The 106,817-nt window shown below is 44.9% G+C and carries 90 protein-coding genes and 1 pseudogene; 73 read left to right on the top strand and 18 right to left on the bottom strand.

Annotated features, from left to right (window positions below; translation table 11 throughout):
• Positions 1 to 141: 141 nt before the first annotated feature.
• Positions 142 to 1,062: a LysR family transcriptional regulator gene (locus J2Z28_RS24965; RefSeq protein ID WP_076318119.1), complete on the bottom strand. Its 921-nt coding sequence runs from the start codon at positions 1,060 to 1,062 to the stop codon at positions 142 to 144.
• Positions 1,063 to 1,423: 361 nt separating this feature from the next.
• On the opposite strand from J2Z28_RS24965, the gene J2Z28_RS24970 reads away from it, so the two are divergent.
• The 28 genes from J2Z28_RS24970 (at position 1,424) to J2Z28_RS25105 (ending at position 42,229) form a co-directional block, all read left to right on the top strand.
• Positions 1,424 to 3,322, top strand: coding sequence for a beta-glucoside-specific PTS transporter subunit IIABC (locus tag J2Z28_RS24970; protein WP_211084715.1), 1,899 nt, complete (start codon positions 1,424 to 1,426; stop codon positions 3,320 to 3,322).
• Between the two features lie 36 nt (positions 3,323 to 3,358).
• Positions 3,359 to 4,198, top strand: a complete 840-nt coding sequence (licT, locus tag J2Z28_RS24975; protein WP_211084716.1) for a BglG family transcription antiterminator LicT — start codon at positions 3,359 to 3,361, stop codon at positions 4,196 to 4,198.
• Between the two features lie 45 nt (positions 4,199 to 4,243).
• A complete protein-coding gene (locus tag J2Z28_RS24980) occupies positions 4,244 to 5,701 on the top strand; it encodes a glycoside hydrolase family 1 protein (RefSeq protein ID WP_211084717.1) in 1,458 nt (485 codons plus the stop codon).
• A 371-nt stretch (positions 5,702 to 6,072) separates the two neighbouring features.
• Entirely contained in the window at positions 6,073 to 7,494 is a 1,422-nt protein-coding gene (gene leuC / locus J2Z28_RS24985; protein ID WP_211084784.1) for a 3-isopropylmalate dehydratase large subunit, read from the top strand.
• A gap of 31 nt (positions 7,495 to 7,525) precedes the next feature.
• Positions 7,526 to 8,128, top strand: a complete 603-nt coding sequence (gene leuD / locus J2Z28_RS24990; protein WP_211084718.1) for a 3-isopropylmalate dehydratase small subunit — start codon at positions 7,526 to 7,528, stop codon at positions 8,126 to 8,128.
• A gap of 593 nt (positions 8,129 to 8,721) precedes the next feature.
• A complete protein-coding gene (locus tag J2Z28_RS24995) occupies positions 8,722 to 10,131 on the top strand; it encodes an N-acetylmuramoyl-L-alanine amidase family protein (protein ID WP_211084719.1) in 1,410 nt (469 codons plus the stop codon).
• Between the two features lie 258 nt (positions 10,132 to 10,389).
• Positions 10,390 to 11,799 carry an N-acetylmuramoyl-L-alanine amidase family protein gene (locus J2Z28_RS25000; RefSeq protein ID WP_211084720.1) on the top strand — a complete coding sequence of 470 codons (1,410 nt, stop codon included), beginning with the start codon at positions 10,390 to 10,392 and terminating at the stop codon, positions 11,797 to 11,799.
• A 35-nt stretch (positions 11,800 to 11,834) separates the two neighbouring features.
• Positions 11,835 to 12,512: a GerMN domain-containing protein gene (locus J2Z28_RS25005; RefSeq protein ID WP_211084721.1), complete on the top strand. Its 678-nt coding sequence runs from the start codon at positions 11,835 to 11,837 to the stop codon at positions 12,510 to 12,512.
• A 72-nt stretch (positions 12,513 to 12,584) separates the two neighbouring features.
• Positions 12,585 to 15,323, top strand: coding sequence for an S-layer homology domain-containing protein (locus tag J2Z28_RS25010; RefSeq protein ID WP_211084722.1), 2,739 nt, complete (start codon positions 12,585 to 12,587; stop codon positions 15,321 to 15,323).
• A gap of 163 nt (positions 15,324 to 15,486) precedes the next feature.
• Positions 15,487 to 16,182, top strand: a complete 696-nt coding sequence (gene nth / locus J2Z28_RS25015) for an endonuclease III (protein WP_036607558.1) — start codon at positions 15,487 to 15,489, stop codon at positions 16,180 to 16,182.
• A 23-nt stretch (positions 16,183 to 16,205) separates the two neighbouring features.
• Complete coding sequence (locus tag J2Z28_RS25020; protein ID WP_017687779.1) at positions 16,206 to 16,478, top strand: hypothetical protein; 273 nt, start codon at positions 16,206 to 16,208, stop codon at positions 16,476 to 16,478.
• A 308-nt stretch (positions 16,479 to 16,786) separates the two neighbouring features.
• The gene (locus tag J2Z28_RS25025) at positions 16,787 to 20,473 is read left to right on the top strand and encodes a dynamin family protein (RefSeq protein ID WP_211084723.1); all 3,687 of its coding nucleotides are present in this window, start codon (positions 16,787 to 16,789) and stop codon (positions 20,471 to 20,473) included.
• 324 nt (positions 20,474 to 20,797) lie between these two features.
• Positions 20,798 to 22,570 carry an ABC transporter ATP-binding protein gene (locus tag J2Z28_RS25030; RefSeq protein ID WP_211084724.1) on the top strand — a complete coding sequence of 591 codons (1,773 nt, stop codon included), beginning with the start codon at positions 20,798 to 20,800 and terminating at the stop codon, positions 22,568 to 22,570.
• On the top strand, positions 22,567 to 24,417 hold the full coding sequence (locus tag J2Z28_RS25035) for an ABC transporter ATP-binding protein (protein WP_211084725.1): 1,851 nt from the start codon (positions 22,567 to 22,569) through the stop codon (positions 24,415 to 24,417). Before J2Z28_RS25030 ends, J2Z28_RS25035 begins: the two co-directional genes overlap by 4 nt.
• A 216-nt stretch (positions 24,418 to 24,633) precedes the next feature.
• Complete coding sequence (locus J2Z28_RS25040) at positions 24,634 to 26,268, top strand: AraC family transcriptional regulator (RefSeq protein WP_211084726.1); 1,635 nt, start codon at positions 24,634 to 24,636, stop codon at positions 26,266 to 26,268.
• Between the two features lie 131 nt (positions 26,269 to 26,399).
• The gene (locus J2Z28_RS25045; protein WP_211084727.1) at positions 26,400 to 27,389 is read left to right on the top strand and encodes an ABC transporter substrate-binding protein; all 990 of its coding nucleotides are present in this window, start codon (positions 26,400 to 26,402) and stop codon (positions 27,387 to 27,389) included.
• Between the two features lie 62 nt (positions 27,390 to 27,451).
• Positions 27,452 to 28,474: an NAD(P)/FAD-dependent oxidoreductase gene (locus J2Z28_RS25050; protein WP_211084728.1), complete on the top strand. Its 1,023-nt coding sequence runs from the start codon at positions 27,452 to 27,454 to the stop codon at positions 28,472 to 28,474.
• Between the two features lie 252 nt (positions 28,475 to 28,726).
• Positions 28,727 to 29,914 carry a formate-dependent phosphoribosylglycinamide formyltransferase gene (purT, locus tag J2Z28_RS25055; RefSeq protein ID WP_211084729.1) on the top strand — a complete coding sequence of 396 codons (1,188 nt, stop codon included), beginning with the start codon at positions 28,727 to 28,729 and terminating at the stop codon, positions 29,912 to 29,914.
• Positions 29,904 to 30,362 (top strand): GNAT family N-acetyltransferase, encoded by a 459-nt coding sequence (locus J2Z28_RS25060; protein WP_017687788.1) that lies wholly within the window; start codon positions 29,904 to 29,906, stop codon positions 30,360 to 30,362. The genes purT and J2Z28_RS25060 overlap by 11 nt, the downstream gene beginning before the upstream one ends.
• Before the next feature lie 318 nt (positions 30,363 to 30,680).
• Positions 30,681 to 31,514, top strand: coding sequence for a CAP domain-containing protein (locus J2Z28_RS25065; protein ID WP_211084730.1), 834 nt, complete (start codon positions 30,681 to 30,683; stop codon positions 31,512 to 31,514).
• A 467-nt stretch (positions 31,515 to 31,981) separates the two neighbouring features.
• Positions 31,982 to 32,851: a GDSL-type esterase/lipase family protein gene (locus tag J2Z28_RS25070; RefSeq protein ID WP_211084731.1), complete on the top strand. Its 870-nt coding sequence runs from the start codon at positions 31,982 to 31,984 to the stop codon at positions 32,849 to 32,851.
• Complete coding sequence (locus J2Z28_RS25075) at positions 32,852 to 33,817, top strand: ABC transporter ATP-binding protein (protein ID WP_211084732.1); 966 nt, start codon at positions 32,852 to 32,854, stop codon at positions 33,815 to 33,817.
• Complete coding sequence (locus J2Z28_RS25080; protein WP_211084733.1) at positions 33,810 to 34,799, top strand: ABC transporter permease; 990 nt, start codon at positions 33,810 to 33,812, stop codon at positions 34,797 to 34,799. Before J2Z28_RS25075 ends, J2Z28_RS25080 begins: the two co-directional genes overlap by 8 nt.
• A 76-nt stretch (positions 34,800 to 34,875) precedes the next feature.
• Positions 34,876 to 36,855 carry a DNA topoisomerase IV subunit B gene (gene parE / locus J2Z28_RS25085; protein ID WP_211084734.1) on the top strand — a complete coding sequence of 660 codons (1,980 nt, stop codon included), beginning with the start codon at positions 34,876 to 34,878 and terminating at the stop codon, positions 36,853 to 36,855.
• Between the two features lie 12 nt (positions 36,856 to 36,867).
• The gene (gene gyrA / locus J2Z28_RS25090; protein WP_211084735.1) at positions 36,868 to 39,330 is read left to right on the top strand and encodes a DNA gyrase subunit A; all 2,463 of its coding nucleotides are present in this window, start codon (positions 36,868 to 36,870) and stop codon (positions 39,328 to 39,330) included.
• Positions 39,331 to 39,558: 228 nt separating this feature from the next.
• Positions 39,559 to 39,999, top strand: a complete 441-nt coding sequence (locus J2Z28_RS25095) for a MarR family winged helix-turn-helix transcriptional regulator (RefSeq protein WP_211084736.1) — start codon at positions 39,559 to 39,561, stop codon at positions 39,997 to 39,999.
• Positions 40,000 to 40,274: 275 nt separating this feature from the next.
• Positions 40,275 to 40,721 carry a MarR family winged helix-turn-helix transcriptional regulator gene (locus J2Z28_RS25100; RefSeq protein ID WP_036613308.1) on the top strand — a complete coding sequence of 149 codons (447 nt, stop codon included), beginning with the start codon at positions 40,275 to 40,277 and terminating at the stop codon, positions 40,719 to 40,721.
• Entirely contained in the window at positions 40,718 to 42,229 is a 1,512-nt protein-coding gene (locus J2Z28_RS25105; protein ID WP_211084737.1) for a DHA2 family efflux MFS transporter permease subunit, read from the top strand. Before J2Z28_RS25100 ends, J2Z28_RS25105 begins: the two co-directional genes overlap by 4 nt.
• A gap of 105 nt (positions 42,230 to 42,334) precedes the next feature.
• Here J2Z28_RS25105 and J2Z28_RS25110 read toward each other — a convergent pair whose 3' ends face one another.
• From J2Z28_RS25110 to J2Z28_RS25120, 3 genes are all read right to left on the bottom strand, one after another.
• Entirely contained in the window at positions 42,335 to 42,679 is a 345-nt protein-coding gene (locus tag J2Z28_RS25110; RefSeq protein WP_211084785.1) for an MGMT family protein, read from the bottom strand.
• 193 nt (positions 42,680 to 42,872) lie between these two features.
• Positions 42,873 to 43,604, bottom strand: coding sequence for an RluA family pseudouridine synthase (locus J2Z28_RS25115; RefSeq protein WP_211084738.1), 732 nt, complete (start codon positions 43,602 to 43,604; stop codon positions 42,873 to 42,875).
• Positions 43,605 to 43,606: 2 nt separating this feature from the next.
• Positions 43,607 to 44,470 (bottom strand): class I SAM-dependent methyltransferase, encoded by an 864-nt coding sequence (locus J2Z28_RS25120; RefSeq protein ID WP_017687801.1) that lies wholly within the window; start codon positions 44,468 to 44,470, stop codon positions 43,607 to 43,609.
• 227 nt (positions 44,471 to 44,697) lie between these two features.
• On the opposite strand from J2Z28_RS25120, the gene J2Z28_RS25125 reads away from it, so the two are divergent.
• The 3 genes from J2Z28_RS25125 to J2Z28_RS25135 are packed head-to-tail and all read left to right on the top strand — an operon-like array spanning position 44,698 to position 46,581.
• Entirely contained in the window at positions 44,698 to 45,150 is a 453-nt protein-coding gene (locus tag J2Z28_RS25125) for a flavodoxin (RefSeq protein ID WP_017687802.1), read from the top strand.
• A gap of 5 nt (positions 45,151 to 45,155) precedes the next feature.
• Positions 45,156 to 45,962: a hypothetical protein gene (locus tag J2Z28_RS25130; RefSeq protein WP_211084739.1), complete on the top strand. Its 807-nt coding sequence runs from the start codon at positions 45,156 to 45,158 to the stop codon at positions 45,960 to 45,962.
• A 52-nt stretch (positions 45,963 to 46,014) separates the two neighbouring features.
• Positions 46,015 to 46,581 (top strand): nitroreductase family protein, encoded by a 567-nt coding sequence (locus tag J2Z28_RS25135; protein WP_074095588.1) that lies wholly within the window; start codon positions 46,015 to 46,017, stop codon positions 46,579 to 46,581.
• A gap of 18 nt (positions 46,582 to 46,599) precedes the next feature.
• On the opposite strand, the gene J2Z28_RS25140 is transcribed toward J2Z28_RS25135, so the two are convergent.
• Together J2Z28_RS25140 and J2Z28_RS25145 are read right to left on the bottom strand one after the other, a co-directional pair.
• Positions 46,600 to 48,057, bottom strand: coding sequence for a 4-hydroxyphenylacetate 3-hydroxylase family protein (locus J2Z28_RS25140; RefSeq protein WP_211084740.1), 1,458 nt, complete (start codon positions 48,055 to 48,057; stop codon positions 46,600 to 46,602).
• Between the two features lie 202 nt (positions 48,058 to 48,259).
• Positions 48,260 to 48,412 (bottom strand): DUF1540 domain-containing protein, encoded by a 153-nt coding sequence (locus tag J2Z28_RS25145; RefSeq protein ID WP_074095586.1) that lies wholly within the window; start codon positions 48,410 to 48,412, stop codon positions 48,260 to 48,262.
• Positions 48,413 to 48,757: 345 nt separating this feature from the next.
• Here J2Z28_RS25145 and J2Z28_RS25150 point away from each other — a divergent pair, with 345 nt between their 5' ends.
• Positions 48,758 to 49,570 carry an AAA family ATPase gene (locus J2Z28_RS25150; RefSeq protein WP_211084741.1) on the top strand — a complete coding sequence of 271 codons (813 nt, stop codon included), beginning with the start codon at positions 48,758 to 48,760 and terminating at the stop codon, positions 49,568 to 49,570.
• 96 nt (positions 49,571 to 49,666) lie between these two features.
• Here the strand turns inward: J2Z28_RS25150 and J2Z28_RS25155 are convergent, their stop codons facing one another.
• A complete protein-coding gene (locus J2Z28_RS25155; RefSeq protein WP_211084742.1) occupies positions 49,667 to 51,133 on the bottom strand; it encodes a HAMP domain-containing sensor histidine kinase in 1,467 nt (488 codons plus the stop codon).
• A complete protein-coding gene (locus tag J2Z28_RS25160) occupies positions 51,118 to 51,804 on the bottom strand; it encodes a response regulator transcription factor (RefSeq protein ID WP_036613325.1) in 687 nt (228 codons plus the stop codon). Before J2Z28_RS25160 ends, J2Z28_RS25155 begins: the two co-directional genes overlap by 16 nt.
• Before the next feature lie 192 nt (positions 51,805 to 51,996).
• Between J2Z28_RS25160 and J2Z28_RS25165 the strand changes: the two genes are divergently transcribed.
• The 9 genes from J2Z28_RS25165 (at position 51,997) to J2Z28_RS25205 (ending at position 64,806) form a co-directional block, all read left to right on the top strand.
• Positions 51,997 to 52,713 (top strand): YceI family protein, encoded by a 717-nt coding sequence (locus tag J2Z28_RS25165; protein ID WP_036613327.1) that lies wholly within the window; start codon positions 51,997 to 51,999, stop codon positions 52,711 to 52,713.
• 257 nt (positions 52,714 to 52,970) lie between these two features.
• The gene (locus J2Z28_RS25170) at positions 52,971 to 57,347 is read left to right on the top strand and encodes a glycosyl hydrolase 53 family protein (protein WP_211084743.1); all 4,377 of its coding nucleotides are present in this window, start codon (positions 52,971 to 52,973) and stop codon (positions 57,345 to 57,347) included.
• A 200-nt stretch (positions 57,348 to 57,547) separates the two neighbouring features.
• Positions 57,548 to 58,591, top strand: coding sequence for an SPFH domain-containing protein (locus J2Z28_RS25175; RefSeq protein WP_211084744.1), 1,044 nt, complete (start codon positions 57,548 to 57,550; stop codon positions 58,589 to 58,591).
• Positions 58,592 to 58,662: 71 nt separating this feature from the next.
• On the top strand, positions 58,663 to 59,637 hold the full coding sequence (locus J2Z28_RS25180) for a diacylglycerol kinase catalytic domain-containing protein (RefSeq protein ID WP_211084786.1): 975 nt from the start codon (positions 58,663 to 58,665) through the stop codon (positions 59,635 to 59,637).
• An 83-nt stretch (positions 59,638 to 59,720) separates the two neighbouring features.
• Positions 59,721 to 60,434, top strand: a complete 714-nt coding sequence (locus J2Z28_RS25185) for a response regulator transcription factor (RefSeq protein ID WP_211084745.1) — start codon at positions 59,721 to 59,723, stop codon at positions 60,432 to 60,434.
• On the top strand, positions 60,431 to 61,429 hold the full coding sequence (locus J2Z28_RS25190; protein ID WP_211084746.1) for a sensor histidine kinase: 999 nt from the start codon (positions 60,431 to 60,433) through the stop codon (positions 61,427 to 61,429). Before J2Z28_RS25185 ends, J2Z28_RS25190 begins: the two co-directional genes overlap by 4 nt.
• Before the next feature lie 189 nt (positions 61,430 to 61,618).
• Positions 61,619 to 62,389, top strand: coding sequence for an ABC transporter ATP-binding protein (locus J2Z28_RS25195; protein WP_211084747.1), 771 nt, complete (start codon positions 61,619 to 61,621; stop codon positions 62,387 to 62,389).
• A complete protein-coding gene (locus J2Z28_RS25200) occupies positions 62,364 to 64,322 on the top strand; it encodes an ABC transporter permease (RefSeq protein WP_211084748.1) in 1,959 nt (652 codons plus the stop codon). The genes J2Z28_RS25195 and J2Z28_RS25200 overlap by 26 nt, the downstream gene beginning before the upstream one ends.
• A gap of 142 nt (positions 64,323 to 64,464) precedes the next feature.
• Positions 64,465 to 64,806, top strand: a complete 342-nt coding sequence (locus J2Z28_RS25205; RefSeq protein ID WP_074095577.1) for a cupin domain-containing protein — start codon at positions 64,465 to 64,467, stop codon at positions 64,804 to 64,806.
• Between the two features lie 149 nt (positions 64,807 to 64,955).
• On the opposite strand, the gene J2Z28_RS25210 is transcribed toward J2Z28_RS25205, so the two are convergent.
• The gene (locus J2Z28_RS25210; RefSeq protein ID WP_211084749.1) at positions 64,956 to 65,657 is read right to left on the bottom strand and encodes a Crp/Fnr family transcriptional regulator; all 702 of its coding nucleotides are present in this window, start codon (positions 65,655 to 65,657) and stop codon (positions 64,956 to 64,958) included.
• 177 nt (positions 65,658 to 65,834) lie between these two features.
• Here J2Z28_RS25210 and J2Z28_RS25215 point away from each other — a divergent pair, with 177 nt between their 5' ends.
• Positions 65,835 to 66,557, top strand: coding sequence for a ZIP family metal transporter (locus J2Z28_RS25215; protein WP_211084750.1), 723 nt, complete (start codon positions 65,835 to 65,837; stop codon positions 66,555 to 66,557).
• A gap of 132 nt (positions 66,558 to 66,689) precedes the next feature.
• Here J2Z28_RS25215 and J2Z28_RS25220 read toward each other — a convergent pair whose 3' ends face one another.
• On the bottom strand, positions 66,690 to 67,391 hold the full coding sequence (locus J2Z28_RS25220; RefSeq protein WP_211084751.1) for a Crp/Fnr family transcriptional regulator: 702 nt from the start codon (positions 67,389 to 67,391) through the stop codon (positions 66,690 to 66,692).
• A 393-nt stretch (positions 67,392 to 67,784) separates the two neighbouring features.
• Between J2Z28_RS25220 and J2Z28_RS25225 the strand changes: the two genes are divergently transcribed.
• From J2Z28_RS25225 to J2Z28_RS25255, 7 genes are read left to right on the top strand one after another with little or no spacing between them, the layout of a single operon-like run.
• Positions 67,785 to 68,285, top strand: a complete 501-nt coding sequence (locus tag J2Z28_RS25225; protein WP_211084752.1) for a hypothetical protein — start codon at positions 67,785 to 67,787, stop codon at positions 68,283 to 68,285.
• A 19-nt stretch (positions 68,286 to 68,304) separates the two neighbouring features.
• The gene (locus J2Z28_RS25230) at positions 68,305 to 68,955 is read left to right on the top strand and encodes a hypothetical protein (RefSeq protein ID WP_211084753.1); all 651 of its coding nucleotides are present in this window, start codon (positions 68,305 to 68,307) and stop codon (positions 68,953 to 68,955) included.
• Positions 68,952 to 69,512, top strand: a complete 561-nt coding sequence (locus tag J2Z28_RS25235) for a hypothetical protein (RefSeq protein ID WP_211084754.1) — start codon at positions 68,952 to 68,954, stop codon at positions 69,510 to 69,512. Before J2Z28_RS25230 ends, J2Z28_RS25235 begins: the two co-directional genes overlap by 4 nt.
• Positions 69,513 to 69,557: 45 nt before the next feature.
• Complete coding sequence (locus tag J2Z28_RS25240) at positions 69,558 to 70,292, top strand: SMI1/KNR4 family protein (protein WP_211084755.1); 735 nt, start codon at positions 69,558 to 69,560, stop codon at positions 70,290 to 70,292.
• A 21-nt stretch (positions 70,293 to 70,313) separates the two neighbouring features.
• The gene (locus J2Z28_RS25245; RefSeq protein WP_211084756.1) at positions 70,314 to 71,615 is read left to right on the top strand and encodes a hypothetical protein; all 1,302 of its coding nucleotides are present in this window, start codon (positions 70,314 to 70,316) and stop codon (positions 71,613 to 71,615) included.
• A 32-nt stretch (positions 71,616 to 71,647) separates the two neighbouring features.
• Positions 71,648 to 72,070 carry a hypothetical protein gene (locus J2Z28_RS25250; protein WP_211084757.1) on the top strand — a complete coding sequence of 141 codons (423 nt, stop codon included), beginning with the start codon at positions 71,648 to 71,650 and terminating at the stop codon, positions 72,068 to 72,070.
• 21 nt (positions 72,071 to 72,091) lie between these two features.
• A complete protein-coding gene (locus tag J2Z28_RS25255; RefSeq protein ID WP_244988527.1) occupies positions 72,092 to 72,697 on the top strand; it encodes an SMI1/KNR4 family protein in 606 nt (201 codons plus the stop codon).
• Between the two features lie 91 nt (positions 72,698 to 72,788).
• Here J2Z28_RS25255 and J2Z28_RS25260 read toward each other — a convergent pair whose 3' ends face one another.
• Positions 72,789 to 73,106 (bottom strand): hypothetical protein, encoded by a 318-nt coding sequence (locus J2Z28_RS25260; protein ID WP_211084759.1) that lies wholly within the window; start codon positions 73,104 to 73,106, stop codon positions 72,789 to 72,791.
• 108 nt (positions 73,107 to 73,214) lie between these two features.
• Here J2Z28_RS25260 and J2Z28_RS25265 point away from each other — a divergent pair, with 108 nt between their 5' ends.
• On the top strand, positions 73,215 to 74,264 hold the full coding sequence (locus J2Z28_RS25265; protein WP_211084760.1) for a leucine-rich repeat domain-containing protein: 1,050 nt from the start codon (positions 73,215 to 73,217) through the stop codon (positions 74,262 to 74,264).
• A gap of 152 nt (positions 74,265 to 74,416) precedes the next feature.
• Positions 74,417 to 75,238: a cupin domain-containing protein gene (locus J2Z28_RS25270; RefSeq protein WP_211084761.1), complete on the top strand. Its 822-nt coding sequence runs from the start codon at positions 74,417 to 74,419 to the stop codon at positions 75,236 to 75,238.
• 696 nt (positions 75,239 to 75,934) lie between these two features.
• On the opposite strand, the gene J2Z28_RS25275 is transcribed toward J2Z28_RS25270, so the two are convergent.
• Complete coding sequence (locus J2Z28_RS25275; protein WP_211084762.1) at positions 75,935 to 76,981, bottom strand: aromatic ring-hydroxylating oxygenase subunit alpha; 1,047 nt, start codon at positions 76,979 to 76,981, stop codon at positions 75,935 to 75,937.
• A gap of 409 nt (positions 76,982 to 77,390) precedes the next feature.
• On the opposite strand from J2Z28_RS25275, the gene J2Z28_RS25280 reads away from it, so the two are divergent.
• Positions 77,391 to 77,837, top strand: coding sequence for a carboxymuconolactone decarboxylase family protein (locus J2Z28_RS25280; protein WP_036672879.1), 447 nt, complete (start codon positions 77,391 to 77,393; stop codon positions 77,835 to 77,837).
• Positions 77,838 to 77,869: 32 nt separating this feature from the next.
• Positions 77,870 to 78,805, top strand: coding sequence for a sigma-70 family RNA polymerase sigma factor (locus J2Z28_RS25285; RefSeq protein ID WP_211084763.1), 936 nt, complete (start codon positions 77,870 to 77,872; stop codon positions 78,803 to 78,805).
• Positions 78,806 to 78,904: 99 nt separating this feature from the next.
• Here the strand turns inward: J2Z28_RS25285 and J2Z28_RS25290 are convergent, their stop codons facing one another.
• Both J2Z28_RS25290 and J2Z28_RS25295 read right to left on the bottom strand, forming a co-directional pair.
• Positions 78,905 to 79,858: a hypothetical protein gene (locus tag J2Z28_RS25290; RefSeq protein WP_211084764.1), complete on the bottom strand. Its 954-nt coding sequence runs from the start codon at positions 79,856 to 79,858 to the stop codon at positions 78,905 to 78,907.
• Between the two features lie 241 nt (positions 79,859 to 80,099).
• A complete protein-coding gene (locus J2Z28_RS25295) occupies positions 80,100 to 80,741 on the bottom strand; it encodes a spore coat protein (protein ID WP_211084787.1) in 642 nt (213 codons plus the stop codon).
• 138 nt (positions 80,742 to 80,879) lie between these two features.
• On the opposite strand from J2Z28_RS25295, the gene J2Z28_RS25300 reads away from it, so the two are divergent.
• The 3 genes and pseudogenes from J2Z28_RS25300 to J2Z28_RS25310 all read left to right on the top strand — a co-directional run bounded on the left by J2Z28_RS25300 (position 80,880) and on the right by J2Z28_RS25310 (position 83,437).
• Entirely contained in the window at positions 80,880 to 81,416 is a 537-nt protein-coding gene (locus tag J2Z28_RS25300; RefSeq protein WP_211084765.1) for a hypothetical protein, read from the top strand.
• A 29-nt stretch (positions 81,417 to 81,445) separates the two neighbouring features.
• The gene (locus tag J2Z28_RS25305) at positions 81,446 to 82,174 is read left to right on the top strand and encodes a DUF1361 domain-containing protein (RefSeq protein ID WP_211084766.1); all 729 of its coding nucleotides are present in this window, start codon (positions 81,446 to 81,448) and stop codon (positions 82,172 to 82,174) included.
• A gap of 239 nt (positions 82,175 to 82,413) precedes the next feature.
• Positions 82,414 to 83,437 (top strand): annotated as a pseudogene (locus J2Z28_RS25310) (serine hydrolase domain-containing protein).
• 83 nt (positions 83,438 to 83,520) lie between these two features.
• On the opposite strand, the gene J2Z28_RS25315 reads toward J2Z28_RS25310, so the two are convergent.
• The gene (locus J2Z28_RS25315; RefSeq protein WP_211084767.1) at positions 83,521 to 84,501 is read right to left on the bottom strand and encodes a serine hydrolase domain-containing protein; all 981 of its coding nucleotides are present in this window, start codon (positions 84,499 to 84,501) and stop codon (positions 83,521 to 83,523) included.
• Positions 84,502 to 84,755: 254 nt separating this feature from the next.
• Between J2Z28_RS25315 and J2Z28_RS25320 the strand changes: the two genes are divergently transcribed.
• The 6 genes from J2Z28_RS25320 to J2Z28_RS25345 all read left to right on the top strand — a co-directional run bounded on the left by J2Z28_RS25320 (position 84,756) and on the right by J2Z28_RS25345 (position 89,906).
• On the top strand, positions 84,756 to 85,025 hold the full coding sequence (locus tag J2Z28_RS25320; RefSeq protein ID WP_211084768.1) for a DUF6809 family protein: 270 nt from the start codon (positions 84,756 to 84,758) through the stop codon (positions 85,023 to 85,025).
• Positions 85,026 to 85,309: 284 nt separating this feature from the next.
• The gene (locus J2Z28_RS25325; RefSeq protein ID WP_211084769.1) at positions 85,310 to 86,617 is read left to right on the top strand and encodes an SPFH domain-containing protein; all 1,308 of its coding nucleotides are present in this window, start codon (positions 85,310 to 85,312) and stop codon (positions 86,615 to 86,617) included.
• Positions 86,617 to 87,360, top strand: a complete 744-nt coding sequence (locus J2Z28_RS25330; protein ID WP_211084770.1) for a hypothetical protein — start codon at positions 86,617 to 86,619, stop codon at positions 87,358 to 87,360. Before J2Z28_RS25325 ends, J2Z28_RS25330 begins: the two co-directional genes overlap by 1 nt.
• 18 nt (positions 87,361 to 87,378) lie before the next feature.
• The gene (locus J2Z28_RS25335; RefSeq protein WP_211084771.1) at positions 87,379 to 87,750 is read left to right on the top strand and encodes a hypothetical protein; all 372 of its coding nucleotides are present in this window, start codon (positions 87,379 to 87,381) and stop codon (positions 87,748 to 87,750) included.
• Between the two features lie 20 nt (positions 87,751 to 87,770).
• Positions 87,771 to 88,262 (top strand): hypothetical protein, encoded by a 492-nt coding sequence (locus J2Z28_RS25340; protein WP_211084772.1) that lies wholly within the window; start codon positions 87,771 to 87,773, stop codon positions 88,260 to 88,262.
• Positions 88,263 to 88,553: 291 nt separating this feature from the next.
• Positions 88,554 to 89,906 (top strand): glucoamylase family protein, encoded by a 1,353-nt coding sequence (locus J2Z28_RS25345; RefSeq protein ID WP_211084773.1) that lies wholly within the window; start codon positions 88,554 to 88,556, stop codon positions 89,904 to 89,906.
• Between the two features lie 184 nt (positions 89,907 to 90,090).
• On the opposite strand, the gene J2Z28_RS25355 is transcribed toward J2Z28_RS25345, so the two are convergent.
• Positions 90,091 to 90,243 carry a TetR family transcriptional regulator C-terminal domain-containing protein gene (locus J2Z28_RS25355; RefSeq protein ID WP_244988533.1) on the bottom strand — a complete coding sequence of 51 codons (153 nt, stop codon included), beginning with the start codon at positions 90,241 to 90,243 and terminating at the stop codon, positions 90,091 to 90,093.
• Positions 90,244 to 90,573: 330 nt separating this feature from the next.
• Positions 90,574 to 92,112, bottom strand: a complete 1,539-nt coding sequence (locus J2Z28_RS25360) for a hypothetical protein (protein ID WP_211084774.1) — start codon at positions 92,110 to 92,112, stop codon at positions 90,574 to 90,576.
• Positions 92,113 to 92,274: 162 nt separating this feature from the next.
• Here J2Z28_RS25360 and J2Z28_RS25365 point away from each other — a divergent pair, with 162 nt between their 5' ends.
• From J2Z28_RS25365 to J2Z28_RS25395, 7 genes are all read left to right on the top strand, one after another.
• Positions 92,275 to 93,081 (top strand): helix-turn-helix transcriptional regulator, encoded by an 807-nt coding sequence (locus tag J2Z28_RS25365; RefSeq protein ID WP_244988528.1) that lies wholly within the window; start codon positions 92,275 to 92,277, stop codon positions 93,079 to 93,081.
• A 134-nt stretch (positions 93,082 to 93,215) separates the two neighbouring features.
• Positions 93,216 to 94,172 (top strand): aldo/keto reductase, encoded by a 957-nt coding sequence (locus J2Z28_RS25370; RefSeq protein ID WP_244988529.1) that lies wholly within the window; start codon positions 93,216 to 93,218, stop codon positions 94,170 to 94,172.
• Between the two features lie 138 nt (positions 94,173 to 94,310).
• Entirely contained in the window at positions 94,311 to 94,907 is a 597-nt protein-coding gene (locus J2Z28_RS25375; RefSeq protein WP_074095551.1) for a cupin domain-containing protein, read from the top strand.
• A 206-nt stretch (positions 94,908 to 95,113) separates the two neighbouring features.
• The gene (locus tag J2Z28_RS25380) at positions 95,114 to 95,794 is read left to right on the top strand and encodes a hypothetical protein (RefSeq protein ID WP_211084777.1); all 681 of its coding nucleotides are present in this window, start codon (positions 95,114 to 95,116) and stop codon (positions 95,792 to 95,794) included.
• Positions 95,795 to 96,343: 549 nt separating this feature from the next.
• Positions 96,344 to 97,933: a methyl-accepting chemotaxis protein gene (locus tag J2Z28_RS25385; RefSeq protein WP_211084778.1), complete on the top strand. Its 1,590-nt coding sequence runs from the start codon at positions 96,344 to 96,346 to the stop codon at positions 97,931 to 97,933.
• A gap of 24 nt (positions 97,934 to 97,957) precedes the next feature.
• Complete coding sequence (locus J2Z28_RS25390) at positions 97,958 to 98,383, top strand: chemotaxis protein CheW (RefSeq protein WP_211084779.1); 426 nt, start codon at positions 97,958 to 97,960, stop codon at positions 98,381 to 98,383.
• Positions 98,384 to 98,397: 14 nt separating this feature from the next.
• Positions 98,398 to 100,413, top strand: coding sequence for a chemotaxis protein CheA (locus J2Z28_RS25395; protein ID WP_211084780.1), 2,016 nt, complete (start codon positions 98,398 to 98,400; stop codon positions 100,411 to 100,413).
• A gap of 91 nt (positions 100,414 to 100,504) precedes the next feature.
• Here the strand turns inward: J2Z28_RS25395 and J2Z28_RS25400 are convergent, their stop codons facing one another.
• On the bottom strand, positions 100,505 to 101,389 hold the full coding sequence (locus J2Z28_RS25400) for a LysR family transcriptional regulator (RefSeq protein ID WP_036672843.1): 885 nt from the start codon (positions 101,387 to 101,389) through the stop codon (positions 100,505 to 100,507).
• A 112-nt stretch (positions 101,390 to 101,501) separates the two neighbouring features.
• Between J2Z28_RS25400 and zwf the strand changes: the two genes are divergently transcribed.
• The 4 genes from zwf to J2Z28_RS25420 all read left to right on the top strand — a co-directional run bounded on the left by zwf (position 101,502) and on the right by J2Z28_RS25420 (position 106,553).
• The gene (zwf, locus tag J2Z28_RS25405; RefSeq protein ID WP_211084781.1) at positions 101,502 to 103,025 is read left to right on the top strand and encodes a glucose-6-phosphate dehydrogenase; all 1,524 of its coding nucleotides are present in this window, start codon (positions 101,502 to 101,504) and stop codon (positions 103,023 to 103,025) included.
• A 36-nt stretch (positions 103,026 to 103,061) separates the two neighbouring features.
• The gene (fsa, locus tag J2Z28_RS25410; protein WP_036613461.1) at positions 103,062 to 103,727 is read left to right on the top strand and encodes a fructose-6-phosphate aldolase; all 666 of its coding nucleotides are present in this window, start codon (positions 103,062 to 103,064) and stop codon (positions 103,725 to 103,727) included.
• 60 nt (positions 103,728 to 103,787) lie between these two features.
• Positions 103,788 to 105,206, top strand: coding sequence for an NADP-dependent phosphogluconate dehydrogenase (gndA, locus tag J2Z28_RS25415; RefSeq protein ID WP_211084782.1), 1,419 nt, complete (start codon positions 103,788 to 103,790; stop codon positions 105,204 to 105,206).
• A gap of 246 nt (positions 105,207 to 105,452) precedes the next feature.
• Positions 105,453 to 106,553 carry a metallophosphoesterase gene (locus J2Z28_RS25420; protein WP_211084783.1) on the top strand — a complete coding sequence of 367 codons (1,101 nt, stop codon included), beginning with the start codon at positions 105,453 to 105,455 and terminating at the stop codon, positions 106,551 to 106,553.
• Positions 106,554 to 106,817 lie beyond the last annotated feature (264 nt).

The following is a 106,817-nucleotide window of genomic DNA, read 5'->3' on the forward strand; positions in this document are numbered from 1 at the left end:
AAGCAGGATAAACCTCTGCTTTGTCCTTTTTTGAACCTATGAGTGTTATTTCTTTTTGCCGATACGCTTTTCAGGGCTTTTGAGACAGCCCCTTTGTTTTGGTTCAGTATGAAATGTACCCATACCCATAGGAGAAATTTATTAGTCTCCCTTTGACAGTTCGGTCACGGTTTGTTGAAACGTATGGATGAATGCTTCGGCTGCCTTCGACAGCACTCTGCCTTGACGATAAGCCACAACAAGTGTTCTGCTGGGAGTAGGCTCAGCAAGTGGCACATACACAGGCACGAACTCACTGCGCGGCGCACGGGCAATAAAGCGTGGAACCAGGGTAATACCCATACCTGTGGCGACCAGCGACTGAACAGTTTCAATATTGGTGCTTTCAAACACAACTTGGGGATCAAAACCAGCCTGCTCACAGAGATCAAATGTAAGTTTGCGGAAGCCCTGCCCTTTTTTCAATACAACAAACGGTTCATCACGAAGCTCTTCAATTCGCACAGGAAGCGGATGTTCCGGATCTGCCCTGCGTGCCAAAGGGTGATTCGGGGGAACTGCCAGATCAATCTTTTCCTCTCCAATGGCAACGTAGGCGAGACTTGGCTCTTGTAAAGGAAGAGATAACAGACTGAGATCTGCTTTGCCGCTTGCTGTCAATTTCTCAAGTGTAAGCCCGGAGTCTTCCAATAAGGTAACCTCAATCTCGGGATAAGCTTGTTGAAACGCAGGAAGCACGTGTGGGAGCAGGTGTGATCCCGTGATCGGCATGCTGCCTACAACGACTTTACCTTTGCGAAGCTGGGAGATATCGGACATTTCCTGACGCAATAGCTCCACGGCATCTACGATCTTCTGGGCTTGCTCGACAAACGTAACACCCGCATGGGTTAACTCCACGGTACTTGTATTACGCTGAAACAGCAGTACACCTAATTCTTTTTCCAATTTGGATAATTGCTGGCTTAATGAAGGTTGGGCAATATGCAGCTTCTCTGCTGCCCGGGAGAAATTGCGTTCGGCCGCAATTTGCAGCGTATATTGAAGTTGTCTGAATTCCATCGTCATCGGTCATTCCTTTCGTTATGCCACCATTATATCATTACAGATGAAGAAATCATTAATTTCGCTTAACCGCTTGCACTCCATCAGAAGAGTTGCTATACTAATTTTGAAAACGCTTAATAAGAACCACTTACCCGGGTAAAACAAAATCAACGTTTTCATGTGTACCAGTTTCAAGTGTTAGCACAGAATCATTTCAATTGTTCATATTCTTTTTCGTTCATATAATTGAATAACATTCATCCAACGATGGCGTGTTACTGTTCGGCAGGCAAGACCTAGATTGGGTGGGAAGAGTTTCTCTTTTCCTACCCTTTTTAGGTCTTTTTTTGTTCCCATTAAGAAACGGAGGTGCACCATGAATCACAAACAATTAGCCCAATCGATTATGGAGCTGGTCGGTGGCAATGATAATATCAACACGTTAATTCATTGCTCTACCAGGCTCAGACTTACCCTGAAGAATCCGGATATGGCGAAGACCCAAGAAATTAAGAGCCTTGATGGTGTTATTGGCGCAGTGAATAGCGGCGGACAATATCAGGTTATTATCGGTAATGACGTCACGTACGTCTACAATGAACTTGCCAAGATGGTCGATACCCAGCCATCTGGTGAAGTTCAGGAAAAGCCAAAAGCGGATTACAGTCCGAAAGGTTTGTTTAATACCTTTGCCAGTGTCATTGCAGGCATATTCCAGCCTATTATTCCGGCCATTGCTGCCTCGGGGATGCTCAAGGCCCTGTTGCTGCTAGCCACTGTGACCGGTTTAATGTCCAAAGAGAGCCAAACATATACCGTTTTAAGTGTCATGTCTGATGCGGCTTTTTATTTTCTGCCGATTCTACTGGCCTTTTCGAGTGCTAATAAATTCAAAACGAATCCCTTTGTTGCCGTCTTGTTCGGTGGCATCATGTTACACCCCAATATGATTGGTCTGCTTGGCGGTGAGGATCCAGTGTCCTTTATTGGCATACCTGTTGCTTCCGTTCAATATGCAACGTCTGTGGTACCGATTATTTTAACAGTCTGGTTCATGTCTTACATTGAAAAGTTCGCGGACAAGATCTCACCAGGACCGGTCAAAATTTTCCTTAAACCTTTGATTGTTATTCTCATTGTTGCTCCAGTTGCCCTGATTGTACTTGGACCTCTGGGGATGTATCTCGGAACGGGAATGTCCAACGTAATTTATTGGATTCAGGACAAAATTGGATGGTTGACTGTTGTGATTATGGCTGTTCTGATGCCTCTGATTGTCATGTTCGGTATGCATAAAGTATTTTATCCCATTATTTTCGCAGCACTGGCTTCACCTGGATACGAGACACTGGTACTGGTCGCGATGCTGGCTTCCAATATGGCACAGGGAGCAGGCGCATTGGCGGTGTCTTTCAAAACTAAAGACACGAAGTTTAAACAAGTCGCTTTGTCTGCAGGAATTTCAGGTGTATTCGGTATCACGGAACCTGCTCTGTACGGTGTACATTTAAGGCTCAAGAAAACGCTGATTGCCTGCATGATCGGCGCCGGAGTCGCTGGGTTGTTCGCAGGTATTGTGAATCTCAAGGCATATGCTGCCGTGGGTCCGGGGATTGCATCTATGCCTATGTTTATCAGTGAAGATCATATGAATATTATCTATGCGATCATTACCATGCTGATCTCTGCCATTGTTGCGTTTGTCGCCGTATATGTCATTGGATTTCAGGATGTTGTTCCAACAGCAGTGTCGATGGCAGGCAGTCCTACCAACAAAGCGAGAGGCGAATCTGAAATCCAGCCATCCACAGGGATCAAATCGAAAAAGATCGTTTTTGCTCCACTGGAAGGTAAAGTTCTGCCATTAAGAGAGGTGAAGGACGAGGCCTTCTCGCAAGAAGCCATGGGGCAAGGTATGGCCATTCAGCCAAGCGTTGGAAAGGTGTTTGCCCCGTTTGATGGTACTGTTGAGACGGTGTTCCGTACCAAACATTCCATCGGTCTGAGATCGGTAGAGGGGGTAGAACTTCTGATTCATGTCGGATTGGATACGGTGAAACTGAAAGGCCAGCATTTTGATGTAAAAGTGAACGAAGGAGAACAGATCTCTCATGGTCAGCTCCTGATCGAATTTGATCTTGAAGCTATACAAGCCGCAGGTTATGACACTACGACCCCTGTAATTGTGACCAATTCATCGGATTATCTGGAGATACTGGGCAATGAAACTGCGGCGACAACAGGACCGGGGAAACCATTAATTACGGTGTTATAACTCGCTGAAATATGAATGAAAGGCAGGCAGCCTGATATGGAAGTCATAAAAATACTAAATTCGAGCATTGTTCTTGCCAGACGTGGTGAGGATGACAAGGAAATTATTGTGATGGGAAAGGGCATCGGCTACAGGAGCAAACCGGGAGATGTCGTGGGCGAGGATGAGATCGAGAAGATCTATGTCCTTGAAAATGAAACGATCTCTTCGGATCTCACCGCTCTGATGAAGGAAACGCCAAAAGAATATCTGATTCTGGCTGATGAAATCATCTCCCATGCCAAACATACATTGTCCCGCCATCTGAGTGATCATCTCTATGTCGCATTAACGGATCATCTGTATATGGCCATGAAGCGATTCAAGGACAATATGACGATCCAGAACCGAATGTTGTGGGAAGTTAAAAAGTTCTATCCGCAGGAGTTCAGCATCGGGTTGCATGGTCTGTCTCTCATTCAAAAACAGCTTGGACTCTCCCTGCCTGAAGAGGAAGCGGCGAATATTGCCTTTCATCTCGTTAATGCGCAGCAGAATGATGACAATATGAATCAGGTCATGATGATGACTAATACCGTCAAGGATGTACTCAATATTATCAAAATTCACTATCAAGTGCAGCTGGACACACACAGCATCAACTATTCACGCTTTTTGACCCATTTGCAGTTTTTTATTCAACGGCTTTTTGAGCATAAAACATTAAACACGCAGAATCATGAGCTCTTTGAGCAGATCGCGAATAAATACCCGCAGGAAGAAGCCTGCGTACTGCTAATCAGGGATTATATTGAAGCCCGGTTTGAACATACGATCTCCAATGAAGAGATGATGTATTTGATTATTCATATCAATCGGGTCATGAGTCGCAATTGAGCAAGAATCAAAGAGTCACAGAGATAATCCAAGGAGGAATACACAATGACCAATACAACAAGAACGTTTCCAGAAGATTTTCTATGGGGAGGAGCGATTGCTGCCAATCAGGCAGAAGGAGCGTGGAATGTGGATGGCAAAGGTCTGTCTACAGCCGACATTGCTATCTATCGAAAAGGTGTAGCCAAGAGTGAGTATAAAAAGCATAATGCGATCAATGAAGAACAGATCAAAACAGCGATGGAGTCTACCTCGGACAGAGAATATCCGAAACGCAGAGGCATTGATTTTTACCACCGTTACGAGGAGGATCTCGCCCTGTTTGGGGAGATGGGACTCAAAACGTTGCGACTATCCATTGCATGGACACGAATTTTCCCGAATGGCAACGAAACAGAGCCGAATGAAGCCGGTTTACAGTTCTATGACCGTGTTATTGATGGCATGCTGAAACAAGGGATCGAACCATTGATTACGTTGTCCCATTATGAGATGCCGATGTATCTGGTGAATCACCATGGTGGATGGACGGATCGGAAAGTCGTCGATTATTTTGTTCACTTTTGCAAAACCGTGTTCACCCGTTATAAGGACAAAGTGAAGTATTGGATTACATTTAATGAAATTGACAGCATTGTTCGCCATCCGTTTACGAGTGGTGGTATTGTTCCGGAGCGTTTCGAAAATGTGGAGCAGGCCGTATATCAGGGGTTACACCATCAATTTGTAGCGAGTGCACTCGCAGTGAAATACTGTCATGAGATCATTCCCGGTTCCCAAATTGGATGTATGCTTACCAAACTGACGACGTATGCCCATACATGTAATCCCGAAGACGTACTCGTTGCTTCCCGGGATAATCAATTCAATCTTATGTTCACGGACGTACAGGTGCGTGGAGCGTATCCGTACTTTACGAAGAGATTTTTTGCCGAAAAAGGGATTAACCTGGATATGCTTGAGGGGGATGAAGAGATTCTGAAAGTACACACTGTGGACTTTATCTCATTCAGTTATTATATGTCCCTGGTATCAAGTGTGGATGGCGACCGATTGGAGCAGGTGAGTGGCAATACAACTGGAGGGGTGAAGAACCCGTATCTGCAAACGAATGATTGGGGCTGGCAGATTGACCCGGTAGGTCTGCGCATCTCACTGAATGAACTGTATAGTCGTTACGAGGTGCCTTTGTTTATCGTTGAAAATGGAATTGGGGCGGTAGACACGATTGAAGCTGATGGTAGCATTCAGGATGATTATCGTATTGATTACTTCCGCTCTCACATTGAACAGATGCATGAGGCGATTCTGGACGGTGTTGAACTGCTCGGCTATACCAGTTGGGGAGTAATTGATCTGATTAGTTATTCTTCTTCAGAGATGGAGAAACGATATGGCTTTATTTATGTAGATCAGGATAATGACGGCAATGGAACACTGGAGAGAAAACGCAAGAAGAGTTTCTCTTGGTACAAAGATGTGATTGCGAATAACGGCTTGTAATACAGTAGTAGGACAAGTACTCTCATAGAAGGCGTTGATATGATAATTTTCATTTCATAACAGAAACTAGGAAAGCAGCTCTGGATTCAGGGCTGTTTTTTTATGTTCTAGATAAAAAGCATTGACAGCGAATAAGCGGGAACGTAGTATAAGACTTATATGATAATGATAATTGTTATCAATAAAAACCTCTGCGATGAGCATTGGTCTATTTGTCTTTCTCTCATTATAGGTTAAACCTATTACATCTATAGATATTATATCTTGGAACAATGAAGGACAGGGTGATATATTTATGTCATTCAAGAGCTTCACTTTTTAAAGAAAACAGAGGCTCTTCCAAGGACCGAACTTATAATGAGGTGAAAATGATGAGTAAAAAAACGATGTTTGAGAAAATTTGGGAAAATCACGTAATTCATCAAGAAGAAGGCAAACCAAGCATTCTGTATATCGATCTGCATCTGGTACATGAAGTAACTTCTCCACAGGCATTTGAAGGTCTTCGTCTCAGTGGACGTAAAGTTCGTCGCCCTGAGCTGACATTTGCGACAATGGACCACAACGTTCCAACCAAAGACCGTTTCAACATTACAGATCCTATCTCCAAACAACAAATTGATACACTTTCACAAAACTGCCGTGATTTCGGCGTGAAATTGTATGATCTGGACAGCATTGATCAAGGCGTTGTGCACGTTATGGGACCTGAACTGGGTCTGACTCACCCGGGTAAAACGATTGTATGTGGTGACAGTCATACGTCCACACACGGTGCGTTTGGCGCACTGGCATTCGGAATCGGAACAAGTGAAGTTGAGCACGTTATGGCAACTCAATGTTTGCAACAAGCAAAAGCCAAAACGATGGAAGTTCGTTTTGTCGGCAAACGTAACCCGGGTGTAACCGCGAAGGATATGATCCTCGCAGTCATCGCCAAATACGGTACAGACTTTGCAACAGGTTATGTTATTGAGTACACAGGCGAATCCATCCGTGAGTTGAGCATGGAAGAGCGTATGACGGTCTGCAACATGTCCATCGAAGGTGGAGCAAGAGCAGGATTGATCGCTCCGGATGAAACAACATTCGAATATCTGCGTGGACGTGAATACGTACCAGTGGATGCGAAGTTTGATGAAGCTGTAGAGGGTTGGAAACAGCTTGTAACAGATGAAGGTGCGGAGTTCGACCATGTGGTTGAAATTGATGTGGAGACATTGATTCCGCAAGTAACTTGGGGAACAAGCCCAGGTATGGGAACCGACATTTCTTCGAAAGTTCCTGTTCCGGCTGAATTGCCTACAGAAAACGAACGCAAAGCGGCTGAAAAAGCGCTTGAATATATGGGACTTGAACCGGGAACACCAATCGCCGAGATTCCAATTGATTATGTATTTATCGGTTCTTGCACCAATGGACGGATCGAAGATCTGCGTGCAGCAGCACAAGTGGCTAAAGGTCACACGGTATCCAGTCAGGTTACAGCAATTGTTGTACCAGGCTCAGGACGTGTTAAAATTCAGGCTGAACAAGAAGGTTTGGATAAAATCTTTACGGAAGCCGGATTTGAATGGCGTGATGCGGGATGCAGTATGTGTCTGGCGATGAACCCGGATGTATTGAAGCCAGGACAACGTTGTGCTTCGACGTCCAACCGTAACTTTGAAGGACGCCAAGGACGTGGAGGACGTACGCACCTGGTATCTCCGGCAATGGCAGCAGCAGCAGCGGTTAAGGGTCACTTTGTGGACGTACGGGACTGGAATTTCAAAACAGAAGCAGCGATCTAATCTATAACAGACAGAAGGGAGAACGTTTAATATGGAAGAATTCAAAACATTACAAGGCATCGTTGCACCGGTAGACCGGGTCAATGTAGATACAGACGCAATCATTCCGAAACAGTTTCTGAAACGGATTGAGCGTACCGGATTTGGACAATTTTTGTTCTATGAATGGCGTTTCGATGAAGAGGGCAACAATAATGCTTCCTTCGAAATGAACAAACCTCGTTATGAAGGGGCATCCATCCTGATCTCACGTGCCAACTTTGGCTGTGGATCTTCCCGTGAGCATGCGCCATGGGCGATTTTGGACTATGGATTCCGTTGTGTCATCGCTCCATCTTATGCAGATATCTTCTATAATAACTGCTTTAAGAACGGAATCTTGCCAATCAAGCTATCAGAAGAGCAAGTTGAAGACTTGTTCCAACGTACAGCTACACATGAAGGCTATGAGATGAATGTAAGTCTGGAAAACAAAACGATTACTGATGCATACGGACTGCATATCGATTTTGATCTGGATGAGCACCGTCGTCAATTCCTGTTGCAAGGACTGGATGATATCGGTCTGACTCTTCAACATGATGATGAAATCGCTGCTTACGAACAACGCCACGCGGCAAAACTGTTCGGTTAATCATTAAAGTATCGTACGCAGAAAGCTTCTGCCTCGCCAAAGGAACCTTGTTCCTGTGGATGAGACAGAGGCTTTTTGTAATTTTAGAAGTAAATTATCTTAATGAGTCCTCTATACATAGAAGTCCTGATCCTTCTTGGTTGAATATTTCAACACGTACTCTCCGCCATTATTCAGTTCTAGGGAAGCAATTTTGATTCGAGTATAATCCAAACGCGTCTCTCTTTGAGCACACTCGTGTGATTATTCATTTCCATCTTAAAGAGTACTTTGATCTAATGATCAGTTTTTTTGTAATACTTCCTATTCCGATATATGTATACTTAAAAGTTACATTAATAGATGGAATATCGTCAATTTATGATATCACTGCTACAAATCGATACACATTCATGTAAAAGAGATTATGTTCTTGAATGTGATCTGCTTTTTAATCTTATTTCCGACTAAATATGACAACGTTGTAACCGGATGATCAGACAATATCTGATAAACTGATTAGTAGATTATGGAAGGTTACATATCGTCTTTGATGTTACGCTGCAGAGAATCAGGTCGGATGTTCAAAAGACAAAAAGAATGGTGGATGAGGTATGAAAAAATGGTCGGCAGCAGTCGTTTTTCTTCTGTTCCTGTGTTTATTCCCAGTCATGGCCCATGCAGACACCACTCCCTCAATTGTACTCGACGGTGTAACCATTAACCAGCAGACGGGTGCACCTGCAGAGAATATCGGGAAAACGGTCATGGTTCCAATTCGAATTGTATCCGAGAACCTGGGTTATAAGGTGAAGTGGGAGAAGGAAACTCAGTCAGTCCAGCTTCAAAAAGGAAACAACAGCATGATTCAAATGACGGCTGGCAAAGATGCGGCTACAGTGAATGGAAACGTGGTGAACTTGGATTCGCCCCCACTAATCAAACAGGGAACTACGCTTGTTCCGTTACGCTTCGTCGGTGAAGGAATGGGTCTGCGTGTTGGCTGGGACAATGGGACCAAGACAGTAAGCCTATTTAGTATTCCTCCCGTAGTTGAAACGGAAGGTGACAGTGACCCCGTCGAGGCACCAGTCCCGGATGGTTTGACAGAACTTCAAGGCATCAGCTTCAGCGGAGATCGCTTAATTGTAGCAACAAACGGTAATATTAGCCCCAAAGTATCCAGTATTGGTGGGCCAGACCGAATTATTGTTGATCTGCCTTCAGCGACATTCTCTCAGGAATTCATTCAGGGACAAGCATCTAATCCGGATGGCAGTGGACAGATTCTCGTTACGGATTCATCGATAGTTTCCAAAGTCCGGTATGCCATGTTCAGTAAATCGCCTTCTACCGTGCGTGTCGTTCTGGATCTGAATCAGACGGCTACAGCCAAATGGTCTGTTGGAGATAACAATGTCTTGCTCGTTGACCTGACAGCCACGAGTGGAGAACCGACAAGCCAACCGGCAGCACCTACCAATGATGGTAAAACGATTGTGGTCATTGATCCGGGACATGGTGGTCGTCAATCGGGTGCAGTGGGTTTGTCAGGAGCTTATGAGAAGGATTTCAATCTGGCTGTAGGGCTTAAGGTACAGGCAATCCTTCAACAATACCCAAATATTCAAACGGTCATTACACGCCAGGATGATACAGAACTTTCGCTCAAACAGCGTGTGGATATTGCTGAATTGAATCAGGCAGATGTTTTTGTATCCATTCATGGAAACAAATTCACTACACCGGTACCAAACGGCATTGAAACGCTCTACAGTCGTAAAGAAAGCAAGACATTGGCTGATACTCTTCACAAATATGTGTTGCCGGTAACAGGACTCAAGGATCGGGGAGTCAAAACGGCAAGTCTGCATGTGACCCGGGAAACAACTATGCCTGCAGTCCTCCTTGAACTAGGATTTCTTAGTAATCCTACGGATGAAGCGCTGATGCTTACTGAGGATTATCAGAATAAATGTGCACAGGCGATTGTGGACGGAATCGTTGAATTTTTGGGACTGTAAATTGAATTGTGCGCAAATATGAAGGTTAGGATAGTACGTTGTTTAGAGATGTATATTTGATAAATAAGGAAAAAAGAAGACATTAAAATGTAAAAAAAGCTTGATCTGACAACGTTTTTTTTCTGTTATGTTGGAATATATTCGCAACTTTTGAGAGCGAGGGGCGTCTAATAGGTGTCTGGTAATGCCCAAGCGGTCAGTCGGAGTTGGAAAATGACAACATGCGGCAAAAAAATATGAGAATGGTAGGGGTGAAGGATGAAGAAGTTCGGTTTTTTGGTACTGTTATTTGTCTTTGGGCTCGTATTCCCGGGCTATAGTCACGCAGCAACAGACACGAAAATTATCCTAGACGGAAAAGAAATCGTACAGCCATCGGATACAAAAGCGGAAATTATCAACAGCAAGGTGATGGTTCCGATCCGGGTTGTGTCCGAAAATCTTGGATATAGCGTGGAGTGGAAGCAGCAAACGCAAACGGTGACTATCAGCAAAGACAACACTGCCATGCAGATGATTGTTGGACAGAAGACGGCAACGGTGAACGGCAGTAACGTAAACCTGGATGCCCCGCCACTCGTTAAAAACGGTACTACACTCGTGCCTCTCCGATTTATTGGTGAGGAAATGGGTCTTAAGGTGGGTTGGAACAACACCACGAAGACGGTAACATTAGTTACCCAGAATTCAGGTTCCGGAAACGGGACAACCACTCCTCCGAACTCTGGCAATAATGGCGGGGGATCGGATCAGGAAGGTCTTGTACTGGTGAACGGCATCAGCTTCAGCGACAACCGCCTCATGATCGCAACAAGCGGAAGTACGAAGCCGAACGTCTTCACGATGACAGGACCAGATCGAATCGTTATAGACTTGCCGAATACCGCATTTGCTGATTCATTCAGTGAAGGACAGGCTCTAGACAGCAACCAGAATGGACAACTCGTCGTTAGCGGCTATCCGGATGTGTCTAAGATTCGTTACTCGTTATACAGCAACAGTCCATCTACAATTCGTTTTGTGATCGATCTGTCCAGTTCAAAAGGGTACAGTGTGCAAAATGATTCCGGACTGGTCATGATTAACCTCGATAATCAAAGTGGTACACCTGCTCCTCCAGTTGGTAATAATGGCAAAAAGGTTGTCGTTATCGATGCAGGTCACGGAGATCAGGATCCTGGGGCAATCGGTGTAACTGGTAAACGTGAAAAAGACTTCAATCTGGCAATGGCTCTGAAAGTGGAAGCCTTGTTGAAAAAAGAATCCAAAATTGACGTTGTGTTAACGCGCAGCGATGATACATTTTTGGCATTGAAAGAACGTGTGAAGATTGCACAAGACATAAAAGCGGATATTTTCATCTCCATACATGCTAACAGTGGCCCTACTGCTGCGAACGGTGTAGAGACATTCTATACACGCTCCAACAGCAAAGCACTTGCTACAGTGATGCACAAGTATCTTTTACAGTCTTCCGGACTGAAAGATCGTGGAGTGAAAACGGCAAGTCTCCATGTAACCCGTGAAACGACAATGCCAGCAGTTCTGCTGGAAGGTGGATTCCTTAGCAATAAGAGCGACGAAGCAGCCCTGTTCACTGAGAGTTTCCAGAACAGTGTTGCCAAAGGCATTGTTGCAGGAATCAAGGAGTATCTGGGAATTAAATAAGGGACAAGCCCTTATGTTGAGGAGGCGGAGTTAGAATGAACAAGAAAATATGGATTGCAGCCTTGCTGGTAACGGTTATGGCAGTTGCTGCTGGATGTGGAAGCAAGCCAACAGCTGCTCCGAATCAGACGCAAGGCGCAGGAACTGAAAACAATGTGACTGAGGTTGAAGGCGAAACAATTACCGAACCGGTAACTGCTGAACCTGAAGAGAACACAACACCTACAGAATCAACGGAAGGCAGTTCGGAGGAAACGACTACAACTACTCCGCCAAGCGAAACGTCTACGGAGAAGCCGGCAACTTCCGAAAGCAATGAAAAGAAAACGATCACTGTATTCTATACGGATGAAGAAGAACTGGAGTTGCACAAAGCTTCGGCAGAGATTTCATACGCATCGGATGATGCCAAATATAAGGCTGCCTTTGAATCACTGCAACAGAGCAAAGACGCTAAACTTGTTCCGCTGTGGTCTAAAGAAATTGAATTGAAGTCTGTTCAGTTCAAGGATGGAGCTCTTACGCTGGATATTCATATGCCAGATACGGCACGTCTTGGAGCAGGTGGAGAATCTTATGCGCTGGATGCTCTAAAACAAACGTTCTTCCAGTTTGATGAAGTAAAATCACTTGATTTACTGGTGGATGGTCAGCAGACGGAGAGTCTGATGGGCCATGTGGATCTTGAACATCCAATGACAAGATCCGAATAGGCTGTACAGCATGCTGTTGTACCGTGAATCCACGGAATATGGGTCGTTTTACATGAGAGAGGGGAATCATAGGTGACTTTTAAATATAACCATACATCACACTCTAAAAAAGTAGTATCAGCCGTGCTTGCAGGCATGATGGCCCTTAGCGCCGGCGGAGCTGCCATGGCAGCAGAATCAACAGAAACGGGGCAGGGTCAGACTGCTGCAATAACAAATACGGCTGCACCAACTGGTTTGTTCAGTGACATCAAAGTCGGATACTGGGCTGAAAAACATGTGTACAAACTGGCGTATCAAGGTATTCTTCTCGGTAACAACGGCCTGTTCCGTCCAGGAGACGCGGTAACACAGCAAGAAGCTGTAACGATGGCAATCCGTTTTATGAATCAAGAGGGCCAGTTGAAAACCGACACGGCTGCGGCATTACCGACAAACATGGAAGTGGGAAATTATTTCAAGCCATATGTCGCGCTGGCACTTCAACTGGGACTGATTGACAAAACGGAAGAATCAACGGTGGATGTATCCAAGACCTCCTGGGGTCAAAAGCCGGCTTCACGGGAATGGATTACGAAATTGTTAATCCGTTCATTGGACAAGGAAGCTGAAGCGAAGGCACAAAATAATCAATCTACCGGATTTGCTGATAATGCAAGTATTTCCGAAAGCGGTAAAGGTTATGTCAATCTGGCTGTTAGCCTGGATCTGGCCAAAGGTGTGGAAGGCAACAAATTCAATCCAACCGGTTCCGTAACCCGTGCTCAACTGGCTACCTTCTTCAGTCGTGGTGAATCGTTAACGGATACAACGTACCCGAACACATCAACGGGTTATGTGACAGGATTGAAAGATGGGCAGATCACGCTGGTTGTGGACGGCAAAGCCGTTAACTTCGCAGTGAACAGCAGTACGCCTTACTTTACGAAAGACAGTGAGACTCGTGCTTCCGCCACAGATGTGAAACTATATACGAAAGTTATGGTTGTAGGTTCGGCAGGTGGGGCTTCCTATGTGGAAGTCGTTGATGCTACACCGCAGGTGGAAAGTGTTGAAGGTACATTTGCACGTTCATTGTCTGGTAATAAAATTGGTATCTTTGTGGGCGAGAATTACGAAACGTACAGTTATGATGAGGCAACTGCATTCATCGATCAGAATGGTAATGCAATCAAGCTGTCCGATATTACGGCAGATAGCATCATTGAAGTACAGCGTGAGACGTTCTCGGCTGACAAAAAAACAGTCGCTATTCGTGTGAAATCCGGCATTGTTAACAAGAGTGACAATGGCGTAATTGCTGAAGTATCCACTTCTGGAAAAACGATCAAACTTGTCAATGCAGCGGGTGCTACAGAGCAGTTTGCATACAATGACAATCTGCTTATCACATATCAAAACCGCATCATGTCAGTGGCTGATCTCAAAGCCGGCAGTGCCGTGAAATACACCGTAAAGGACAGTGTTTTGCAAACTATCACATTGTCTCAAGGTGTGGAGCAATCTGTGCGCGGAACATTGGTTGAGATCGGTGGCAACCAGTCCACGTTAACGTTCAAACGTGAAGGGGGTTCCCTTGAGGCGAAACTGCTGACTGAAAAGCCGGAAGTTATTATTAATGGTATTCAGGATGCGACGCTAAATGATCTCATCACAGATGCAACGAACGGTGATCAGGTGGAGTTGTCATTGAACTCTGACGATCAGGTAACACGTATTCAGGTGATTGGACGTCAAATGGAACCTATGAGCGGAGTAACGGTTGTATCTTACAACAGCAAAACAAAGGTACTTACCGTACTGGACAACAACAAAAAACCGTTTGTATTTACATTGGACGAAAAAACCAAACTGGACTACAATACGACCAAACCTACACTCGCTGGTCTGGAGTCGATTTTAAATGATGGTCGCAAATTGGATCTGACCTATGTGGGAACACGTGCGTTGTCCGTTAAAGTGATTTACAAGTACGAAGGTACGATCAGCAATATTGACACATTGGGCAGAAAAATCAGTTTGTTGTCTGGTAATCAGACGATTACAGTGCCTTACACTACCTTACCTACGGTTGAGATCTATAACAAATCGGGCGCAAGTCTGGGAGATTTGAAGATTGGTGACAAAGTGACCGTAACGCTTGGAGCAAATCAGGATGTAGTGCAGAAGGTTGCACTGAACACTGTGGCTCAATTCGAAGTGGTTGCCTTGGAAGCAAATAGTCGTATTCGAGTAAAATCCGATCTGTTGACAAGTCAGTTCTACGTGGATCAAGCAGTACTGACAGGAGAGAGTGGTCAGACGATCACACCTTCACAACTGACAGCAGGCAACCTGATTAATGTAACGTTTGAAGGGGCTACGCCAAAAGCGGTTCAAGTCGTGAAGCGTACGCTGGCTGAAGTTACAGCGGTGGATGCTTCATCCGTGACGCTCAAGCAGTTTAACGGCCAGACTGAAACCGTGCCTGTTAGCGGTTCGGTTAAAGTCGTAAAATCTGGCTCCACATTAACTTCACTGACGAGTCTTATGGTCGGGGATCGAGTGGAAATGACAAAAGATACGGATAATTCCACACGCTTCAGAGTACTAACTGTCATGAGCAAACAATTCTGGTCTTATGATGGCGTTGGTAACCAGATTTTGGTTAAACGGGAAACGACAGCAGACACCAACTATCGTTTTGCACTCGGATCAAGTGTATTTGTTCACCAGGGTGACAATACTTTAAGCGTGCAATCTCTCAGAGATAATGATAATATTGTATTGTATCTCCTGAACAATGTTATTCTGGAGATTCAAAAACAGTAATCGTTTCTTTTCGAGGATCAAAAGAATGACCGTCTTGATACGGGATCTTTCCCGCATCAAGACGTTTTTTTTGCAAGCTTTTTGAGGTCCCCGCAAAGTACTCGGATGAAGCTTCGAAGTAAGGCTCCGTAGAGTGGAGTCATTTTGTGGGAGGTAGCTCTTCATGAATGCAGCGACGGTTAGACATATACTCGAAACTATGGAAGCAATGTTTCCTGATGCACATTGCGAATTAAATCACAGCAATGCATTTGAATTGACGGTAGCTGTCCTTTTGTCTGCCCAGTGCACCGATGAAACGGTTAACAAGGTAACCGCAGATTTGTTCCAGAAGTACAGAAGCCCAGCAGATTATCTGGCGGTTCCTCTCGAAGAGTTGGAACAGGATATTCGGCGAATCGGTTTGTACCGGAACAAGGCCAAGCATATTCAGAACATGTGCCGAATTTTAATAGAGCAGTATGGCGGTGATGTACCGCAGGAACATGATCAGCTTGTGACGCTACCAGGTGTCGGGCGGAAAACCGCGAATGTAGTTGTTTCCAATGCGTTTGGAGTACCGGCAATTGCGGTAGATACTCATGTTGAACGTGTATCCAAGCGGCTGGCGCTTGCAGGTTGGGATGACTCCGTACTTGAAGTCGAAAAGAAACTAATGAAGCGCGTACCCCGGGACGAGTGGACTTTAACTCACCACCGGTTTATATTTTTTGGACGCTACCATTGCAAGGCACAGAACCCTGCGTGTCATATATGTCCATTGCTGGACATATGCAGGGAAGGGAAAAAACGTATGAAAACGTCCCAAATCAGGAAAGATAAGGAACGTGTCACCACCCGAAAACGAAAAATAAATTAATGAGCAGAAAAGGATGAATAATCATGAAATGCATTTCCGTGTACACTGACAATTTTGAGGCCTTCTCCGATATCTTTGAACAAATCGTTGAACAGGAAATGGCTGAAAATGAAGAAAAAGAAGTAGAAGGCATCACAGTAAGCCACTCTGGCGACGTGCCTGAACATTATCTGGAGCGTATGTCCGTTAAACCAGAAGTTGTTGTTATGAGAGACAAAGGTAGAGACATTACAATTCTGCAACATGGACAAGTATTTGAAATCTTGCTGCCTTCCATGGAGAACGCAGTTTCATAAGAAGTGATTACACTATTGGTTCTGTTGTATTAATGTCATGATGATCGTTGAGGTTAAGGTGATCGCATCGCATTCATGCAACAGACACTTGGCGTAAGCATTTGCTAGATACCGAGTATAAAACGTATTACAGATAAAACCGACTTGTTCGGTTTTATTTTTTTTAGATTATAGAACTTATACGTTCATTTATGTATATTCAATTCCAACCGTTCAAATTCAAACTTGATAATGTTAAAATAAATGTTGTAAAAGAGCTAGACGTCGAAACGGATGTCAAATTAGAGGAGCCAGGGGGAAGGCCAGTCATGTCCAGAACAGATTACCCAAAAGAAATGGCCAAACCTCTGCTTCCGCTGCGTGAAGCGATGGAGCAGACAGGGGACCATACGGCTGTACAGGCTATAACGGATTTAATCAGCAAGGCGGAAATGAAACATCTGACGATTGCGTTCTGTGGTCATTTCTCTGCAGGCAAATCGAGTCTCATCAACAGTTTATGCGGTAAGCGGGTGCTGCCTTCAAGTCCCGTTCCAACAAGTGCAAATGTGGTATCCATACGTAATGGTAAGCCAAGAGCGCTTATTTATACTACTCCAAACGTAAGCGCTGACAATGGAACAGGAACACTTGAAGTTTCTCCAGAGGAATTGGAGGCGTATTGCAAAAATGGTGGAGCTTACAGCTCGATTGAGGTATGGGATGATATTCCTCTGCTGAAAGATGATGCTGTTCTGCTGGATACACCAGGTGTGGATTCAACAGATCGGGGCCACAGTCTCGCGACCCATTCCGCGCTTCATCTGGCGGATGTGGTGTTCTATGTCATGGACTATAACCATGTCCAGTCCGAGACAAATCTTTCATTTGCCAAGAGTCTGTCGGATTGGGGCAAACCGTTGTTTTTGATCGTGAACCAGATCGACAAGCATCGGGAGCGTGAGCTCTCTTTTGACGAATATACCGAAGGTGTCGAAGCTATATTTGCGGCCTGGGAAGTCAGATATGACGGACTGTTGTTTACTTCCCTACGCGACAAGCAGCATCGCTACAACCAGTGGGATGTGCTTCCGGATCTCATTGGACACATGATGCAAGAGAAGGAAGCGTTAATTACGCACAGTTTGGCAAGTTCGGCTAGTCATGTAACGGAGCAACACCTGACGAGAGAAGCGGAGAAACGCGAGGATGAAGAGAATTCCCTGCTAGATGAGATCGGTGGCAAGGAAGGAATTGAACGTTTGGAACGAGAGCTGGAGCTTCTCGATCAACAAGCAGCAGACATTCGTACCGGACCTTCGCGAGTGCGCGAGAAATTCCGGGCAGAGCTGGAGCCTCTTCTGGCAAATGCAAATCTTACTCCTGCGGATATTCGTGCGTCTGCTGCCGCCTATTTGGAGAGCCGCAAACCAGGTTTCAGAGTAGGTTTATTGTTCTCAGGTGGCAAAACCGAGCAGGAGAAACAACGGCGTGCTTCTGAACTGGTAAGACTGTTACAGGATCAGGCTTCCGGACAAGTTGAGGTACATATTCGTACGATGCTTAGGCAGCTGGGTGAATCCCATCAGCTATGGGGAGCGGAGTGGGAGCAGGCACTTAATACAGAGCTGCCTGCTGTAGATGAAGCACTATTGGATATGAAACGCAGTGCCAGTGCAGAGGTATCTCCAGAGTATGTGATTCAATTCAGTAAAGATGTGCGGGGCGAGATTGAGGCCCGCTATCGCAGGTCGGCCATGATGCTGGCCGACCGCATGCTGGAAGCGCTGGGCGCGCGAGGCGAAGCCGCGCTCCAGGCGCTGGACGCCAGCCGCGCAGCGCTGCTGGCGCAATCCGCTGCGGCGGCGCGCTACACGGCGCTCCAGCGCAGCGCCGCCGCAGAGGCAGCAGGGCTGCGCAGCCTGCTGCCCCATGCGGGCCCCCTCCCCTCCGGGCTATTGCCGGAGGTGAAGGGCCCGCACGTGCCCGCGGTGCCTGAACCGGGCGAAGCTCCCGGTTCGCATGCGGGCACGTCAATGTCTGTGGCTGCGCAGCCACAGACGCCAGAGGCACCGCCGGCGCAGCGCGCAGTCGCAGCGGCGGTGCCTGGGCCATCGGCGGCGGCTGGTGCTGAACGCCGCCGACGCCTGGACGCAGCAGCGGCACGGCTCGAAGCCGCTGCTGCGCTGGTAGAGCCGTACCCCGCCATGGGGTCGGCGGTACGGGATCTGCGTGCACGCGCGGCTTCGCTTGCGGGCGGCACGTTCACTCTGGCGCTGTTCGGAGCATTCAGCGCCGGCAAATCCTCCTTCGCCAACGCGTTGCTGGGCGAAGCTGTACTACCCGTCTCGCCGCATCCAACAACTGCGGCGATTAACCGGATCATGGCTCCTGCCGGGGGCGCGGAGCATGGAACAGCCCGGGTCCGCATGAAGACCCGGGACGCCTTCCAGGAAGACCTGGGCTATTCCTTCCGTTTGCTTGGACTGGGTGAGCCTGGAGCGGAGTGGCAGAAGCGAGTACGCTCCCTCTCACCACAGGATGTACATCCGGCGGGACGTCCGCATTACAGCTTTTTACAGGCGGCAGCAGCTGGCTGGGAAGAAACAGCGGACCAGTTAGGTCAGGATGTGCTGGTGGATCTGGACGGTTATCGTAACTTTGTCGCAAACGAGAAGAAGTCCTGTTTTGTAGACAGTATCGATCTCTATTACAGTTGCGATGTGACTGAACAAGGCATTGTATTGGTAGACACACCAGGAGCGGACTCCGTGAATGCGCGTCATACGGGTGTAACCTTCAATTATATGAAGAATGCGGATGCACTCATTTTTGTAACGTATTACAACCATGCTTTCTCCCAAGGAGATCGACAGTTCCTGAATCAGTTGGGACGTGTTAAAGATAGTTCTGCCATGGATCAGATGTTCTTTGTCGTGAATGCCAGTGACTTGTCTTCCTCTGAGGAAGAACTGGAGCAGGTTCTCGATCATGTGAGTACCCAACTGCGCAGTAATGGAATTCGGGCACCACGACTCTTCCCGGTATCCAGCATACTGGCGATGGAAGGCAAGATGGCAGGTGATTCGAAGCTGCTTGAGCAATCCGGTTTTATCCGTTTTGAGGAAGAGTTCAACCAATTTGCAGGCAGAGAATTAGCCGATCTTGCTGTAGGTGGAGCTTCCGAAGAGATGGCACGTGTCATTCAGCGGCTGAAGAAGCGTGCGGAAGATGCGGCTCAGGGCGAGGAAGTATTGCAGCAGCGGCGGGATGAATTGGAGACGATCCAGGGACAGTCACGCCAGCGCATACAGCAACTTGCAGCAAGATCCATGAAGGAAGAATTGTCACAGGAAACAGCAGAATTGCTCTTCCATGTGCGGCAGCGACTTGCCTATCGTCTTGGTCTATTCATGGCAGAAGCATTCCATCCATCCGTACTTCGGGAGGATCGAGGCAATCTGAAGATGGCTTTTGCAGCCTGTGGACGTGAACTGTTACGTATGATTGCCATTGAACTGGAGCAGGAACTGCTTGCTACCACCCTCAGACTTGAACAGGCAGGTCAGACCTGGCTGATGAAGCAAGTTACGGATTGTATAGACGAGGTGAGACAGTTATCTGGAGGCGTGGATGTGTCACTGCCACTGAACGAACGCTGGAGTACACCTGTGCTTGAAGAAGTTCGTCTGGAAGAACCGTCTGGATGGAAAAGCTATTTGAATTATTTCCGCAATCCGAAACAGTTCTTCGAAGGGGATGGACGTCAGCGGTTACAAGAGGCACTTGATCCTGTCCTCAAACAGATGATCATTGAAGTTCTTCCTGCTGCGCAAGACAAACTGATTCAGTTTTATGACAACCAGCTCTGTCAATCCTTGCAACACCAATCCCGTCAGTTGGAAGAACGTCTGGACGAGGCGGTAAGTGGAATTCAAGATACACTGGAGAGCGGAATTCCGGCGGAGCAATGGACCAGCTTGTCTAACCAACTGGAACAGATTGAACGCAGTTAAACTCACGGCATAACACGTATTCTCTGGAAGTCTTTGTAAAACAAAATGAATGATACAGCAACACATTGAAAATGTTGCGAAAATCAACCCAAAAAGGCCCCTGCCGAAAAGGTATATAGGGAGCCTTTTTTTGGTACGAACAACCTGAAATAAAGAGAATATTCAAACATTTGATTGAAAGGTGGGTATTTACCTTCGTTAATGCGTCAATAAGCTGAAAGCAGGCAGAATATGGTCTGTTATTCGCTTTGCCGCGAATGGGGTACGGTGATAAACTTCATAAATGTTCATAGTATTTTTGAACGACATAAGAGGAGGAGAAACATGGATGTTCTTAGGCAACTGCAAACCTTTTTTTGGGAAAAGCGAACATATTTATTTGGTTCAATCTTGTTCCTCGCCTTAGCGACCGCACTTGGGTTAGTGTATCCGTACATGCTGAGGATACTGATTGATGACATCATTGTTCCGCGAACTTTTGAAGACGTTCCCATAATTGCCTTGACTGTGTTAGGTGTAGTTATTTTGAAAGCGGGAATGCAGTTTTTACACGGCTTTTATGGAGGACGCTTGGGTAACTTCCTGGCGTACAGACTTCGTAATGCATGTTACGAAAAGCTTCAATTTTTATCCTTCCGTTATTATGATACGGCCAAGACTGGTGATCTGATGTCTCGCCTCACGGGAGATTTGGAAGCCATCCGTAACTTTATCGGATTTGGTTTCGCCCAGATTCTTAACATGGTTTTCATGGTCGTATTTGGCGCAATCATGATGATGACCATGAGTTGGCAGCTGACGCTGTTCACACTCATATGCATCCCATTACTTGCCTTCGTTGCGCTGAGATTCGAATCCAAAATTCACCCTGCGTTTCAGGAGATGCGGCTGGCGCTTAGTTCACTGACAACAGCGGTACAGGAGAATATCACTGGCGTACGTACGGTAAAATCCTTTGCACGTGAGCCATATGAAGTGGAGAAATTCTCCATACGAAATGAGCGTTACAAGACAAATCAGATTCATGCTGCAACATTGTGGAGTCGCTATTTTCCGATCATGGAGATTCTTGCTTCGGTGAGTATCGTTCTGTTGCTGGTGATCGGTGGAAGAATGGTTATACAGAAGACGCTGACACTCGGTGAACTCGTTGCCTTTTTCAGTTTGATCTGGTACATAATCGGTCCAATGTGGAACCTTGGGTTCCATATCAACAACTATACGCAATCCAAAGCTTCAGGTGAACGGGTGCTCGAACTGCTGAATACGCCAGTGGATGTGGAAGAAACGCAAGATCCAGTCATTGTGGAGGCAGACCAAGTGAACGGCCATGTGACATTTGAATCCGTTACCTTTGCCTACGGCAACAAAATGCCAGCAGTAACCGATATTAACTTTGATGCTACACCCGGTTCTGTAATCGGTTTCCTCGGGGGAACAGGGTCAGGTAAATCGACCATCATTCAGCTTCTGATGCGTGCCTATAACGTGAACTCGGGAACGATTAAGCTGGATGGCAAAAACATTAAAGACATAGGCATCCGCAGTTTGCGGAGTCAGATCGCTTCTGTTTTCCAGGAAACATTCCTGTTCTCATCCAGCATTCGCAATAATATTTCCTACGGACTTAAGAATGTCACCACGGATGAGATTATCCGTGCAGCCAAGCTGGCCAAGGCTCATGACTTCATTATGGAGTTCCCGGACGGATATGACACAGTGGTTGGTGAGCGCGGCATGGGATTATCGGGTGGACAGAAACAGCGGATTGCGATTGCAAGGGCTTTGCTGAAAAATCCAAAAATTCTGGTACTTGATGATGCAACCAGCGCCGTGGACATGGAGACAGAACACGAGATTCAGTCCGGTTTCCAGGAAGTTATGCGCGGCAGAACGACATTTATTATTGCACACCGTATATCTTCACTACGACATGCAGATGAGATTCTGGTGCTCGATGAAGGCCGCGTGGTACAACGTGGCAAACATACCGAACTCATTGAAGTGCCTGGACCATATCAGGATGTTTATAAAATTCAATATGCAGATTATATTGCCCGCGGTAAGCGGGAGGCTGGGGAGCAGGTGAATTCATGAGTGCCGAAACGATAGCAGACAGGCGCGAGGCAAAAGTGGCCTCTGAGAAGAAACTGAATGAACGCTTTGTGTATCAGGATGATGAAATTATTGAAAAACCGTTTAACTGGAAAGAATTTGGACGTTTATTTGCATACATGAAACCTTATGCGAAACAACTGTTGCCACTCGTGATTCTAATGATGATTCTGGGTACCATTACGAAATTATCCGTACCTTTTCTGATCAGTCTGGCGATTGACCGGGCCATCGCACCGGCCACAGGGTTACCAAGTATGACTATGCTTTATTGGATTGCTGGCTCTATATTATTCTTGTATCTCGTTCAATGGGCTGCCAACACGTACCGGATCAAACTGACGAACATTATCGGACAGCGCGTTATTTATGATCTACGCTCGGATCTGTTCAAGCATATCCAGAAGCTGTCCTTTAACTTTTTTGACAAAAGACCGGCAGGTTCGGTACTGGTGCGTGTTACGAATGATATTAACTCCCTTCAGGATCTTTTCACCAATGGTGCAGTTAACGTCATGATCGACTGCGTACAGCTGCTCGGGATCATTGTGATCTTGCTGTTGATTAACTGGAAACTGGGTCTTGCCGTGATCATTACGGTGCCAATCATGTTTATTATCTCGACCAAACTGCGGGTGCTGATCCGCCGTGCTTGGCAGGATGTGCGCATGAAGAACTCTCGTATTAACTCCCACTTGAATGAATCCATTCAAGGGATTCGAGTGACTCAGGCTTACACACAGGAAAAAGAGAACATGAAGTATTTTGACAACATGAATCTGTCCAGCAAAAAGTCATGGGATAGAGCATCAGCGATGAACCAGGGCTTCGGACCGCTGATTGAGATTACAGGCGGTTTTGGTACATTGATTCTCTTCTGGTTCGGTGCCTATCTGATTCAACAGGATCAGTTGACCGTGGGATTACTTGTTGCCTTTGCCAACTATGTCGGTAACTTCTGGGACCCAATCAACCGTCTGGGACAGATGTACAATCAGTTGCTGGTTGCAATGGCATCATCGGAGCGTATCTTCGAATTCATGGATGAAAAACCAAGTATTGCGGATAAACCAGGTGCCAAGCCGCTTCCTTCTATTAAAGGAGATATCGCATTCGAAAATGTTGTGTTCGAATACGAGAAGGGCAGACAGGCGCTGAAAGGAATCAGCTTCTCGGCGGCAGCGGGACAATCGATTGCACTTGTTGGTCATACGGGCTCAGGTAAAAGTACGATCATCAATCTGATCAGTCGTTTCTATGATATATCCGGCGGACGTCTCACCATTGACGGACAGGATGTGCGGGATGTAACGGTAGAGAGTTTACGCAGCCAGATCAGCATTGTATTACAGGATACCTTCATCTTCTCGGGTACGATTCGTGACAATATTCGATTTGGGCGACTGGATGCAACGAATGAAGAGGTGGAGGATGCAGCCAAAGCAGTCAATGCACATGAGTTCATCATGAAGCTGCCTGGCGGATATGATACCGAAGTAGAGGAGCGCGGGAACGTATTATCCATGGGACAGCGACAATTGTTATCCTTTGCCCGTGCGCTGCTTGCTGATCCACGCATATTGATTCTGGATGAAGCTACAGCCAGTATTGATACGGAGACAGAGCTTAAAATCCAGGAAGCGTTGAAGGTGCTGTTGCAGGGAAGAACGTCCTTTATGGTCGCTCACCGTCTCTCAACGATCCGGAATGCAGATAACATTATCGTCCTGGATCATGGTGAAATTAAAGAAGAGGGCAACCATGAGCAGCTTATCCAAAAACAAGGCGTGTATAATGGATTAATAGAAGCTCAATACAGATTTTTGTGATGAAACCTTCGGACGCCTGTGAAGCGTCTGAACACATATGAACTTATAACACTCTGGCGTTCTATAGCCTGATCCTTCAATAATAAGTGCATCTTATTCATTGAAGACAGGTTAGAGGATAGCCGGAGTGTTTTTTTTATTCGTTAGTGTGGTATGTTATATTTTTGAAGAATGAAATCAATACAATCGTTCATGGCTGGAGGGAGATCAACGCAGATGGACAACAACGAAATAAATTCAAAGCATTTGGATCACCTGGATCATATGAATTTTAGGCTCCTTTACGTGAATTATACGAGTGATCCTGCGACGGAGTGGCTTCTGAGGAAACACTTCATTGAAACATACATGTTATTATTTGTAGCCAGTGGGCAAGGGTGGTTAAAGATAGATGGCAGTTTCATTGAATTAAAGGCGGGCGGACTGTATGTAGGCTTCCCGGGGCAGCTGGTTGAGGCAAATGTGCATTCGTTGGATGAACGAGGCGTGTATCACATGAGTTTTGATGTCATGTACGCACTGGAGCAGGAGGGTGAAAGAGCCCTGGATATGATGAAACAACTTTTGCGTAATGAAGTGAATGGTGAGGTCACCTCATCTTCACCCGTTGCTGTTGGCGTGATCTGTCAGATGATTTACCACCATACATTGAAGAAGGATGGCTTGCAACGGTACTATGGTCAGATCCGTTTTCAGGAACTGCTGTATACCATGTTTTACGACGGAGCCTATGCAGAAAAGACGGATCTGACTTCACCGATTGAACATGTTAAGGCCTATATGGAGCAGAATTACGCGAAGAGATTAACCATCGAGAAATTAGCAAATGTGGCACGAATGAGCTCTCGACATTTCATGCGTTTATTCAAGAAAAGGTATGGTTATAGTCCAGTGGACTATTTAACGCTATATCGAATTAAACAAGCCCAGATCTTAATGAGAAATGATCACAGTTATCGACTCAAGGATGTGGCATCGTACGTGGGTTATCAGGATGAGACGTATTTCCGGCGTAAATTCAAGCAAATCTCTGGCATTCCACCAGCAGCGTTTATACGTAATAGCAAACAAAAAATTGCTGCAATTCATTCTGTAAGCATTGGTATACTGCTTGCATTGCAGATCATTCCCTGTGCAGCGCCAGCAAGTCATCCATGGACATACTATTATAGACGTAAATATGAAACGGACAAAGTTATGCCACTCGCAGAGAGTGAGACCACTTGGCTGGAACAGCTTCGATTAGTTAAACCTGATTATATTATTACGATTGGGACAGAGTCTGAGTCTCTGAAAAGTCAGCTTCAATCCATTGCTCCTGTGTGTGACTTCCCTTGGGAAAAAGGTGATTGGAGAGAACATTTGAGATATGTTGCAAGCTTTTTGGACAGGTCGGATATTGCAGAGGTGTGGCTTCAAAGATATGAAGAGAAGGCAAAGATCATTAAGAATCAGCTTACAGATTTCATACGAAAAGACAGGCTGGTTGTACTCAAAGTTCATGGTGAAGCGTTGCAGATGTTAGGCCCAAGGAGCATTGCTTCCGTTTTTTACGTTGATATGCAAATGGAGGGTCCCGAAGGGGTTGAGACTTATTGGGAACGGGGCACAGTGACCATTAAGGAGCTATCTGTTCTCAACGTGGAAAGAATATTACTGATTGTGGGTGATGATGAGACATCCAGGCAGACATGGTCTGCTGTGCGTAAGTCTGAAGAATGGCTTGAGTTGTTAGCGGTACAGAATGGCAGAATGGATATCCTGTTGTCGAGCGTCCTGCTGGACTACACTGCATTTACCCATGAGCTTATGTTGGATGAAATATTAAAGTTATGGCAAGATCGTCCATAGCAAAAAGTCTGAATAGTCAATATCATACCTGAACATATTTTAATATACTTACTCCTATATCAAATGATAATGATAATTATTATTAATTAGACGTTGTCATAACTAAATGCCATATAGGGGGTACATAAAGAATGAGATTCAGATGGTTAACGGTACTATGCACCATGATGTTGGTGCTCATTATTTCGGCTTGCGGTGCAGCGGGGCAAGATGAGGCTACGAGCGAAGGTCAGAAGACTGGTTCTGCCAATACATCCACAACAGAAACAAGTCAGGTAAAAAAAGTGACTACCAAGATGGGAGAAATTGAAATCCCGGTTGAACCACAAAGAGTAGTGGGTCTGTCCCTTGTATATCCTGAGTTTTTGTATGCACTTGACATCGTACCTGTTGCTGTGCAGAACTATCACGAGGATCATCCTTCTTATTTGGAAGAGCCATTCGCGAATACCATGAAAATGGGCATCGCACGAACGCCGAATTTTGAAGCGGTTATGGAGACAATGCCTGATTTGATTATAGCTCCTGACTGGTGGTCCGAAAAGGATTATGATCAGCTTTCTCTGATTGCACCGACTGTACTTCTTCCACAACGTGATGATTGGCGGGACGAATTGCGTGATATTGCCAAAATTCTGGACAAAGAAGAACAGGCAGAAAAGGTTATTGAAGATTTGGTAGCGAAGGAAAAAGTTGCAGCCGACAAATTAAACGAGATGATCGGAGAAGAAACAGTTCTCTATATTCGAGTCATGGAAAAAGAAATCGTCCTTCACGGGGAGAACCTTGACCGTGGAAACTTCGTGCACAAGCGTCTGGGTATGAATCCGCTCCCGAATTTCCCGAAAGATCAAGTTGCCATGTCCGTATCCATGGAAGTGTTGCCTGAATACGATGCAGATCACTTGATCGTTCAACTGGATGACGATAAGAATCCTGAAATTAAGAAGAAATTTGAAGAGATGTTGGCAACTTCACTATGGAAAAATCTGAAAGCAGTCAAAAATGATCATGTGTACATGGTTGGTGGTAAAGAATGGCTCAATCTGGGGATGTCTCCACTGGCTGACGAGTATGTTATTGATGACATTGTAGCTGTTTTTGAAGAGAAAAATAAATAAGGCAAACGGTTCATGTTACACATATCTCTAAATTCACTACTAAATAACAGGATGTGTCCAAAATGAATAAGGAAGATATCTATGACTTGACCATCGTCGGAGGCGGACCGGCAGGATTATATGCGGCCTTTTATGCCGGGATGCGTGATATGAGAGTTAAGATCATTGATGGCAAAGACCAACTTGGTGGTTTTCTGCATACCTATTCCGAAAAAACTATTTGGGATGTGGGTGGCCTGCCACCAATGAAGTGTTCAAAGTTGATTGAGTATCTGGTTCAGCAGGCGAATACCTTTAATCCAACGGTTGAATTGAATTGCAAAGTAGATCGGTTCGCTCGACTGGACAACGAGATTTTGGCTCTGTATACTGCTGAAGGCGACATACACTATACGCGTACAATCATTGTCGCAGTAGGCCGCGGTATCGCAGAAATTCAGAAATTGGAGCTTCAGGAGCCGATTCAATATGAACATGAGAATCTTCATTACACCGTGCAAAATCCAGAACATTTTTCCGGGAAGCGTGTGCTCATTTCAGGAGGAGGCAACAGTGCAGTAGATTGGGCAATTGAACTTGCTCAATTTGCACGGAGCGTAGTGGTCGTCCACCGAAAAAATGAGTTTCGTGCAATGGAACGCAATGTTAGCGAGATGAACAATGTAACGGATGTCAGAACACCATATAGCATCACACGGCTTCATAATCATGGTGAACGTATCCATCAGGTTGTAATTACGCATATGGAGAGTCAGGACAATGTATTGTTAGATGTGGATGAAGTCGTAGTTAGTCATGGGTATAAAAGCAATTTGAGTAACCTTGCCAGTTGCGGACTGACTATGGATGATGGAATGGTTCTAATGAGCCAACATGCGCATACGAACCTCCCGGGTATTTTTGCTGCAGGGGATTGTGCAACTCACGATAGCAAAGTCAGACTTATTGCCGGAGCCTTCAACGATGCGGTTTTAGCTGTAAATAGTGCGAAAAAATACTTGACTCCAGATGCTCCCATGATGGCGTACGTCTCCTCCCATAATGAAATTTTCAGAGAAAAAAACAAGCAAATCCCAAGGTTCTAAACTTGGGGTTGGTTTGCTTATTCATGTTCACTGGAATATTAAAATCTGCTGTTTCAACATTTCCTTAATTTTGGGAGGAATGGAAAGGTTGACGAATCTGTAAGCGATAATTGTAAAATTTGATCGAAAAAACACAAAAAATCTTGTAAAATTCACAAGAAAAATAGGGAGCACTCTTGCAATCTTTAACCAAAACCCCGAAAATAGAGAGACAGATATAGAAGATTTCTCTTTGGGAGGATTGGAAAGAACATGTGGGGTGCTCCTTTTACGGCTCAAGCCAAAAAAATGCTGCTACTAGGCAGTGGAGAATTGGGAAAAGAGGTCGTTATTGAGGCCCAACGACTGGGAGTAGAGACGATCGCTGTTGATCGTTATGAGAACGCACCTGCAATGCAGGTCGCGCACCGGTCTTACTGCATCGACATGCTGGATGCCGAAGCTTTGAAACAATTGATCCGTAAAGAAAAACCTCATTACATCGTACCTGAGATTGAAGCTATTGCAACAGAAGCTTTACTGGAGCTTGAGGAAGAGGGATTTTGTGTAGTACCTACTGCCCGAGCTGCACGTCTAACGATGGATCGCGAAGGCATCCGTCGGCTTGCAGCCGAACAATTGAAACTTCCGACAGCTGATTACCTTTTTGCGGACAACCTGGAACAACTTCAGGAAGCCGTACGTGAGCTTGGCACACCTTGTGTCATTAAACCATTGATGAGTTCTTCTGGCAAAGGGCAGAGTGTATGCCGAACACCGGGCGACGTGGAGGATTGCTGGAACATTGCTCTTTCGGGGGCTCGTGGCAAATCCGTTCGTGTTATCGTGGAGAGCTTTGTGCAATTTGACAGTGAGATTACATTACTCACCGTTAGGTCTGTATCAGGCACCGTATTTTGTCCTCCGATTGGCCATATTCAGAAGGATGGGGATTATGTCGAATCCTGGCAGCCCCATGCAATGACTGCAGAGCAATGGCAGCAGGCTTGTCATATTGCCAAATCCGTCACGGATGAACTTGGCGGGTATGGACTGTTTGGAGTGGAATTATTCCTCACATCGGATGGTGTTGTGTTCAGCGAGGTATCTCCTCGTCCGCATGACACAGGTATGGTTACAATGGTGACGCAAGACAGTTCCGAGTTTGCGCTGCATGTACGTGCAATTCTTGGTTTTCCGGTCACAGGTGTACATCTGTTGACACCGGGAGCTTCAGCAACGCTGAAGGCTAATGATGAAACATCTGACTTTACTGTAGGCGGGATTGAAGAAGCACTGGCTCTTCCTCGTACTCAGATTCGTGTATTTGGCAAACCTGAGACCAAAGTAGGACGCCGAATGGCTGTAGCCTTAAGTGTTGGCCAAGATGTGGAAGAAGCTCGTAAAACAGCGGTGCAAGCCGCTAATATGCTGAAAGTGGAGGTAAATCATGTCCAATAATGTTGAGGCCCCTGTACTGATGATCCGAGAGTGTGAGCTACGAGATGCTGAAGCGGTAACGGGACTGATGCGAGAGGTCAGCTATCCGACAACAACCAATGTCATGAAAGAACGTATTGAATGTTTGGAAACCAATCCAAACGCATGCATGCTTGTTGCCGAAGTGGATGAACAAATTATTGGTGTGATTGGCTTGCAATGTGTGCAAAGTCATGCCTATCCAGAACCTGCCGCACAAATTACTTCCCTGATTGTAGGTCAAGAACATCGTGGTGGTGGGATTGGCCGTCGTCTGATGGCTCGTGCCGAAGATTGGGGCAGACAGCAAGGTGGTAAACAACTGTTTGTCACGGGTGCAAACCGTGAAGTGACTTCAACAACGTACTCTTTTTATGAGCACATTGGTTTTCAGAAGAGAGGCTATCGGTTCAGTAAAGTTCTTCTATAGTATAAATAAAGTTTCTTCTATTGCATGGAAATTCTCATTGATATCCTGATCTGCACATTCTGGTGTGGTGAATGATAAATAGATGGTGAAGCGACATTCGACTAGCATTTTTAGTCCGAATGTCTTTTTTTTAATGGTATTGTCAACGGGGGTAGAGCCTTACAGGATAAGCCCTCAGACAAATCTGTAACATTCTAAAAAATGACAAAAAAGTTACTTTTCCATATTTTATAGGTTCACAATCTCCTGTTGAATTGGTATACTGCTAGAGTATTAATTACAAAGTTGTAATAACTAATCTTGAGGAGATGAATGAATTTGAAAAAGAAATGGATGAAAACTGTCGTAACGAGTAGTCTGACAGCCGTACTGGCCGTAGGGGTAATGCTTCCTGCTTCCGCGTCTGCTGCAGATTCAACATATAAGACTATCACAACGTACAAAATTACAAGTACAGACAGTTTGAAAGCTTATATTGAGAAATGGCTCAAACAAAACGGATTCACCGTATCCGACGGGCAAATTGTAGAGAAACCTGCTACGCAGCCTGATCAAACGACGAAACCTGCTGAGCCGACAACAAAACCAACTCAACCAACAACAAAACCTGCTGAGCCTACAACTAAGCCTGAGCAACCGACTAAACCAGCACAACCAGCTCAAGAAGAAAAACCGGCAACTACACCGGCAAAAGATCCTTCAAACACAGGTAACACAGGTAACACAGGTAACACAGGTAATACAGGTAACAATACAAGTAATAATGGTAGCGAAAGCACACAATCCGACTTTGCTACTCAAGTTGTAAAACTTGTGAACGCTGAGCGTGCTAAAGCAGGTCTGAACGCTCTGACCTCAGATGCACTTCTGGACAAAGTAGCTGTAGCCAAAGTAAAAGATATGAGTAACAATAACTATTTTGATCACCAGTCTCCTACGTATGGTTCTCCGTTTGATATGATGAAACAATTCGGAGTAACTTACAGCTATGCAGGAGAGAACATTGCCAAAGGACAAAAAACACCTCAGGAAGTTGTTACAGCTTGGATGAATAGTGAAGGTCACCGTGCCAATATCCTGAGCAAAAACTTTACACATATCGGTGTAGGTTACTACAATGGATATTGGGCTCAAGAGTTTATCGGTAAGTAATCGATTTAGAGGTTCTTCAAAAAATCCGCTTTTGATTACGAAGGATGCCTGATGGCATCATCAGCATCGAAGATGAGATTCAGCCGAATAAGCTTATGCTTACGAAGTATGTTTCTTTCGGAAACATTTTAGTTGCTCACGTAGTTTTCCCTACGTTCCGCTACTCGATTTCTAGCTTTATCCCATCTTCTCGGTACTGAAAACCGAACTTTTTGAACACTTAATTCAATGAAGCAATTAAAAATTTGTTTATTACAAGGTTATGCCAGTACACAGTTGAAATCTGTGTGTGGCATAACCTTTTTTCCGTAAAATGACATATAAAAAATGAATTCTGCGAATGCAGCGCCAAAGTTTGCAAATTAACGACAGAACATTTATGTTATTTAGGAATAGCATCATCTGAATGTAAAGTCATTATAAATTATAAAGCACCCGGACTGGTGTATATGAGCGGAGATGTGATGATGAAAAAGAAAAAAAGCTTTGATTCAGCACCATGGATCTGGAGAACTGTCAGTACAGTATCCATCTTGGCAACTTTGTTGTTGTTATTTGGATTTGGATACGCCATAAAAGACGTGATTTTCCCCAAGGGAGATTCCACGTTAACTACAGGCCAGGAGACTACTTCACCACCTAAGAATAACGAGGGTGAAACGGCTGTCGTGGAAGATGGCAAGATTCGAATGGCGGTCATCGGCGATTCCCTGGCAAGAGGTACTGGGGATGATGAAGGACTTGGCTTCGTGAGACGTGCAGGCAACCTGCTTAAAGATAAAGGATATGACGTTCAGGTTCTTAATAATCTGGGTGTTAACGGTTTGAGAACAGATGCTTTATTGGAAAAACTGGATGAGCAAGGTGTGCGTTACGTCCTGCAGCAGTCCAATTTTATTTTGCTCTCGATCGGCGCGAATGATCTGTTCCAGGGAGGACAAGTTCTACAGGGGGAAGACCCGCCAACAGCAGAGCAATTGGCAGCAGCTTTGCCGGAAACCTCGAAACGCCTTCAAGAGATTTTGAAGAAAGTTAAAGAAATTAATCCCGATGCACAAATTGCGTACATAGGGTTGTACAATCCGTTTGGCGATGTGAAGGAACTGGAGAAGCCAGGTAATGCAGTGGTTGCTGCATGGAACGATGCCGCACTGGCTATTTTGAACAATGAGGACAAGATGACACTGGTCCCTACATTCGATTTATTTGAAAATCATCTGGGGGAGTATCTCTCTTCAGATCATTTCCATCCCAACGGACAAGGTTATGAACAAATTGCGGTTCGGATTGCACAGGAATTCCAGGCAGATACACCGGCAGAAGGGAGCGGAAATTAAATGGCAGAGCAGCAGTATGATTCCGTCCTGTCTGTACAGCATCTGAAAAAGCGGATCGGACGCAAATGGATCATTAAGGACGTTACATTTGACGTAAAACCTGGTGAAATCTTCGGATTTCTCGGTCCCAACGGTGCCGGCAAAACAACTACGATACGGATGCTGGTGGATCTGATCAAACCGACAGAAGGAAAAATTAAAGTCTGTGGTTATGATGTGAATCGGGACCCTGAGCGTGCTTTGAAGTATGTAGGCTCCATTGTTGAAAATCCGGAGGTATATACATATCTGACAGGGTGGGAGAACCTGGAGCATTTTGCCCGCATGCAACCAGGTGTGGACAACGAGCGCATTCAGGAAGTTGTGGATATTGTGCGTCTGGATCAGCGCATTCACGATAAAGTCAGAACATACTCATTGGGTATGCGTCAGCGGCTCGGTATTGCACAAGCGTTGCTTGGGCGACCGCGTCTGCTCATTCTGGATGAACCGACAAATGGCCTTGATCCAAAAGGTATTAAGGAACTCCGTGTCTTTATTAAGCAACTTGCCAGTGAAGGTATGGCTGTATTTGTCAGCAGTCACTTGTTAAGTGAGATTCAACTTCTCTGTGACAGAGTAGCGATTATCAGTGCTGGGCGTGTGCTTGCCGTTGGAGGCGTCAGCGAACTGATTGAAGATCATTCCAAATTGGCGATATGGCATGTTTCACCACTGGAGCAAGGCAAAAAGATGTTGCTGGATGCAGGTATTGCTCTGGTAGGTCGACCTGCGGATGTGATGGATGATACCATTGTTGCGGGTCTTGGTCCCAACGCTGTGGTTGCCGAAATGCATGAAGATCGAATTCCTGATCTGGTCCAACAGATGGTTCAAGCTGGCGTTCAGGTTGAAGGGGTACAGCGGATTCAGCCTACGCTCGAACAACTATTCTTAAAAATGACAGAAGGTGAATCCATTGAGTAATATCATGCCGCTGATCCGCAATGAAACGATTAAGATGGTGAAGAAAAAACGGCTTTATATTATATTTATTGTACTTGCGGTCCTCGTACCGATGTTTACGTATGCCCAGATGAAATCTGCGGAGAATAATCGCGACAAGTTTGGCGGCGATTGGCGTCTTGAACTGCAACAGGCCATCACAGACAATCAAAATTCGCTCGGTAGCGATCGGGTACCTGAAGAGTACAAAAAATATAGAACAGTATATATCCAACAGATGCAGTATTATCTTGAAAATGACATCAATCCCAAAGAACCGGGTGGTGTTACCTTTACGCGGGAGTTCATGAACAACGCAGTTGGATTGTTTATTCCACTGTTAATCATGGCTATTGCTTCAGATCTTGTTTCTGGTGAACGTACGACAGGTACGATTAAAATGCTTTTAACGCGTCCGGTTAGACGCTGGAAAGTGCTTCTGAGTAAATTAATTACGCTGATTATGTTTGTTTCGATCATAGTGGTATCAGCCTATATTATATGTTATGTCATATCGGGTGCAGTCTTTGGTTATAAAGGCTTCAACATGCCAATCTTCACAGGATTCAAAGTTGTGGGAACAGATGTCGATATGTCGGCAGTGCATGCTGTAGACCAGTGGCTCTATATGCTTATGCAGGCTGGACTGATCTGGTTTGTGAGTGTAATCGTGGCTATGCTTGCATTCATGGTGTCTGTGCTTGTGCGCAGTACCGCGGCAAGTATCGTCATTATGATGGCAGCTCTGATTGCAGGAACGATCTTGACCAGTATGGCAGCATCTTGGCAGACAGCGAAGTATTTGTTCATGGTTAACCTCGAACTTCCAGATTATTTGTCTGGCGGGTTACCTCCAATCGAGGGTATGAATTTAGGTTTTTCCCTTATTGTGCTTAGTGTTTGGGGCATTGCTTCACTCATTGTGTCATTCCTTGTCTTTACGAAACGGGATATCTTGAATTAAAATGGACAAGGATAAGAAAACATCTGTTTGCATTTTAGGCATTTTTTTAGTTGCAAGTTAAGAAGGGGGAGCATGAATGGTCGAGCAAATCGATATGTCGGCAGGTTCGACAGGCGGAGGACAGGGGTCTTCAGGCTACGACGCGGACGACATTCAAGTACTTGAAGGGTTGGTAGCGGTACGGAAACGGCCGGGGATGTACATCGGCAGCACCAGCACTTCAGGTTTACATCATTTGGTATGGGAAATTGTCGACAACGCTGTCGACGAACATCTCGCCAAATTCTGCTCCAAAATCGATATCACGCTGCATAAGGACGGTTCTATTACGGTTCAGGATAACGGAAGGGGAATTCCGACAGGTATACATAAAACAGGGATTCCTACTCCCCAGGTCGTGTTTACGATTTTGCACGCAGGCGGAAAGTTCGGTGGATCAGGATACAAAAAATCAGGCGGTTTGCACGGTGTAGGTGCGTCAGTTACTAACGCATTGTCCGAGTGGCTTGAAGTCGAGATTTTCCGTGATGGCAAGATTCATCGTCAGCGATTCGAGTATTGGAAGGACAAAAAAGGGATTGAACATGTCGGTGAACCGGTCTCCGGTCTCGAAGTGTTGGGCAATACCAATCGGACAGGTACAAAAGTTACATTTAAACCGGATATTCGGGTGTTCCAGAGCGGTATTCAATTTAATTATGATACATTGGCAGAACGTCTTCAGGAGATTGCTTTTCTGAATTCGGGTCTGAGAATTGTGCTCAAGGATGAACGTTCGGGCAATCAGGATGAATACATGTATGAAGGTGGAGCAAGCCAGTTTGTTGCTTTTCTTAACGAAAATAAAGATGTGCTGCATGATGTTATTCACTTCTATGCGGAGAAGGATGACATTGAAGTCGAAGTCGCAATCCAGTATAACGCAGGTTATACCGAAACGCTGGCTTCGTTCGTGAACTCGATCTCTACTCGGGGTGGCGGTACACATGAGACCGGATTCAGGGCTGCATACACTCGTGTAATGAATGACTACGCGCGGCGTACCAGCATGATTAAGGAAAAAGATAAAAACCTCGAAGGCAATGATTTGCGTGAAGGTATGATGGCCGTCATCAGTGTCAAGATGTCAGAGGTTGAGTTCGTAGGTCAGACCAAGGATCAGCTCGGCAGCGCTTCCGCTCGAAGTGCAGTGGATTCGGTCGTGTCCGAGAATATTCAGCGGTTCCTGGAAGAAAACCCGCAGGTAGCGCAAACGTTAATTCGCAAAGCGGTTCAAGCCTCCAGAGCCAGAGAAGCAGCCCGCAAAGCACGTGATGATATGCGCACAGGCAAGAAACGTAGCGAAAGTTCCAACCTGAACGGCAAACTAACGCCGGCGCAATCAAAGGATTTTACCCGAAATGAGTTATTTATTGTCGAAGGTGATTCCGCAGGTGGTTCTGCCAAACAGGGACGCGACTCGAAGATCCAGGCTATTCTGCCGCTCAAGGGAAAACCGCTCAATCCGGAAAAATCAAAGCTGGCCGACATTCTCAAAAATGAAGAATACCGCGCCATTACAGCGGCGATCGGGGCGGGCATAGGAACCGAATTTGCAGTTGAAGACAGCAATTATTCCAAAATTATCATTATGACCGATGCGGATACGGACGGCGCACATATTCAGGTGCTGCTGTTGACCTTCTTTTATCGTTATATGAAGCCTTTAATTGATGCAGGCAAAATATATATTGCTCAGCCGCCATTGTACAAACTTACTCGTAAGTCTGGTAAGCTTGCGAGTGTTCGATATGCATGGACGGATGAAGAACTGGCGAATTATATGAAGGAATTCGGTAATAATGTTGAGCTTCAACGTTATAAAGGTCTTGGTGAGATGAATCCGGATCAACTATGGGAGACCACAATGAATCCGGAAACTCGTGCGATGCTGAAGGTACAGATTGTTGATGCAGCAAAAGCAGAACGTCGTGTATCTACGCTCATGGGTGATAAGGTTGATCCGCGGAAACGCTGGATTGTAGAGAACGTCGACTTTACAGAGTACGAAGAATAGAAGGTGCTTGGAATGAGTCCATCAGAACAATTTATGCCGGCCTTTCTCGAAGAGGTCGTTGGGGACCGTTTCGGTCGCTACTCCAAATATATTATTCAGGATCGAGCCATTCCGGATGTCCGGGATGGGTTGAAGCCAGTACAACGGCGTATTCTATACGCCATGTACGATTCAGGTAATACACCTGACAAGACTTACCGCAAGTCTGCCAAAACCGTTGGGGACGTAATGGGTAATTATCATCCACATGGTGACTCATCCATCTATGAGGGCATGGTACGGATGGCTCAGCCATGGAAAATGGGCCATATGCTCGTGGACGGTCATGGTAACTGGGGATCACAGGATGATGACCCGGCAGCGGCGATGCGGTATACGGAGGCCCGTTTGTCGCCCATCGCGATGGAGATGCTTCGCGATATCGAGAAACGGACGGTTCTGTTTAAGGATAATTTTGATAATACGGCCAAAGAACCGGTTGTATTGCCATCCCGTTATCCGAACTTGCTGGTTAATGGTGTCAGCGGTATTTCCTCCGGATTTGCAACGGAGATTCCTCCACACAATTTACGTGAAGTCATTGATGCTTCGATCGCTGTGATGGAGAAACCGTCGATTGAGCTGGACGAAATCATGATGTTTATGAAGGGTCCTGACTTTCCAACAGGCGGATTGATTATGGGCGGCGATGGCATTCTTGATGCTTATCGCACAGGTAAGGGACGGATCTATATCCGGTCCAAAACCGAGATTGAAAACATGCGCGGTGGCAAACAGCAGATCGTCATTACCGAAATTCCTTATCAGGTCGTGAAATCTCGTCTGGTTACAGCGATGGAGAACATCCGACTTGAGAAGAAGGTTGAAGGTATTGCCGAAGTACGTGATGAGAGCGGACGTGAAGGTCTGCGAATCGTGGTTGAGTTGAAAAAAGAAGCGGACGCACAAGGTATTTTGGCTTATTTGCTGAAGAAAACCGACCTGCAGGTCACCTATAATTTCAATATGGTTGCGATTGTGAATAAAGCACCTCATCAATTAGGATTGAAATCGATCCTCGAGGCTTACATTGCCCATCAGCGGGAGGTTGTAACATTCCGTACCCGGTTTGAGCTGGAAAAGGCACAAGACCGTGCGCATGTGCTCGAGGGCCTGGTAAAAGCACTTAACATCCTTGATGAGGTCATTGCGGCCATCAAAGCGTCGAAGAACCGTCAAGATGCTCAAAATAACCTGATGTGGATGTTTGGATTCACGGAACGCCAAGCGGATTCCATCCTTACGTTGCAATTGTACCGTTTGACGAATCTGGAGATCAATTCTCTGGAGAAGGAACTCGGTGAACTGATGAAAAAGATTGCACAACTACAATCCATTCTGGATAGTGACCGCAAGCTCATCGGAGTCATCCGCAAGGAATTGATGGAGATTCGTGAGAAATACGGCATAGACCGTCGTTCTGCGATCCAGGGTGAAGTGGAAGAACTTAAGGTTAATCTCGAAGTACTTGTGAATGCGGAAGATGTATTTGTTACGTTATCCAAAGAGGGATATGTGAAACGTACAGGCATGCAGTCCTTTACACGTTCTGGTGGTGAACGAAGCGGAAGTGGTGTGAAAGACGGCGATTATATCGCTCAGGTTCTGGAAGTAAATACGCTTGAGAACTTGCTTGTCTTTACGAGGAAAGGTCAGTACTTCTTGTTACCTGTTCACCAGGTACCTGAATTCAAGTGGAAAGACCCGGGCACAGCCATTGTGAACGTGATTCCACTTGCGAAAGATGACCGTATTGCAAGTGTGCTTGCTGTGAAATCCTTCGAAGAACCGAATCACAGTCTCGTCTTTGTCACACGAAGAGGACAGGTGAAACGAACGGAGCTGAAGGATTACGTTACCAAGCGTTCCGGTGCAGTTGCGGCTTGTAAAGTGGGCAAGGACGATGAAGTGTTATCTGTACATTTAAGTACAGGTGATCAAGATATTATGCTGATTACAAAAGAAGCCATGGCGATTCGTTTCCGAGAGGATGAAGTCAATCCAATGGGACGTGTATCCGGTGGTGTTCGTGGTATTCAGTTAAGAGATACAGATGAAGTTGTATCGGCTCTATGGGTAGAAGGAGATGAAGGTGAAGTTGCCGTGTTGTCCGATCTGGGATATGGTAAACGATCATTACTTCTGGATTACGCTATACAGAGCCGTGGAGGCAAGGGGCTTGCCACATTCGAGTTCAAAGAAGGCAAACGTGTGAAACCGAATGGTAGCCGTATTGTTGGAGCGTTTTATTGCAAAGAGCAACGTAAGATCACTGTAATGACCAAAGAAGGCCAAGTGTTCCCGATCTCTTCGGAAGGTGTTCCGATCACAGAGCGCAAACATATCGGCAAGCTAATCGTTCATGTGGACAAACAGGACGAGATCGTTGAACTTCTAAGGGACTTCAATGAGAATCAACCAGCATCATCTTCATAAAAACAAACAAACGAGACTTTTCGCAGAACAGCTAATCCTGTCATGCGAGGAGTCTTTTTTTGTTGTTCGAAGGCGGATTAGAAGAGGGCATTCATGCGAAGTTTAACAACCTTCGTCGATTACGGTCGATCGCTAGGAAATTGAAAAAAGGCAGCAGGAATGCGGCTTTGGAGCGCGAAAACTTAAGCAGGTGAAGTGATAACCGGTTGCAGAGAGGAGCGATGGAAGATGTATAATTCCGATTTTGCCAAGTGTTGGTTCAGGTTGACCAAAGATTATAAATTGCATATGGATCAAGAGCTGGCACCCTCATTAACGGAGGCTCAGCTGGCTGTTCTGGAGGTACTTGAAGATCATCAGAAAATGAAACCTTCGGATCTGATTCCTTATCTGTCGACTACGCCAGCTGCTGTAACCATGCTGCTCGATCGAATGGAGAAGAATGATCTGATTCGCAGGAATCGGGATAATCAGGATCGACGCATTGTGTGGGTATCTCTGTCAGAGAAAGGAAGAATGGAGACAGAGCGGGGAATCACCATCCGTAATGAATTCATGAACTCTGTTCTCAGTAACATTTCAATGCACAATCAACAATTGCTGGTATATCTGTTAGGCAAAATGACACCCCCCAAGACCAAAGAGCCTGCCTTATCTACTTCAGTATGATACCATGTTGATTCTTCTGAATAACCATAGGAGTGCCTGCTCGTTTCATGCAGGAGCCCTATGGTTATTTTATTTACAAATTACATATGATACAGACTGTGTCTAGGTTAGTTGAGTAAAGGCATGGATGTAACGCAATTAGTATGTCCTAATATTATTTTTGTGAATTCATATGTAAAGAGTTGACTATGTAAATATTTTTGTTATAATAAATAATTGTTCCCCTGATATTTCGTGTACGAAATATTATATTCCAAAAGTAAAAGGGTGAAACAATGACTGATACGTATGAAGTATTCTATATTATTAATTCGTTCCGCCAAGTGAATCAAATGCTTTTTCGAGCATTTTGGAATGAAAACAAGGAGATCGAGCTGACTTCGATCCAGTTTATGGTGTTATCCATTCTGAGGGAGCGTCCTTCCATTGGCATCAACGAAGTGGCTGAGCTATGCCATATGGGTAGCAGTTCCATGAGCGCTGTTGTGGAGCGACTGGTCAAAGGCGAGTATATCGTTCGGACACGTTCAGATGCTGACCGCCGATCCGTTAAGCTTCAGATTACGGATAAAGGGGAACAGGCCCAACAGGAAACGCACCATTTGTGGATGGAAAGGGTGTCACCCATTCTGGATATATCGAAGGAAGACCTTGAGCACCTACTTAGAATTCATAGTCAAATGATTGAAAAGTTAGAAGGAAGAGAGATGAACAACATATGAGTACGACTACTGCTGCAGCTCCATCCTCCGCGATGGACAACATCAAGAAAGGCCCTATTGTAGCGGCATTGTTAATTGGTGCCTTTGTGGCATTCCTGAACCAAACCCTGATGAACGTAGCGCTTCCTAAAATCATGGAAGACCTCGCGATCAATGCTAACAAAGCCCAATGGTTAACTACGGGTTATATGCTCGTCAACGGTGTACTGATTCCGGTTACGGCATATCTGATTGCCAAATTTTCAACGCGTCAAATTTTTATTACAGCCATGACTCTCTTTACCATAGGTACATTAGTCTGTGGTCTTAGTCCAACCTTCACCATTCTGATGGTAGGTCGTGTCATTCAAGCGGCAGGTGCAGGTATCCTGATGCCTCTGATGACCGTTGTATTCCTGACCATCTTCCCGATTGAAAAACGCGGTCAGGCCATGGGAACCATGGGGATTGCGATGATTCTGGCTCCTGCGATTGGGCCTACACTTTCAGGTTATGTGGTTGAGCATTATTCCTGGAGATTGTTGTTCTACATCATCTTGCCATTCTCTATTATTGCAACGGCAATTGGTATTGCTTTTGTCAAAAACGTAACACGTCAATCCAGACCTAAACTGGATTATCCAGGCGTTATTTTATCTACACTAGGTTTTGGTAGTTTGCTCTACGGATTCAGTGATGCGGGTACCGATGGATGGGGCAGTGCAATTGTCATTGGATGTCTCGTCGTAGGTGCGATATCCCTGATTCTGTTCGTTATTCGTCAACTGACAACAGATCATCCGCTTCTTGAGTTCCGTATTTTTAAATACAACATGTATACATTAACAACGATTATCAATATGCTCGTGACAATGGCGATGTTTGCAGGTATGATACTGCTCCCTATTTTCCTGCAAAACATTCGTGGATTCTCACCGATTGAATCAGGACTTCTGATGATGCCCGGTGCGATCTTGATGGGGATTATGTCTCCAATTACAGGTCGCATATTTGATAAAGTGGGCGCACGCTGGCTTTCGGTTGCAGGTCTTGCCATTACGGCAATTACAACTTTTGGACTGAGTCGTCTGGCAATCGATACTACCTACGGCTACATGATGTTTATCTACACGGCTCGTATGTTCGGTATGTCGATGCTGATGATGCCAATCCAGACAGCAGGTCTGAATCAACTGCCTCAACGTCTGAACGCACATGGTACTGCGATGTCCAATACATTGCGTACAGTTGCCGGGGCGATCGGTACAGCCATTCTGGTTACCATCATGAGTAGTAAGCTCAAAACACATCTGGCAGATGCAGTGGCTGCGGGTCAGGTTAATGCAAATGATAAGACCGCAATGATAGCTGCTACAGCAGATGCAACGATTTACGGTGTTAACTATGCATTCATTGTGGCTACCGGAATGACCGTGGTTGCTTTGATCATGGCGTTCTTTATTCGGAAAACAAAACCAGCTGTTGAACCTGTTACTGTAGAACAGGAAAAAACGACGGCTACTGCATAACGAATATCAGAAAACCAAAAAGAGAACTCTAGCAGTCGAAGGGGTAACCCTAACTGCCTGAGTTCTCTTTTTTTTGGTGTGCGCGATAGGAGGAGAGTACTTTTATTATTCGGGCTGGATCGTTGGATCGATAAGAAATACAGGATCGGGCTCATGACCGAACTGTTTGAGATTAATGGTTCCGTTCAGTTGAAACTCCACACCTTCGCTAATCAGTTCTGTTTCCTGCATCATGCGCGAGTGTTCGTCCGGTATGGAGATTTCTCCTTTTGCATTGACGACACGGTGCCAGGGCAGACGTTCCTTGCGGCTCATCGAGTGCAGAATACGTACGACTTGTCTCGCGGCTCTTGGACTTCCGGCATGGGCTGAGATCTGACCGTAAGTCATCACTTTACCTTCAGGAATCGCTGCGATGATCGCAACGACTTGTTTGGTAAACGGGGTCATCATGATGTCTCCTCTCTGTATTTTAGGTATATAGCTGAAAATATGAAAAAACGTGTCGTTCAGATACAGAATCTGAACGACACGTTGTATGGACAGATGTAACCTGATCCTGTGCACTTATAGAGGTTGTTCGATAATACCGCTTCTGATCCCATCTTCTCGGTACTGAAAACCAGTCTTTTTGAACACGTACTTATAGAGATTGTCCAAAAGCTTTTTGGTACACAGCGTCTGGCCATTCTGCCCAAGGGAATTCTCTTGCAGGCAAAGATTGCAGAATAACTTCTTCCTTAGTAACTGGATGAGGAAAAGCAGCAATCGCAGACCATAGAGCAATCTGTTGCCCGGGTTTATTCACGCTTGCGCCGTACTTCTGATCCCCATACAGAGGGCAGCCGATTTCTTTCATTTGCACTCGAATCTGATGAGATCTGCCGGTGTGCAGTTCGATATGGACGAGGCTGTAACGGTCTGTCTCGCCGATAACACGGTAATCCAGAACGGCATCCTTACCGCCAGCCGTACCTTTAGGTACAACAGTAACGGTATTTGTACGTGCATCTTTCAGGAGCGTGTGTTTTAACGTTCCCTGCTGTGCAGGCAACTTGCCGTGTACAACAGCCGCATATATTTTACGGAAATGACGTCCCCGCACAGTCTCGGACAATCTCGAAGCTGCTTTAGAAGTCTTGGCAAAAATCATTGCCCCTCCAACAGGACGATCAAGTCGGTGTACTAACCCGAGATAAACATTGCCAGGTTTGTTGTATCGTTCTTTCAGATCCTGCTTCAGCAATGTAAGCAAATCCGGATCACCTGATGAATCTTCCTGTGTAGGTACATTGACCGGCTTCGTAATGCCTAACAGATGGTTGTCTTCGAACAGAATCGGAATTGCATCGTGATCATGCCGATGTTCTGACATAATTAAGACTCCCAACGGCCCAGAATACCACAAGGCAGATCCAGACCACTGCGTGTGATCGGCAGACCAATTTCACCTGCAGTAATGTCACCACCGTACTGAGCAGACATCGTCATGGTCAACATGTTGCGCAGAACCGTAGAGGAAATGCCCGTAGTGTAGGAGTTAACCAGCATGAATAATGGATTATCCGACAAGATCGTCATACACGACTTCAGGAAAGGATATAGGTTCTCTTCCAGTTTCCATGTCTCTCCATTAGGGCCACGGCCATATGAAGGAGGGTCCATAATAATGGCGTCGTAACGATTTCCCCGACGTTGTTCCCGTTGTACGAATTTGAATACATCATCCGTAATAAAACGAACAGGGCGATCAGCCAGTCCGGATAATTGAACATTTTCCTTGGCCCATTGAACCATGCCTTTAGCTGCATCCACATGCACAACAGATGCGCCTGCATAAGCAGCAGCTACCGTTGCTCCGCCTGTATAGGCAAACAGGTTCAAGACAGAAATAGGGCGTCCTGCATTGGAGATTTTATCCATCATCCAGCTCCAGTTGGCGGCTTGTTCAGGGAACAGACCAGTGTGCTTAAAGCTGGTAGGTTTAATGTGGAATTTCAGGTTTTCGTATCCGATCGTCCAACGCTCGGGAATGGGCTTTTTCATATCCCAGTTACCGCCACCGGAAGAGCTGCGATGATAGTGACCATGCACCTGACGCCATTCATTGGTTTCTTGCTCAAGGGGCCAGATAATCTGTGGATCGGGTCTGCGTAAAATCACATCTCCCCAACGCTCCAGTTTCTCGCCGCCTCCTGTGTCGATTACTTCATAGTCCTTCCAATTCTTAGCTACGTACATAATGATTTATCCATCCTTCAAAAGTCATTTGGATACTATTGTACAACAAAAAAGGGCTTGTACGCCAGTTGGGGGACGGGAGTGCACCATATACTGAAAAACAAAGATAACCAAAAATTTAATTTGACAATGATAATCATTATCACATATGATTTTGTTAATCCAAAATTCATTCTTTCTTCATAGAGAGAATATAACATGATCAAATTAAAGTGAGGGAAAAATAGATGGCTAAATTGTTAGTGGCTTATGCGAGCATGACAGGAAATACAGAAGAAATTGCAGAACTGATTGTGGAAGGAATTACACAGGGAGGCCACGAGGCAGACCTGAAATCCGTAACGGATTGTAATGCATCTGATGTATTGGACTATGACGGATTCATGATCGGTGTGTACACCTGGGGAGATGGGGAGTTGCCGGATGAATTCCTTGATTTCTATGAGGAGCTGGATGAGCTTGACCTGAGTGGTAAGAGGGCTGCGGTGTTTGGTAGTGGTGACACCTCGTATGAGCAGTTCTGCGGTGCAGTTGATCTCGCGGCTGCCAAGCTGCAAGAGCGTGGGGCGGAGGTATCTCCAGAGATGTTGAAAATTGAATATAGTCCGCTTGAGCAGGAGAAAGAAACATGCCGTGACTTTGGCAAACGCTTCGCTGCTGCCGGATTACAGGTGTCCTAAAGATCATGTTAAGACATAATGTTCAGGCAGCGATGCCAGTCGGAAGGAATGACCTTCCTGAACGTCTGCTTGAAGATTACAGATTGGAAGAAATGCTGCGCAACCCACACCGATTCATCCGCCCTGAACCAGTGTCTGAGCAGCGTCTTCCACTGCAATGGAGGCACCGTGTACAATATGCGGTGAGCCATGCGGTCAATGCCTTTTACAGTCTCGACCCCGATGTTCGCAAAGAGGTACCCGTACAGTATTTACTTGAGAAGTGGTGGCCCAGAAAGACGGATGGTTTCGAATCTGTTCTCCATTACTGGGATGTGAAGAACAAGATTACGGATGAATTGTCACTCGCCATTGCAATGAACGATGATCTGAAGCATCCAGCCATTCTTTTTGAACAGTGGAGAACGGAGTTACCTTCATTATCCATGCATTTATCGATGATAATTCAGGCGGCCTGGCAACCAGAAGGCTGGGATTCGCTGCTTATTCAGAAATATATGGTTGTCCATGATCCAAACGTAGTTGAGGCGTTTCAGCATATGGTCAGTGCATTCTGCTGGGAAGCCTTCGGAAAATTACCGGGTATGATCGAAATATACTGCTTGTTGGAAGGACGCAAAATCAGGTACATCCCTGGACGCCAGTCTCTGATACGTTCCATGGACTACATTCGCTTGATACGTGACAGCATGCCGCAAGCAGAAGTGGTGGAGTCAGAACAGTTTACGACGCGTGATAAAGCGCGCATCCACGAAGAGGTAGATCGCTGGAGAACGGAAGCTATTGAACCGAAGAAAACATGGTTAATGTGAAGACAGTTGAAGGATAACGATATATCATGCAGATAGAGGAGGGGAAGTTGCCATGTCTACCGGTCTAAGTCAAGATATAAGCAGCAGCAAGAGACGTGCAGGAACTTGCGAATTCAGTCCGTTGCCAGTACCCCAGTCGGTTATACGAAAGTTGCTTGATGAAGCAGATCCTTCATTATATGTAATGAGTTCAGAACCTTGGAGGTTTATGTTGTTTGCAGGCGAAGGACGACAGCTTTATCTGGAAGCGGTCAGACAGAGCTATCCACCCCATCTGGCTGATCGCTACGGCGATTGGGCTACATATCAATACACGGAAGCAATTCCAACCCATCTGGTTGTCGTGGCGCCAAGAAATGCCCGTGAGGATGATCTTCTGCCGGCCAAAGCCTGGAGCAAACGCTTCAGTATTCTGGCTGCGGAACAGGGTTTGAATGCTGTCTGGAAGATCAATGATTATCAACAACATCCTGTGTTTATGAATTTGATGGGTTTGACAAGTGAAGAGAAGGTGCTGGGGGTATTCCATATCGGTTACGGAGACCAGCCTGCATTGCGGGATATGGATGCAAGCAGACCAGCCTCTGAACTGATGACGGTCTATGACCATCTGGTATAAAAAAATTCATTAGTTCTCTTATTTGCTGGTGTTGAATAGAAAATCACGAACGAGCTGACGATTCGTCTGATCTTTGTTGTAGACGGAGAACAGCCGATTGGATACCGTAAGGACATTGCCAAAAAAGAATCGTTCGAATTGGGTCTGTCTGCCCCCGAATGAACCAGACCCAAGCTCCCAGATCAGGCGGAACAGAGCGTTGCGTTCGTGAGAAGCCATATCGTTCCCCTTCAGATATATATTCAGTGAAGGAGCGATATCGGATTGAAACTCTTCTTCCTGAGGGATCATAATCACCCCGCTCGAACCCAAGAGCTGCAGAATTTCAATCATCTCAGGATAAAGTTTCGGAAAGAGGAGATTGGCTGCCATCAATGGTTTGGGTGCAGGTAATACAAATCCTCTTCCGTCTGGTATTGCACCTGCCTCCGCGGCCAAGGCCAAAGCTTTTAACGATTCAAGACCTGCGAACACACGTGCAGATTTCTCTATAACATGTGCTTCCGTATTCAGATCCAGCGTATCCGTGAGAAGCTGGATTGTACCGAGAACAAATTCCGTCTTGGCAATATAACGACACAATACCTGATGACCTGCGTGAATATGAAAGTTGCTACCACTGAAGAGACGCGAGGACATTTCCTCACTTCCTGCAAAAAATATCCGTTCATGCGGAACGAGCACCCGGTCAAAGATGACGATATTGTCCATTTCGTCATATCTGGAACTCAGGGGATAGTTGGTGTGAGATTCGGCTGCGTAGGTATCCCTGCATACCAGACTGATTCCCGGAAGATCATTGGGGACAGCAAAAGAGAATGCAAATGGATTTTCGTCATCAAATGGGGCGGGAGAAGGTGACGGATAGACAAAAATCTCATCCGAAGTGGCAGCTTGTGTAGCCATCATGAATGCTCCGCTAATAATGAGACCTTCCTCGGTTCGATCTACGACCTTTGCGGCAATAGCATCCTCAGTAGCATCCAATTGCCCTGAGATTTTGCTGGCATATGGCTGAATGAAGGCATGGGATAACGTGATATCATGATCACGGCAGTACGCATAATAATTTTTGAGATTTTCTGCATATTGGGGAGATAGTTCGTTCAGGAGATCGGCACCTGTGTAAAAGGACATTATGGCTGTATTCATGTAATCGGGTGAGCGACCAAGAAAGCCATGATGCACATTTGCCCAGATATTCATCCCTTCCCGTCGTTTACGGAGGTCGTCGGCACTGGTTGGAGGCAGGAAGGATATGCCCACAGGTTTGCCGTCTGCCGGGGAGGCATACGTCATCGTTTCTGCAAATTTAGGATCAGATTGCAGATCATACATGTACATCTGAGTCTCCATTAAACCAGCAAATGCTACATGTTCAGAGCGTTTTCCAGTAATAAGGTTACCTTTGTACCAGCAAGGGACGGACTGTGCATCAATTCGTTCGCGATACTGTGTGCCACTTTTAACAGGCATTGTTATTCACCTCTTGGTTCTAATCGTTCATAGGCATACTGACTTCTTACGTAGTGTACGTAGGTCATCTGTCCAATGTGCATTGAAGAGGTGAGAAGAATTTTTACAGAATAGGGCTTGATAATAATTATCATTCTTGTTACAATAGACAAAGAAAAAAGGAACCGGTAAGGGCTCCTTTAAGTGGATCAATTGAAATTACTTATTTTACTTCAAAAGTCTTGCAGTCTGTTTCAGCAGACTGACTTGCTTCTTTGGAACTGTGACTCACAATGTAGATCGAAGAAGCGTTACATTTGTTCTCTTGAGCCCAGTGACGACAGGAATTAACTTCACACAATACGTCTTTTGCCATGATTGTTAACCTCACTTTAATTGGATTACAGTCGTTGGTATAAAGAATCTGGATATAACAAGTTGCCGCTTGTCAATCTGGAAAATTTTGTTGCTCTCACGAAATTCGGAGGGCTTTTTTGCGTTATACACAACGATGCATACTTAGAATAGCAAATTTTATTGAAGCTTGCAACCAAATGCCCCCATCTGTGGCAAAATAGTGGACGTGCTGTGGTTATATTTGCAAAAAGGCAGTAGTATGTTATTATTTAATAGTAATAATTACGATTAAGAGTCTAATTGATTCTATATAACTTGAACTAAACATTTACACGAAACCATAAATGAAGGAGCATGTGAATACATGAGCAAAATAAACCATATGAACCGGATTCCCCGTGCGAAAGGGATCGATATGGCTGCTTTTTACACGCCGAAAGAGTGTAGACGCAAAGCCCAGCATATTGTATTTTCCGCTGAAAATGAACGCATCATTAATGAATTTATCACCATTCTGGGCATGAAAGAGAGGTTCAGAGAGCATGATGTATCAATCCCCAACAAAATGGTCATGTTCGGGCCTCCCGGTACGGGAAAAACATTAACGGCATCACATCTGGCGGAGCGCCTTGATCTGCCATTGGTTCTTGTGAGATTAGATGCGATCATTCATAGCCATCTTGGTGAGACGGGGAGTAACGTACGTAAGTTATTCGAATATGCACGAATGAATCCCTGTGTGTTATTTCTGGATGAATTTGATGCTATAGGCCGGACACGTGAGAGCAATGATGAAGTGAAAGAGATGGCTCGTGTCGTCAATACGTTGTTGCAATGTCTGGACGAATTCGATGGGGACAGTATTCTGGTGGCTGCGACGAATCTGGAAACCCAACTGGATCACGCCATCTGGCGGCGGTTTGATACGAAGATGACCTACGGTATGCCAGATGATGCAAGTCGCAGATTGTATATCAGCAAGTTGGTAGGGGCATTTGAACAGGAGAATCGACTGGAAGATTACATATGTGAACGCTTGACTGGGTGCAGTTATGCGGATATAGAGCAGATCGTTTTGAAAGCAAAGAGGAAAGCGATCATTGCCAGTAGTGCACTTCATAAGCAACTGATCTCGGATGCTTACGATGAATACAGACCACGTGTATTAGAGTGTTGATTGCTTCCATTCTGGATAAAGCAACAAAGAACCACGTTGAACTAGCCCAGTCTCCTGAATGGAGTTCTGGGCTAGTTGTCATGTTAGCGAGGTGCGTTACACCTTAACGGCTGCTCCGTATGCTGTTTCTGTAATCATAGCTTCTTGTGTTGCAGTCCAGCGTGGCAGGCTTAATCTGAACATGCTGCCTTCTGGGCTGCTGGAGACAAGTGTCAGTTCACCGCCCTGTTCCTGAGCGAGTAGCCGGCTATATGTTAATCCTAGACCTAGACCGCGGTTACGACGTTTTTTGAGTTCTCCACGATAGAACCGTTCGAAAATTTTGGGTTGTTCTTCGGCTGCGATGCCTGTGCCGTGGTCCTTAACATCAACATACAGCATCTGTTCTTCTGTACTTAGATAAATATCGAAGACAGCTTTCTGTTCAGGAGCTGTGGCATGAAGTGCGTTATTAAGCAAATTGACAATGATCTGCTGAATGCGGAGAGCATCCCCCAAGGTAAAGAAGCTAATCGGAGGGGCGTGCAGCTGAACCTCTGGCATTTTGTCCTCGTACGCAATCTTCCACTGATAGATGATCTCACCGACCAACAGTTTCAGATCCGTCCGTTCCTTTCGAACGGCAACACTTCCTGCAGCCATGGCGTTATAGTCAAGCAAATCTGCGACCATTCGCTCCATGCGTTCAGATTCCTTCAAAGCGATATCCAAAAATTCTTTACCTTCCTGTGGACTCACGACATCGTCACGTACTGCCATAACGAGCCCCTTGATGGAAGTTACTGGTGTCTTGAGTTCATGACTTACCCCTGCCAGCGAAAGTGTACGCCATTCTTCAAGTTGTTGGAGACGAGTAGCCATATCGCGAAATGAATTTACAAGTTCATTGATCTCACGTTCTCGTGTATTCAAGTCAAGACTCACATCATAATTGCCACCTCGAATCTGCTCAGCGGCATAAGCGACCTGACGAATCGGTCTGGATAACTTTTTGGACAGGAGATAGATTGTAAACCATCCACAGAGGATTAGTCCTCCGAGGATTAGAGCCACGAGCCATATCGTCTCTGGACCAAATGTAATGGATTGTTTGGACTGCATGACCCACACTTTGCCCAAGGTTTGATCGCCCTCGGATATGTTGACCGTTACACCTGCATATTTGTTGTTTCGCGGTTCAAGATAGTCGTCTGACAGTCTATAATGCACATCTTTTTGCTCCATTTTAGGCTGGGAAAAGATCAATTGATTGTTATTGTCCAAGATCATGACACAAAAATAATTATCTGTGTTGAATAGTTTCTCTCGCTTGGTTACCAGTCTGTCCAGATCGGGTGGAACTCGAAGCATATTATTCTCACTGGTCACTCGATCGGCAATCTCCAGACCAAGCAGTTCTGCGGTTTTGAGGCTTTTCTCAATGGAAGTTGTTCGAATCCAGTAGAGTGCCCCTGCCGCAATAATCGTGAAACCAATGCACAAAATGAGAAAATATCGCAGTGTCCAGTGTGACAGAATGGATATCGTTCGTTTGGGTTTCTTCTGTTTCAGTTGGCGATCCAAAATTGATACCCCATTCCTCGCAACGTCCGAATTTCTCCCGTCTCTGGCGACCAGTGGGAGAGGGCTTGACGTAGTCGTTTAATCGATAGATCCACAGCACGATCACTGCCATCATAGTCCATCCCCCATACCTGTTCAATAAGATGATCTCTGGTAAATGTACGATTCGGATAATCGGACAGGAAGAACAGTAACGACAGGTCACGAGGTGTGAGTGCAACCTCTGCACCGTTCAGCAGCACCTGCTTGGCAGCAAGATCAATGACGAGATTTCCAAAAGAACGCTTCTCTTCGCCACCTGAGGTCCAATGTGGATTACGGCGCAACACTGCATTAACTCTGGCAACCACTTCTTCCGGTACAAAAGGTTTGCTCATATAATCGTCAGCACCGGCATTTAGTCCGTTGAGACGGTCTGAAATGTCATCCAGTGCAGTTAGCATGATCACGGGACAAGCACTTTTTTCACGAATAATTCGCAGCAGATCCCATCCGTCCATTCCTGGCAGCATCACATCAAGTAATACAAGGGAAGGCGTTACGGTATCAAAAAGGGTAAGTGCAGTCGGTCCATCTGCTGCATGATGAACTTCAAATTCTGCTTTTCTCAGATAAGCAGCCAATACTCGTGCAATAGCTTGCTCATCCTCGACGATAAGTATGGATTTCAAAAAAAGCGTTCTCCTTTCGCTTTGTAAACTTGTACTGATTTTACATGAGCCAGAGCGTAAAGCCAATCCTGTATTACGGATTTCAAAAAAATATGTGACTTGTCTTATCTTGACTTCTTCCTGACACATTCAATTGATATGATTCACTCCAAGAAGCAACCTAAACAATTATGTACTGGAGGAAACATAGAGATGAACAAGAAAGCAAAAGCATGGCTTATTACAGGCGTAGCGGCGGTTGCCGTAATCGGTGGCGGTGGTTACTATATCACAAACAGTTACTTGGGGAACAACGTGGAGATTGAGCAGGTGCTTCCTGCGAGCACAGCGACTTCCACCACAGCTGTAGATAGCACAGGAACGGTTGTAGCCAATGAAACTGCTGGAGCAGAGCAACTGAACGGAGACTGGAGCATCAGCGAAGGTTCCAAAGTATATTTCTCCGTAACCACATCACAGGAGACCGTTAACTTTGTGGACGAGCAGGTAACAGGGAATTGGACAATTAATGTAGATGATGCTGCTCAGATGAAGGCAGAAGGACAGATCGAGATGGACGGAATTGATTCCGGGAATGGACAGCGTGATGGTCACGTGAAGCAAGCCGATTTCTTCGATGTCGCTACATATCCACAAGCTACATTTACAGCGACTTCATTTGAAGGGGTACCTGCGGAATGGCCTGTCGGTCAAACGGTTGATATCAAAATGAATGGTACGATTACGGTTAAAGGTATTGAAAAAGAAGTAACTTTTGATGCAAAAGCTGCTTATGAGAATAATGCAGTATTGTTGTCGGCGACATCGATGGTAACGTTCGAAGATTTCGGAATGGAAAATCCACACTCCGTTGTGCTCTCGACTGAAAATGATATCCAGGTACAACTTGAATTGAAACTTACTAAATAAGTGTAACAATGATCATATACCTGAGAATCTGTTCTGTTCTGCCTTAGGGTGGACGGACAGATTTTTTGCTTTCTTTTGCAAAATAGTGTGATTAATATAACTCAAATGTAACTGTCACAGGATCATATTGTTAAAATAACTGCTGTTTCCTTTGGATTATGCCGTGTTACCCATCACTATTAAGCGCTTACAATGAGGAGGATTCATAACATTCATTGATCCATGCACAATCAAACACAAAAAGGGGGAGATCAAGAGTGAACAAGAGGTACATAAGCGGGTGTCTGGTATTGCTGATGCTGTTCTGTGATCTGGGGCTGATGGTTCGTCCAGCGGCTGCAGAAGATGCAAAAGTGAACGTGGCACTTAACAAGGCGGTTTCGGTAAGCACAGAATATTTGGAGTGGGAGAGTAAAAAGGAGCACTTGGTTGATGGTAAAAGTGACACGCATTGGGCTGCTAAGGCTGGAGTGACAACGGAACAACCACAGTGGGCAATGATTGATCTGGGTGAAGACTACAATCTGTCCGGAGCGGAAATAACGTGGAGAGAAAACACGGTTGTGAAATATATGGTAGAAACGTCTGCTGATCAGCAGGTATGGACCAAAGTTGTTGATCAAAATGAAAATGCCGATTCCAAACAAATCGCTGATCTGACGTTTCAGCAGAAAGATGTGCGATACATCAGATTGAACATCTCCTTTTACAAGGGTGAGGGAGTTTGGCCGGAAATATTGGAGTTCAAAGTGTGGGGAGAAGCAGAAGGAACTGAACCAGCCAATATTAAAGGATATGATGAGATCGAAGTGAGAACGGTGACCAGAAGTGCGCCAATTCTGCCCAACGAGGTAAAGGCACAGTTTCAGAATGAAAAATCGGGAATGGTACCTGTGACTTGGGATCATATCGACCCTATGCAATACGCCTCTGCAGGCGAATTTACGGTAACAGGAGTTGTATATGGTGCGCCTCCAGAACCTCAGCTTAAAGCTAAGGTGATCGTTGAGGGATATCGTGCAGACTATGTTAGAGGTGTTGATATTTCCACGTTGACTGCCATTGAGGACAAAGGCGGCAAATACGTGGACAGCAACGGTACAGAGCGTGATTTGCTCGATATTCTCAAGGATCGCGGTGTCAATTACGTGCGTCTTCGTCTGTGGAATGATCCACAGAAATCAGGGGGATACAACGACAAGGACGATGTCATTCGTTTGGCCGAGCGGGTGAAGAAAAAAGGTATGAAGATCCTGTTGGATTTCCACTACTCGGATGAGTGGGCGCACCCGGGCCAGCAGCTTCGTCCCAAAGCTTGGGAAGGTCTTTCGCCCGAAGAGCTGAAGCAGGCCGTATACAACTACACGTATGAAGTTGTGCGAGAAATGAAAGCTAAGGGCGCCATGCCTGATATGGTGCAGATCGGTAATGAGATCAACAGTGGTGTTCTGAACGGCTTGAGCAGTGACGTGGATTTCGAGCAAAATGTTGCATTGCTAAAAAGCGGAGTTGATGCTGTACGTGCAGTAGAAGGAGAAATCATCGATAACGCGGATAAGGTGAAGATTATGATCCATCTGGCTGAAGGTGGCAAGGTGGATACGTTCAAATGGTACTTTAAAGAGTTAAGGGATGGCGGACTGGACTATGACATTATCGGACTATCGTATTACCCGTTCTGGCATGGGACGTTTGCTGATGTACAGAAAACGATGAATGAAGTGTCAGTCGAGTTTGGCAAAGATGTCATTATCGCTGAAACGTCCTATCCGTTTTCCTACAAAAACGGGGACGCTCATGGAAATATCATCGGATCGGACGAAGCGCTTCATGTAGGGGGAGCAGACTTCCCCGCAACCGTTCAAGGTCAATATGATGCCATCGCTGGCATTATGGACATGATTGCGAACGTGCCAGGAAATCATGGCGCAGGTTTTTTCTACTGGGAGCCAGCGTGGATTCCGGCGGGAGTAGGCTGGATTGCATCCGAAGGTAATGCATGGGAGAACCAAGCGATGTTTGACTACGATGAATTTCCGGCCAACGGCGGGCATTCGTATGAAGGCAGAGCGTTATGGTCCCTTGATGTGTACAAACGTGGATTGGGTCTTCTGCCCGCAGACCGCCAGCAACTTGATGCGGCACTTACACGAGCCGAATCATTGGTACAGACTGATTTTACTCCGGGAAGCTGGGTGACTCTGGCTCCGGCAATCTCGGCAGCGAAAGATGTATACCAACAGGCATACACGCCGGGCGGGGTAACTCAAGCAGATACAGATGCAGCGACAACAGCATTGGAACATGTGATGCAGCAGATGCAGGTTATCGCCCCGCAGCTTGACGAGCTCAGAGCTAAAATAGCGGAAGCGCGTACGTATCAGCAGCCTGACTGGTCTGCGGCCACTTGGGCGGTATTGACCAAAGCGCTGGAAGGCGCTGAGCAGGTCTTGAATGATCCAAGAGCAACACAGACGGATGCGAACACAGCGGTTAAACGTTTGCATGATGCCATTCAAGGTCTATCCAATGTGGACAAAACACAACTGCACCAGTACATTCAACAAATGCAGCAGCAGACTAAATCTTCCTATACACGCCGGAGCTGGTCTGTATTGGAACAGTCTTTGCAGGCAGCGATTCAGGTCCGAGATAACAATGGTGTTGTTCAGTCTGAGGTGAATTCAGCACTGAATACGTTGAAACAAGCCTTTACTAGTCTGGTCTCTCTGGAGGCTTTAACAACGGGAAAAACGGCAACGGCTTCAAGTAGTGCAGGGACAGGAGGCAATCAAGCCAACTCTCCTGAAGGTGCAATTGACAACAATCCGAACACTTCATGGGGAACAGACCAGAGTAAGGATAGCCGGTGGCAAGTGGATTTGGGTCAGGTTGCTAACCTCCGCAAAATCGAAATGTCGATGTGGAGTGGCGGCATCAAATATACGATCGAAGTGTCCAACGATAACAAAAATTTTATGAAAGTAGTGGACACTACAAGTGATGTTGTTGTATCGACCGCACCTAGCCATGTACTTCCAGAAGGCACGGAGGGACGTTACATTCGGGTAACGATTAAAACAGGTCCCACATGGGTAGGATTCATGGAATTTGAAGCATACGGTACGTTCCCAGCAGACAAATCGGCACTGCAAACTACTGTAGATACCGCTGAGAAATTAAAACAAACCGAATACACGACATCAAGCTGGAATGTATTCAGTAAGGCGCTCTCTGAAGCGAAGGCATTCATTCTGGATGTTGAATCTTCAATGCAAGATGTGAAAAATGCGGATCGTGCGTTACAAGATGCTGTGAGTAAGCTTGTACGTCAAGATGTAACACCTGGCCCTGGCCAGCCATCACAACCAAGTGTACCATCACAACCTTCCAATCCGGGAACAGCTCCTTCAACGGGGAATCCGGCTGTAACACCACCGGTTGAACCTGGTAATCCGCCAGTTAAGGGTCTAATAACGGTAAAAGGAACAGCAACCGGGGATGACAAGTATTCGATTCGTCCAGATGTATCCCTATTAACTCAGGCACTGCAATCCATGGATGCAGGAAATCGTACGTTGAAGCTGCTTGCAGATGTACCCGACACAGCCAAGACAGTCACATTCCAGTTGGCTGCAAGTCAGCTGGCAGCATGGATTCGTTCCGAGGAAGTAAAATCTCTGGATGTAGTTGTAGGACAGACTACCGTTCGTGTTCCTCTGAGATCACTCCCGCTAACCATTTCGGAGACTGCGGGAACGTTCGACATCGTAGTAGCAAAAGGATCGACAGATACATTGTCCACATCGCAAAAAGCAGCGATCGGTAATCATGCTATTGTCGATGTGAATCTGTTAATGAACAATAAGCCATTGCAATGGACAAACAGAGCGGTTGAAGTTGCCCTATCCAATGTAGAGCAACCTAAAAAGAATGATGTAGTTATGGTTGTACATTCCATATCCACAAGTGGAGAAATGAAACCTGTTACGTATTCCAAGTACGATGACAAGACCAAAACGATGACGTTCAAACCGCTGGAATCCAGCAGTTATGTCATTGCAGAAGTTGAAGTGCCATTAAATGATCTGCAAAATTACAATTGGGCTCTCCAAGAGGTGCAGAACCTATATGGTAAAGGGATTATTACGGGGATGAGCGCAACTCGTTTTGCCCCACAAGGTGAACTGACCAGAGCACAATTTTTGCAAATGATTATTAAAGGTATTGGTGATACACGCCAGCCGGATCCATCTATTTCGGTCCCAACAGATGTGAAGGAAGGGCAGTGGTATGCCGATTCAGTACGACTTGGAATTGAAATGAACATTATTCAAGGCCGAGCAGATGGAAGCTTTGGAGCGAATGAACGTATTTCACGAGAAGATATGGCCGTTATGCTGAACAGAGCACTGAAGGTTGTGCAGCGTGAGGATGCGACCAATTCTGCACAAGGAAATATGGTGTTTGTAGACAATGCTGAGATCGCCGGATATGCAAAAGAAGCTGTAGCCTCGATGCAACAACTTGGACTGCTAAATGGCATGCCTGATGGCACGTTTGCTCCGAAAGAAACAGCGAACCGTGCACAGGGAGCTGTTGCAGTCGCCAGACTGATGGAACATCTGTATTAGAAAATAACAAAGCAGGTAAAGAGATCGGATCATATGATTCGGTCTCTTTATTTTTTGCGGAAAAAATGAGGTTCAGACTTCATCCCCCTCTCTAAATAGGCATATAAACATTTTGTTAATGTCGTATTGACAATATCGAATTCATTTGTTATCATTTCGATAATATCAAAACGACAATATTAAGAAATGGGGAATGAGCTATGTTTGGATTCCGATTTGCGAAATTTCAACCCAGTGAGTATGTCATGAAAGTGAAAAATGGTGAGGTACAACGTCAAGGAGTTGGATTGTCCTTCTATTATTATGAGCCGACCACATCGGTAGTGGTTCTACCCGTGTCCTCGGTGGATGTACCATTCATGTTCGAAGAGATTACAGCAGACTATCAGACGGTTACTGTGCAGGGGCAATTAAGCTATCGCATTGTGGATTATTTGAAAATAACCCAGAGCCTGAATTACACGTATAATTTGCGCAAGAATCGGTATATCTCCGACGACCCCGGTAAACTGGACCAACGGGTGATCACCACAGCGAAAGTACTTACCAAGAAACATCTGGAGCAAATGCCGCTGAAAGAAGCTATTCAATCCAGTGAACGTTTGGCAAGCAGCATGAAACGCGAGGTTGTACAAAGTGAAGAGTTGGAGAAATTGGGCGTTGAGTTGATGAGTCTATCGATTCTTGCCATTCTGCCTAATAAAGAGACGATGCGTGCATTGGAAGCACAAGCGCGGGAAGAGATTTTGCGTCAGGCAGATGAAGCGCTCTATGTACGTCGCAATGCCTCCATTGAACAGGAAAGACGAGTGAAAGAGAACGAACTGAACACCGAAATTGCCGTAGAGACGAAGAAACAGCAGATTCGTGAGACCCAATTGCAGACAGAACGCTCGGTGAAACAGAAACAAAACGAGATGGAGCAGGAGCAGCTTCAGTTCAATACAGCGATGGAGGAACGGAAGCAGCAACTGATTGAGTTAACTATTGCTAATCACAATGCCGAAGCAGATGCCAAAGCCTATGAGATTGCTGCCGTAATGAATTCATTGCAAAATGTACAGCCGAATATACTGCAAGCAATGGCGAATATGGGCATGAATTCTGATAAGCTGATCGCACTAGCGTTCCAGGAACTGGCTGAAAATGCGGGCAAGATTGGGCAACTTAATATCTCGCCGGATCTGTTACAGGGATTGATGTCTCCTGCGCCGGGCAGAGATCAGGGAGGTCAAGCGAGATGAGATTAGGAAGAAGAGAGCAAGCAGAGCAGGCAGGGAAATCTGTACGTCAGCAGCCTGCGGCGGATGATCGAATGAGCGAACACAAGCTGATTCTGGTGAAGCGCCGGACCCGACTAGAGGAACTGGTGGTTCGATATAACACGGTGCAGCAAGCTCAGTTCTATATTGAACGTCTGGGCGCAGACTTCAGTGATTATATGGAGGAAGACCGTCGTTATCGACTATCTGTGCAGCAGGCACAGCAGCAACTGGGTCAATTGGGACGGGTTCAGACGATTGATCGAGAACATGTGCCCAATTTTATCTTTGGAGAGCAGGATATCGTGGTCGTGGTTGGACAGGATGGGCTTGTAGCCAACACCCTCAAATACGTAACCGAGCAGCCACTCATCGGTGTGAACCCGGACCCGATGCGTTGGGACGGGGTGTTATTACCTTTTACCGTGGAGGATCTCAGCTTCATTGTTCCTGATGTCATTCGAAAGCAACGAACCTTGAAAGAAGTCACTCTCGCCAAAGTTGAACTCAATGATGGACAGTATCTATATGGTGTGAACGATCTGTTCATTGGTCGAAAGACACATGTATCGGCTCGTTATGGAGTGCGTTTAGGTTCATCCGCAGAACAACAATCCTCTAGTGGCATTATTGTATCCACAGGCATGGGTTCGACAGGCTGGTTAAAAAGTGTGCTGGCCGGAGCCACTGGAATTGTAGGGTCCGCTGCATGGCAGAACCTGAACTCTGAAGGTGAGGTTGCTACAGCATCGGCATCCATTCATGGAAGCAGACAGGAGCAGAATCATTTTAACTGGGATGCGCCTTACTTATATTTTTCAGTACGTGAACCGTTCCCGAGCCGGACGACTGCGGCCAATCTGGTGTTTGGACAGATTCATTCGAAGCAACCATTGCATATTGTATCCCAGATGCCGGAGGACGGTGTTATTTTCAGCGATGGGGTCGAGCAGGATTTTCTTGAGTTTAATTCAGGGGTGGAAGCTATCATTGGGTTGGCAGAGAAGAGGGGGCGTCTCGTGGTCTAAACCTTTATTTTCAAGCCGTTTCCGACTAGAATGGGTAACTAGATGTGATACACTGACGTCAGGAAACGGAAAGAGGGTTAACGATGCAGTCGATATTGTTGGTTGAAGATGATGCCAAGTTAGCAGGATTGCTGGCGGCTTATCTGACCCGAAATGGATTTCAGGTACAGGTCACAGGTGATTTTCGTCATGTACTGGATGAATTTGTGGAAGTGAAGCCGGACCTTGTGCTGATGGATGTGAATTTGCCTCAATATGATGGATACTACTGGTGCAGGCAGATACGCACACATTCCATATGTCCCATTTTATTCATATCAGCTCGGGATAGTGGTATGGATCAGATTATGGCGTTGGAACATGGAGCGGATGATTATATTACAAAACCTTTTCAATATGAAGTCGTTCTTGCCAAAGTCCGTAGTCAGCTGCGCAGAGCCTATGGTTCTTACGCTGCTGTTCAACAGGAAGTGAAGGTGAAGAATGGTCCCATGATCCTTTATCCTGAGCGATTTGTATTGGAATATGATGAGCGTTCTACTGAGCTAACACAGAAGGAAGCGATACTGGTGGAAGCGCTGATGGCGAAGGAAGGGCGAGTTGTCAGCCGAGAAAAATTGTTAGAACAGATGTGGGAAGATCAGCATTTTATTGATGATAATACGTTGAATGTCTATATTACACGTGTTCGCCGGAAGTTGAAGGAGCTGGGTGCAGAAGAGATTTTGGAGACGGTTCGCGGAGCGGGTTATCGTGTGTTGGATCTGGATTCGTCCTCACAGGGGAAAGGGAAATGAGACTGTTCCTGAAAGACCACCAGATGTTAGTTGGATTTTATGTGTTACAGATGCTGCTGGTTCCGTGTGTCTACTGGCTCTCTGGTGAGGGTCGTCCGATGAAGATTGTCCTTTATGGCATGCTGATCAGTACTGTTGTGCTGTTGGTCTATCTGGTCATACGTTACTTCCAGCTGCAAGCGTATTATCGTCTGCTTGAACAACCACGAAAACTGGTAAACGAGCCTTTCCAAACGCTTGGAAATTCGGTCGTGGCGGAAGCCATCCAGGAATTATTACATGAACTGGAGCGTAATCGGCAGAACGAGATGGGTCAGTTACGTACCAGTAAGGAACAGCAGGTGGTATTCATGAATCGCTGGGTTCATCAGATGAAGACCCCGTTGTCTATTATCCAACTGACCTTGGAAGATGTAGAAGATGAGACGGCGGGCAGTATTCAGGATGAGCTGGATAAGCTGCGCAAAGGACTTGAAATGGTCTTGCATTCATCAAGGCTTGAACAGTTTGAAGGGGATTTTCGTGTGGAGCTGTTGTCTTTGCAAGAAGTGCTTCGGAGTAGCATTGCAGAGAACCGACGTTTGTTTATTCGCAGAGGCATTACACCGGATATTCGTATGGAGGGTGACCTTCAGATCTACAGTGATTCCAAGTGGCTGCGGTTCATGTTCACCCAGATTTTGACCAATGCCGTGAACTATTCCGATAGCAAATCAGGCAAAAAAGTGATCATTACCGGCTATAAACAGGAAGAGCGTACAATCCTGGACATTCAGGATGAGGGAATCGGCATCTCGTCCGAAGATATTCATCGCGTGTTTAATCCCTATTTTACAGGCGAACGGGGCAGACAATACCACGAATCTACGGGAATGGGATTATATCTGGTCCGTGAGATCAGTGCCCGCCTGGATAACCGTGTTGAGTTGTTTTCGGAGCCGAATGAGGGAACGTTGGTCAGATTCAGCTGGATTCATTCGAAATATCCGAAGTGAAAAGTGCTTTGCCCATGGGCGAGGTGCTTTTTTTAATGCACAGAAGTGTGATAGAGAAGGCAGGGGAACAGAACCTTAAACGCATTGTAAGGGAAGTTTAAGGTAATTCGATAGCACCGTTACGGGAGGTCAGTTAGGATAAGAATAGAATTAACGTATAAAGAATGATGGATCAGGAGGGAATTACGCATGGAAATGTTACAGGTATCGGGACTGAACAAAGTATATCAGGGCAAAGTGCAGACTCAAGCCCTTAGTGATATTCATCTGACAATCAAGCAAGGTGAGTTTGTGGGCTTTATGGGTCCGTCTGGCAGTGGCAAAACCACTTTGTTAAACATGGTCTCTACTATTGATGAACCCAGCTCAGGCAAGGTGCTCATTAATGGCATGAATCCTTTTGGTATGAAAAAGAAAGAACTTGCCATGTTCCGGCGTCGGGAACTCGGATTTGTCTTTCAGGATTTCAATCTGTTGGACACGCTGACTGTTGCTGAGAATATTGTACTTCCATTGACACTGGACAAGGTCAAACTAAAGGAGATGGAGAGCAGACTACATCGCATTACAGCGAAGCTCGGGATTGATCATATTCTGGATAAACGAGTCTACGAAATTTCGGGTGGACAGCGACAACGAACAGCCATTGCGAGATCCATGATCAATATGCCTTCGATTGTTTTGGCGGATGAACCCACCGGTGCATTGGATTCCACTTCATCTCAGGCCGTCATGGAGTCCCTGGAACAGATTAATCAGGAGGAGAAAACGACCATTATGCTGGTTACACATGATCCCCTTGCTGCAAGTTATTGCAACCGAATTGTGTTCATCAAGGACGGAAAACTGGCAGCCGAGGTACACCGCGGGGATAATCGACAGACGTTCTTCCAGCGGATCATTGATACTTTATCTTTCTGGGGAGGGAATTCACATGAGCTTTCCTCAGTTCGCGTTTAATAACATCCGCCGTAATGGGCGAGCGTATATTGCTTTTTTTCTAAGTAGTGTGTTTATGGTCATGATCTTCTTCGCTTATGCGGTATTTATCTATCATCCATATGTGGCAGAGTTGCCAATGGGTGACACAACCGCTACGGGAATGCAGATCGCTTCGATTATCGTGTATGTGTTTGCATTTTTCTTTGTTATGTATTCCATCAGTGCTTTTCTCAAATCACGGAATAAAGAGTTTGGCATTCTGACCATACTTGGTGCAGAACCCGCACAGATTCGGAGATTGGTCATTCTGGAGAATATGTTGATCGGCTCCCTGTCCATTATTGCCGGTATCGGCGGAGGTATGTTGTTGTCCAAGTTGTTCCTGATGTTAACTACTCGTTTTATCGGGATGGATGATCTGCCCTTTTATTTTCCCGTGAAAGCGATTCTGATTACGATTGGAGCCTTTCTGTTATTATTTTTCTGCATTTCACTTTTTACATTGTTTTTTATCGGAAACAAACGAACGTTAGAACTTTTGACGGGAACCAACAAACCTAAAAAAGAGCCCAAAGCTTCATGGTTCTTCTCACTTCTGGGTTTTGCATTACTTACAGTAGGTTTTGTGGTACTCCGTAACGGGTTAAATGGCGGAACAATCATGCTTGCAGCAGTAACAGGGATAGCCGGGACGTATTTTTTCTATTCACAACTTTCCGTGCTCATCATCCGTTTATTGAAGCGTAATCGTAAAACGGTATGGCATGGTACACGTCTGTTGTGGATCTCAGAGATGAGCTATAAAATGAAGGATAATGCCCGCATGCTCTTTATGGTGACCGTGGTGATTGCGATTGCTTCAATGAGTGCAGTTGTAATTTTGTCACTGGATCAGGAGAACCGGGAACAATTTACGAACAATGATTTTCCAATTCAATACAACGTATTCAGACCAACAGAACAATTGGATATGAGCGCTATTGATTCGAAACTTGAAGCCGCAGGCTTGGATTATCAACAGATATATCTGGAATATTTGTGGTCCTCTGCAGATCAGAGTGCTGTCTCGGTTATGCCGCTTAGTCACTACAACCAATACAATCTGACACAAGGGAGAAAGATGTTCCAATTGGATACCGGATCCGCCTTATTTGTGGATACCCGCAATGAGAAGGATCAGGGTCAGATCGAGCGCAACAGATTTCGTAATTATGCGAAGGGAGACAAGTTGACGTTGAATCTGAACGATAGCCCACTGGAAGCTCGGGTTACGGATACAGATATCGATCCACAGTTTGGAACCCTACTCTATGCTACAGGTGTAGTTGTCCTCCCGGATGAGAAGTATGAAGAGATTGCTCAACAGATCAAAGAAAATATGATATCTGGTAAATATCTGTATCAGATCCCTGCATGGGGCCATGCTGTACCTGATCGCCACTCTTCGGAAGCCATGGTTAGCGATCAGCTTCTATCCTCCGCGGATTCCATTCGAAGCAGCAACGCTTCAACGGATAACCACTCTGGATATCTGAGTACGCGGTACGGTGATTTTGAAAGATTCAGACAGGCTACAGCACTCTTCACCTTTCTGGGCATATTTATCGGATTAATCTTCTCGATCTCTTCTGCAAGCTTTTTGTATTTCAGACTGCATACCGATCTTGAAGCGGATGGAAAGATGGTGCATTCTCTTTCGAAAATGGGTCTCAGTTTCCAGGAAATGAAACGATCATCCACCGTTCAGATTGCCATCCTGTTCTTCTTACCGATCGGGGTAGCTATCATTGAAACTTTGGTCGTGGTTAAGCCATTTCTTACTGAATTCGGTATTACCAATTATACGATGCCGGTGTTGACTGTTTTTGGTGCCTTTGTCCTTGCACAGACGTTTTATTTCATCATTATACGTTCGAGATATATCGCTTCTCTGCGCAAAATGATGGTGTAACCATCTTAGAAACAAACGGTCATAAGGACCGACCATGATTTGTTCATTGCCCGCATTTCTTGATTCAGATCAAGGAAACGCGGGCTTTCTTGCGATAAGATGAATGTATTCACAGATTATATTATCGAGGAGGACGATTATCATGAGTATTACGTCATTGCAAGAAGTCAAAACATTCAGTGAGGACCGTTTCACGAAACGGGTTTTATTCCAACAGGGTGGTGGAGTGACCTTTGTACTTCATTTTCTGCCAGGTCAGCAGCTTCCCGTTCATAAACATCCGGGCACAGACGTTATTCTACTGGTAGTCGAAGGTACAGGCACACTTATTCTGGATGAAAAAGAACAAGCGGTGAAACAAGAGGATGTGATCCATTGCGGCGGTGAAGTAGAGTTCGCATTCCATAATACAGGAGATCAGGAGGTTCGTTTGTTCGTGGTGTTAAACAAAGTGCCAGCAGCATCCTATGCAAAGGACATCTAACATCTAATATCAAGGAATCGATAGAATGATTCACTGATCGGTACTTAATATGAAGGGAAACTCTTTTCTGGAGTTTCCTTATTTATTTTTTTCAAGAATACTCTTCTCCAAGCAAAACAAAACAAAAAGCATACCTGGGTGCAGGGTGGTCACGCATCCCTTTGTTGTTTCAAAGCTTGCAAATCATGAATAATGATCCGGCTGCGATCCACTTCGAGAAAATTCTCTTTTGTAAGCTGGTTTAAAAGCCGATTCGCTGTTTCCCTTGTAGTTCCAATGGAGTTGGCAAACTCCTGATGTGTCATGGGCAGGTTGATGATAACTTGGTCTTCATGTGTCTGTCCATGCTGATCTGCGAGCATGAGAAGGAAGGAAAGCACACGATTGCGTACATCCTGGCCAGAGAGCACCTGCAATTTATCCTGTAATTCTCTTATTTTGTCACCGAGTACACGCATAATTTTGATCGCAATTGAAGGTGTGCTCAGCATTAATCGTTCGAAAAGTCGGACAGGTATGGCTAGTAGTTCGGTAGGGGTAATGGCTTCTGCGGTAGCCGGGTAAGGGTGCGCATTAAAAAAGCCGGTGTGTGGGAACATATCTCCTGTTTTGAGGAAAGAGACGATCTGTTCATGCCCGTTCTCATCGGTTTTATAAGCCTTTACAATGCCGGTACGGATGAAAAAGACAGCTTCTTTTTCGCTTCCTTCGCTGAAAATAACCGATTTCTTCTGAATGCTTCTGGAAATGGCGATATCTTCGACTTGCTTTAATTCCTCGGGGCTAAAGTCCTGGAAGATGGGGAACTGTTGTAGAAACTCCGCTGTTGTATCTTTGTTTACCCTACTCATGAGAATCTCTCCTCTCTGTGTTCATAGTTCTGAACGACGACATCATTTCATCATAGCGTGATTTTTGAACACATCAGGTGATATAGATCACCGTAAAGCCACATCACTGTTTTTGATTGCTCAACCAGGGTTAATGGAATGATAGAATATGATTAAACAAGAGAGGGGTCGGCCCGGATGTGGACTGCATTCATGTGGGGCGGCATCTCTGCCTCAGCGGTTGTCATTGGCGCACTCGCAGCCTTGTTTCTGAAGATTCCCAAACGAGTCATTGGATGGATCATGGCTTTTGGGACAGGAACATTAATTGGTGCAGCGACCTTTGAACTTCTCGGAGATGCGCTGAATGATGGAGGAATTATTCCTACAGCCATTGGATTTACGGCGGGTGCCGTCGTGTATACCCTGTTTGACCTGCTCGTTTCTGCAAAGGGAGGGGCAGGGCGTAAACGTTCGGCAAAGTCGGGAGACTCGAACCAAAGCGGGCTTGGGATCTTTGCAGGAACAGTAATGGATGCTATCCCGGAATCCATCATGCTTGGTGCCAGCTTGCTTGCCGGTAACGGTGTCAGTGTGGTGCTGGTAGTATCGATCTTTGTCAGCAACATTCCTGAAGGTCTGTCCAGTACGGTTGGACTAGAGGGCAAGTACAGTCGTGGCAAAATCATATTAATGTGGCTGAGTGTACTATTGATCTCCGCGCTTGCGGCTTTGGGTGGATATCTGTTTCTGGAACAGCTTCCAGAGGAGATGGGTGCAGCGATTGGTGCATTTGCAGGTGGTGGAATCATTGCCATGATCTGCTCGACGATGATGCCAGAAGCCTTTGAGGAGGGTGGGCCTGTTGTAGGTTTGATTGCATCCATGGGATTGCTTGTATCGCTGTTGCTGGATCTGTAGATGACAGAACAAGCTTCCGATCTATGAGTTGAATTTTATACAAAAAGAGTATCCGATCAGAGTGGTTTCTGATCGGATACTCTTTTTTTGCCAAAACAGCTTCCTCCGCACCTGCAAGTTCTCTTACCTAATTCATTGGCTTCGGGCAGGCGGTTCAATTCTTTCCCTAAGCTGCTCCAGTTGAAGAATAAGGATGCAGTTTCCTGTAACCTGAAGCAGTCCCTGAGATTGCATCATAGTAAGTTTGCGACTTAGTGTTTCGGGTGTAATCCCGAGCAGCAGAGCCATATCTTTTTTGAAAACTGGCAAGCGGATCTCATGTTTTGCATGATTTCGGGTATGGAAATACAAAAGCAACTTGGCAATCTTCTGTTCGGTTGTCATCGCACTGAGCGAACTGTTCCATTCATCTGTTTCACGGAGCAGATTGGAAACAGCAAGCAGGAAATGATAAGCAAGCTTCGGATCATGTTTAAGTAACTGGTCAAAGTCATGTTTGCTGATGGAGCAGATGGCCGAAGGCTCCAGAATTTCGGCGTTCGCGGCATGTGGTTTTTGGTGTAACAGGGAATCTTGTCCGAAGAAATCGCCGGGAAACAGAAACCGGATAATATGTTCCTTGCCATTTTCATTGTATTTGGATAACTTCACACATCCCTGATGAACCACATAAAGCGTATCTGACTGTTCTCCCTCCTGGACGACAACTTCGCCTTTGTTATATTTGCGGGTATGCAAAAGGGAGATCAACAAGGCAGCTTCGGATGGATCAAGATGCTGGAACAGAGATACTTTGGAGAAACAGGCATCCTTCACTTCGTGTGCACAGATCATCGTTTAATCACCTCGAATTGTTCAGGATAGGTATAGCCATTATTTATTGTCATGTCTCAGTGAGACATCTCGGGTCCACCATGATCAGTACCATCCTTGGTCACACGGAGAACATAGTTGCACAACCTTTACTCAGTGATGTTTTTCACAATCTAAAAAGCAGGTTTTCTTTCATTTCAGTAGTTATTTAGTTATAGATTACGTTATTGAGGTGGGGACGAGTGTGATGAGGCACACACTTGGGTATGTCGTATTAGAGGCATTTCCAACAATCTGTCTTCAATTGTTGTGCTGAGCAACGGAGTTTCATATAATTTTAGAGAGATGGATTGGTAAATGTTGAGTATTTTGACGCTGTGTGTGTCGTAGTTTCAGTAGAGGGGTGAATGCAGGATGAAACGTTTCGAAGATGAAGGTGCGTATAAGTATAGTTTCTATTCGGTTCTTCGACGGGGAGAGCGGGTTGATGTGAAATGTCCAAAATGCGGTGGACACGCTTCTATTGAAAAACGGAAAGATCAACTGGGATGGAAATGTTTCGATTGTTACGCTCAAGCGCTTGAAGAACCGGTGTATCAATATAAGGCCAAGGGGAATTGTGCTGTATGTGAACGTTGGTTTAACGTGGAAGTCACAGACGGGAAGAAGACTTCTCACCGATCAACGCATGTGGAATGTCCGTATTGTGGTTCTGTGAATCGGGAGCACCTGAATTATCTCATTGCTTATGTTTCCGCAGATCTGCGTGAGAAACCTGGAAATATGCCTTTAAGAACAGCTTCACATAGTATTCCGGCTTATATTAAAGATGCGAAGAACAGGGATATGGTTGTGCGTACACTGTCGAAGCTTCAGCACAAGACTGATAAGATGAAAGCGAAGATAAAACGTTAAAGCTGAAAGGAGAGAAGACATGAAACTACGCGTAAAATTGACTATTTTTGCAATCATTCTGGGTGTTTTGATGATTCCGGCTTTTTTTATTTTACAGACATTCGGTGTATTTCAAAAAGAGACAGTATTATCTGACTATGCTCTGGCCGTTGATGTTAATGGCAAGTCCTACGGAGCCGGGCCGCTGATTAACAGTTATGCAGCGATGGACAAAGAGGAAGATAACCGTCAGTTTTATTACCGGATCGACATGAGTCATATCCAATACCTGTTTAATCTGGCCTATCAGGAGTATGAAGTGAAGCCGGGTGGGGACAATCCGTATCTGGCTGGTACTGTAAACTATCAACATACGGACCATAATTATGTGCAGACCGAGAGAAAGTATGAGAACGCCAATGAATTCACAACGGTTTTGAATCTGTATGATCAGGATGGGCAGGTGATCTACTCCTACGATAACACTGGCAAGGGAGATAAACAGCTCGTACAATCCATTATTCATCAGGGAATGAGTCGTAACAGTGGTGGTAGTAGCGAAGCTGCCCGCGATCCGTATATCAATATTACGGCGTTATTTCGCGACAAGCTGAACATCGATGTGAAACTGATGGTGGATGAGGAACACAAAGTGGTTACCATTCGAATGAACAAATCGGAGGCGAGATGATGAATGAGTATGGTGTACAACATGGACCTGCTTATCTGGAAGGATTAATTAGGAAGGAAGAGAACATAAAGTCCGATGAAGTGGAGTGGAAAGGCAAACTTCAAACGAGTGATGGTCATGATAAATTCCATATTTTTTATTATGGTGACTTGACTGAAGATGATCTGATTACCTGGCATGATTCGACACCTCTTCTTGTATATGCGGAGCATACGGTCACGGGTGAGCGCTATCTGCTCATTGATACCGCCAAGCACGGCTATGATGCTATGTTATGTGAGACCTATTCGGAAGACGCACTACATGACAGACCCCTTCGTCCTTACCTGGATGTTGAAGGTGAGGACATATTTGAAGTAGAGTTGACGGCTTACTACAATGTGCCTTGGGATGAAGAGTTTGGCGAAGATGTAGATGAAAATGGTGCATATGAACTGATTACGGGAGAGCGCATGCATTTTGATCAGGTCAAGCGTGATGGATATGATGCCTTTGCCATTCGCATTCTGAATCGTAAAGGAGTATGGACTGAAATTGTACAGGAAGAACTGGCTTAGATCCTGAAAACGAATGAACCAAACTGAGATGGGAGATGTCGACTAATGTATATTGTATCCCGTGTACTTAAGCCGGTTCCAGCAGAGGAACTGGATCACTTTGAACAACAGCACGGCATCTCGCTACCTTTATCATACCGTACTTGGATTGAACAATATGGGGAAGGTACATACACGGGATGGATGAATGTGCAGAGACCGGACCCGGAAGTGTTGAAGCCTTTTGTGGAATATGATTTTTGGATACATACGGATGATTCGCCTATAAGTCAGCAGCAACTTGAGCAGTGCATCTCCATCGGCAGTTCTGTAGATGGAGATTTCCTTGCTGTTCATCCGGAAGTTGAGGGGCTGTTGTGGCTACCGCGTCATGATGAAAATATCACCTTATGGACATGCTCGGAGACTGAATTTGGCGAAACGCTGGACCGGATCTATTGTGGGTATTACCATCAGGATAAACCAATAATGCCACTTTACTTTGAGCCGTGGAATGAGTTGCGGAAACATACATTTTACCATTTTTCAGGCACGGAACAGGGAAGCTCCATGAAGGAACTCGCCGATACATGCAAAACAGAATTTAAGTGGGACGCTGTGTTGGAGAATGAGTACATGTGCAAGATGTTCATGGTGTCGATGGGAGGATATTTACGATTTAACTATGCAGCTGGGAGAGAAGTTGCCCTTTTCTATGAGGAAAAGAATGGTGCGGAGGAGGCGACGGATAACGAAATCAGTTTGTTTTTGCAGGCACATCATTGCACGGCATATGAATAGGGTTAGAGTGGAGGGGAATAGATGAGTTGGTTAAAGGAAGACATTGCGGAACAATGGCGTAATGAAGGCAAGCGTTATGCAAGGGATGTTAATGCATTTGTCCGGAGAAGTATGCGTGGAGAGCAACCGGATGAATCCGAGCTGGAGGGAGACTCCAGAAACGGAATGAGTACTGAAGTATTCCAGATGGTGAGACAGGCCAATCTCCACGGTGATGTGGAGGTGCTTCGACATGAGCTACCCGCAGCGACGTGGCCATTGAACGAGGCGTTTCAGGCTTCCATGCAAGCGGTCAAAGTTGTAGGTTATTTGAACGAGGAAACGATTGTATGTAATACGGGAATTTTCACGGAGAATAGTCAGATATATACAATGGATCAGCACGGATGGCAGTTGATCACTCCATATACTTTTGCAGGTTGCTCATCAGACGGATTAGACTATGCGCTTGCAGGACCGAATGGGATTAGTGTCATTCGTCAGCCAGATCGCAGGTTGGAAGGACAGGAGATAGCGACATATCGATGGGAAGATATTCAAGCCCGGATACAGTCGGCATTACCTCGGATTGAATCACTTGCGGACTGTGAGCATCCCGAACGGACACTTGAAGGACTTATACCTATGGATGAAGGCAAAGCACTACTTATACATTCAAGATACGGGATATATCTTGTAACGCAAGATCAATTGACCTTACTTCATCCCGATCTGGCAGAGATCGAAGAGTATGAGCTAGAGGATACACAGATAGATATGGGACATGCAGCTGTATCACAGGATGGTCGATGGATTGCCTATGGCAGCCAAGGGAGCAATCATATGGTGATGGACCGCCAGCTGAACAAGACATACTCTCTCTATCCAGAATCGAGCTACCCTCATTATGCAGCATTCACCAGTGATAACCAGACCGTCTGGTTTAACGCATGTCATTTCTATAACGGGGTCACGATACAGGTCCCGCTGGAATCAATTGCAGGCAACGAAACGAAGGAAGATTGGCCAGTGATGGATGAGAATGCACGTGTGTATGCAGCAGTGGAAATAGAGGCAGGCATGGTGCTTGGAGATGCATATGGTTATCTGAATTGTGTGAATAACAAGGGAGAGGAAGTATGGCGCCATTTCGTGGGTAGTACGATCTATTCTTTCGCCGTATCACCAGAGCGATCCAAACTTGCAGTTGGCACATATGGTGGCATGCTGCATGTGCTCGATCTTCGTTCCAAAGAAATGGACGAGTACGGGATCGGTACAGGCACTCTTCGTGAGTTGGAGCGGTATGTGTTGTGGCGTGGAGAAGAACCTCTGCGCTGGTGAGGTAGCATTTTGACCTAGTTAGGGGTGAAGGGATGGAACGTGAAGAGGCTGTAACGTTATTAAAATGTCACTCCTTTTCCTATGATGATCTGAGTCATCCCAAGATGGAGAACGGTTTTATTGGCAGTCTGCGGCCCTTCCGTGGACAATTGATTGAGGAGAATTTTCATGAGTTGATGGGGATACTGCGTGTTCTGGCGTCCGAACTTGCACGGCCTTCACTGGATCGGGAAGTCATGGCATGTCTATGGGGAATTACTCACATGGCCCGTGCTTGGGCTGTTGAACCTGAGGGTATGCTTCGCAGCAACAACCTCATTTCGGACGCACAGGTGGCGTTGATGGAACAATGGCTTAATTTGTTATCTTATGCAGTCATGATTCTGATTGAAGGCGGCGGAGAGCAAGAAGCGTTTTGGGGATATCATCAATATCTACAAGAAGAGAAGAACTGAGATATGGGAGGTGTGGTGAGATTGGAGCCGAATGTATCATTAAACTTGCTAATGGACGAGCTGAATCACTTGTTAGCTGAGAGAATACAGGATCAAGAGATTCGCCAATTGTTTGAAGAATATCAACATCGGGAAGGTGCATCCGAGGAAAGTCTGGATCTATTCGAAAAGGAGTATGGCGTCCGGCTACCTGGCGATTTTCGTGCCTTTTACCAAAGGAAAGACGGCAGTGGCTACGGGTTGCATGTGCTGTACTCGGGTGATGCCGAGACGGGCAGATGTACACCCTTTTATCTGATGTCATTGGAAGAGATTCGAGAGACCAAACAATACTTCTGTGAAGTGGATGAGAAGCTTGAAGAGTATTATTCTGCCGAAGAGATCAGCCAGCTGGACCCGGAGATCAAACCATACCTTTTCCATAAACCATGGATTCCTTTTGCAACAATTGCAGGTGGTTCACTGTATCTGATGCTCGATTTTGATCCAACGGAGGAAGGCACGTATGGGCAGATTATTATGTACGTTCACGATCCGGATTTTGTCTATTATCTTACACCTACCTTCACGGATCTCCTCAGTATGTCGAACCGTAATCTGAAGATGATGGATGAGATCACCTATTAAAATCCTGCACGATTAGACAATTCCTTCAATAATAAAGAAGCTGCCGAAGCAGCTCCTTTATCTGAACCAGTACTCTGAATGAGTCTAATGATTACCACTGGAAGAAACGATGTCCGTGATATCCTCCACCTGGAGGTCCTCCGTGTCCACCCGGACCGCCAGGTCCACCTCCGTGAGGTCCACCGGGATAGCCACCTCCTGGGAAATGACCAGGGTGTCCACCGGGGTAACCACCGCCGGGATAGCCACCATGCCACCAAGGACCGCCGATCGGATATGGTAGTGGAACAGGAACGATGGGCGGGTATGGATAGGGATAAGGGTAAGGATACGGTGGGGGTGGCGGATAATAAGGGTAAGGATAACCCGCAGGTTGCGGGGATGAAACTGAACCAGGGCCGTATGCCATGTAACAAGCCTCCAATAACTTCATTGATGATATCAGCCTATGCCACAGTGGTTTCAGATGATACAGCAGATTGAAGATTAATGAATAATGAGTAATGAGGGGGAACCTATGGTAGCCGTAGCTTTTCATACTGATCCAAGAGGAACTGCCTATGAACTGTTGATTGACGAATTGATCGAGAAGACAGATCGTTTTATGCTGGTAGACAGAAAATATGCTGAGGAAGCTACACCTGAAAGAGTTACCACAGTGTTACGGAGATTGGATCCGTATCTGATTGAAAGCAGTACGATGGAAGAAATGATGATGAAAAGTGGCGCCATGTATTCAGAGGGGATTTATTACATATATCGTTGCACGCCGGAATCAGGGCAGATCCTCAAGGAGGAAGCCAACCGCTTTCATGACTGGTTATATCCCTCAATGCCAGATGATCTTTGTTTTTTGAACGAGGATGGAAGTGACTACTTCTACACTGTTGCTCATGAGAATATGTATGGCATGCATATTACACAAGAAGAAGCAATTGAGCTAATGGAGCGAATCACTGGGTTATTTTTTAGATTAGATCGGCATCAGGACATTCATTGCTTACTGGACGATGCGATTAGACATCAGACGGATGTGCTGAATATTAGTTCACATTACTTGAAAGAGATTCCGGAACGTATTCGGGAATTAAAGCCCTTGAAACGTTTGACGATTTTTGAGCAGGATGTTTATAGGCTTCCTCCAGCCCTTTTCGAACTGACATCATTGGAAGAATTGGAGATCATGACGGCGGATTTGGAAGGTATTCACCAAGACATTGGAAAATTGAAACAACTTCGAGAGCTTAGAATTTATTGCGGCAGTTCTTATCATGTTCCGACCGGATGGAAGCCGAAGGAGAAGTCGGATCTTGGTCTGAAACATATTCCAGCCGAGATTGGTGAATTGAGCGAACTCGTAACTCTGGATATAGGGTACTCTGGTATTTGTGCGCTTCCGCCTGAACTGGAGAAATTAAAGAAACTACGTTATTTGAGTGTAACTGATGGTTTGATCGAGGGAACGCCAGACATGGTCAAGCGAATGAGTTGGCTTCAGAGTGTAAATTTGAACAGTACTCCATTAGGGATTAGTTGGGAGGGCATCTCTGACGAAGCAGAATTTTAATAGCCAATGAGCCCTGCTCGGGCTGTCTGAGTCAGGGCTCATTGGCTACTCGTTAATAACTTGGCGGAAATGGGCTCACGTATCTGGGCGCTGGGCATAAGCTGGCATATAGGTTATGACCTAAACCGAGAGCGAAGGGCAGGCGTTTTATTTTGGCAACCTCATACATGGATTACACTTTACCAACCACTGAATTTACTTACGATTTGAGCAATAACCCGTTATTCAAGAAGGATGAGAACAACTATATTAACGCTCTTTCCATCAAACAGTTAAACACACTGGGCAATACTTCTTTACTGGATATTTTCCTCAACACTGGCAATGTGGTTGAACCACATACGCATCCGAATGCAACCGAGTTGGTATACTGCATCAGCGGTTCGGCAGTTGTTTCCCTCATTAATCCATTTACCAACGAGCTGCTTCATTTCCCGATTACTCCGGGGCAGGTGGCTAACGTTCCTCAAGGCTGGTGGCACTATGAAGTGGCTACTGCAGATCATACACACTTACTGGCAGTCTTTGATGCTCCGGTTCCTGAAGCGATATTTGGCTCAGACACCTTACGTCTTACACCTGCAAAACTGTTGGCTTATACCTACTGTCTGGATGAGAAAAAAGTTCAAGAAGCACTTGCTCCCATTCAAAAAACAGTGATTATTGGCCCGCCGGCAGATTGCCAGCCTTCAACTGCTCCTGCCTCTAACAGTGCTCCAAATGTGAATCATCAGCCTTACGTAATGCATAATGTACAACCCAATGTACAGCCAAACATACAACCAAACACACAACCCAATGTACTACCAAACATGCAGCCCAACTCACAGCCGAACAACCAACCAAACATGCAACCTTACGTAAACCGTCTTCCGTACTGGGGCACTTGGGTTGATCCACGTATTATTCATGAGCCGGGCTGTCCGTATTATAGAGAGCTTCCTATGAATACGAATAATCAAGAGGAAAGATGACGTTTATGAGGCAAGGTTTATCTTATACACATAGCTACTTCAGTTAAATTAGGTATAACAAAAGAAGCGTCCGCAAAGGAACGCTTCTTTTGTTGATTAAAGGTGTCTTCAAACCTGCTGAAAGCCGATGCATACTTAAACTTGTCTGGAGCATGGAATGCTAACGAATCGTAGGCGTCTTAATCAAGGATTTGAGGCGTGCTCAGAAATCTAAAGAATCTGAGACACGTTATATCAGAAGAAACAGCCGTTTGACATGTTTTTATCGGGGGATTTTGGGAAATAACATGTCTGGAGTTCCTTACAATTTTAAATGAGGACCTAGAGGCCAAATAAGATGTCCTGAGTTCCTAAGAAATTTTTCTACCCATTCCTCAGAGACCGCAGGATGGTACTTCAAGACTTTATAGGCGCTGACATCCATCATCGATAGCTTGCCTGAGGTTGAAGAACACCTATATATGTTCAACTAAACATTTACACGATAACGGAGAGGGCAGAAATAACTTGAAGAAGCGGAGCGTTCGCCTAAAAGCTTTCTACAGGAAAGCTACTTCGGAAGCATACGCTATCACCGGATTTTCCCTATGAAAAATGGAATAAAAAAATCTGGGGATAACAGCGATCGTAAAGTTATTCTGCCATCGGAGTGCCAGTGTAAATATATTCATTAGTTGAACTTATATATGATTTAATTTACGATGTGTAATTTCGTCCCAAGCCAAGCTCCGTTAACAATTGACGATAAGCAATCGAAGTACGGTCTGCGGGAATATGGGCTTCGGCATGCAGATCAAGGGGCAGATCCTCCGGCTTCTGTGACTCGACCATCTCGCGGTCTTCTTCAAATACCTGTAAGTTGAACTTGATTGTATCTTCAATCGGGGCGTCTTTGTCAAAGTTGCGTGTGATTGGACAGAATAAACGTGTATAACGGGCAGAGATTGGCGAAGCACAATTCAGAATATTCAGTTTGTCGTCTCCTGGGAAATGTACCGTAAGAGAAGCCGCAAAAGGTGGGAACACTCGAAACTCGCGCAGCCATTGGAAACCTTCAGGTGCAACAAGATCTTGCCCTTTGCCATAGTTACTTACCGTACTCCAATACTCCGCCAGTAACTCATTACCTTCGCGTTTCACTTTGTATTGGGGGACTTCGGTGTTGTTTCGATCACCAAACGTCTCGGTATGCACATAGGCAAAATGGGATACATCCAGGAATCCCTCCATTTGTCGTCCAGAGGAACCAGCAATGTCAAAGTTGGGTGGCAAAATATTGATATAATCCGGATCATCCCATCCAGGGAAGGAGGGGATCTGTTCTTCCGTTCCCGCTAAAGTGGTCCAGATCAAGCCATAACGTTCGACTGCCGGGTACACGATAAGTTTGAGCTTAGGCGAGATCTTGGAGCTTGGGTGCGCAGGTACTGCGGTACATTTTCCTTCACAATTATAACGGAAACCATGATAAGGGCAGACAATCTCGCCATTTTCTACCCAGCCTTTACTAAGTGGAGCCCCGCGGTGAAAACAAAGATCCTTGGCTACCACAACCTGATCATTACTGCGGTAGAGAACCAGCTTGACATCGAGTAATTGAGCAGCCAGGGGTTTGTCTGTTACTTCGGTTGCTTGGGCTACCGGGTACCAATATTGGGATAATACATGCCAGTCTTCAGCAGTGAACGTACACCCTCTAGGTAATTCGGAAGTCATTGTATGGTTTGCGTTGGAAGTTATCATAGGAAACACTCCTTGCTGATATGGATAAACGATTTTCTTTTTAATGTCAGAAAAGTTAACTTCGTTAGCCGTATGTTACTACTCTTTTGGTCAAAATATCAATATATCCAACCTGCTTTTGGTTAAAATCACAAACGCTACAGCAAAAACCGTACATGAATACGGAAAATTTCTGTTTTATATTACGTCAGATGTTAATTACATAAAAAGAGAACAACCTTTCAGTATGTTTTTCCATTACTGATTTTTGACTCCATGGAGGTTGTCCTGCCATCAGAATCTCAGGGTGAATATTCGTTAGTTGAGCTGACATTCTTGTGGGCATAAAAAGATTTTTGCAAAGAATGTCACAGATCCCGGCTGTCATTTGTCTACAGTATGTAAACCAAATGACGGAGGAGAATGAGAAATGAATTTAAGAACGAATTACAGAGTAGCTAGTCCAGGTGCTTTTAAAGCGATGATGGCGATGGAGCAATATATTTCTGGGCAATTTGAAAATAAAGTATTGTATGAGTTGTTAAAAATCCGAGTGTCCCAGATTAATGGCTGCGCTTTTTGTCTCGATATGCATGCCAAAGATTTGATGAAACTGGGAGATTACGCGGATCATATTCTTTTGCTAAGTGTGTGGCGTGAAGTGCCTTTCTTCACGGATCAAGAACGTGTTATGCTGGAGTTGGCTGAAGCGGTGACCCGAATCTCGGAACACGGTGTGCCCCTTGCGTTGTACGATAAGGTCCGTGAACATTTCAGTGAATCCGAACTGGTGGATCTGATCCTGGCCATTAACACGATTAATAACTGGAACCGAATTGCGATCACAACTGGGATGTATCCGGGTTGCTTTAACTAAAAATACACGCACCATGCCAGAGGAGGCTTCTTATGAATTCTAATTTTCACACCAATGAGCCAGAAGTGTCTTCTCTGGATGTTGGTGAGTTGTATATTCGTTATAAAAAATATGCATTTTCAATAGCTTACCGCATGCTGGGCAGTGTGGCAGAAGCTGAAGATATTGTGCAGGATTGTTTTGCGGGGATTCAGAGCACGTCTGCTCAGGATATTCGTAATCCCAAGTCCTACATCGCCAGATTGGTTGTAAACCGAAGCTTGAATCTGCTAAATTCCGCCCGTAATCAGCGGGAAAGTTATGTTGGTGAGTGGCTGCCAGAGCCGAGGGGTGACAGTGAAGAGGCGAACATGCCAGAGGAAACGATGGAGAAAAAAGAGTTGATCTCCTACGCCTATCTGGTCATGTTGGAGCGTCTATCGCCCATGGAGAGGGCTGTTTTTGTCCTTCGTGAAGCGTTCCGATATGATTATTCCGAAATAGCGGATTGGCTGGGCAAAACGGAGAGTAACTGCCGTCAAATCTTTAGCCGCGCCAGACGAAATCTGCCCGAAAGACTTCCGCCGATCGAGCAGAGTGATGCGGATATGATAGCCAAAGGTGAATTGCTGAGCCGTTTTACAACGGCATTCCTTCGTTATGACGTCTCTGCCATGCTGGAGTTACTGGCAGATCAGCCTGTATTTACAGCAGATGGCGGTGGCGTTGTGCATACGGTTATGAGAACAATGAACGTTCACAAAGGTGTGCTTGCACTCCTGACCTCACGGCGAGTCCTTACGCGATTGCGTGAAAGGGAATGGGTACCGATGTGGATCAATGGCGAACTTCAACTCGCGTTGATGAAAGAAGGGCAGTTGTCCGAGGTACTCTGTTTGGAGTTGGACGCTTCCGGAGAGCGGATTGAGGGCGTGTATCTCGTCGTCAATCCGAACAAACTTACATCAATAGTCACTTCAACTCTTTGATCCAAACGTAAGGACTTGATATGTAAATTTAAAAGCGGCACCCTCTGTCTCGAGGACTGCCGCTTTTTTGGCATTCACATTTTGCGATTCAGCATCCGATTATTCCCGGGCAAATTGTTGTTGAACAGGTTCAATGATTGCTCTGACTTCAGGTGTAAGCTCATCATTGTTCTGATTGAGAACCAGTAAAATCTTTTCCATAGTGTCCAGAAGAACACTCTCCGTATTGGGCTCCCGCTTAGCCAAAGCTTTCTCGTAAGCCTGTTTCACCTCAGGGTCCATGGTGCGGATTTCTTCGTCCGTGTACCAATCATAAGCAGGCGTGTTGTCACTTCCATAAAAGAGATAATCCACAAATAACCCTTGCTTCACTGCTGATGTGCGATTGGAATTCGGGAAGTTGTTCAAAAAGGCTTCTTTCTCCAATGCACGCTGGATTAATTCGTTCCAAGAAATGATAATGCCACCATCTGAAGTTGTCATTTGGTTGGACTCGGTAGCCATAATATTAATGTACGCAGCAATATCAGCCTTAACAAAAGGCTTGAACTTTTGATATATCTCATAATTGATGATGGGGTAATACAAGCCTTCACTGGTTTCCAGTTTGAACCCGAGATCAGATGCTTCCTGCAGACGTTTCTTCGCTGTCGGATCTTTAATTTCTTTGAGCAGACGACTATATGTAAGCTTCTGTTCGTAACCAAGTTGTTCATGGGCTTGAGATATGGCCTGTTGAAATTGTTCCGTATACATTTGGTAATCCATATCAGCCAGCTTCACGTTCTGCATGTTCTCCAGTTGCAGCGTCATTAGTGTGCCCTGCCAAGGGTCGACTCTATCGATATGATTCATCAGGTATTTACGCGCTTTAACCAGACTTTCTGTGGACTTCACTGCTTCTGTTCGATAGGTTTGGAATTGATGATACACCGCTTTGGAAGCGAGAACAGGTGCAGCCAGTGCTGTTGAAGGTGTGATTATTGCGCCAATGGCAGTACAGCCTAGAGCCATAGCCAGTAAACCAAGTTTAGCAGGGTGCTTCCATCTCATTGTATACCTCCCCATTAATGAAGAAAAAGCCATTTGAATTCTCGTATAACGGCATTTCACCCTATTTTATATGTATCATCCGTAAGTTGAATATGTACGGGTTTGTCTTTGATTAAACCAGTTTCTGGTAAGCGAATCAAGTGTCTTCAGTAGGAAAATGATTACAAATAATGAAAGAACAGCCGCTACAACCCGAAAGGGTTCAAGAGACTGTTCTAGGTATTCGGACTTTATTTTCTAATTAATGAAGTGGTTTATTGTTAATAGGCATCTGAGGTGCTCCGGTTGCTGGAATGTATACCTGAAGCATCTGTTGTGTATCACTTGGAGTGAGTTGAGGTACTTGATAATAGGCGTTTTTATTCTGGAACATGAAAATTTCATAGGCCATCTCGATAAAATGCTGGATCTGTGAAGCAATGACCCGGCGAACCGTTCCATTTGTGATCTCGCTACAGGACATGCCGAGCAGACTCGCATGTGACTTAATCAGTCCCAACATATGACCGCTGATCCCGGCATCCTTTACATCGGCCAAGCTCTGGTTTGGCTTTTTAGGTGCTGATGGCTTAAGGCCATATACCGGTGGTACCATGTTGGGGATCATATAGGTAGCTGTTTCTTGATGAGGCTTCTGTCCGGATGCAAAACACTCTGCTGTCAGATTGTACTGGGATAATATGAAGTTGTACTGCCGGTCGAGAATGCCAATCAGTTCCTGGCTCTGCACAAATGTACGAAAGATCATGTATTGATCCAGGACGTTAATGGTGGAGGACAGAATCTCATGCACATCGAACATCTCATGGCCGCCATGATTCATGTTAGGGGTGACATTTGGATTGGTGTTCAATGTGGGTTGTACTACATTCTGAGGGTTCATGGAATTTGGATTCATTGTAAATTTGATTCTCCTTTGGTAAATGGTATGATTCTAGTATGCTTTGAAAGTAGTAAATTTATGTAATGTGTATGGATAAAAGCGTACGCACAAATAGGAACAAGTATGGTGGTGGTTAAGATGGAAGAAGCCGATTGGGGTGTAGCAAAGGAGTTGTTCGTCAAACATTACGGGAGCGCTATACAGATGCATCGAGAAGGCGTATATGCCGACTATAAGCGATGGGACGTACCCCAAGAGTTAGAGGAACAATGGATAGGGGAGCGCATTCAACAATTAAGTTCCGAGCTGTCTATCATGAATTGGGATGCGGTGGATGAACTTGCGTTGATTGCCAAACATCGGACAGAACCAAGTATAATTAAGGGCATTACAGCATTTGCTTCAAGACAATTGAAGAGTGCGGACAGTATGGTTCGTCTCGTGTATGCTGAACGTCTGATTGAGCTGATTAAACGGTATGAATCTTCTCTGCCTATGGACAAGTTACGGGAAACCTATCAACTGACGATGGACTTGCTGGTCGATGTGGCGACGAAACCGTTGGTGCTTGATCCAGGCCATGAATTACAGCAGTATGGATTAAAGGATAAACGAGGATTGAATTTGCGTGTGGAAAAGAATAAAGAAGAAATCATCCGATATTTTCGAAACTAATTGAATTTTATCAAGTGAGGTCAGAATCATTGAGAAAACTGAATTATATTCGCATATTTATTTTCCTTAGTGTGGTCACAATAGTAACGCTTGGGTTGTACTATGTAGCCGCAGATTGGCTGGATCATCGTTATTTCCGCTTCCTGATCTGGAATCTGTTCTTGGGCTGGATTCCTTTTGTGTTCTCTTATGCAGCCTATCTTCTAAGTGATGTAAAATGGAAAGGTGCCGCATGGCTTGCAGTTGCAAGTGGTCTGCTGTGGTTGTTATTTTTCCCGAACTCTTCTTACATTGTTACGGATTTGGTTCATCTGACAGCGAGAAGTTCACGGTATTATGGTGGGAACGGGGTGGACTACACGTATTGGTACGACTTAAGTGTTGTATTAATGTTTGTCTGGACTGGACTCCTGCTTGGATTCCTGTCGATGTATCAGCTTCAGGAAGTGATCTATCACCGAATTGGACGCTGGGCATCCTGGATCTTTGTACTGGTTGGCTGTGCTTTGGGGAGTTACGGGGTATTGCTTGGACGTGTATATCGACTGAATAGCTGGGATGCACTGACGAATCGTGAGACGTTGATTGAGCTGATGCACGAAAGTGTAAGCCGCCCGTCTCTGGCGTTTTGCCTGTTTTTTGGCACGTTTATTACTACAATCTATGCCACATTGTATTATCTGATTAATACGAGGTCTCCCCGTGAAACGAAGAAGAGTGCAGGAAGTCCCGAGGCGGACCTGCAAGCGTTGCGCTAACCTATGTTGTTTTGAGGCATGGAGCCAGATAGACTTACGGTAAAACGAGTGGAACAAGTGATTGAACAGCATTTGAGCATGCTTTGTCAAACTTAATCTTACGTTGTCTGAAGAAGGGTTATTTCCTTTTATAAGGGAGTAATCCTGCTTTTTATGAAAATTTGGCAGGTATGCAAGATATGACGAAGAATTAAGAATGAGAATGTAATGAATACATAGACAAGTAGGTGAACAACAAAATGTTGAATGGAGTAGAGCTGACAGCAAAAGTAGAAGAAATCATGGAACGCGTGAATTTTTCGGGTGTTGTATTACTCCAGCAAGCCGGGAAACCCCTTTTGAATATGAAACGTGGTTATGCCAATCGCAGTGAAGAGCTTGCCAATCAGGTGGATACACGCTTTGGAATTGCATCTGGATGTAAGATCTTCACGGCAGTGAGTATATGCCAACTAAATTGAAGCGGGCAAGTTGTCTGCGGATTCCAAGCTTACGGATGTGTTGGATGTGGAGTTTCCACTGTGGGACAAAGGGATCACCATCCAGCAGTTGTTAACACACACGTCAGGCATTCCGGATTATTTCGATGAAGAAGTGATGGATGACTTTTCAGAATTGTGGAAAGAAAGACCCGTCTACGCAATGCGGCGTTTAAGTGACTTTCTGCCCATGTTTCAGCATCTGCCAATGAAGTCTGCTCCGGGTGAACGTTTTCACTACAACAATGCGGGTTTCATTGTGCTGGGACTTATCGTGGAACAACATTCAGGACTGTCATTTACAGATGTTGTGGAAGAGCACATTTTCAAACCATGTGGCATGAAGGACTCCGGTTATTTCGTAACAGATCAGCTCCCGCGTAACACAGCTTTAGGGTATATCGATCATGAAGATGGCTCCTGGAATACCAATATGTTCTCCATTCCTGTCCAAGGTGGATCGGACGGTGGAGCCTATGTTACGGCACCGAATATGATTCGGTTTTGGGATGCTTTGCTGGGTCACCGATTGTTGAATGTAGAAATGACACAGCAGTTATTAACTCCACATGCTCATCAAGAGGATGAAGAGTATTATGGGCAGGGTATCTGGATTGACCGCAAGGGAGAAGCGATTTTCAAATTTCATATCATGGGGTTTGATCCAGGGGTGTCGTTCATGTCTTCCGTGTATCCGGACTATGACCTACAACTGGTTGTGCTCTCTAATCAAGAGTCTGGTCCGTATCCAATAATAATTGCTATCGAAGAAGCTTTGGCATGACGAATAACCCTCAACCTATGGTCAGGTTATGGCCACAAGGTTGGGGGTTAATTGATCGAACAGGAAAGAAGGACTGCCTGCGTTTATAACATTTTCCATAGCTCAGGGGCAATTAATCGAGGGAAAACATCCAGCGGAGGTTTCTCTTTCTTTCGTTTGTCATTGGTTAACACCGTAACAAGTTCGAGCTCTGGCACAATATATACATACTGACCACCAAATCCTCGCGCGTAATAATAATGTAGATTGGGTTGGTCGTCTTCAGCAGCAATATTTTGGGAGTCAGACCTTCCGTTCGGATAGACATCCACCCACCAATGCCAAGCATAACTGCCGCGATTCGGTGGAGTGACTGTAATGAAAGGCTGTGTCGAACGGGAAACGAGATCACTTGAAATGAGAGACTTACCCTCCCACATCCCTTGCTGTAGAAACAGCTGACCGAATTTCAGCAGATCTACGGGTAACATTTTAAGACCGAATCCGCCAGTATGTACACCTTGAGGGTCGCTTTCCCATTCATAATCCTTAATTCCCAGCGGGTCAAAAAGATAGTGTTCCGCGAACTCGGCTACGTTCATACCTGCATTTTGCATCAGGATGGCGGATAGGATCTGTGATACTCCTGAGTTGTACTCCATATATGTACCCGGTACATGGCTTAAGCGTTGTTCCAACGCAAAATCTACCCAATGATCGGTGCGGGTCATGCGAGGGAATGAATTCTGCCCGCCGAACTCGTCCCAGTTGAACCCGGCTGTCATGGTGAGCAGTTGTTCCAGCGTGATCGCTGGTTTGCGCGGATCAGGATCGGATGTCAACTGTGGAAAAAAGGTAGAGATTGGGGTTGATGCCTCTGGCAACAAACCTTTATCCATTGCTATACAGATGAGGGCGGATAGCACACTCTTGGTACATGAATTGATTTTTGCAATATCGGTCGCAGCCTCGTGGTTGCGGTAGTGTTCGAACATGATCTCACCGCGTACGCTAACGAGGCAGCTTCGCAGATCCAGTTGTGGAACGATCTGTTGTAATTTGGATGACAGTGATGAAGGATTCATAGTGTCCTTTCTTTACGGTTGATTTGTTATAGGTTTTTGTAGAAATAGGTGTCCATTATCTTAGCATACTCTCGAGGTTGGGCTCAATAAGCGCTTCATTATTATGTCAAAGCAAGCATGCAAAATGCGATATCCTATGAAAGCGATAAGAATCATATGCGAATATCGCATAATTCCCCAGCATTGTCTGTCAAACTTATATAATTGTCATGAGAAGAGCACAAGACATTTATTAGAGGAAGGAGGGCTGTGATGTGGGAAATATAATAGAAGAATTATATTACGGTAACCTGAGACCAGAGGAGAATATTGTTCCTCAAGATTCGGAGTATCGATCTATTAATAAGGAGATTACAGCTTATATCGAAAAATTTCAGGAAAAGCTTTCGGAGGATGACTTTAAACAACTCGAGGTATTGTTTGATATGATGGATCAAGTTCACTCTATACATTCAAAAGAGGCTTTTGCAAGTGGTTTCAAAATTGGGACGTTGATAATGATCGAGAGTGGATACTCAAGCTAATATTTTGATTTTTCACAACATGTGGTTATATAGTTAACCTCTTTCCTATGAACATATGGAAGAGGTTTTTACTAATATGAACATGCCAATATAGGAAAAATATCATATGAAACATGAACTATCTTAGTGCGTATTAAGGTTAGAAATGGTAAAATATCAATGCCTAAGCATGGAACAAGTAGATGAAAGATAATTAAATTTAGGAAATAGTGTAGAATCAGTGATTTAGCAAAAGAACTTTTTAGTAAATTATAGTAATCTAATACTGAATTGAGGAATTAAACATGGCGATTATTGACGTAATTAAGTATGATGGCTCACCTGATGTGTTTGCTTGGAAACATCCCGAGACTGAACTGGGAACATGGACTCAGTTAATTGTTAATCAATCTCAACAAGCAATTCTTTTCAAGGATGGAAGAGCGCTTGATATGTTTGGACCCGGAAGGCATACGTTGAGTACTGCGAATATCCCAATCTTGAACCGACTCGTTAACCTTCCGTTCGGGGGAAAGTCACCTTTTGCAGCAGAAGTATGGTATGTCAATCAAGTAAGCGCATTGGACGTTAAATGGGGAACGGCGAATCCGATTCAGATCCAGGATCCCAAGTATAATATTATTGTTCCCGTTAGAACATTTGGACAAATGGGAATTAAAATTTCGGATTCACGAAAATTTTTGGTCAAGCTTGTGGGAACACTGCCTGAGTTTAACCAAGCTAATATGATTAATTACTTCCGCGGGCTGATTATCATGAATATTAACTCCATGTTGTCTTCATATCTAATACATAGAAAAGTAAGTGTTTTGGAGATCAATGCATATATCGGTGAGATATCACGACATTTTGCAGATACGATAGCTTCTACTTTTGAAGAATTTGGTATTGAGTTAATCAACCTGTATATTCACAATGTCAATCTGCCCGAAGAAGACCCTTCAGTCATTCGATTAAGAGAAGCGTTGGCACGCAAAGCCGAGATGGATATCATTGGGTACACATATCAGCAAGAACGTTCGTTTGATACGCTTGAAGGTGCAGCGAAGAATGAAGGAAGCATGCAGTCAGACATCATGGGCGCAGGGCTTGGGATGGGCATGGGGGTTGGTCTGGGTGGTTCTTTCAGTAGCGAGATGTCCCAGATGTCTAAAGTGATGTCTACGAAGGAAACGCCTGCAGTAAGTATATGTAAGCAGTGTCATCATCCGAACCAGGAGAACAGCGCTTTTTGCAGCAAATGTGGCAATTCATTAGCCGAAAAATCGGTAGCAACAACAGATTGCAATAATTGTGGACATGCCTTGCCAAAGGGAACCAAATTCTGTCCTAACTGTGGTGACAAATACCATGCATGTCCTTCATGTGGGGCGGATAATGCGGAGAACGCATTGGAATGTATCCAATGTCATCAACCGATGCCTAGCCCATGCCCAAATTGTAACCATATGAATTCCGGTCATACAAAATTCTGTGGCAACTGTGGCACAGGTTTAAGCTTGAAATGCAGTCGTTGCCAACATGAAGTAAAACCCGGCCAGAAGTTCTGTCTCGATTGCGGAAACAATCTGCAAGAAGGAGGACAGGCATAGTGATGGTAAAACGGAGTAATCTCTTGATTTTGGATGTCGTCTATTTAATATGCATGTTAGTATCGTCAATCGTTTCTTTTACGGTATTTAATCATGCGCTACTATCGTTTTCTTTTTGGATGAATCTCGTCGCTTCTTATGTAGCGATTACGGCTATTTGGATCTACGCACGGTTCATTATGCAAAATATGGATCGGTTTAAACGGTTTGTTCCAGGTTACACAGCGTTAGGTGTAGTATTGGTTATTTATCTGATTTGTGTGATGATCTACACGTTGTTAACAGGTTCAGCAGATCATGCGCTTCGCTGGTTCGTATTGTTACACACGTTAACGATTGCGATCGCAATTATTTTGTGCGGAATTATTATAATCTATATTCAGAGTGTGCGCCGTCATGAAACAGATGAACATACAAAAATGGGGAATTTAAAATCGATTGAAAATGCTTTACAGCAATTGCTTCACACCATGGTGCAACATCCCGTCCTAACTGTGGAAGAGGAGCGCAAAACCGTTCAATCATTAATTGAACTTGTAAAGTATAGTGACCCAATCACTCCGGATTCACTTGAGAAAAATGACCGCCAGATCTTGATGGACATTGAATTGATGAACAGTGAGCTTGCAAATCAGTACGAAGCAGGGGAATTGGTAAATAGTGAACGTCTTGCTTCGCAACTATCCCAGTTAAAGTTCCGTTTGAAAGAGCGCAATCAACAGATCATGACAAGCAAATCATAAATTGCAGGAGGAAACGCGATGAAAAGATTTTTTGGAATTATATTCATTATCCTTTCGTCTCTGACGATCTTGTTATCTTTAATATTAATATCCGAGGGAACAGAAACGGCCATTATCAGTACGATAATTCTTTTTATCCCTGGGGTTATCGTACTTGTTACGGGCATTAAAATGTGTGGTCGACCTAAATCTCGTTCTAGGACTGATCAATATCATCACTACGATTCTATTGATAAGCAAAATGACGAAGATCAGCATCATGAGAAATATGACGAGGCACCTCAAGAATCTGTAGCCGTGAATTGTTCAGGGTGTGGAGCCAAGGTAAAGGTATATCCTACTTTGTCTGCGGATTGTGAGTATTGCGGAACAACGATGAGGATCTCGTAATCTGCATAGGAGGAATCGTGTTGTTAAGGAAGTTATTTGGACTATTTTTTATGTTTTATGCCATTGCTATACCCATACGATTACTTATGGAAGAGAATGTCGTTGATCAATTGAATATAGTTCTTGTAGTTGAAATTATTATCGTTGAATTTTTATTTTTGTTTTTTGGTATTAAATTGCTTAGGAAAAAACGTGTTAAGAAAAAGCGTGGCCCTGAACGAAATTTTTATGGGGGAGACTATGGAGGTTCTCTTGATCGCGAAAATGCAAATCCACATACTTATTCAAGTTACAATAGCAACACCGTGAGTTACAGTAGTCATAATACAATTAACTATACAGAGATCAATTTTTCAGATAAGGAAAACACTGAAGAGAAAGTCGAAGAAAAAGTTGAAGAGCCACAAAGGCCTGTTTCAGTGAGTTGCCCGGGATGTGGGGCGAAGGCAAAAGTACTTCCTAAGCAATCAACGGACTGCGAGTATTGCGGAACAACAGTTGTAGCAAATTAGAACGGTTCAGAATGGATACGAGAAAGGATTAAGCCTGATTCCTATGGAGTCAGGCTCTTTAACTCCTCTATTTAGAATCTCTAAAAGACCCTCAAACGATCAAGTCGTCATATAATTCCACGTGAGTTGCCTTAATGTAGTCCCTTTAATGAAACGTTTCGAATTCAAATTTATAATTAAGCCACATTATATTCAGTATCTGTAAGCGTTTTATTTTATTGTTTACGGAAATGGGAAATTTATGATAACATATACACGAAACGTTTCGAATCCATTTGAAGGGAGAAAATCATGAAAAAAGTAAAACAATTCAGCTTCATTTTAACTTTTTGTCTGTTAGCTAATCTAGCTTTAACTCCTATGGCTTCAGCAGGTGACTCAAGCCATTTAATTGGATTCCGAGCAGAATTGAAAGCGATTGCATATAAGACCTATACGTTTTTTGAGGACTATACGGATCAGAGCACCGGTTTGACTTACGATGAAGTACGGCACACTGAAAACGGGATAGAAGAAGCTAAACGTACCTCGCCCACAAACATCGCAATGTATATGATGAGTACCGTTTCAGCGCAACAATTGGGCATTATTTCGAAGAAAGAAGCTGTAAATCGCTTGCAAACGACAATAAATTCCCTCGAAAAATTAGAAAAGTGGAACGGCCTATTTTATAACTGGTATAACACAGATGACGGGTCAGTGAAGAAAGATTGGGGACAATTTATTTCCCAAGTCGATAATGGCTGGTTATCCGCTGGTTTAATTGTTGTTGGGCAAGCTTATGAAGAACTTCATGGGGAAACAAGCAAGTTGGTTGAAAATATGAATTATACTCCGCTATATGATCCTGAAGTCGGCCAATTCCGCGGAGGTTATGATGTGGCTAAAGGCGCGCTGACGGACCACCATTATGGGATGTTTTATACGGAACCACGTGTAGGCAGCTATATTGCTATTGGGAAAGGTGACGTTCCTCAAGATCATTGGTGGAAGATGTATCGCACATTACCTCAAGAATGGGATTGGCAAGCTCAGATTCCTCAAGGCAAATCCGTTAAGTACGATGGAGTGGATGTGTTTGAAGGAAGTTATGTATACAAGGATAAAAAGTTCGTACCAAGCTGGGGAGGCAGCATGTTTGAAGCTCTTATGCCCGGTATGGTCATAAAGGAAAAAGACCTGGGTACTCAAGCTTTGGGATTGAACAATCAGCGTCATGTCGAATTGCAGATCGAATACGCCAAAGAAAAAGGGTATGCCGCATGGGGCTTTTCACCTTCTGCAACTCCGACAGGATACAGTGAGTTTGCAGCAACACCGTTAGGTACCTCAGGTTATAAAGATGGAGCAACGGTAACAGCACACGCATCATTCCTTGCCTTGGATTATGCCCCTAAAGCTGTTCGAAAGAACATTAAAGTTTCAAAGAACTTCAAAATGTTTGGCAAATATGGGTTCTATGACTCGGTCAATGTTGAAACGGGAGAACTTGCAAAAGCTTATCTGGCACTGGATCAAGGGATGATTATGGTATCGATCGCCAACTATCTTCAAGATGGCGTTATCCGCGATTATTTTCACAGTGATGTGATAGGGCAGACGCCAGAAGAATTATTGAAAAAAGAAGTGTTTTCCATTCAATGAAGGGCTGCTTTAGATTAGAGCAAGATCACTAACGAAATGGGACGAAGATTAAAAGATGGGCGGAACGAAGCAGGGTATCAGCATGCTTCGTTCCGTTTTTGCGTTTACCATTGATAATGAAGTCGCAGATCGATTAGATTATGGAATTTATCCGGAAAAAGACAAGGCATTTACAATGGCGATTTTAAGACTTACGTTGTGGGGCATAAGCGCAAAGAAAGACGCGTACGCCTTCAGTGATGATATTTTTAGTTTGTTCCTCATCTAATGTCCCGATTTTTCCCGGTTGATTAAATACCAATAAAAACGTTAATGCAGCGAAGTGCTTTGCAGCCATTTTAGGATCAATCACATGGAGCAGTCCGTTTGAGCGACCCAAGGTTCTGCCCAAGTCATGCCGAATTGCTTTGTGATAGGCGAGGCCGCAGCTTCGACTGCGGCAATTCTGGCGGAGAAAGGCTCACGCCAAACACGCTAGTGATCATATGGAAATAAATCACAGATTAGTTATGCCCACCAGCTCCATAAATTGTGAGAGAGCACTTGTCATGTATGAGTCACGTCGTCTTATTGAAAATAGAGTGCAAGAAATTCTATTCATGCAAAAAAGGGTCCTCTAATGTTCATAACAGGACCCTTTTTCCGTAAACAACGGTTTATTGGTGAACTAAAAATCCCTCAAACGATCAAATACCTCATATAATTCCTCGTGATTGACCTTAATCAAATCATCTTGACGCAGTTCCAAATTCTCTTGTAACTGATTCAGTAACTCCGTTAGAACAACATAAATCTCTTCACGCTCAACAGTTTCAATAAAGCCGGTCTTGGCATCCATCTTGTTGAAGGTCTGTGTGTAGTTCTCAACCATGGAGACGAGCTGTTTGTGCATAGCTTCCTGATTGTTAAAATCTTGACTTAATTGACGGATTTCCTTCAAGCACTGCTTGTACAATTGAGCTGCTTTTTTGGCGTGCACTGCCTTGATGTGGTCCCGCCCATCCCAGTCCCGAGTTGGATTGTTCAGGTTCTCCGCAAGCCATTCCGGTTTGCGTGCTTTGGTGATTTCCATATCAAGTCCGGCAGCAGCGGATTTTTTATATCTTGTTTTGATCGATCTGGCTGCATCGGCAGGAAGGCTGGTTAGCCACAGCGTAGCCAATTTTGGAAGTTGCTCTGGACCAGGGAATTCTTCACCTTTGAAGCCGAACAGGTCATATGTAGTGAAGGTTTGCAAATTTGCCAAATGCTGAATCGACTCTATATAGGATACATTGCCGGGTTTACCCCACAATCGTAACTCTGAAAGCTCAGGATAATACTGCACAAGTGGCTCCAGATTGATTTCCGTGATATCTCTGATATACAGACCTTCAAGTCGTGAGAGACCAGTAACCTGTGGCAGGCCCGATGGAACATTCAGAGTGATGCATTTACCATCTTCATGAGCTACGATATGCAGATCAGGAGACAACTCTCCTGTGAAGTTGAGACTCGTCATCTTCGTGTTCAAAATTAACCGCTCCACCCCGCTGACATCCACAATAAGTTTGGTTAGGTGACTCTTACTGATATCCAGCATCGTTTGACCATGATGTATGATATGAAGTTCATTAATGAATGGGTTGTCCTTTATAAATGGAAAGATCGATTCCGTATATCCATCCATTTCAAGATGTGTCAGGCAAGGTAGCTTTGCGAGTTCGGCTACATCTTCCGCAGATGTAGGGCTGAAATCGCGGAGTGTACTCGTACTGCGCCGCATTACACGATCGCCAACCATCACTTCTTTGTCATCATCCGCAGCTTGTTTGAACTGCGCTCTTCGGATCGCATCGATACCTTCCCATTCACGCTGGAGATAGAGACTTTCTCCGATCGGCCAGCCTCCGCCATACGTATTTGTTTCCTCGGTGTAGAGAGGAGGGATATTGCCTGCAAGCACATACTGTGAAGGAACATTAGCACTCACAAAACTATGGGCAAGTCGATCATGCCAGAAATAGAAATTACAGATCAGCGGTTTCATTTGATGAAGCTGCATTTCATTAGGCAGTTGATCACCAGTCCAATCCAACTGAAGGACAGAGGCAAGCGTGTCAGAAGTTTTACCCTCTGTTTCTTTCAGTCCAGTTACCTGGCAGGCTGTATATTGTTGTAATTTTTCGACGTATACGCAGTATACATCTCCAACATTGGGGATCATGTTATGCTCCTTTCGTTCTGCACCAATCGATGCTAAGCTACTTGTAAACCAAGTATTCTGTAGAACTATTAATAGATGAATTATATCAAAGTCATTCAGAGACTACCATTTTGGGATAGAGTCGACTAGGCTTGAATACTTTTATAAAAAGGAACGATGTCTATGGATACAAGTATGAGCCGTAACAAAAAACTGGGTGAGTTTTTGAAATCGCGGAGAAGCCGCATTCAACCGGAACAGGTTGGATTGTCAGGATCTTATGGACAGCGAAGAACACCCGGTCTACGGCGGGAAGAAGTAGCGGTATTGGCTGGTGTCAGTGCAACGTATTACACGTGGCTCGAACAGGGTAGGGAGTTGGCGGCTTCACGAGAAGTGATGCAGAGTATAGCGAATGCGCTCCGTTTAACACTGGAAGAGAAGAGTCATCTGTTTGACTTATGGGACCCTAATACGGAACATGAATTCCTTGCTTCGTATTCGCAACTGGAGCCAGGGTGGCAGAGTATTATTGGCCAGTTGACTCATCCTTCCTTTATTACTAATGAACGTTCTGAGGTACTTGCCTGGAATGAAGCTGCAGATACGAACCTCTTCAACTTCTCGTCGATGAATGTGAATGAGCGTTTGATGATGCGGATTTTATTTCTGGATACAGCGCTCAGGGAGCGTATGCACAACTGGGAGGAATTCGCGCGGCACTCGGTAGCCGTATTCCGTACGTATTATGACAAGTATCCGAGTGACCCCGAATTTAGCAGAATCGTGAAACAATTGGGTGAAGAAAGTGTAGACTTCCGAACGATCTGGAACCTGCACCAAGTTGAACTAAAACAAGTCAATCGTGTCCTGCTTGAAACGACGGATCGGGCAGATGGCGTTGTGCATGCATACGATATCTTTTCCATGAATAATCTGAACAGCCAATCAGGCATTCATTGTTGTATTTACGTTCATGTTGCCATATAGAAAGTTAATCAAACTGGTATTTTCTTTACTAGCATAAACAGAGTGTGGTTGGGGTCTCGGAAGTGAAATAGAATGAACTCAAGTTCAACGTATCTAGTTAACGTTTCTATTTCAAGATGAAAAGAGGGAGCCTCATGCTCAAAACAAGAACACTGGGAAATGATAAATTACGAATATCTGCGCTCGGCCTAGGTGTGATGATGATGCCGGATAATGACGAATCGGTACATACCATTCAGGGTGCGCTGGATGCAGGAGTTACCATGTTTGATACGGCGGATCTGTACGGAGCGTATGAAAAACAGCGATTTGGAGGGAATGAAAAACTGCTTGGACGCGCGCTTCAAGGTCGAAGATCCAAGGCAATCGTTGCCACCAAATTTGGTATAACACACACGCAGGGCCCCAAGGGAGATCCAGCCTACATCAAAAAATCAGTAGATGCGAGTCTCTACAATCTGGGAATGGACTATATCGATCTGTATTATCAACATCGTCCTGATCCGAATACACCCATTGAAGAGACGGTAGGCACGCTTGCCGATCTGGTTCAACAGGGGAAGATTCGATATATTGGTTTGTCCGAAGCGCCAGTAGAGATCATTCGGCGTGCACATGCTGTTCATCCGATTACAGCGTTGCAGACCGAATATTCATTATGGAGTCGAGAGCTTGAGGATGAGATTATGCCTGTCCTGCATGAATTGAACATTGGCTTGGTTCCATACAGCCCTTTGGGGCGGGGCTTCCTGACAGGTCAGATCCGATCTATAGACGATCTGCCCGAGGATGATTATCGTCGTCACTATCCGCGTTTCCAAGGTGAGAACTTTCAGAAAAATCTGGAGGTTGTTGGATTGATTCAAGAGATGGCTAAGCAAAAAGGATGTACGGTCTCTCAACTTGCTCTGGCTTGGTTGCTTGGAAAGGGAGAACATATCGTTCCGATCCCGGGGACTCGCAACCTGGAAAGAGTTCACGAGAACTTAGGAGCGCTGCAGGTGTCGCTTACGGATGATGAGATGAACCAGATAGATCACATATCACCTCAAGGCATTGCAGCCGGAGGCAGATTCCCTGGTCAAGTCTAGTTCGTTTATACAAGATTCTAAGAAACCTAAAGTTCAGGATTAAAAACAATATATAAAATGTGTCAGCGGTATTATCTTTCTATTCTCCGGCATACAGTACAACAATGAGATGTATGCCCAAGGAGGAGAAATGATCGTATGATGAATCCGATTTTGCAAGCCCCGAATGTTCCGCTGGCAGCCGATTCCAATGCGGTTGTCAATTATCAGAGGGATTCACGCAACTATATAACTCAGTTGTTTGGAGAACAGCTGCCGACCATTGCGAATGGTTTCTTCAACGTGTACTTAAGCAAAGGAATCATTGTGCAGCCGCACTGGCACACCAATGTTACGGAGATGGTTGTGGTTATCACCGGTGAAATTACAGCATCAGTCTTCAATCCGTTTACGCGTGAACGATTGACATATCGACTGAAACCAGGTCAGGTTGTGGTATTTCCGAAAGGCTGGTTTCACTGGTTTGTCGCTGAGACAGATGATGTATATGTATTAACAATCTTCGATCAACCAACGCCTGATATTGTGTTTGGAGCGGATTTCTTGGCAGCTACACCGCCGGAGGTGGCTCACCGCGCGTACTGTTTGGATGAAGAGGCATATGCGAGAGCTGTTGCATCTATTAAAAATGATGCGATTCTGGGCCCTCCAATAGGATGTGATACGCAGGTTTCTGATCAATCGACTTCACCTTCCAAGACGTCCGTGTCACCATCCAATAAGCTGAAATCTTAATTCAAGATTCCTTATTTATTATCAAAGTATAGAGCCTGTAACTGGAGAATAACAGTTGCAGGCTTTTTGATGTGTCGATGTAATAATCTTATGAAATCCACGGAGGGGGTTGGTATTATATTATAGAAAATTCAAAATGCCTGAGTCAGTGTGTTACGTTCTCTGTTAGTATAGTATGAACATCCAACAAAATGGAGGACTCATGAATGAACATGTCAGAAATGAAAACGCTTGAAACTGCAATGAGTTATGCACCTATTTTGATGTTTGACAGAGCCGAACCTTTTTATCCTGATTTTGTTGGCATTTCTGTATTGCATCAATCGGGGCCTTCACCATCGTTCAGAAGGGACATTAAGTTTCCGACCAAGGTAGTACAATATGTAATTGAATATGCAATCTGGTGGGATTATGAGATTGGACATCTGTATGAAATGGAGCATGTATGGGTTTATGTGGGTCATGACGGAGAGGTAGTAGACTGTGAAGCCAGCTTTCATGGGAAGGTGCTGCGTGGATTATTGAAGGAACGGGTCAATGTGGTTGGACATCATGTATGTCTGTACTCACAGCCTGGCAAACATGCTTTCTCACCACTTCCGGTTGTATTTGAGTTGTTGCCAAACCTGTATAGTGCAGCAGGTGCCGAAGCTGGATGTGATGGGCTACTTGTGAATGAGTTGTTTCAAGATTATTTTGAAACAAATGAACAGATCGATGATCAGGTAGAGCGTTATCTGCAGACCAAAGCGTTTGTACCTACCATGGAGTTCGAAGAATATTTATTAAAACCGGAGATGTTCATGACGTGGGATAATCTGTTTGGTATTATTCCGCACAGGATTAAGGACCGCCTAATGGAACTGGAGCAGCTATATAACACATAAATAATTAGTTTTAAACGGGTTTTATGTTAATTTAAAGTGTATTTTTTCGCTTCAGGACCAAACTTTGTTGACTCGGGTTTGGTTTTTTTTATGGGAAAATGGACTCAGTATAAGTAATCATTTATTAGACTTAGGTCTTGAAATGTTGAGTGTGTACAGCAAAAATACATAATTTTTTGTGTAGACAATGATATTTGTTAGACCTAAGAACTATACAACTTCTTATATATATAAAAGAAGATCATCTCACATGAAATTTTTGTATGTAGATGTATGTGGAAGTCAATACAGAATGTTGAATATACGTATATATGTAAGTAGGAATAACAATTAAATAGGTAAAAAGTATAATTTATATTAAAAAGAAGATTCTTTATATCTGAAATAAAAATTCATAATAGTGCAAATTTATAGAAATAAAAATCTCCTATTCAGTTTTAATATATTTATGTCGAAATAGATCGTAAGTTGTCTGGAGCGCGATCTAGAGAAGGGTTTACCAAGCGTTATATACATAACTGGACACTAAGATGCCTAGGAGGAGATTACATGAAGTGGTTTGGAAATTTGAAAACAGCAACAAAGATTATCTCAGCATTTTTAGTTGTGTCGATAATCCTAGCGGGGCTTGGCGTCTACTCTGTAGTAACATTGAGAAGTACGAATGAACGAATGCAAGAGATGTATAACAACAATCTAATCTCTGTAAAAGAATTATCCTCTGCTCAGATTGATTATCAAAGAATGCGTGTGAACGTGCGTGATTTGAGCTTCGAAACCGTTGAAACCGAAAAAACTCGGATCACGGAAAACATTGCTTCGATTCGTCAGAGTGTGAATGATCGCCTGGCTATCTATCGTCCGCTTGCAACAACCCCTGAAGAAATAGAATTACTCCGTAATTTTGATGCGGAATATCCAGGATATTTAACAATGTTTGAACGAGCAACTAATCTGGCTGTCGCAGATGATCAAAGTGCCTTTAATACCTACCTTAAAATTGAGCTTAAACCACAAGGGGACAAAATTGTTGAGCTCCTTACCAATTTGATCGACGTTAATGAAAGTTTGGCTGAACAGGCGAATATACAATCTCAGGCTGCCTATTCACAAGCATTTAAAGTAACGATAATTCTTGTGGTTCTGTCTGTTCTCTTCAGTATTCTCATTGGATATATCATCTCTCGCTCCATTTCGAAGCCACTCATGGCTATGCTGGGTCTAGCTAAGGAAGTTGCCAACGGAAATCTGACCCTTAAATCAAACATCTCCAGCAAAGATGAAGTGGGTCAACTAGCCGCGGCACTGAATCGGATGGTTGATAATCTGAAAGAGTTAATTAACAATATCGTGATGAACTCCCAAAGTGTTGCTGCTTCTTCGGAACAGATCTCAGCCAGTACACAGGAAATTGCGAGCACCAGCACAAGCCAATCCAGTGAGGCGGGAAATATCTCCGAATTGTTCAAAGAGCTTTCACTTGCCATCAACTCCGTCGCTGCAAGTGCGGAAGAAGCGGCTGAACTGTCCAACGATACGGTGAAGACTGCCCGTGAAGGTGGAATTGTTGTACAGACTTCATTGGAAGGTATGCAAGCTGTTAATACAAAAATGACCAAGCTTGAAGATGATTCTCGTAAAATCGGTGACATCATTGAAGTGATTGACGATATTGCTGAGCAGACCAATCTGCTCGCGCTGAATGCTGCAATTGAAGCTGCGCGGGCGGGAGAACAAGGACGAGGATTCGCCGTAGTAGCAGATGAAGTCCGGAAGCTTGCCGAACGAAGTGGCGAGGCGACCAAAGAAATTACAGCCATCATCAAAGCAATGCAGGAAAATACGAGACAAAGTGTGCAAGCCGTAGCAGCCAGTGTTGAGCAGTCTTCCGTGACTGGACAGGCGTTTGATCAGATCATTGATATGGTCAATAACTCCTCACAGAAAGTAAACGAAATTGCTGCTGCATGCGAAGAGGAAGCAGCCCAAGCCGCAGAAGTGATGAGCTCTGTTGAATCCATCTCGGCTTCCAGTGAGGAATCCGCGGCTGCATCGGAAGAGACGGCGGCAACATGCCAATCTCTGGCACGTCTGGCGGAAGAGCTGGCAAATTCGGCAGCTGCCTTCAAAACAAATTAATAAAATTGAATTGAGGGTGAATTGATGTCTTCACTTCAGAAGGAACAATATATTGAACTGTCTGTAGGTGCAGAGACCTGCGCCATTCGAATCGAAGAAATTCACGAAATTATTAAAATGCTCAGCATTACAGATATTCCATTTAGCCGTCCAGAGATCAAAGGGGTAGTTAATCTGCGTGGCAAGGTTGTATGTGTGATGAGTCTGCGGAACCTGCTGGGTATGCCGGATGAACCGGACACCAGAGCGACGCGTATTATCGTAGTTCGACATCAGGATGAATATATTGGCTTGATCGTGGATCGTGTGAACAAGGTAACCACATATTCGGAAATACATCCGCCAACCGAAGGTTATGGTCGTAACCGTGAAGGGTTTTTCCATGGTGTCGGTCAACAGGAAGACAAGCTTGTGGGCATTTTGAAACTGGACGAAATATTGGGCGGTTAGGGAGGTATATACGAATGATGGATTTGTCTGCCTACCGTGACATCTTTATCGAAGAACTGAATGATCAACTGGAACGTATGGATCAGTCTTTATTGGCATTGGAGCTTTCGCCTTCTGTAGAACTGGTTCAGACGCTGTTTCGGGCAGCCCATACTATCAAGGGATCAGCATCCACAATGGATTTCCGTGAATTAAGCGACCTTACGCATGAAGTGGAGTATGCTCTTGAGTGGGTCCGGGAGAAAAAACCGGAGATGACTTCGGAGCTAATTGATACGTTGTTCCGCTCTTTGGACGCCATGAAGGTACTTCGGGATCAGTACATTCGTGGGGAAGCCTATGCAGATTTTCGAGCAGTAGTACGAGAAATAAAGGATTTAATTCAGACTCCGGCAGTAGTCGGAAAACTTATAATACCTCAATTGCAACCAGCAGAATCGATTATGGCACAGGTAGCTATTGTGTCAGGCAAGCAGTTATTGTCCATTCATATTGTGCTGGAGCAGAAGTGCATGATGAAGGCGGCCAGATATCATATTTTACGACAACGCATTGAGGACATCTGTGGTACGGTTGTCGCTACTTCGCTCATGGAGAGCCAACCGGGCGCGCAGAATGAAGATGATCATTATGGTCAGTTCATCATCATCGTAGCAACGTCGAAGGACCAACAGCAGCTTAAGGCAGAGCTGTCTTCAGACTCGGATATTCATATGCTGGAGATTGATCCATATCTGCTGGAATCCAATGAGGTTGCAGCGACGTCTGCACCACTTGAATTAATCTCTGAAACGGAGCAAACGAAACAAAGCTTGCCTACCGTGAATACAACTGGGCCGGATGAGAAAGTGAAAGCTGCTCAACCTACAGTTCGTGTAAGTGTTGAGCGTCTGGACCATTTGATGAATTTGGTCGGTGAACTGTTAATTGATCAGACATCCCTTGCAGATCTGAGTGGATCGGGTGCACGTAAGGAGTCTTCAACACTCATCCGGAGTATTAGTGGTGTATCCGATCATATGGGCAGGGTGATCAAGGAACTCCAAGAAGGTGTGATAAAGACACGGATGTTACCCATTGATCAACTATTCAGTCGCTTCCCGAGATTGGTTCGTGACCTATCACAGAAGCTGGGTAAGGATCTGGAACTGGTTATTCAAGGTGGAGAGACTGAGCTTGACCGGATGATTATTGAAGAACTAAGTGACCCGCTGATCCATCTCATCCGCAACAGTGCTGATCATGGCATTGAAAGTGCAGAGGTTCGGGCGGAGAACGGCAAGCCGTCCAAAGGACGAATTACCTTAACTTCATTTCATGAAGAAAATCATGTTGTCATTCGTTATTCGGATGACGGCAAAGGTATCGATGGTGAGAAGATCAAAGCTTCGGCTATGGGCAAAGGTATCATTAGTGAGAAACAGGCTGCGCGCTTAACAACACAGGAAGCTGTGCATCTCATATTTGAGCCTGGCTTCTCGACAGCTTCTTCTGTAAGTGAAGTATCGGGGCGCGGCGTTGGAATGGACATCGTGCGTAGTCAGATCGGGCGTCTCAACGGTATCATTGATATTGACACAGAGGTTGGTGTTGGTACCACGTTTACGATTCGTCTACCCCTTACTTTGGCGATTATTAAAGGTCTGTTAGTCAAAGTGTCGGACCGTGTGCTGATCTTGCCGATGTACAACGTGGCAGAGATTGTTCGAATTTCACCTGAAGATATTCAGATGATCCAGGGGCAACAAGCGATCCTGAATCATGGACGAATTGTACCTTTCCACCGACTGTGCGACAGGCTCAACTATCCACGAACGGACCGCAAATCCAAAACCATTCCACTAGTGATCGTGCGATCTGTTGATAAAATTGCAGCTTACGCAGTAGATGAGATTATAGGAAATCAGGAAGTCGTTATTAAGACGCTTGGTACGTATCTGGGAGCGATGAACCATCTATCTGGCGCAACGATCCTCGGTAATGGTAAGGTTGCCCTTATATTGGACGCGTCTTATCTGGTGAGTCATTAATCGTTAGATAAGCATTATGCAGGCCGAAGAGCCTCATCATCCATAACTGGACGGTGGGGCTCTTTGTTGTACCTTTTGGCATTATGACCACTCAGGATTTGAAAATGAGATCCATAAACCGGTTGGCAGCCAGAGAAATCGGCATATTGCGTTTGGTCATAATCCCCACATGGGAAGGGGGGAGCGGGACATCAAGCTGAATTTCGAAGAGAGAACCTTCCTCCAGCTCTTTGGATATAAATTCACGTGTGACATAGGAAATCCCCAGTCCTCGACGCGCAAACTCAATCAACAGATCAACGCTACCAACCTCAATCTCAGGTTTCAACGTGTAATTATAGCTGTTAAACAACTCGGTTATAGCCATCCGAACCCGGCTGTTCCGGGAGAAGAGGATCAGTTGATGCTCCAGAAGCATCTCAAGTGTCATGACTTTACCCTTCAACTGAGCATAACGTTCCCCAGCTACAAAACAGTCCTTCAACTGAATACTTTCCCTGACTTCTAGCTGTGGATCAACAATGGGCATCCGAACAACACCAAGATCAATCTTGCCTTCTTTCAGAAAAGTGATGACTTCCGGCGTAGTTCCATGACTCAGATGTAGCTTGATATTAGGGTACAAGGTGTGGAATTCCTCTAGATACGCCAGCATGTAATGCTTGAACAGGGAGTCACTGCCACCAATCCGGAGTTCACCATTGTCGAGATTCTTCAGTGCGGCCATTTTTTCTTCCGCAAGTGAGATCAGAATCTGGGATTGTTCAATATAGGAGTATAGACTGGCACCTTCCTGTGTCAACGCTACACCCTTGGAATTTCGATAAAACAAGGTAAGACCAAAGCTCTCTTCCAATTGCTTAATGGCATGACTGACGCTGGGTTGAGTGATATACAGTGCTTTCGCAGCCTGTGTCAAACTTCCGGTTTTGGCGGCCCAATAAAAGACTTTATATAGTTCGTAATTTGTAGTCATAGATGTGGTCTATAGCTCCTGTGAAATATATTAATTACTTGTATAGCTATAAAACGTATTATAGTGTAACTACAACAAAGAAACCAGAGTTACTTGGAAGGAGAACGGTAAGATGGAACCAACTACCATTGTTTTATTTGGTGCTACTGGCGATTTAGCCAAAAGAAAAATATATCCTGCCTTATATAACTTATATCTTGAGCAGAAGCTTCCTGAAACCTTCTCATTGATTGGTCTGGGGCGTAGAGATTGGTCTGATGAATTCTTTCAGGCACAAGTGGAAAAATCACTTAATGAATTTTCCAGACGCCAGGCTGATCCTGAAGTTGTGAAGTCATTTGTGAAAGCTTTCCGCTACAGTGTATTGAATATAAGCCATAAGGAAGATTATATAAAGCTGTTGGGATTAGTTGAACAAAGAGAAGCTGAACTTGGCATTCCGTCCAATCGCTTGTTTTATCTCTCGGTTGGTCCGGAATTTTTCGAACCGATTGCCGAGAACATTCAAGAAAGTGGACTGGGTTCCACAGAGGGATGGAAACGCCTCGTTATCGAGAAGCCATTTGGTCACGACCTGCAGTCCGCCAGAGACCTTAATCGCAAATTAAGCGAATCATTCACGGAGGAAGAGATTTATCGGATTGACCACTATTTGGGCAAACCGATGGTACAGCGTCTGGAGACGTTGCATCAGAGTAACCCAATCATGAAGGCGTTATGGAACAACCGTTACATCTCCAATGTGCAAATTACGGCGAATGAGACTGTAGGTGTCGAAGAACGTGCATCCTATTATGATCATGTTGGTGCAGTGCGAGACATGTTCCAGAATCATATGTTGCAATTGCTCATGATGATGGCGATTCAGCTTCCATATAACAGTACATCCGAAAAAGTTGGATTGAAGAAAAAACACATTATGGAATCGATCCAGCCGTTACAAAAACAAACTGTGGGCGCAAACATCATCCGTGGACAGTATGCAGAAGGCAACATTCAAGGTAAACCGGTAAATGCTTATACTGCTGAACCGGGTGTAGCCGAAAATACGATGAATGACACATTCATTGCTGCCAAATTGCAAATTGATGATTTCTTCTGGCGTGGTGTTCCGTTTTACATTCGCACGGGTAAAAGAATGAAGGAGAAATCAACACGTATCGTGATTGAATTCAAAGAACCTTCAGGACAGACAAATGTGCTGAAAAACAAGGGTTCCAAGCCAAACCTGCTCGTCATTGAGATGAGTCCGGATCAGAGCATGACATTGCAACTGAATGCAAGTGATCCTGAGAATAAAGGTGAATTCAAACCGGTTCACATCGATCTTTCTCCGGATAAAGGTGACCTCGCGGAAGCTTACGAGAATCTGATTCGTGATGCTTTGCTGGGTGATCCAACTTTCTTTGCCCACTGGGATGAAGTAGAATTGTCATGGGCGTGGGTGCAGCCAATTCTGGATGCATTCCAGGAAAATCTGTTACCACTTCACCTGTATCCTGCGGGTAGCTATGGACCGGCTGAGTCAGATATTATGCTTGAAGAAGAAGGTCACCACTGGTGGTTTGATGAGCCGGCGGATCAGGAGTCTGTAGTTACAAATAGCATACCCTTGGCGGTTAATGCAAATCTCTAAACCAAAATAAAAAATATATCTGGAGGTAATTAAATCATGAAATTTTTTATCGATACAGCTAACGTGGAAGATATCCAAAAAGCATACAAAATCGGCGTATTGTCTGGCGTAACAACAAACCCATCTTTGGTAGCCAAAGAGGGCGTGAAATTCGAAGATCGTATCGAAGAAATCTTGCGTTTGGTACCTGAAGTGGAGTCCGTTTCTGCGGAAGTGACACCAGATGCCCTTACTGCTGAAGAAATGATCGCACAAGCAGACGAATTGATCAAAATTAACAACAGCGACAAAAACATTACGATCAAATTGCCAATGACACTTGCAGGACTTGAAGCTTGCCGTTACTTGACCAAAAAAGGTGTGAAAACCAACGTAACGTTGATCTTTACTGTGAACCAGGCCCTTCTCGCTGCTCGTGCTGGTGCGACATATGTATCCCCATTCCTGGGACGTCTTGATGATATCTCCGAGGATGGCGTACAATTGGTTACCAAAATTGCTGAATTGTTCCGTACACATAACCTGGATGCACAGATTATTGCGGCTTCTGTAAGACATCCGGATCACGTTACACGTGTAGCAATGGCGGGAGCACATATCGCTACTGTTCCATTCTCCGTCATTGAACAGATCTCCAAACACCCACTGACAGATCAAGGTATGGACAAATTTGCAGCGGACTGGAAAAAAACAGTACAATAATCTATAACCATTCATTCGTTTCAATTTACTATATAAATAATGGAGTATTGGGAGGACATAATGAGTAAACAACAGATTGGTGTTATTGGATTGGCAGTAATGGGTAAAAACCTGGCTTTGAATATTGAAAGCAAAGGTTTCTCGGTAGCGGTATTTAACCGTTCCCCGGAGAAAACGAACGATCTTCTGAAAGAAGCAGAAGGTAAAAACCTGACAGGTGCGTTCACCATTGAAGAATTCGTGGAATCCCTGGAGTCTCCGCGTAAAATTCTGATCATGGTGCAAGCAGGTAAAGCAACAGATGCAACGATCGAGCAACTGCTTCCTCATCTGGATCAAGGCGACATTATTATCGATGGAGGTAATGCTTACTTCCCTGACACACAACGTCGCAGCAAAGATCTGGAAGAAAAAGGTTTCCGCTTCATCGGCGCAGGTGTATCCGGTGGTGAAGAAGGTGCACTGAAAGGCCCAGCAATCATGCCAGGCGGTCAGGAAAGTGCATATCAATTGGTAGAACCGATCCTGACAGCGATCTCCGCTAAAGTTGGCGATGACGCTTGCAGCACATATATTGGACCAGACGGTGCCGGACACTATGTGAAAATGGTGCATAACGGTATCGAGTACGGAGATATGCAGTTGATTGGTGAAGCTTATCACTTGCTCAAATCCGTATTGAACGTTTCCGTTGAAGAGTTGCATGAGATCTTCACTGAGTGGAATCAAGGGGAGCTGGACAGCTACCTGATCGAAATCACGGCAGATATCTTCTCCAAATACGATCCAGAAACAGGCAAACCAATGGTTGACGTTATTCTGGACGCGGCTGGACAAAAAGGAACAGGTAAATGGACAAGCCAAAGTGCGCTGGATCTCGGCGTTCCATTGTCCATGATTACGGAATCCGTATTCTCCCGTTTCCTGTCTGCCATGAAGGACGAGCGTGTAGCAGCTAGCAAAATCCTGAATGGACCAGCGACTGAAGCGTTCTCCGGCGACAAAAAAGCGTTCATCGAGAACGTGCGTAAAGCATTGTTTGCAAGTAAAATCGTATCCTATGCACAAGGATTTGCACAAATGCGTGCAGCTTCCGATGAATACGGCTGGGATCTGAAATACGGTAACATTGCCATGATCTTCCGTGGTGGTTGCATCATCCGTTCGCAGTTCTTGCAAAACATTAAAGAAGCATATGACAAAGATGCAGAACTCAAAAACCTGCTCTTGGATCCTTACTTCCAAAACATCGTTGAATCTTATCAAGGTGCATGGCGTGAAGTTATAGCGGCTGCTGTAAAACAAGGTATTCCAGTACCTGGATTCTCCAGCGCACTGTCTTACTACGACAGCTACCGCACAGAGCGTTTGCCAGCAAACTTGCTGCAAGCTCAACGTGACTACTTCGGTGCTCACACATTCAAACGTGTGGACAAAGAAGGTTCATTCCACTTCCAGTGGATGGACACTAACGAGTAATTTTAATTCCGAAAATAAAGCATTCCTGCAGTGGTCCTTGAATTTAACTATTCAGGGCGGCAACGGGAATGCTTTTTCTCGTTAATGGTTCGAATTTGAATATCATCAAATTGTAATACAATGTACGAATCTGAGTTTGGCAAACAGATGATCTGACCCTTCAACTACGTTATACTTGTTCAGACGGACCTATATCCGTAATGAAAATTCAGAATACAACTTATTGACGTGGAGGTTAGACCGGGCATGTTTGTATTAGCAGGTATATTGTTTTTGGTCGTATACGGTTTATTAGTGTTCTACATAGGTTGGAGCGGTTGGAGTTGGATGAAACCAGTTGTGTCCGCCAGATTTCGATGGTTTTATATTATAGCGCTTGTATTCCTTGCCGTTTCCTTCATTTTGGCACGGGTATTTGGAAGCATTTCGTTCCTCGGTATCATCGGTTCTTACTGGCTGGCAATCTTCTCGTTGTTATTGTTGATCCTGCCCGTCGTCCACCTCACGATGTGGTTGCTGAGATTAACCCGTATTCCAAGACATCACACACAGAAATGGGCGGGAGTTGTTACGCTGGTGCTGTTAGTGTCCACATTGGGTTACGGAATTTTCAACGCTTACAGCCCGGTAGTCAGAACATATAATATCCAGATTGATAAAAAAGTAGAAGGTGTAGACAAGCTCAACATTGTCATGGCTGCCGATATGCACTTTGGACTTCTGTCTGGCCCTGCACATGCCAAACGCATGGTGGAGGAAATTAATGCACTGAAGCCGGATTTGGTGCTGTATCCTGGAGATATTATTGATGACAATCTGGATATGTACCTCAATAGCGGAATTGCCGACATTATCAGTGAAATTCAGGCCCCATACGGCGTCTATGCTTCACTGGGGAATCACGATAAGTTCGATGGTCCGATTGAAGATCTGATTGCTGCGCTGGAGAAGAGCAACATGCAAGTTCTGTACGATGACAAGATTGTTCTGGATGACAAGATCACCCTCATTGGACGGAAAGACCGAACAGAGAAGGATCGTGCAGAAGTAGCTACTTTAATGCAAGGTCCTGACTTGAGCCAACCTGTACTTATGATGGATCACCAGCCGTATGATCTGGATATTGCGGAGCAGAACAATGTAGATCTGGTCGTATCTGGTCACACCCACCGTGGACAGATTGCCCCGGCTCAGTTCATTACACAAGCGATCTACGAGAATGATTGGGGTTATCTGCAAAAGGGCTCTATGCACTCCATCGTAACCTCAGGATTTGGATTCTGGGGACCTCCGATTCGCACAAGCAGTCGTTCGGAGATTGTACAGATTAATGTGACGTTCCAGTAATGATGAAAGGCCCTTCGAGAGGAGGGCTACCTTAAAAGCACGTCAAGCGTAGATTGATGATACCGGCTCCGCTTTTATGATGACAAGATTAAATCTACTGTCGTCATAAAGCGGAGTATTTCTTATGCAATTTTAAATCGGCGCTTCAAGCCGCCTGTTTTTTATTATGTAACTGTACTTGCCAATAATCTCTTCAAATATTTGTAAGTTAAAAAACCTGACAGTATCCTTATGCGACTCTGAGCCGCGTTTTAATTTGGTCTA

Source organism: Paenibacillus xylanexedens (assembly GCF_017874615.1).
In the GTDB taxonomy this organism is placed as follows: domain Bacteria; phylum Bacillota; class Bacilli; order Paenibacillales; family Paenibacillaceae; genus Paenibacillus; species Paenibacillus xylanexedens.

What these genes read in the sequence shown, in the direction of transcription:
- J2Z28_RS24965 (WP_076318119.1), bottom strand. Translation starts at nt 1,062, where the DNA reads ATGGAATTCAGACAACTTCAATATACGCTGCAAATTGCGGCCGAACGC.
- J2Z28_RS24970 (WP_211084715.1), top strand. Translation starts at nt 1,424, where the DNA reads ATGAATCACAAACAATTAGCCCAATCGATTATGGAGCTGGTCGGTGGC.
- licT (WP_211084716.1), top strand. Translation starts at nt 3,359, where the DNA reads ATGGAAGTCATAAAAATACTAAATTCGAGCATTGTTCTTGCCAGACGT.
- J2Z28_RS24980 (WP_211084717.1), top strand. Translation starts at nt 4,244, where the DNA reads ATGACCAATACAACAAGAACGTTTCCAGAAGATTTTCTATGGGGAGGA.
- leuC (WP_211084784.1), top strand. Translation starts at nt 6,073, where the DNA reads ATGAGTAAAAAAACGATGTTTGAGAAAATTTGGGAAAATCACGTAATT.
- leuD (WP_211084718.1), top strand. Translation starts at nt 7,526, where the DNA reads ATGGAAGAATTCAAAACATTACAAGGCATCGTTGCACCGGTAGACCGG.
- J2Z28_RS24995 (WP_211084719.1), top strand. Translation starts at nt 8,722, where the DNA reads ATGAAAAAATGGTCGGCAGCAGTCGTTTTTCTTCTGTTCCTGTGTTTA.
- J2Z28_RS25000 (WP_211084720.1), top strand. Translation starts at nt 10,390, where the DNA reads ATGAAGAAGTTCGGTTTTTTGGTACTGTTATTTGTCTTTGGGCTCGTA.
- J2Z28_RS25005 (WP_211084721.1), top strand. Translation starts at nt 11,835, where the DNA reads ATGAACAAGAAAATATGGATTGCAGCCTTGCTGGTAACGGTTATGGCA.
- nth (WP_036607558.1), top strand. Translation starts at nt 15,487, where the DNA reads ATGAATGCAGCGACGGTTAGACATATACTCGAAACTATGGAAGCAATG.
- J2Z28_RS25020 (WP_017687779.1), top strand. Translation starts at nt 16,206, where the DNA reads ATGAAATGCATTTCCGTGTACACTGACAATTTTGAGGCCTTCTCCGAT.
- J2Z28_RS25025 (WP_211084723.1), top strand. Translation starts at nt 16,787, where the DNA reads ATGTCCAGAACAGATTACCCAAAAGAAATGGCCAAACCTCTGCTTCCG.
- J2Z28_RS25030 (WP_211084724.1), top strand. Translation starts at nt 20,798, where the DNA reads ATGGATGTTCTTAGGCAACTGCAAACCTTTTTTTGGGAAAAGCGAACA.
- J2Z28_RS25035 (WP_211084725.1), top strand. Translation starts at nt 22,567, where the DNA reads ATGAGTGCCGAAACGATAGCAGACAGGCGCGAGGCAAAAGTGGCCTCT.
- J2Z28_RS25040 (WP_211084726.1), top strand. Translation starts at nt 24,634, where the DNA reads ATGGACAACAACGAAATAAATTCAAAGCATTTGGATCACCTGGATCAT.
- J2Z28_RS25045 (WP_211084727.1), top strand. Translation starts at nt 26,400, where the DNA reads ATGAGATTCAGATGGTTAACGGTACTATGCACCATGATGTTGGTGCTC.
- J2Z28_RS25050 (WP_211084728.1), top strand. Translation starts at nt 27,452, where the DNA reads ATGAATAAGGAAGATATCTATGACTTGACCATCGTCGGAGGCGGACCG.
- purT (WP_211084729.1), top strand. Translation starts at nt 28,727, where the DNA reads ATGTGGGGTGCTCCTTTTACGGCTCAAGCCAAAAAAATGCTGCTACTA.
- J2Z28_RS25060 (WP_017687788.1), top strand. Translation starts at nt 29,904, where the DNA reads ATGTCCAATAATGTTGAGGCCCCTGTACTGATGATCCGAGAGTGTGAG.
- J2Z28_RS25070 (WP_211084731.1), top strand. Translation starts at nt 31,982, where the DNA reads ATGAAAAAGAAAAAAAGCTTTGATTCAGCACCATGGATCTGGAGAACT.
- J2Z28_RS25075 (WP_211084732.1), top strand. Translation starts at nt 32,852, where the DNA reads ATGGCAGAGCAGCAGTATGATTCCGTCCTGTCTGTACAGCATCTGAAA.
- parE (WP_211084734.1), top strand. Translation starts at nt 34,876, where the DNA reads ATGGTCGAGCAAATCGATATGTCGGCAGGTTCGACAGGCGGAGGACAG.
- gyrA (WP_211084735.1), top strand. Translation starts at nt 36,868, where the DNA reads ATGAGTCCATCAGAACAATTTATGCCGGCCTTTCTCGAAGAGGTCGTT.
- J2Z28_RS25095 (WP_211084736.1), top strand. Translation starts at nt 39,559, where the DNA reads ATGTATAATTCCGATTTTGCCAAGTGTTGGTTCAGGTTGACCAAAGAT.
- J2Z28_RS25100 (WP_036613308.1), top strand. Translation starts at nt 40,275, where the DNA reads ATGACTGATACGTATGAAGTATTCTATATTATTAATTCGTTCCGCCAA.
- J2Z28_RS25105 (WP_211084737.1), top strand. Translation starts at nt 40,718, where the DNA reads ATGAGTACGACTACTGCTGCAGCTCCATCCTCCGCGATGGACAACATC.
- J2Z28_RS25110 (WP_211084785.1), bottom strand. Translation starts at nt 42,679, where the DNA reads ATGACCCCGTTTACCAAACAAGTCGTTGCGATCATCGCAGCGATTCCT.
- J2Z28_RS25115 (WP_211084738.1), bottom strand. Translation starts at nt 43,604, where the DNA reads ATGTCAGAACATCGGCATGATCACGATGCAATTCCGATTCTGTTCGAA.
- J2Z28_RS25120 (WP_017687801.1), bottom strand. Translation starts at nt 44,470, where the DNA reads ATGTACGTAGCTAAGAATTGGAAGGACTATGAAGTAATCGACACAGGA.
- J2Z28_RS25125 (WP_017687802.1), top strand. Translation starts at nt 44,698, where the DNA reads ATGGCTAAATTGTTAGTGGCTTATGCGAGCATGACAGGAAATACAGAA.
- J2Z28_RS25130 (WP_211084739.1), top strand. Translation starts at nt 45,156, where the DNA reads ATGTTAAGACATAATGTTCAGGCAGCGATGCCAGTCGGAAGGAATGAC.
- J2Z28_RS25135 (WP_074095588.1), top strand. Translation starts at nt 46,015, where the DNA reads ATGTCTACCGGTCTAAGTCAAGATATAAGCAGCAGCAAGAGACGTGCA.
- J2Z28_RS25140 (WP_211084740.1), bottom strand. Translation starts at nt 48,057, where the DNA reads ATGCCTGTTAAAAGTGGCACACAGTATCGCGAACGAATTGATGCACAG.
- J2Z28_RS25145 (WP_074095586.1), bottom strand. Translation starts at nt 48,412, where the DNA reads ATGGCAAAAGACGTATTGTGTGAAGTTAATTCCTGTCGTCACTGGGCT.
- J2Z28_RS25150 (WP_211084741.1), top strand. Translation starts at nt 48,758, where the DNA reads ATGAGCAAAATAAACCATATGAACCGGATTCCCCGTGCGAAAGGGATC.
- J2Z28_RS25165 (WP_036613327.1), top strand. Translation starts at nt 51,997, where the DNA reads ATGAACAAGAAAGCAAAAGCATGGCTTATTACAGGCGTAGCGGCGGTT.
- J2Z28_RS25175 (WP_211084744.1), top strand. Translation starts at nt 57,548, where the DNA reads ATGTTTGGATTCCGATTTGCGAAATTTCAACCCAGTGAGTATGTCATG.
- J2Z28_RS25180 (WP_211084786.1), top strand. Translation starts at nt 58,663, where the DNA reads ATGAGCGAACACAAGCTGATTCTGGTGAAGCGCCGGACCCGACTAGAG.
- J2Z28_RS25185 (WP_211084745.1), top strand. Translation starts at nt 59,721, where the DNA reads ATGCAGTCGATATTGTTGGTTGAAGATGATGCCAAGTTAGCAGGATTG.
- J2Z28_RS25190 (WP_211084746.1), top strand. Translation starts at nt 60,431, where the DNA reads ATGAGACTGTTCCTGAAAGACCACCAGATGTTAGTTGGATTTTATGTG.
- J2Z28_RS25195 (WP_211084747.1), top strand. Translation starts at nt 61,619, where the DNA reads ATGGAAATGTTACAGGTATCGGGACTGAACAAAGTATATCAGGGCAAA.
- J2Z28_RS25200 (WP_211084748.1), top strand. Translation starts at nt 62,364, where the DNA reads ATGAGCTTTCCTCAGTTCGCGTTTAATAACATCCGCCGTAATGGGCGA.
- J2Z28_RS25205 (WP_074095577.1), top strand. Translation starts at nt 64,465, where the DNA reads ATGAGTATTACGTCATTGCAAGAAGTCAAAACATTCAGTGAGGACCGT.
- J2Z28_RS25210 (WP_211084749.1), bottom strand. Translation starts at nt 65,657, where the DNA reads ATGAGTAGGGTAAACAAAGATACAACAGCGGAGTTTCTACAACAGTTC.
- J2Z28_RS25215 (WP_211084750.1), top strand. Translation starts at nt 65,835, where the DNA reads ATGTGGACTGCATTCATGTGGGGCGGCATCTCTGCCTCAGCGGTTGTC.
- J2Z28_RS25220 (WP_211084751.1), bottom strand. Translation starts at nt 67,391, where the DNA reads ATGATCTGTGCACACGAAGTGAAGGATGCCTGTTTCTCCAAAGTATCT.
- J2Z28_RS25225 (WP_211084752.1), top strand. Translation starts at nt 67,785, where the DNA reads ATGAAACGTTTCGAAGATGAAGGTGCGTATAAGTATAGTTTCTATTCG.
- J2Z28_RS25230 (WP_211084753.1), top strand. Translation starts at nt 68,305, where the DNA reads ATGAAACTACGCGTAAAATTGACTATTTTTGCAATCATTCTGGGTGTT.
- J2Z28_RS25235 (WP_211084754.1), top strand. Translation starts at nt 68,952, where the DNA reads ATGATGAATGAGTATGGTGTACAACATGGACCTGCTTATCTGGAAGGA.
- J2Z28_RS25240 (WP_211084755.1), top strand. Translation starts at nt 69,558, where the DNA reads ATGTATATTGTATCCCGTGTACTTAAGCCGGTTCCAGCAGAGGAACTG.
- J2Z28_RS25245 (WP_211084756.1), top strand. Translation starts at nt 70,314, where the DNA reads ATGAGTTGGTTAAAGGAAGACATTGCGGAACAATGGCGTAATGAAGGC.
- J2Z28_RS25250 (WP_211084757.1), top strand. Translation starts at nt 71,648, where the DNA reads ATGGAACGTGAAGAGGCTGTAACGTTATTAAAATGTCACTCCTTTTCC.
- J2Z28_RS25260 (WP_211084759.1), bottom strand. Translation starts at nt 73,106, where the DNA reads ATGGCATACGGCCCTGGTTCAGTTTCATCCCCGCAACCTGCGGGTTAT.
- J2Z28_RS25265 (WP_211084760.1), top strand. Translation starts at nt 73,215, where the DNA reads ATGGTAGCCGTAGCTTTTCATACTGATCCAAGAGGAACTGCCTATGAA.
- J2Z28_RS25275 (WP_211084762.1), bottom strand. Translation starts at nt 76,981, where the DNA reads ATGATAACTTCCAACGCAAACCATACAATGACTTCCGAATTACCTAGA.
- J2Z28_RS25280 (WP_036672879.1), top strand. Translation starts at nt 77,391, where the DNA reads ATGAATTTAAGAACGAATTACAGAGTAGCTAGTCCAGGTGCTTTTAAA.
- J2Z28_RS25285 (WP_211084763.1), top strand. Translation starts at nt 77,870, where the DNA reads ATGAATTCTAATTTTCACACCAATGAGCCAGAAGTGTCTTCTCTGGAT.
- J2Z28_RS25290 (WP_211084764.1), bottom strand. Translation starts at nt 79,858, where the DNA reads ATGAGATGGAAGCACCCTGCTAAACTTGGTTTACTGGCTATGGCTCTA.
- J2Z28_RS25295 (WP_211084787.1), bottom strand. Translation starts at nt 80,741, where the DNA reads ATGAACCCTCAGAATGTAGTACAACCCACATTGAACACCAATCCAAAT.
- J2Z28_RS25300 (WP_211084765.1), top strand. Translation starts at nt 80,880, where the DNA reads ATGGAAGAAGCCGATTGGGGTGTAGCAAAGGAGTTGTTCGTCAAACAT.
- J2Z28_RS25315 (WP_211084767.1), bottom strand. Translation starts at nt 84,501, where the DNA reads ATGAATCCTTCATCACTGTCATCCAAATTACAACAGATCGTTCCACAA.
- J2Z28_RS25325 (WP_211084769.1), top strand. Translation starts at nt 85,310, where the DNA reads ATGGCGATTATTGACGTAATTAAGTATGATGGCTCACCTGATGTGTTT.
- J2Z28_RS25335 (WP_211084771.1), top strand. Translation starts at nt 87,379, where the DNA reads ATGAAAAGATTTTTTGGAATTATATTCATTATCCTTTCGTCTCTGACG.
- J2Z28_RS25345 (WP_211084773.1), top strand. Translation starts at nt 88,554, where the DNA reads ATGAAAAAAGTAAAACAATTCAGCTTCATTTTAACTTTTTGTCTGTTA.
- J2Z28_RS25355 (WP_244988533.1), bottom strand. Translation starts at nt 90,243, where the DNA reads ATGGCTGCAAAGCACTTCGCTGCATTAACGTTTTTATTGGTATTTAAT.
- J2Z28_RS25360 (WP_211084774.1), bottom strand. Translation starts at nt 92,112, where the DNA reads ATGATCCCCAATGTTGGAGATGTATACTGCGTATACGTCGAAAAATTA.
- J2Z28_RS25365 (WP_244988528.1), top strand. Translation starts at nt 92,275, where the DNA reads ATGGATACAAGTATGAGCCGTAACAAAAAACTGGGTGAGTTTTTGAAA.
- J2Z28_RS25370 (WP_244988529.1), top strand. Translation starts at nt 93,216, where the DNA reads ATGCTCAAAACAAGAACACTGGGAAATGATAAATTACGAATATCTGCG.
- J2Z28_RS25375 (WP_074095551.1), top strand. Translation starts at nt 94,311, where the DNA reads ATGATGAATCCGATTTTGCAAGCCCCGAATGTTCCGCTGGCAGCCGAT.
- J2Z28_RS25380 (WP_211084777.1), top strand. Translation starts at nt 95,114, where the DNA reads ATGAACATGTCAGAAATGAAAACGCTTGAAACTGCAATGAGTTATGCA.
- J2Z28_RS25385 (WP_211084778.1), top strand. Translation starts at nt 96,344, where the DNA reads ATGAAGTGGTTTGGAAATTTGAAAACAGCAACAAAGATTATCTCAGCA.
- J2Z28_RS25390 (WP_211084779.1), top strand. Translation starts at nt 97,958, where the DNA reads ATGTCTTCACTTCAGAAGGAACAATATATTGAACTGTCTGTAGGTGCA.
- J2Z28_RS25395 (WP_211084780.1), top strand. Translation starts at nt 98,398, where the DNA reads ATGATGGATTTGTCTGCCTACCGTGACATCTTTATCGAAGAACTGAAT.
- J2Z28_RS25400 (WP_036672843.1), bottom strand. Translation starts at nt 101,389, where the DNA reads ATGACTACAAATTACGAACTATATAAAGTCTTTTATTGGGCCGCCAAA.
- zwf (WP_211084781.1), top strand. Translation starts at nt 101,502, where the DNA reads ATGGAACCAACTACCATTGTTTTATTTGGTGCTACTGGCGATTTAGCC.
- fsa (WP_036613461.1), top strand. Translation starts at nt 103,062, where the DNA reads ATGAAATTTTTTATCGATACAGCTAACGTGGAAGATATCCAAAAAGCA.
- gndA (WP_211084782.1), top strand. Translation starts at nt 103,788, where the DNA reads ATGAGTAAACAACAGATTGGTGTTATTGGATTGGCAGTAATGGGTAAA.
- J2Z28_RS25420 (WP_211084783.1), top strand. Translation starts at nt 105,453, where the DNA reads ATGTTTGTATTAGCAGGTATATTGTTTTTGGTCGTATACGGTTTATTA.